At 41.5% G+C, this 115,343-nt stretch carries 112 protein-coding genes, 3 tRNA genes, 1 other RNA gene, 4 pseudogenes and 1 other annotated feature (1 of these 121 running past the window's edge); of the genes and pseudogenes, 13 read left to right on the top strand and 107 right to left on the bottom strand.

Annotation, left to right across the window (positions count from 1 at the left end):
* The 25 genes from G575_RS0103660 to G575_RS0103530 all read right to left on the bottom strand — a co-directional run.
* On the bottom strand, positions 1-440 hold the 5' end (the start) of the coding sequence (locus G575_RS0103660; RefSeq protein ID WP_027971508.1) for a LacI family DNA-binding transcriptional regulator. Its footprint begins 562 nt before the window's first position; 440 of the gene's 1,002 nt are visible here — the first part of the coding sequence; the start codon lies at positions 438-440; the stop codon falls past the left edge of the window.
* Between the two features lie 89 nt (positions 441-529).
* A complete protein-coding gene (locus G575_RS0103655) occupies positions 530-2,503 on the bottom strand; it encodes an alginate lyase family protein (RefSeq protein WP_051176898.1) in 1,974 nt (657 codons plus the stop codon).
* A 241-nt stretch (positions 2,504-2,744) separates the two neighbouring features.
* The gene (locus G575_RS0103645) at positions 2,745-3,053 is read right to left on the bottom strand and encodes a preprotein translocase subunit YajC (protein WP_027971506.1); all 309 of its coding nucleotides are present in this window, start codon (positions 3,051-3,053) and stop codon (positions 2,745-2,747) included.
* A 6-nt stretch (positions 3,054-3,059) separates the two neighbouring features.
* Positions 3,060-3,875, bottom strand: a complete 816-nt coding sequence (locus tag G575_RS0103640) for a PTS system mannose/fructose/sorbose family transporter subunit IID (protein WP_027971505.1) — start codon at positions 3,873-3,875, stop codon at positions 3,060-3,062.
* Positions 3,862-4,638 carry a PTS mannose/fructose/sorbose/N-acetylgalactosamine transporter subunit IIC gene (locus G575_RS0103635; RefSeq protein ID WP_027971504.1) on the bottom strand — a complete coding sequence of 259 codons (777 nt, stop codon included), beginning with the start codon at positions 4,636-4,638 and terminating at the stop codon, positions 3,862-3,864. Before G575_RS0103635 ends, G575_RS0103640 begins: the two co-directional genes overlap by 14 nt.
* 19 nt (positions 4,639-4,657) lie before the next feature.
* Positions 4,658-5,149, bottom strand: coding sequence for a PTS sugar transporter subunit IIB (locus G575_RS0103630; RefSeq protein ID WP_027971503.1), 492 nt, complete (start codon positions 5,147-5,149; stop codon positions 4,658-4,660).
* A gap of 9 nt (positions 5,150-5,158) precedes the next feature.
* Entirely contained in the window at positions 5,159-6,349 is a 1,191-nt protein-coding gene (locus G575_RS0103625) for a glycoside hydrolase family 88 protein (protein WP_027971502.1), read from the bottom strand.
* A 373-nt stretch (positions 6,350-6,722) separates the two neighbouring features.
* Complete coding sequence (locus tag G575_RS0103620) at positions 6,723-7,364, bottom strand: RpiB/LacA/LacB family sugar-phosphate isomerase (RefSeq protein WP_027971501.1); 642 nt, start codon at positions 7,362-7,364, stop codon at positions 6,723-6,725.
* Positions 7,365-7,403: 39 nt separating this feature from the next.
* Positions 7,404-8,219, bottom strand: coding sequence for a gluconate 5-dehydrogenase (locus G575_RS0103615; protein ID WP_037622597.1), 816 nt, complete (start codon positions 8,217-8,219; stop codon positions 7,404-7,406).
* Between the two features lie 487 nt (positions 8,220-8,706).
* Positions 8,707-9,747 (bottom strand): SepM family pheromone-processing serine protease, encoded by a 1,041-nt coding sequence (locus tag G575_RS0103610; protein ID WP_027971499.1) that lies wholly within the window; start codon positions 9,745-9,747, stop codon positions 8,707-8,709.
* A complete protein-coding gene (coaD, locus tag G575_RS0103605) occupies positions 9,744-10,229 on the bottom strand; it encodes a pantetheine-phosphate adenylyltransferase (protein ID WP_027971498.1) in 486 nt (161 codons plus the stop codon). Before coaD ends, G575_RS0103610 begins: the two co-directional genes overlap by 4 nt.
* Positions 10,230-10,237: 8 nt before the next feature.
* A complete protein-coding gene (gene rsmD, locus G575_RS0103600) occupies positions 10,238-10,795 on the bottom strand; it encodes a 16S rRNA (guanine(966)-N(2))-methyltransferase RsmD (protein WP_281168247.1) in 558 nt (185 codons plus the stop codon).
* A 36-nt stretch (positions 10,796-10,831) separates the two neighbouring features.
* A complete protein-coding gene (locus G575_RS0103595) occupies positions 10,832-11,599 on the bottom strand; it encodes a DUF3169 family protein (RefSeq protein WP_027971496.1) in 768 nt (255 codons plus the stop codon).
* Complete coding sequence (locus G575_RS0103590; protein ID WP_027971495.1) at positions 11,583-11,921, bottom strand: hypothetical protein; 339 nt, start codon at positions 11,919-11,921, stop codon at positions 11,583-11,585. Before G575_RS0103590 ends, G575_RS0103595 begins: the two co-directional genes overlap by 17 nt.
* A gap of 9 nt (positions 11,922-11,930) precedes the next feature.
* Positions 11,931-12,140, bottom strand: a complete 210-nt coding sequence (locus G575_RS0103585) for a helix-turn-helix transcriptional regulator (RefSeq protein ID WP_027971494.1) — start codon at positions 12,138-12,140, stop codon at positions 11,931-11,933.
* 7 nt (positions 12,141-12,147) lie between these two features.
* Positions 12,148-12,399, bottom strand: coding sequence for a hypothetical protein (locus G575_RS0103580; RefSeq protein WP_027971493.1), 252 nt, complete (start codon positions 12,397-12,399; stop codon positions 12,148-12,150).
* 13 nt (positions 12,400-12,412) lie between these two features.
* Entirely contained in the window at positions 12,413-12,586 is a 174-nt protein-coding gene (locus G575_RS12135; protein WP_156874714.1) for a hypothetical protein, read from the bottom strand.
* A 254-nt stretch (positions 12,587-12,840) separates the two neighbouring features.
* Complete coding sequence (locus tag G575_RS12130) at positions 12,841-13,005, bottom strand: hypothetical protein (protein ID WP_156874713.1); 165 nt, start codon at positions 13,003-13,005, stop codon at positions 12,841-12,843.
* Positions 13,006-13,079: 74 nt separating this feature from the next.
* On the bottom strand, positions 13,080-13,586 hold the full coding sequence (locus tag G575_RS0103560; protein WP_027971491.1) for a hypothetical protein: 507 nt from the start codon (positions 13,584-13,586) through the stop codon (positions 13,080-13,082).
* A 142-nt stretch (positions 13,587-13,728) separates the two neighbouring features.
* The gene (locus G575_RS0103555) at positions 13,729-14,379 is read right to left on the bottom strand and encodes a DUF1803 domain-containing protein (RefSeq protein ID WP_027971490.1); all 651 of its coding nucleotides are present in this window, start codon (positions 14,377-14,379) and stop codon (positions 13,729-13,731) included.
* 99 nt (positions 14,380-14,478) lie between these two features.
* Positions 14,479-15,051: a TlpA family protein disulfide reductase gene (locus tag G575_RS0103550; protein WP_027971489.1), complete on the bottom strand. Its 573-nt coding sequence runs from the start codon at positions 15,049-15,051 to the stop codon at positions 14,479-14,481.
* Between the two features lie 10 nt (positions 15,052-15,061).
* On the bottom strand, positions 15,062-15,730 hold the full coding sequence (locus tag G575_RS0103545; RefSeq protein ID WP_027971488.1) for a cytochrome c biogenesis CcdA family protein: 669 nt from the start codon (positions 15,728-15,730) through the stop codon (positions 15,062-15,064).
* Positions 15,731-15,886: 156 nt separating this feature from the next.
* A complete protein-coding gene (asnS, locus tag G575_RS0103540) occupies positions 15,887-17,233 on the bottom strand; it encodes an asparagine--tRNA ligase (protein WP_027971487.1) in 1,347 nt (448 codons plus the stop codon).
* A gap of 17 nt (positions 17,234-17,250) precedes the next feature.
* On the bottom strand, positions 17,251-18,432 hold the full coding sequence (locus tag G575_RS0103535; RefSeq protein WP_027971486.1) for a pyridoxal phosphate-dependent aminotransferase: 1,182 nt from the start codon (positions 18,430-18,432) through the stop codon (positions 17,251-17,253).
* A gap of 93 nt (positions 18,433-18,525) precedes the next feature.
* Positions 18,526-20,997: a bifunctional DnaQ family exonuclease/ATP-dependent helicase gene (locus G575_RS0103530; protein ID WP_027971485.1), complete on the bottom strand. Its 2,472-nt coding sequence runs from the start codon at positions 20,995-20,997 to the stop codon at positions 18,526-18,528.
* 106 nt (positions 20,998-21,103) lie between these two features.
* Here G575_RS0103530 and G575_RS0103525 point away from each other — a divergent pair, with 106 nt between their 5' ends.
* Positions 21,104-21,733, top strand: a complete 630-nt coding sequence (locus G575_RS0103525) for an MBL fold metallo-hydrolase (protein WP_027971484.1) — start codon at positions 21,104-21,106, stop codon at positions 21,731-21,733.
* A gap of 373 nt (positions 21,734-22,106) precedes the next feature.
* Here G575_RS0103525 and ftsX read toward each other — a convergent pair whose 3' ends face one another.
* The 4 genes from ftsX to queG form a co-directional block, all read right to left on the bottom strand.
* Positions 22,107-23,036 (bottom strand): permease-like cell division protein FtsX, encoded by a 930-nt coding sequence (gene ftsX / locus G575_RS0103520; RefSeq protein WP_027971483.1) that lies wholly within the window; start codon positions 23,034-23,036, stop codon positions 22,107-22,109.
* A complete protein-coding gene (ftsE, locus tag G575_RS0103515) occupies positions 23,029-23,721 on the bottom strand; it encodes a cell division ATP-binding protein FtsE (RefSeq protein ID WP_027971482.1) in 693 nt (230 codons plus the stop codon). Before ftsE ends, ftsX begins: the two co-directional genes overlap by 8 nt.
* Positions 23,722-23,850: 129 nt before the next feature.
* A protein-coding gene (gene prfB, locus G575_RS0103510) for a peptide chain release factor 2 (RefSeq protein WP_156874712.1) occupies positions 23,851-24,946 on the bottom strand; the annotation gives its coding sequence in 2 pieces (ribosomal slippage) (positions 23,851-24,873 and positions 24,875-24,946; 1,095 coding nt in all).
* A gap of 45 nt (positions 24,947-24,991) precedes the next feature.
* Positions 24,992-26,113, bottom strand: a complete 1,122-nt coding sequence (queG, locus tag G575_RS0103505; protein WP_027971480.1) for a tRNA epoxyqueuosine(34) reductase QueG — start codon at positions 26,111-26,113, stop codon at positions 24,992-24,994.
* A 113-nt stretch (positions 26,114-26,226) separates the two neighbouring features.
* Between queG and G575_RS11080 the strand changes: the two are divergent.
* Positions 26,227-26,907: pseudogene (locus G575_RS11080) on the top strand (NAD(P)H-dependent oxidoreductase).
* A gap of 33 nt (positions 26,908-26,940) precedes the next feature.
* Here the strand turns inward: G575_RS11080 and G575_RS0103495 are convergent.
* The 8 genes from G575_RS0103495 to G575_RS0103460 all read right to left on the bottom strand — a co-directional run bounded on the left by G575_RS0103495 (position 26,941) and on the right by G575_RS0103460 (position 33,109).
* Positions 26,941-28,002, bottom strand: coding sequence for a PhoH family protein (locus tag G575_RS0103495; RefSeq protein ID WP_027971479.1), 1,062 nt, complete (start codon positions 28,000-28,002; stop codon positions 26,941-26,943).
* A 67-nt stretch (positions 28,003-28,069) separates the two neighbouring features.
* Entirely contained in the window at positions 28,070-28,534 is a 465-nt protein-coding gene (locus tag G575_RS0103490; protein ID WP_027971478.1) for a hypothetical protein, read from the bottom strand.
* Positions 28,535-28,576: 42 nt separating this feature from the next.
* Positions 28,577-29,512, bottom strand: coding sequence for a manganese-dependent inorganic pyrophosphatase (locus tag G575_RS0103485; protein WP_027971477.1), 936 nt, complete (start codon positions 29,510-29,512; stop codon positions 28,577-28,579).
* Positions 29,513-29,797: 285 nt separating this feature from the next.
* Positions 29,798-30,586, bottom strand: a complete 789-nt coding sequence (pflA, locus tag G575_RS0103480; RefSeq protein ID WP_027971476.1) for a pyruvate formate-lyase-activating protein — start codon at positions 30,584-30,586, stop codon at positions 29,798-29,800.
* A 155-nt stretch (positions 30,587-30,741) separates the two neighbouring features.
* Positions 30,742-31,125: a rhodanese-like domain-containing protein gene (locus G575_RS0103475; RefSeq protein WP_027971475.1), complete on the bottom strand. Its 384-nt coding sequence runs from the start codon at positions 31,123-31,125 to the stop codon at positions 30,742-30,744.
* A 9-nt stretch (positions 31,126-31,134) separates the two neighbouring features.
* The gene (locus tag G575_RS0103470) at positions 31,135-32,106 is read right to left on the bottom strand and encodes an ROK family glucokinase (RefSeq protein ID WP_027971474.1); all 972 of its coding nucleotides are present in this window, start codon (positions 32,104-32,106) and stop codon (positions 31,135-31,137) included.
* A complete protein-coding gene (locus tag G575_RS0103465) occupies positions 32,081-32,308 on the bottom strand; it encodes a YqgQ family protein (protein WP_027971473.1) in 228 nt (75 codons plus the stop codon). The genes G575_RS0103470 and G575_RS0103465 overlap by 26 nt, the downstream gene beginning before the upstream one ends.
* Before the next feature lie 72 nt (positions 32,309-32,380).
* Positions 32,381-33,109, bottom strand: coding sequence for a metallophosphoesterase (locus tag G575_RS0103460; protein WP_027971472.1), 729 nt, complete (start codon positions 33,107-33,109; stop codon positions 32,381-32,383).
* A 67-nt stretch (positions 33,110-33,176) separates the two neighbouring features.
* Here G575_RS0103460 and G575_RS0103455 point away from each other — a divergent pair, with 67 nt between their 5' ends.
* Complete coding sequence (locus G575_RS0103455) at positions 33,177-33,575, top strand: A24 family peptidase (RefSeq protein ID WP_027971471.1); 399 nt, start codon at positions 33,177-33,179, stop codon at positions 33,573-33,575.
* A 53-nt stretch (positions 33,576-33,628) separates the two neighbouring features.
* On the opposite strand, the gene G575_RS0103450 is transcribed toward G575_RS0103455, so the two are convergent.
* Genes G575_RS0103450 through G575_RS0103425 form a run of 6 tightly spaced genes read right to left on the bottom strand, consistent with a single transcriptional unit; the run spans position 33,629 to position 39,850 of the window.
* Entirely contained in the window at positions 33,629-35,377 is a 1,749-nt protein-coding gene (locus tag G575_RS0103450) for an ABC transporter ATP-binding protein (RefSeq protein ID WP_027971470.1), read from the bottom strand.
* The gene (locus G575_RS0103445) at positions 35,377-37,110 is read right to left on the bottom strand and encodes an ABC transporter ATP-binding protein (protein WP_037622594.1); all 1,734 of its coding nucleotides are present in this window, start codon (positions 37,108-37,110) and stop codon (positions 35,377-35,379) included. The genes G575_RS0103450 and G575_RS0103445 overlap by 1 nt, the downstream gene beginning before the upstream one ends.
* The gene (locus G575_RS0103440) at positions 37,097-37,615 is read right to left on the bottom strand and encodes an AAA family ATPase (RefSeq protein WP_027971468.1); all 519 of its coding nucleotides are present in this window, start codon (positions 37,613-37,615) and stop codon (positions 37,097-37,099) included. The genes G575_RS0103445 and G575_RS0103440 overlap by 14 nt, the downstream gene beginning before the upstream one ends.
* A gap of 29 nt (positions 37,616-37,644) precedes the next feature.
* On the bottom strand, positions 37,645-38,154 hold the full coding sequence (locus G575_RS0103435; protein WP_027971467.1) for a VanZ family protein: 510 nt from the start codon (positions 38,152-38,154) through the stop codon (positions 37,645-37,647).
* A 4-nt stretch (positions 38,155-38,158) separates the two neighbouring features.
* The gene (gene rlmN / locus G575_RS0103430; RefSeq protein ID WP_037622591.1) at positions 38,159-39,307 is read right to left on the bottom strand and encodes a dual-specificity RNA methyltransferase RlmN; all 1,149 of its coding nucleotides are present in this window, start codon (positions 39,305-39,307) and stop codon (positions 38,159-38,161) included.
* A gap of 3 nt (positions 39,308-39,310) precedes the next feature.
* A complete protein-coding gene (locus G575_RS0103425) occupies positions 39,311-39,850 on the bottom strand; it encodes a YutD family protein (RefSeq protein ID WP_027971465.1) in 540 nt (179 codons plus the stop codon).
* Between the two features lie 169 nt (positions 39,851-40,019).
* Between G575_RS0103425 and ssrA the strand changes: the two genes are divergently transcribed.
* Together ssrA and G575_RS0103420 are read left to right on the top strand one after the other, a co-directional pair.
* Positions 40,020-40,366, top strand: a transfer-messenger RNA (tmRNA) gene (gene ssrA, locus G575_RS11860).
* A 516-nt stretch (positions 40,367-40,882) separates the two neighbouring features.
* Positions 40,883-41,515: a DUF3862 domain-containing protein gene (locus tag G575_RS0103420; RefSeq protein WP_027971464.1), complete on the top strand. Its 633-nt coding sequence runs from the start codon at positions 40,883-40,885 to the stop codon at positions 41,513-41,515.
* A gap of 400 nt (positions 41,516-41,915) precedes the next feature.
* Here G575_RS0103420 and G575_RS0103415 read toward each other — a convergent pair.
* The 13 genes from G575_RS0103415 to parE all read right to left on the bottom strand — a co-directional run bounded on the left by G575_RS0103415 (position 41,916) and on the right by parE (position 53,707).
* A tRNA-Arg gene (locus G575_RS0103415) sits at positions 41,916-41,987 on the bottom strand.
* A gap of 80 nt (positions 41,988-42,067) precedes the next feature.
* Positions 42,068-43,413, bottom strand: a protein-coding gene (locus G575_RS0103410; protein WP_169365890.1) for an IS3 family transposase whose coding sequence is annotated in 2 segments (ribosomal slippage) — positions 42,068-42,957 and positions 42,957-43,413 — 1,347 coding nt in all. Because the reading frame shifts where the segments join, the coding sequence is not laid out codon by codon here.
* A 74-nt stretch (positions 43,414-43,487) separates the two neighbouring features.
* Positions 43,488-44,693: a 30S ribosomal protein S1 gene (rpsA, locus tag G575_RS0103400; RefSeq protein WP_027971461.1), complete on the bottom strand. Its 1,206-nt coding sequence runs from the start codon at positions 44,691-44,693 to the stop codon at positions 43,488-43,490.
* A gap of 88 nt (positions 44,694-44,781) precedes the next feature.
* Positions 44,782-44,853: transfer RNA gene (locus G575_RS0103395), tRNA-Gln, on the bottom strand.
* Positions 44,854-44,992: 139 nt separating this feature from the next.
* A tRNA-Tyr gene (locus tag G575_RS0103390) sits at positions 44,993-45,073 on the bottom strand.
* Positions 45,074-45,132: 59 nt separating this feature from the next.
* Complete coding sequence (locus tag G575_RS0103385; RefSeq protein WP_027971460.1) at positions 45,133-45,363, bottom strand: DUF2969 domain-containing protein; 231 nt, start codon at positions 45,361-45,363, stop codon at positions 45,133-45,135.
* A gap of 75 nt (positions 45,364-45,438) precedes the next feature.
* Positions 45,439-46,494, bottom strand: coding sequence for a branched-chain amino acid aminotransferase (locus G575_RS0103380; protein WP_083958836.1), 1,056 nt, complete (start codon positions 46,492-46,494; stop codon positions 45,439-45,441).
* Between the two features lie 42 nt (positions 46,495-46,536).
* Entirely contained in the window at positions 46,537-46,959 is a 423-nt protein-coding gene (locus G575_RS0103375) for a YkvA family protein (protein WP_027971458.1), read from the bottom strand.
* Positions 46,960-47,072: 113 nt separating this feature from the next.
* Positions 47,073-49,526 carry a DNA topoisomerase IV subunit A gene (gene parC, locus G575_RS0103370; protein WP_027971457.1) on the bottom strand — a complete coding sequence of 818 codons (2,454 nt, stop codon included), beginning with the start codon at positions 49,524-49,526 and terminating at the stop codon, positions 47,073-47,075.
* Between the two features lie 76 nt (positions 49,527-49,602).
* Positions 49,603-50,565, bottom strand: a complete 963-nt coding sequence (locus tag G575_RS0103365; protein WP_027971456.1) for a hypothetical protein — start codon at positions 50,563-50,565, stop codon at positions 49,603-49,605.
* A gap of 27 nt (positions 50,566-50,592) precedes the next feature.
* Positions 50,593-51,099, bottom strand: coding sequence for a YkvA family protein (locus tag G575_RS11075; protein WP_027971455.1), 507 nt, complete (start codon positions 51,097-51,099; stop codon positions 50,593-50,595).
* A 32-nt stretch (positions 51,100-51,131) separates the two neighbouring features.
* The gene (gene fic / locus G575_RS0103355; protein WP_027971454.1) at positions 51,132-51,734 is read right to left on the bottom strand and encodes a protein adenylyltransferase Fic; all 603 of its coding nucleotides are present in this window, start codon (positions 51,732-51,734) and stop codon (positions 51,132-51,134) included.
* Between the two features lie 23 nt (positions 51,735-51,757).
* A complete protein-coding gene (gene parE / locus G575_RS0103350) occupies positions 51,758-53,707 on the bottom strand; it encodes a DNA topoisomerase IV subunit B (RefSeq protein ID WP_027971453.1) in 1,950 nt (649 codons plus the stop codon).
* Positions 53,708-53,865: 158 nt separating this feature from the next.
* On the opposite strand from parE, the gene G575_RS0103345 reads away from it, so the two are divergent.
* Positions 53,866-54,558: an XRE family transcriptional regulator gene (locus G575_RS0103345; RefSeq protein ID WP_156874718.1), complete on the top strand. Its 693-nt coding sequence runs from the start codon at positions 53,866-53,868 to the stop codon at positions 54,556-54,558.
* Positions 54,559-54,634: 76 nt separating this feature from the next.
* Here G575_RS0103345 and yihA read toward each other — a convergent pair whose 3' ends face one another.
* From yihA to G575_RS0103320, 4 genes are all read right to left on the bottom strand, one after another.
* Positions 54,635-55,231, bottom strand: coding sequence for a ribosome biogenesis GTP-binding protein YihA/YsxC (gene yihA, locus G575_RS0103340; RefSeq protein WP_027971451.1), 597 nt, complete (start codon positions 55,229-55,231; stop codon positions 54,635-54,637).
* 8 nt (positions 55,232-55,239) lie between these two features.
* The gene (clpX, locus tag G575_RS0103335) at positions 55,240-56,469 is read right to left on the bottom strand and encodes an ATP-dependent Clp protease ATP-binding subunit ClpX (protein ID WP_027971450.1); all 1,230 of its coding nucleotides are present in this window, start codon (positions 56,467-56,469) and stop codon (positions 55,240-55,242) included.
* A 188-nt stretch (positions 56,470-56,657) separates the two neighbouring features.
* Complete coding sequence (locus tag G575_RS0103325; RefSeq protein ID WP_027971448.1) at positions 56,658-57,170, bottom strand: dihydrofolate reductase; 513 nt, start codon at positions 57,168-57,170, stop codon at positions 56,658-56,660.
* 77 nt (positions 57,171-57,247) lie between these two features.
* Positions 57,248-58,108 (bottom strand): thymidylate synthase, encoded by an 861-nt coding sequence (locus G575_RS0103320; RefSeq protein WP_027971447.1) that lies wholly within the window; start codon positions 58,106-58,108, stop codon positions 57,248-57,250.
* 208 nt (positions 58,109-58,316) lie between these two features.
* Here G575_RS0103320 and G575_RS0103315 point away from each other — a divergent pair, with 208 nt between their 5' ends.
* Together G575_RS0103315 and G575_RS0103310 are read left to right on the top strand one after the other, a co-directional pair.
* The gene (locus G575_RS0103315; RefSeq protein ID WP_027971446.1) at positions 58,317-59,489 is read left to right on the top strand and encodes a hydroxymethylglutaryl-CoA synthase; all 1,173 of its coding nucleotides are present in this window, start codon (positions 58,317-58,319) and stop codon (positions 59,487-59,489) included.
* A complete protein-coding gene (locus G575_RS0103310; RefSeq protein ID WP_027971445.1) occupies positions 59,479-60,756 on the top strand; it encodes a hydroxymethylglutaryl-CoA reductase, degradative in 1,278 nt (425 codons plus the stop codon). Before G575_RS0103315 ends, G575_RS0103310 begins: the two co-directional genes overlap by 11 nt.
* 292 nt (positions 60,757-61,048) lie before the next feature.
* Here G575_RS0103310 and G575_RS11070 read toward each other — a convergent pair whose 3' ends face one another.
* On the bottom strand, positions 61,049-62,194 hold the full coding sequence (locus G575_RS11070; RefSeq protein ID WP_051176896.1) for an Mbeg1-like protein: 1,146 nt from the start codon (positions 62,192-62,194) through the stop codon (positions 61,049-61,051).
* A gap of 107 nt (positions 62,195-62,301) precedes the next feature.
* On the opposite strand from G575_RS11070, the gene G575_RS0103300 reads away from it, so the two are divergent.
* A complete protein-coding gene (locus G575_RS0103300; RefSeq protein WP_027971444.1) occupies positions 62,302-62,940 on the top strand; it encodes a Pr6Pr family membrane protein in 639 nt (212 codons plus the stop codon).
* A gap of 141 nt (positions 62,941-63,081) precedes the next feature.
* Here G575_RS0103300 and G575_RS0103295 read toward each other — a convergent pair whose 3' ends face one another.
* The 6 genes from G575_RS0103295 to G575_RS0103270 all read right to left on the bottom strand — a co-directional run bounded on the left by G575_RS0103295 (position 63,082) and on the right by G575_RS0103270 (position 66,372).
* The gene (locus G575_RS0103295) at positions 63,082-63,759 is read right to left on the bottom strand and encodes an alpha/beta hydrolase family protein (RefSeq protein WP_156874711.1); all 678 of its coding nucleotides are present in this window, start codon (positions 63,757-63,759) and stop codon (positions 63,082-63,084) included.
* A gap of 102 nt (positions 63,760-63,861) precedes the next feature.
* Entirely contained in the window at positions 63,862-64,221 is a 360-nt protein-coding gene (gene rplT / locus G575_RS0103290; RefSeq protein WP_027971442.1) for a 50S ribosomal protein L20, read from the bottom strand.
* Between the two features lie 52 nt (positions 64,222-64,273).
* Positions 64,274-64,474, bottom strand: a complete 201-nt coding sequence (gene rpmI / locus G575_RS0103285; protein ID WP_027971441.1) for a 50S ribosomal protein L35 — start codon at positions 64,472-64,474, stop codon at positions 64,274-64,276.
* Positions 64,475-64,510: 36 nt separating this feature from the next.
* Positions 64,511-65,041 (bottom strand): translation initiation factor IF-3, encoded by a 531-nt coding sequence (gene infC, locus G575_RS0103280; protein ID WP_027971440.1) that lies wholly within the window; start codon positions 65,039-65,041, stop codon positions 64,511-64,513.
* Positions 65,042-65,054: 13 nt separating this feature from the next.
* Positions 65,055-65,180, bottom strand: a sequence feature (ribosomal protein L20 leader region).
* A 24-nt stretch (positions 65,181-65,204) separates the two neighbouring features.
* On the bottom strand, positions 65,205-65,885 hold the full coding sequence (gene cmk / locus G575_RS0103275) for a (d)CMP kinase (RefSeq protein ID WP_027971439.1): 681 nt from the start codon (positions 65,883-65,885) through the stop codon (positions 65,205-65,207).
* A gap of 10 nt (positions 65,886-65,895) precedes the next feature.
* A complete protein-coding gene (locus G575_RS0103270) occupies positions 65,896-66,372 on the bottom strand; it encodes an SAG1386/EF1546 family surface-associated protein (RefSeq protein WP_027971438.1) in 477 nt (158 codons plus the stop codon).
* A gap of 45 nt (positions 66,373-66,417) precedes the next feature.
* Between G575_RS0103270 and G575_RS0103265 the strand changes: the two genes are divergently transcribed.
* Entirely contained in the window at positions 66,418-66,615 is a 198-nt protein-coding gene (locus tag G575_RS0103265; RefSeq protein WP_027971437.1) for a ferredoxin, read from the top strand.
* Here G575_RS0103265 and G575_RS0103260 read toward each other — a convergent pair.
* The 13 genes from G575_RS0103260 to G575_RS0103200 form a co-directional block, all read right to left on the bottom strand.
* The gene (locus G575_RS0103260; protein WP_027971436.1) at positions 66,612-67,094 is read right to left on the bottom strand and encodes an EbsA family protein; all 483 of its coding nucleotides are present in this window, start codon (positions 67,092-67,094) and stop codon (positions 66,612-66,614) included. The genes G575_RS0103265 and G575_RS0103260 overlap by 4 nt on opposite strands.
* 50 nt (positions 67,095-67,144) lie before the next feature.
* A complete protein-coding gene (gene pepT, locus G575_RS0103255) occupies positions 67,145-68,374 on the bottom strand; it encodes a peptidase T (protein WP_027971435.1) in 1,230 nt (409 codons plus the stop codon).
* 10 nt (positions 68,375-68,384) lie between these two features.
* Positions 68,385-69,251 carry a 16S rRNA (cytidine(1402)-2'-O)-methyltransferase gene (gene rsmI / locus G575_RS0103250; RefSeq protein ID WP_027971434.1) on the bottom strand — a complete coding sequence of 289 codons (867 nt, stop codon included), beginning with the start codon at positions 69,249-69,251 and terminating at the stop codon, positions 68,385-68,387.
* A complete protein-coding gene (locus G575_RS0103245; protein ID WP_027971433.1) occupies positions 69,229-69,576 on the bottom strand; it encodes an initiation control protein YabA in 348 nt (115 codons plus the stop codon). The genes rsmI and G575_RS0103245 overlap by 23 nt, the downstream gene beginning before the upstream one ends.
* 19 nt (positions 69,577-69,595) lie before the next feature.
* A complete protein-coding gene (locus G575_RS0103240; RefSeq protein WP_027971432.1) occupies positions 69,596-70,459 on the bottom strand; it encodes a DNA polymerase III subunit delta' in 864 nt (287 codons plus the stop codon).
* The gene (gene tmk, locus G575_RS0103235; RefSeq protein WP_027971431.1) at positions 70,446-71,099 is read right to left on the bottom strand and encodes a dTMP kinase; all 654 of its coding nucleotides are present in this window, start codon (positions 71,097-71,099) and stop codon (positions 70,446-70,448) included. The genes G575_RS0103240 and tmk overlap by 14 nt, the downstream gene beginning before the upstream one ends.
* A gap of 126 nt (positions 71,100-71,225) precedes the next feature.
* Complete coding sequence (locus tag G575_RS0103230) at positions 71,226-71,885, bottom strand: CBS domain-containing protein (protein WP_027971430.1); 660 nt, start codon at positions 71,883-71,885, stop codon at positions 71,226-71,228.
* Between the two features lie 112 nt (positions 71,886-71,997).
* Complete coding sequence (locus tag G575_RS0103225) at positions 71,998-72,921, bottom strand: YihY/virulence factor BrkB family protein (RefSeq protein ID WP_027971429.1); 924 nt, start codon at positions 72,919-72,921, stop codon at positions 71,998-72,000.
* A 2-nt stretch (positions 72,922-72,923) separates the two neighbouring features.
* Complete coding sequence (locus G575_RS0103220; RefSeq protein ID WP_027971428.1) at positions 72,924-73,784, bottom strand: methionyl aminopeptidase; 861 nt, start codon at positions 73,782-73,784, stop codon at positions 72,924-72,926.
* Between the two features lie 50 nt (positions 73,785-73,834).
* Positions 73,835-75,118: a CBS-HotDog domain-containing transcription factor SpxR gene (spxR, locus tag G575_RS0103215; RefSeq protein ID WP_027971427.1), complete on the bottom strand. Its 1,284-nt coding sequence runs from the start codon at positions 75,116-75,118 to the stop codon at positions 73,835-73,837.
* Positions 75,111-75,662: a GNAT family N-acetyltransferase gene (locus G575_RS0103210; protein WP_027971426.1), complete on the bottom strand. Its 552-nt coding sequence runs from the start codon at positions 75,660-75,662 to the stop codon at positions 75,111-75,113. The genes spxR and G575_RS0103210 overlap by 8 nt, the downstream gene beginning before the upstream one ends.
* 173 nt (positions 75,663-75,835) lie before the next feature.
* A complete protein-coding gene (locus G575_RS0103205; protein WP_027971425.1) occupies positions 75,836-78,004 on the bottom strand; it encodes a PTS transporter subunit IIBC in 2,169 nt (722 codons plus the stop codon).
* An 8-nt stretch (positions 78,005-78,012) separates the two neighbouring features.
* Complete coding sequence (locus tag G575_RS0103200) at positions 78,013-78,804, bottom strand: endonuclease/exonuclease/phosphatase family protein (RefSeq protein WP_027971424.1); 792 nt, start codon at positions 78,802-78,804, stop codon at positions 78,013-78,015.
* A gap of 487 nt (positions 78,805-79,291) precedes the next feature.
* Between G575_RS0103200 and G575_RS0103195 the strand changes: the two genes are divergently transcribed.
* A complete protein-coding gene (locus G575_RS0103195) occupies positions 79,292-79,999 on the top strand; it encodes a UTRA domain-containing protein (RefSeq protein WP_027971423.1) in 708 nt (235 codons plus the stop codon).
* Positions 80,000-80,047: 48 nt separating this feature from the next.
* On the opposite strand, the gene glgP is transcribed toward G575_RS0103195, so the two are convergent.
* From glgP to G575_RS0103145, 10 genes are all read right to left on the bottom strand, one after another.
* Positions 80,048-82,312 (bottom strand): glycogen/starch/alpha-glucan family phosphorylase, encoded by a 2,265-nt coding sequence (gene glgP, locus G575_RS0103190; protein WP_027971422.1) that lies wholly within the window; start codon positions 82,310-82,312, stop codon positions 80,048-80,050.
* Positions 82,305-83,813 carry a 4-alpha-glucanotransferase gene (malQ, locus tag G575_RS0103185; protein ID WP_027971421.1) on the bottom strand — a complete coding sequence of 503 codons (1,509 nt, stop codon included), beginning with the start codon at positions 83,811-83,813 and terminating at the stop codon, positions 82,305-82,307. The genes glgP and malQ overlap by 8 nt, the downstream gene beginning before the upstream one ends.
* 89 nt (positions 83,814-83,902) lie before the next feature.
* Complete coding sequence (locus G575_RS0103180) at positions 83,903-84,931, bottom strand: LacI family DNA-binding transcriptional regulator (protein WP_027971420.1); 1,029 nt, start codon at positions 84,929-84,931, stop codon at positions 83,903-83,905.
* 15 nt (positions 84,932-84,946) lie between these two features.
* The gene (locus tag G575_RS0103175; RefSeq protein WP_027971419.1) at positions 84,947-85,765 is read right to left on the bottom strand and encodes a DUF1189 family protein; all 819 of its coding nucleotides are present in this window, start codon (positions 85,763-85,765) and stop codon (positions 84,947-84,949) included.
* A gap of 88 nt (positions 85,766-85,853) precedes the next feature.
* A complete protein-coding gene (locus G575_RS0103170) occupies positions 85,854-86,711 on the bottom strand; it encodes a sugar ABC transporter permease (protein ID WP_027971418.1) in 858 nt (285 codons plus the stop codon).
* A complete protein-coding gene (locus G575_RS0103165; RefSeq protein WP_027971417.1) occupies positions 86,712-88,016 on the bottom strand; it encodes a carbohydrate ABC transporter permease in 1,305 nt (434 codons plus the stop codon). It abuts the gene before it with no gap.
* Between the two features lie 19 nt (positions 88,017-88,035).
* The gene (locus G575_RS11065; RefSeq protein WP_051176895.1) at positions 88,036-89,787 is read right to left on the bottom strand and encodes a glycoside hydrolase family 13 protein; all 1,752 of its coding nucleotides are present in this window, start codon (positions 89,785-89,787) and stop codon (positions 88,036-88,038) included.
* Positions 89,788-89,888: 101 nt separating this feature from the next.
* Positions 89,889-91,148: an extracellular solute-binding protein gene (locus G575_RS0103155; protein WP_027971416.1), complete on the bottom strand. Its 1,260-nt coding sequence runs from the start codon at positions 91,146-91,148 to the stop codon at positions 89,889-89,891.
* A gap of 123 nt (positions 91,149-91,271) precedes the next feature.
* Positions 91,272-92,561, bottom strand: coding sequence for an alpha-amylase family glycosyl hydrolase (locus G575_RS0103150; RefSeq protein WP_027971415.1), 1,290 nt, complete (start codon positions 92,559-92,561; stop codon positions 91,272-91,274).
* 103 nt (positions 92,562-92,664) lie between these two features.
* Entirely contained in the window at positions 92,665-93,927 is a 1,263-nt protein-coding gene (locus G575_RS0103145; RefSeq protein WP_027971414.1) for a UDP-N-acetylglucosamine 1-carboxyvinyltransferase, read from the bottom strand.
* A 391-nt stretch (positions 93,928-94,318) separates the two neighbouring features.
* Between G575_RS0103145 and G575_RS0103140 the strand changes: the two genes are divergently transcribed.
* Positions 94,319-95,830: an ATP-binding cassette domain-containing protein gene (locus G575_RS0103140; protein ID WP_027971413.1), complete on the top strand. Its 1,512-nt coding sequence runs from the start codon at positions 94,319-94,321 to the stop codon at positions 95,828-95,830.
* Between the two features lie 11 nt (positions 95,831-95,841).
* Here the strand turns inward: G575_RS0103140 and G575_RS12110 are convergent, their stop codons facing one another.
* The 3 genes from G575_RS12110 to G575_RS11855 all read right to left on the bottom strand — a co-directional run bounded on the left by G575_RS12110 (position 95,842) and on the right by G575_RS11855 (position 97,689).
* Entirely contained in the window at positions 95,842-96,012 is a 171-nt protein-coding gene (locus tag G575_RS12110) for a hypothetical protein (RefSeq protein WP_027971412.1), read from the bottom strand.
* 71 nt (positions 96,013-96,083) lie between these two features.
* Positions 96,084-97,397: a GTPase ObgE gene (gene obgE / locus G575_RS0103130; protein ID WP_027971411.1), complete on the bottom strand. Its 1,314-nt coding sequence runs from the start codon at positions 97,395-97,397 to the stop codon at positions 96,084-96,086.
* Between the two features lie 160 nt (positions 97,398-97,557).
* On the bottom strand, positions 97,558-97,689 hold the full coding sequence (locus G575_RS11855) for a DUF4044 domain-containing protein (RefSeq protein ID WP_083958826.1): 132 nt from the start codon (positions 97,687-97,689) through the stop codon (positions 97,558-97,560).
* A gap of 147 nt (positions 97,690-97,836) precedes the next feature.
* On the opposite strand from G575_RS11855, the gene G575_RS0103115 reads away from it, so the two are divergent.
* Positions 97,837-99,087 carry an aminopeptidase gene (locus G575_RS0103115; RefSeq protein ID WP_027971410.1) on the top strand — a complete coding sequence of 417 codons (1,251 nt, stop codon included), beginning with the start codon at positions 97,837-97,839 and terminating at the stop codon, positions 99,085-99,087.
* Positions 99,088-99,292: 205 nt separating this feature from the next.
* Here the strand turns inward: G575_RS0103115 and asnA are convergent, their stop codons facing one another.
* From asnA to cadX, 14 genes and pseudogenes are all read right to left on the bottom strand, one after another.
* Positions 99,293-100,285, bottom strand: a complete 993-nt coding sequence (gene asnA, locus G575_RS0103110) for an aspartate--ammonia ligase (RefSeq protein ID WP_027971409.1) — start codon at positions 100,283-100,285, stop codon at positions 99,293-99,295.
* A 221-nt stretch (positions 100,286-100,506) separates the two neighbouring features.
* Complete coding sequence (gene aguB / locus G575_RS0103105; RefSeq protein ID WP_027971408.1) at positions 100,507-101,382, bottom strand: N-carbamoylputrescine amidase; 876 nt, start codon at positions 101,380-101,382, stop codon at positions 100,507-100,509.
* A complete protein-coding gene (gene aguA, locus G575_RS0103100) occupies positions 101,379-102,482 on the bottom strand; it encodes an agmatine deiminase (protein WP_027971407.1) in 1,104 nt (367 codons plus the stop codon). Before aguA ends, aguB begins: the two co-directional genes overlap by 4 nt.
* Complete coding sequence (gene nspC, locus G575_RS0103095) at positions 102,479-103,606, bottom strand: carboxynorspermidine decarboxylase (protein WP_027971406.1); 1,128 nt, start codon at positions 103,604-103,606, stop codon at positions 102,479-102,481. The genes aguA and nspC overlap by 4 nt, the downstream gene beginning before the upstream one ends.
* Positions 103,607-104,866, bottom strand: coding sequence for a saccharopine dehydrogenase family protein (locus tag G575_RS0103090; protein WP_027971405.1), 1,260 nt, complete (start codon positions 104,864-104,866; stop codon positions 103,607-103,609).
* Complete coding sequence (speE, locus tag G575_RS0103085; RefSeq protein WP_027971404.1) at positions 104,866-105,723, bottom strand: polyamine aminopropyltransferase; 858 nt, start codon at positions 105,721-105,723, stop codon at positions 104,866-104,868. The genes G575_RS0103090 and speE overlap by 1 nt, the downstream gene beginning before the upstream one ends.
* Positions 105,723-107,174 (bottom strand): annotated as a pseudogene (locus G575_RS11060) (aminotransferase class I/II-fold pyridoxal phosphate-dependent enzyme). Before G575_RS11060 ends, speE begins: the two are co-directional and overlap by 1 nt.
* A gap of 527 nt (positions 107,175-107,701) precedes the next feature.
* Positions 107,702-109,375 carry a recombinase family protein gene (locus G575_RS0103075; protein ID WP_027971403.1) on the bottom strand — a complete coding sequence of 558 codons (1,674 nt, stop codon included), beginning with the start codon at positions 109,373-109,375 and terminating at the stop codon, positions 107,702-107,704.
* Between the two features lie 503 nt (positions 109,376-109,878).
* Complete coding sequence (locus G575_RS0103060) at positions 109,879-110,313, bottom strand: hypothetical protein (protein WP_024378133.1); 435 nt, start codon at positions 110,311-110,313, stop codon at positions 109,879-109,881.
* 222 nt (positions 110,314-110,535) lie between these two features.
* Entirely contained in the window at positions 110,536-112,662 is a 2,127-nt protein-coding gene (locus G575_RS0103055; protein WP_027971402.1) for a heavy metal translocating P-type ATPase, read from the bottom strand.
* 19 nt (positions 112,663-112,681) lie between these two features.
* Positions 112,682-112,819, bottom strand: a pseudogene (locus tag G575_RS12575) (CopY/TcrY family copper transport repressor); the annotation flags it as partial.
* Positions 112,820-112,827: 8 nt separating this feature from the next.
* A complete protein-coding gene (locus G575_RS12570) occupies positions 112,828-114,270 on the bottom strand; it encodes a multicopper oxidase family protein (RefSeq protein ID WP_027971401.1) in 1,443 nt (480 codons plus the stop codon).
* 17 nt (positions 114,271-114,287) lie between these two features.
* The gene (locus G575_RS0103045) at positions 114,288-114,737 is read right to left on the bottom strand and encodes a CopY/TcrY family copper transport repressor (RefSeq protein WP_027971400.1); all 450 of its coding nucleotides are present in this window, start codon (positions 114,735-114,737) and stop codon (positions 114,288-114,290) included.
* Between the two features lie 463 nt (positions 114,738-115,200).
* Positions 115,201-115,343 (bottom strand): annotated as a pseudogene (cadX, locus tag G575_RS11055) (Cd(II)/Zn(II)-sensing metalloregulatory transcriptional regulator CadX); the annotation flags it as partial.

Below are 115,343 nucleotides of genomic sequence, written 5' to 3'. Positions count from 1 at the left end.
AAAACCATGTGTTTTTTCTTTTCTTCAATGATACGTGAGTATTTTCGAAAATGTGAGGTCGGTTGAATGATAAAGCCATCGACACCTAACATCAACATGCTTTCGATATACCTGTCTTCACTTTCCTGATCGTAGTTACTATTTCCAATGATAACTTGATAGCCGTTCTTATGCGCTTCTTCTTCTATGCCTTTAACAATTTGATTGGAAAAAGTATTCGTAATGTCACCGATCAAGACTCCTATTAACTTCGTATGTTTTGAATTTAGGCTGCGCGCAACGACACTGGGTCTATAATCAGTCTCGTGAATCACTCTCTCAATTCTTTCACGTGTCTCTTTAGACATCTTTTCATATTTGCCATTTAGGTAAAAAGAAACGGTTGTTTTTGAAGTCTGAGCCAGTTCTGCAATATCTTTAATTGTATACTTCCCTGACATCTTATCGATACCTCCTTTAGCTATCCTTATTCTACCATACTATTGCCTCTTTAGCAGGTCTTGTGTACCATATGCCTAGATTAGTAGCCTTAATGTCTGAGTCTGATAATATGCTGTGTCTGCTTATCCACAACAAGGCACTTACCTCTTAGTCTAACATCTTCTACTTGGAGTAATTTTTCGCCTGTATAAATGTCACTATCTGAAAGCAGTAAAAGACAGTCTCGATTGTTCCCCTGACAGCTAAAAGCCAGCGCCTCTTTTACCAAACGGTGATCTGTCTGATAAACTGGCAATTGCTTAATATGAATAGTGTGATCTGCCAATAAGGTGTAGGTGACTAGACGATCTTGGAAAATCTCTTTTCTCACCATTTTGTTAGTTTCTATGAGCTGATTATAACTTCGTGAGCGTATCGTTTTTTGCACCTCAAAATCTCTCGGGCTATACAACCTCAAATCATTTAATTGATTGTGACTTATTTTGACCCCCTCATCTAGAATCAACTGGCTCTCCAGCTCATGCTGACCCGAGCAATCAATACTGTCTACGATTAACAAAATATCACTTCCGACCATAAGGACTTGTCTCTTATGCCAGTAAGGGAGACCTTCTATCGTTTGAGCTCGATAGACTCCTTGCATCCAATAACAATGGTCACAAAACTTGTAGTCATGGCTAACAAACTGAGGATAGGCTTTATAATCCCAAGAACCTGACACCTTCTCTGGGGGACATCCATCAAGGATGCAACTACTGTGTGCTGAAGCGCTTTTTAGAAAATAACGTTCCTCACACTCCCGATAGCTAAAACGACCACTATCAATCACTATGGGTTGGCCTTTATGATAAAAGCAAAAACTATTTTGGTCTGAATGGCTATGAGCACTTCCCATAGGACCTGATTTGAAAAATAAATAGCTATTACTTGCTTTGACAATACTATGCCCTGATTCAGAAAAATACTTCCCTATGGACGGATGGTTTTGACTGACCAGACTACTATACACACGCAAACCTTCTTCTCCTACCAAGAAAAGTACACTGATATCTAGCTCGGAATCATCTATTAGGTAAATCCCATCTTCAAAAAAAATGGCAGTCATCTGTAAAATATCAGACATACAATGAACATCACTATCTCCAAAAGCTATTGACCTGCCATCTGGACCTGTCATTTGTAAGATATAATCTGCCATTTTTTTCAAAAGAAGAGTCCATTTTTTTCGATAGGTCGGCAAGAGAAATGCTAGTTCTAGCAACAGTTTATAAACCTCAACATGGTAGAGAAAAGACTGTTCAAACTGGGTACCATCTTCTAGTATCTGAGTTTGCATTTGTGCTTCAATTTCCTGACAGGCAAAATAGTGAAGCTCTTCTAAATTAACCTTGTTCCCAATATAATCATAAGCCAAAAGCATGGCTCCTGTCTGAAAAATTCCCCAGTTACTCAGCCTATCTTTGGCGCGATAATGGCTGTGGAGATAAGATAGTTGTCTCTGAATAGAGGTTAACAGTCTCCACTGTTCTTCCTCGCTCAGCTCACCCCAATCAATTAAGACTGGAAAAAGCTTGAGCCAGCTCAAGCATCTGATAGCTGTGTCCAAGGTACGACTACTCGTCTTTTTTGGGTGCCAATCTGTTACCTGATCTATCCAACTAAAGATAAACCGTTTAACCTGCTCCATGTAGCGCGAATCTTTTTCAACCAGATAGGCCAATACCAATTTCCACAGGTATTCCTGCCGATTGAGCATAAAAGTCCATTCCTCATCCCCATGACAATCAGCTGTCCAATCAAGAGGGGTCAGCTGATACTCGACCGAACAAGGCTCCATATCCCAGTTATCCTCAAAGATAAAAATGTCATCCAATAACTTTTGGCAAGAACGAAGCAGGCGATGATAGGCCGTGTTTTGTTGAGTGAAAATATAAGCTTTGACCGACTCCGATGATTGATTAGCCACTATTTCTCCGAATTTTTCTTGCATCACAAATCCTTTCTCTGCCTCTTTCCCTAAAAAGGAGGAGTTACATAGCTCCCCTTCACTAACAAATGTCATTTTGGAGTTCCTTTTGCCGCGTTTGAAAGCCTCTACTGCCCTCCAAGAATCAATCAGCCTAAAGGGCTTAGATTAAAACTTGATTTTTCTCCTTTAGGAGGTAAACTATTCTTAGCTGGCTTTTGTTTAGTGGCAAGATGACTAACCACTTGTTGCTCGTCTGGACATGATTGAGTTTTCTTCAGTTGTTTTTCTTCTTTGCTGACATTTTTCATGTCAGAATCAAAGCAAGAAAGAAGAACTACTTCGCAAAAAGTAGTTCTTTTGCTTTCCCCATAATCGACTCTTTTTCAACATAAACAGTAACGCCTTCTGCTATTTGCAATTCGACCAAACTATCTTTAATTCGAATAATCCTACCATACAGCCCAGAGAAGAGGATAACCTCATCTCCAGTCTGTAAAGTTGCTAAATAACGTTGACGCTTTTCCAATTGCTCCTGAAATACTCGTTGCTGTCGCTTACGATTAACATAAGGAGTGATTAGGGGAAGTAGTGTTGATAGAGCTACTAGAATAAGTATGACATAGTAGAGAGTTTTTTGTTCCATAATCGTCTAAACAAGAATACCCAACCAGCTACCCAAAATACCGATAATAACCGTTAAGATAACCAACTTATAGGTTGTCCATTTTTTGCTCTTAATGAGGTAATACACCAAAAGGGTGAATAGAGCTGGAAGTAGGGCAGGTGCAATTTTATCTAACATCCCTTGGATGGTAACAATTTTTTGATTCGCACCTTCTGTGACTTCGCCAGGGGCAAAAGTAATCGGCACAGAAATCTTAACAAATGTAACAGCTAAGCCTGAAATCACTGTTACGCCGATGATATTAGCCACTTTAGAAATGGTTGCCATTTGATCGCTCAATTTATCAATAATAGCTGTCCCAAATTTGTAACCATACAAACCTGTCAAGAGTTTGATAGCTGTTAAAATGGTATTCATCCCAAGGAAGAAAATAATCGGTCCAATAACCAAACCTTGTCCGGCCAAAGAGGCTGCAATGGTGGATAACAGCGGAGCTAACACAAATTGAGATAGAGAGTCACCTATACCTGCCAAAGGACCCATGAGAGCCATTTTGAGGCCTCGCGTTTCTTCTTCTGGACGGTCATTTTCCAACATGACTAAATGAAGGCTAGTGATAAACGGAAGGAAATGAGGGTTAGTGTTATAGAACTCACAGTTTTCTTCCAAAGCCTTGGTCAGGCCCTCTTTGTCATCACCAAAGTGCTTCTTAAAGGCTGGATACATCACATTGGCATAGCCGATTCCTTGGTAGTTACTGTAATTAAAACCATTCTGTAAGAAGAATGCTCGTAGCGAAGTGTTAATATAATCTTTCTTAGTTAATTTAGATCCAGTCATCGTGCATTTCCTCCTGTTTCACTGCTGCTTGTGCTGGCTTATTAAAGTATTCCTTAAGGGCAAAGATGCTACCGACAATAGCAATACCAATAACCGGAAGTTGTAAATAAGCTGCACAAACATAGCCTAGAAGTACAAATGGAATGAGCTCTTTTTTAGCCATCACAGATAAAATCATCGCAAAACCAATGGCAGGAAGCATCTTACCTGCAACGCTCAATCCAGTCAATAACACTGGCGGAATTAACTCAACCAATTTCAAAAGGGTATCCATAGAATAAGCACCTAAGAAACCTAGAGTAAAGCCTAATAGAGCAAAAGTAACAATAGTTCCATTTGTTGCGCGTTTAAATTTAGCTATGTTTCCTGCGCGAAGGTGTTTAATAGCAGATTCGGGAGCACCTGCATGTAAGGTATAAGCTGATGTTTGTAAGAATTGAATACCTACTGCAATTGGTGTTGACAATGCAAGAGCTGCCTCTGGGGTCACTTTACCAGCACTGGTGATTGCCATTAAGGTACCGAAAATACCTGGTCCTATTGGATTAGGAGGAACTGTTCCACCAGCTCCAACACCAAAGCCCATATAGGCGAGTTCGCTAATGGCACCCATTGCTAAAGCAGTTGGAAGATCTCCTAAAATAATACCTACACCAAACGAGAGGACGATACATCGGTTTGTATAAATACCCAACAATAGGCCGCTAAAACAGAATGCTGTCCACAGACCAATAAGCACTGCTTGAATTAGACTAATTGTCATAATAATTCTCCTTATTTTTTTAAATATAATCCAATACATTAACTTCGACTGCACCATCGTTTCCTGAAGGTGTCGTCTTGGTATTAAAGCGAATCTTATAGACCTCGCTCAATTCTCTTACGATGGCCTTGTCTTCTGGGCCAAAAAAGATTGACCTTGTCACCTGCGTTTTTCCAGGTGCATTATGAATATTTCCTATATTTAATTCCGTGATTGGCACTCCTCCCTTAACCAATGTCAATGCATCTTGTAGATCTTTAATAACTAAGAAAATCGTTTGTGCTGGATTAGCTTTGTGAATCACATCAATGACTTTTTGTAAGGTGAAAAAACGCATAACTACCGATTCTGGAATGACTGTTTTCATCAATGTCTGCTGAATCTTGTCTTCGCTGACCGTGTCATTAGCTACAATGACCGTATTACATCCTAAAGACTTCACCCACAACTGTCCTTGTCCATGAATCAAGCGTTCATCAATACGAACCATTACAATATTTGGTCTTGTCATCTTATCCTCCTACCAATATAATTCCCAATCTTTATAGAAACGAAGCAATGCTTCCAAGTAATAATAGTCTCCCCAAAGATTCCCCTCATCTACGCCTTTTCCTGAATGCCAAGAATAAACCCCATGAAGAAGTAATGGACGACCTGGAGCTAAGTCACGATTAGCATAATGGCCAATCAATGACCGCAACATGGTGTGCATCGCATACTTATAGGTCTCCTTATCCTCATCAGTTTCTGGCAAAGATTTGAGCATTTCATGGATACCACAAACTGCTACTGCTGTCGCAGAAGAATCGCGAGCCTGGCCACTACCATCAGTGAAAATCAAATCCCAATAAGAAACATTATCCTCTGGAAGTCGGTTTAGAAAATAATTTGTAACCCCTTTAAAAAGCTCTAAACAAGCCGGGTCTTTGATCATGCGATATGTCAAAGGAATACCATAGATTCCCCAAGCTTGCCCACGTGCCCAAGATGAGTCATCGCTAAATCCTTGGCGCGTAACCCCCTTGATAGCCTGTCCTGTTTCTGGATCAAAATAGTAAGTATGAAAGGTCGAAGCATCATCTCGAATAACCGTGTTAACAGAGGTATAGAAATGATTAACAGCTGCTTCATAGTATTTCGCAGCGCCTGTCTGTTCATAGGCAAAGAAAAGCAATTGCAAATTCAGTAAACAATCTATTATCAATCGATAATCCGAGGCTTTACCAAGCTGCCCCCAAGCCTGAATAAAGCCACCTTTTTCTTGATACCTTTCCATCAATTTATCTGCCGCTAAAAGTGAGGCCTCCAGGGCTTCACGACTTCCTGATAATTTATAATCAGCTACTGTCGATGGAGAATAAAGAAAACCCAAATCATGATGATCTAATTCAATCCTTTGGTTAACACGCTCTAGAAAAGATTTTGTATGCCGTTTTGACAGCGCTTTCATTTTGTCGTTCACGGAATATTCCTGACCTAACCAAAGCGCTCCTGTCCAAAAACCATTAGTCCACTCTGTATTGTCCATCTTTAAATAACGATTAGAAAAAGTCGCCGGTGTTGGAAACGATTCACCAAAATAATCACAATTGATGACAAGTTGTTGAACTGCCAACTTTATGGCGTCTTCGACTTCTTTCTTGCTCAGAAGTGACGAACTGTTAAACTGCTCTGCTTTAGCAATGGGCTCAACCAAGACTTTTTTTATCATGCATTCCTCCTTTACATATTATTCTTACATCACTCACTATCATTAAAGACTAATTCGGTCAACAGTCTGTTGTTACTTAGTAATCAATTTACTAAATTGTTCACCACACAGCTTATCAAAATGCCCTTAATGCCTTGTTAAAATTTGATTCCTCTGATCGCTCTTGCAAAAATATCCTACTGTTTCCCTAAGTTAAGGCTGTCTTCCAAACACTAGCCACTACTAACTTTGTGACTTCTAAAGTCAATCGTTAGCTTTTTATTTTACCGGTTTACTTAATTTATATTTTAATCTATCAATGCTAACTTGTCAATACGATTAGCATGAGATGAGTTTTTCCAATCAATTTCTGGTGACACGCCCACTTCTAATTTTATCCTTCCAAAACTGACATTAGGTAGTCAGCGATGGATTCATTCTGGCAATTCGCCAAAAAATACGCTTTAAAATTCTCCCCTGAAATTGTCTCCTTCAAAAAGTCCTGGTCAATTTCTTTAAGAATCGTTAGCAAATCTTTATAAGTCATTCCCTTTATTTCATTCAAAATTCGGGCATTTCGTTGCTCTGGAATAGCACGTTCGCGAGGATAACCTCCTCCCATTTCCTCTGCAAAAAGCCGTTCAAAAAGAAGTTTAAGATTTAATTCAGCTCCCCAACCAAATCCTTTTGCAAAAGGCAGAGATATAGCATTTCCTCCGTTAATTTGTGAAAATAGATAGGCATCCGTAGGATCTGCCGCAAAACCACAAACAACACCTGGAAAACTGTTTGCTGCTAACATAGCCCCTACCCCTGTACCACAACCTGTAATGACAAAATCTGCCGCCTGACTAACTAAAAGAATGGACGCTAATAAGCCATTTTGAACATAAGTGAGCTGACTTTCTCCCTCTTGACCGTACATACCATAATTAAAAACTTGATAGCCTTTAGCATCCGTCACCTCTTTTAGGGTTTCAAAAATAAGGCTATTTTTTCCTGCCTGGCTATTCTCATTGATAAGTGCAATTTTCATTGTTTTTCCCTTCTTACATTAAAATGATTCATTTGTATTTCATACTTCTGGTTGTTTCCCAATATAAGCTAAAATCCCTCCATCCACATATAGAATATGCCCGTTGACAAAGTTACTAGCATCACTGGCCAAAAAGACTGCCGGTCCCATCAAGTCTGCAACTTCTCCCCAACGTGCAGCAGGTGTTTTAGCAATAATAAATTGATCAAAAGGATGACGAGTTCCGTCTTCTTTCACTTCACGCAAAGGAGCGGTTTGTGGGGTTGCAATATAACCAGGTCCAATACCATTGCACTGAATATTAGCACCTCCATACTCTGAGGCAATGTTTTTTGTCAGCATTTTCAATCCACCTTTTGCCGCAGCATAAGCTGAAACCGTTTCACGCCCTAACTCACTCATCATAGAACAAATATTGATAATCTTCCCATGTCCTTTCCTAATCATGGATGGGATAACAGCCTTAGAAACAATAAATGGTGCATTTAGGTCAATATCAATAACTTGGCGGAATTGATCCGCTGTCATTTCAACCATAGGAATCCTTCGGATAATCCCTGCATTATTAACTAAGATGTCAATAATCCCGACCTCTGCCTCAATTTGAGCTACCATAGCTTGTATGCCAGCTTCGTCTGTTACATCACAAACATAGCCGTGCGCATCAACCCCTTCGCTTTCATAGGCCTCCATCCCAAGATCAACCAATTCTTGACTAATATCATTAAAAACGATTGTCGCACCTGCTTTAGCATAAGCTAATGCAATAGCAAAACCGATGCCATATGAGGCTCCTGTCACCAAGGCAACCTTTCCTTGCAAAGAAAAGTGATCTAAAGAAAATGATTGAGACATCAGCAAGTCCCTCCTAACCTCTATCTTGTTCATCTGTTATTATATTATGGTAAACCGGTTTTGTCAACTCCTTATATCATTTTTTAATATTTTTCTCAACCCTTCTCATATCTTGTATAATATTAAATAAACAAAGGCCTGGCACCACTCTTTTAGCATTAACTAATATCCCCATTATTAGCTATTGGAGCAAAACAAAAAGCAGACTTCGATCCGCTGAGAGTTAGAGTATAGAGAAACTTTATTTTCTCCTTAAACAAGCTGAAAAGATCTGCTAGCTTAAGAGCTCGTTCAGGATTTGGCGAGACTTCCCTTCCCTGAACAAAGCGGCATCAACACTGATAGTTAGGCAGCTAGAAATTGTTAAAACCCTCAGCGCAAAAATAGGTAGGGTATTTCAAAGCCAGTCGCTACCATCTGTTCACTTAAAAAGTAGCTAACTGGACTTTCCCTTAAAAACAAAAAGCAGACCAAGGTCTACTTTTTCCTAATCGTTTTCCCTCAAATATGCAATAGCATCTTGAACATTCTTTACAGGAACAATTTTCATATTTGTCCCAATCTCCTTAGCCGTAGCTAAAGCTTCCTCATAGTTATTGCCTTTAGGATAGGCAGCTTCCCTCCCTTTTTCGATAGGGTTATTGGGAACAAAAAAGATTTCCGCACCTGCTTTGGCTGCTGCGACAACTTTAAGCCCTGCACCGCCAATATCTCCCACAGAACCATCGCTTTCAATCGTACCTGTACCAGCAATCACACGCCCTTTTCGTAAATCCTCATTAATTAGCTGATCGTAAATACTGAGGGTAAACATAAGCCCTGCTGACGGTCCCCCAACACCTTCTGTCGAAAAGGTAATCTTGTGATTACTCGCAATTTCTGTGTGGTCAACTAAACCAATACCAATACCATTCTTACCATTTTCCAATTTGATAATCTTGCCATCAGCGGATTTTTTTTCATTATTAGAGATATATTGTACCGAAACCTTATCACCGACATTAAGATTTGCCACATAGTTGATCAATTCCTGTGAGCTCGTAAAGGTCTCCCCATTAACCCCAGTCACTGTATCTGCTAGATGAAGAATACCCTTGAAGCTTGAATGTTCAGCAAGACTAAGGACATAAACCCCTAGATAATCTAGTTTTACCTCCTCACCGGCCAAGGTAAGGGCTTGGCTAATCGCTGCATTCTGTGACGTTTCCATATAAAACTGACTGATGCGCCAGAAATCCTCATCAGATACGCCACCTGTAGTATCTTCTGCAGATGAGACTTCCGTATGAGGGGTTAACCAGGCCGCCAATACTTGAATGGGCGTTGCCGGGGCAACTGTCACAGCAACAAAATGATAAGAACCATCAGCCTCATCAAAATGATCATCAACAGTCAAAACAGTTCGAATATCATAGGAACCACCTGGACTCTCAATATAATAGGGAATCGGCAGGAAAAACCCTAACAACATTAAAACCATGCCCGTAAAACCCACTAACCACCATTTGTACTTTTTTAAAAATCTCACGCTTCTCTCGCTTTCTCCACTTCTTTGATGACACTTTGGGGCACAAAGCCATTTATATCAGCCCCAAAATAAATAAGCTCACGCACTCGACTCGATGAAATCGGTTGATAGGCATGTGTCGCTAGCAAATAAACAGTCTCTAACTCTGACGCTAATTGCTTATTAAAATATTCCAAATTCGCTTCATACTCCAAATCAACAGCACTGCGAAGCCCACGCACCAGATGTGTCGCCCCCTCTCGCCTTGCCACATCCACGGCTAATTCACCTGTTGAGCTAATCACTTTGATCCCTGGAAAATCCTCAAGAGCTTCCCTAATCATCTGCTCCCGCTGCTCGATGGTAAAAAAACCTGCTTTTTGCTGATTGTAAAAAATCCCCACAATAAGCTGATCAAAAAGTCTGCTGGCCCGTCTAATAAGATCTAAATGACCTATTGTAATAGGATCAAAAGATCCTGTAAAAAGTCCAATTGTTGCCATAATTTTCCTCAATGAATATAAACTGTAACCTTGCTGATTCCGTAAACTTTTTCTTTCCAGATGCCAACAGATGCAATTTCCTCAGGCAACTGCACTGCTTTATCCGTCTCACAGACAATCATCACATCCTCTGCCAACAGATTCAATGCATCTAGCTTTTCAATATCAGCTACAATCTGCTCTTTGGCATAAGGGGGATCCAAAAAAATCAGATGAAACTGACCATTTAATTGACTTAGCGCTCGCTCTGCATCCATTTTCAAAAGAGTAAACTGGTTTGAACTTTGGGTCATCTTGATATTTTCCTCAATAACAGCCTGAGCACCACTATGTTTTTCCACCAAAACAGCAGAAGCCATTCCTCTCGACACAGCTTCAATAGCAAGCCCACCTGAACCCGCATAAAGATCAAGGACACGACCACCCTCAAAATAAGGACCAATCATATTAAAAATCGCTCCACGAACTTTATCTGAAGTTGGGCGTGTATTTTTACCATCCAAAGTCTTCAAAGGACGGCCACCAAAATTTCCTGATACAATTCTCATGTTCCCATTATAGCACAAAACCACTCTTCCTCTTAGGAAAAAGTGGTTCCTATTTTACTTGTAAAAGTCCCTAGCCATCTTAAAATTAGCAAAGATGATATAACCATGGATGACTGCTGCTACCAAAATTCCTGAAATCTCAACCCGTTGGAAAAAGATAGAGATAAACAGTAGCACCATATAGATACTTGGCAAGATAACGCCAGATAAATTAAGTACTACATCATAAGCCATCTTATAATTGGCTTGAATTTCCGCCTCATCCATGCGCATAACATTATTTTTCAGCTCCTTCAAAGTCGGGACTGTCGTCATCTCAATGCCACGAATGCGATTATAAAGCTTAAGTAGGCGCATCTGGATCAACAAGCTCAAGATTAAGCTGGCAAAATCCGTTACAGGAAGCATCATGATAGCACCATTTGCATCAATCTTAAACTTATAAGCTAAGACGATTGTAATCATGGCAAATAGCACTGCAAAACCATTATAGATGGTCGCATAGTTGTGCTTTAGGTTTAGATTACGATAAAGGTCTTCTGACGCATCATCGTCCTCTGTGTTCTCATAAATGTCAACCAGCTTCTTTGTTTGGAATCCCATCTCAATAGAAATAACCGTGGCTAAAACGCCAAGAATACGCAGCCCCCAAATGATGACCTCAAAGAACAAGTCTTCATTAACAAAAGATAACTTGCCTTCTGTCATCACTAAACATACCGCTAGTACCAGACCTATGATAGCACCAATGATAGCTCCTTGCCCTAATTGTTTTAAGATGCGTACAGTAGCCGAGTCTTTTTCCTTAATTTTTAAGCTCATTTTTCTCTCCCTTCTTGATGTCGTCCAAGTCCCAATTCAAAAGAAATGCCGAAAGCAATAACATGCCTAACTCTAAATCAGTCTCTATAAAAAGAGCCGAAACTATCCCTAACATCAGTAACATCATAAAAAGATAAGCAAGCTTTGGCTGATCGATGATGCGCTTACGCAAGATTAGATAAAGTCCAACTCCCAGATAGATTGTCCATAAGAGCGGAACATCTCCGCCACGTTTAATGAAAAGATAGAGCGACAAAGCTAAATAAAGTGTCCCTATTACGATAAAAACAATTCCTATCTTTTTGATGAAGCCTTTTGACATCCCATTCTCCTATTCTTCTACCAAGCTAAAAACATTTTCTAAAGGTTCTTTGAAAACCTGTGCAATCCTAAGAGCAATAACAACAGATGGTGTGTATTCCTCACGTTCAATCAAGCTGATGGTCTGACGGGAAACGTCAGCAAGTTTTGCCATTTCTGTTTGGTTAATACCGTCACGAGCTCGTAGTTCTTTGAGCCGATTTTTCAATACCAATGCCATAAGATCCTTACTTTCTAGCTGTGTTGCACAGCCATTTAACACCATTTACTATGCCACCTATTAGCGAAGCAATCGGTCCTAGTAAGAGAACCCCATCTAATAAAAGTTGTCCTCTTTGCCACCAAACAAAGCCGATATAAAGGAGCATGATTAGAGACAGGACAGATACGGCATTATAGACATGCTTACCAGTAATAACGACTTCTCTGCCTTTTTTAGTGGTGTAAGTAGCTTTGACCAATTCCGTTTGTGTTGTCATTGTTATCCCTCGCTTAAAAAAGTTGTGCCAAAAACTTGCCTAGCTCGTAGCCGCCCTTATAGAGCATTTCAAAGATAAAACCGATTGTCGGTTGAGTCAGATACAGCGCTCCTACAACTAAGACTAGCCATACCACTAATCTAAGAGCTATTGGTAGTCTGGTCAATAAGCTTTCAACAGTCTTCATTTAACAATTCTCACTTTCTTTTTTCGTCAATTCTTTCTCGTCTGATAAGATGAGAAATACGGGGAATATCACGCTAGAATAATAGCTCCATTCAAAAAATGCTAACATCCGCATCCAGTGCCAATCTCCTAAAATAAGGTATCGGAGCAACACACTCAAAAAAGCACAAGCTAATTGAATGATTATTAAAGCAATTCCTAGATGACGGTTAGAAATCATAAAGGTCGATCTTATATTTTCCTGTGTCATGAGTCTTATCCTTTCCCCTCTTCTAAATTCTGCCTCTGTGTTGCAACCAAATCTTTTAGGCAATTGTTCATCACGATATTAGCCATCCAGATAGGGAGTATAGTCGCTTCTGTAATGGTCTTAAAGTGTAGCAGTTGGTAACCGATATAAAAACCACTATCAATAACCACAAGCTATCTCATCGTATTGAGTATCGGCTGTTTCATGACAACTCTCCATTTCCTCCATTTTTCGCTGACTAACCCTATATCAGGATAATCTTGCGACGATTGCCAAAATAAGCTGTCACAAAACCAAGACTTGTGTTCATCACTACCATTATCGGTACAGCCAATTGCCAATAAGTACGGTAATGATCTCCGTGTTCTTGAGGAATATTAGCCTCCCAAAGTAGCCAACCTATTCCCAGAGAAACAAGTAAATAGACCAGCGTGTCCCAGAAAGTCTTCTGTAACATGTTTTTCTTTGCTGAGGCTAGCTGTTCTTTACGGACAAAAATCTTGTCTAGCTGTAGAGACTTAACTAATCGACCGTTTTCTAGGAAAAAAATCACCAGTGCTACCAAAACGGATAAGGCAAAAATCCCATCAATCAAAAGCAGCTCTAAGCATATGCTTATCAGTAAAGATAGGAAAAAGAGCCGCAACTGCTTAGCATGTAGCTGATTTAGGCTAAGCATCTCCCTCTGACTAATGTCACGCCTAATCCCATATAGCATTTTAAACAATCTGATAAAGGTTCTATCTAGCATGGCATTTCCTCCCTCAGTGATTTTCTTTGACAAGATTATTGTAACACATCTTTTTATTTTTGACAACAATCGTTGTCAAAAATAAAACAATTATAGTCAAAATGATTGTGATAATAGTCAAAAAAAGAGCAGTTACCTGCTCTCATGCGCTAAAAATCATTTTTTCTGCATCAAAGGCCATTCTGAGCTCATAAGTCTGCTCTGCTATTTTCTCGATGTAACCTAAAAGCTCTAAAGCCTCCACAAAAACATCTGGACGTCTATGGACAACCTGATTTTTATCTACCAATTTCAAGAGAAATGTTGTCATATACTTAAGAGCATAATCAGGATTAACATCTCCTAAAAGATCATAAAGTGGTTTTTGCTCGGCAGACAAAGGCTGCGCCGTTCGAAGGTTAGCAAAATAATTGGACAAGGTCAGCTCACGGCGAGCAATCGTTGTCGACTCAGCAATCAAGACCGTGTTGGCTTGGTTACTGAGTTGTGTCTCAAAGCGAAGGGACATCAAGGATTTGTAGATAGGGGATTCAACATCCACCATGATATGGCTATCTAAAGTAACAAGCTCTAAACGATTGATTAGAGGGAGGGTTAGGTGGTAACGTTTATTGTCACGACAGACGTAACCTTCTTGAATATAAATCTCCAATAAGCGGTCTAAATTGGCAATATCAGGAAAATCACGTTTGATTTGTCGCAAAATCACATCATCACGAATCGCTAAATAGTTAATTAAATCTTTGAAAAAAGGATGCCCAGTAATTTTAGTGGGATTAAAAATCGTAATCATGCCTTTATTATAGCAAAAAGGCGACGGAGACAACAAGTCTCCACAAAATCAAGACTTAACCTAAAATTCAAAGAGTGGACCTGTTCTTCCGACTCCTTTTTAACTTACTTTTTCAAAAACAGCTTGCAAGGCTTCTTTTGTCAGACTCCCCATACTATAGCTAGCAATGGTTCCATCCGAGTTGATCAGAATGTGAGAGGGAAATGCTCTAACGGCAAAAGCTGTCATAAACAGATCTTTCTGATCGAAATAGACTGGGTAGCTAATGCCTTTGTCATTAGCAACTGCCATGATATCTTCTTTACTACCATCTCGAGTCATTTTATTGCCTAGTTCTTTATCACTTGGCGTAACGAGTGATAAAAATACCCAATCTTCTTTGTCCTTGTATTCTTGATAGAGCTTTTCTAATTCTGGCATCTCCATCAGACATGGACCACACCAACTTCCCCAAACATTGATATACACTTTTTTACCTTTTAAATCTGCTAAGCTTAACTTACTGCCATCAAAAGCTACCATCTCTACATCTGGTGCCTGTTCGCCAACCCCTAAGCTAGGAACCATAGCAGAGCTTGATTCAGATTGCTCCTTTTTCAAGCTGTCACAACCTGCTAAACATAAGCCTAGACAAGCTAAGCAGAGTAATATGAATGCATCCAACCGTTTCATCAGAAACCTCCTAAAATATATTCCACAGTAATGATACAGCTATGCCAATCAGTAAAAGACCTGATAGCCATTTTGTATAATAAAGCCACCTTTGACTCGCCTTAAAAAGCGCAAGCATTCTTTCGGAGAAAAAAGCAATCAGGACAAAAGGTAAGATAAATCCTAAACAGTAAATCCCTATCAGTAGTGTGCTAACCCAGCCTCCCTGACTTGAGGCATACAGAAAGACGCTAGCTAAAATCGGTCCGATACAAGGTGTCCAAGAAAAACTAAAGGTAAATCCCATGAGTAAGGCTAATAGTGGGGTCACCTTCATACCCGTGCGATAAACCTTGTGCTTGGCTGATAATTCCTTTAAAAAAGCAGGAATTTTTACAAGACCTATCTGGAAGAGGCCAAACATTAAAATCATCACAGCACTTATCCCTTGTAAGACCATACGGTGCTTCATCAGATAAATACTCAAGTAATTAGACGCAAAGGCTAATAAAAAGAAGGTCAGAGAAATACCAGCGACAAACCATAGAGTGTTCGACACCGCTGTCCCTTTTTTATAGGTTTTCGAGTCACTATTACCTGCTAAAATGCCCACATAAATCGGAAGAATAGGTAACACACAAGGCGATAAAAAGGATAAAAGACCTTCCATAAACAAGGTTAGCAACTGAATAAGTGTCATCGCGCCTCCATTTACTCAATTATATTTTGTATGATTTAATTATAACAAGTATTTTATCCTTGTCAATAGCAAATTAAAAAAGAATCTCTGGGAGAGATTCCTTTTAATCTGAACAAATAAGCTATTTGCTAAAACAATCTGCTATAATTTCTTAACTTACGGATGCAAGCGGTGCAACATACGTGGGAACGGAATGGCTTCACGGATGTGTTTTGTACCAGCGACGAATGTCACCATACGCTCAATACCGATACCGAAACCACCGTGTGGCACTGAACCGTATTTGCGAAGGTCAAGGTAAAATTCATATTCTGACTTGTCCATACCGAGTTCGTCCATTTTCGCCACCAAGGCATCGTAGTTGTCCTCACGCATAGAGCCACCGATGATTTCACCATATCCTTCTGGTGCCAAGAGGTCTGCACAAAGCACGCGCTCTGGATTGCCTGGAACTGGTTTCATATAGAAAGCCTTGAAGCTTGCTGGATAGTTGACCACAAAAGTTGGGACACCAAAGTAGTTTGAAATCCAAGTTTCATGAGGTGATCCGAAGTCATCACCATGCTCGATGTGATCGTAGTCTGTATCTTCATCAGCCTCATGCTCTTGCAGAAGGGTAATGGCATCGTCGTAAGCCACACGTTTGAAGGGTTCTGCAATGTAGCGTTTAAGAGCATCTACATCACGCTCCAGCGTTTCCAAGGCTTGAGGAGCACGGTCAATAACGCCTTGAATCAAAGCTTTGACATAGGCTTCTTGTAAGTCAAGTGACTCGTCATGGCTCAAGAATGAATACTCCGCATCCATCATCCAGAACTCCGTCAAGTGACGGCGAGTTTTTGATTTTTCTGCACGGAAAACAGGTCCGAAGTCGAAAACACGACCAAGTGCCATAGCACCGGCTTCAAGATATAGCTGACCAGATTGACTGAGGTAGGCAGGTTGACCAAAGTAGTCCGTTTCAAACAATTCTGTCGAATCTTCTGCCGCATTTCCAGACAAGATTGGGCTATCAAACTTGATAAAGCCATTTTTCTCAAAGAATTCATAGGTCGCATAGATGATAGCGTTACGGATTTGTTGGATAGCAACCTGTTTACGAGAACGCAACCAGAGGTGACGGTTGTCCATGAGGAAGTCTGTCCCGTGTTCTTTCGGTGTGATTGGGTAGTCTTGTGACTCACCGATGACTTCAAGGTCTGTCACATCCAACTCGTAACCAAACTTAGAACGCTCGTCTTCCTTGACGATCCCTGTCACATAAACAGAGGTTTCTTGGCTGAGGCGTTTTGCCACATCAAACTTTTCTGTACCTGCTTCCTCACCGAATTTTTCAATAAAGTTTGGCTTAAAAGCAACTGCTTGGAAGAAGGCTGTTCCGTCACGCAACTGCAAGAAAGCCAACTTGCCCTTGCCTGACTTGTTGGCAACCCAGGCACCGATGGTAACTTCTTGACCGACATAATCTTTTACTTGGTTAATGGTAATCAATTTTCTAGACATAATGTTTCCTACTCTTTTTATGCTTCCATATATGCTTTAATGCGAGCCACAGCTTCTTTTAAGGTTTCTAAATCAGCTGCATAACTGATACGAATATTTTCTGGCGCTCCAAATCCTTCTCCTGTCACCACTGCCACTCCTGCCTCTTCCAAAAGAGCATTTGTAAAGTCAGTAACATGAACAAACCCTTTTAAGGCCATAGCTTTCTTGACATTAGGGAAGAAATAGAAAGCTCCTTCTGGCTTTCTGACATCAAAACCTGGCACTTGTGCTAACAAAGGATAAATGACATTGAGCCGTTCTTCAAAAGCCAAACGCATGTCCTCCACAGGGTCCTGACTACCAGTTAAGGCCGCAATAGCAGCATATTGGGCAGCAGTTGTCAGGTTTGAGGTGGTCTGACTAATGATTTTTGCCATAGCAGAAATAATCTCTGGATGACCTATTGCAAAACCGACACGCCAACCTGTCATAGAGTAAGCTTTTGCAACACCGTTAGAAATAACAGTTTGCTGACGAATGGCCTCTGAAATACTCGAAATCGGAGTGAACTGGGTGCCATTGTAAACCAATCGACCGTAAATATCATCTGATAGAATCAAAATATTATGTTCAACAGCCCAATTACCAATAGCTTCTAATTCTTCTCGATGATAGACAGAGCCAGTTGGATTTGAAGGAGAATTAAGGATAATCACCTTAGTTTTGTCAGTGCGAGCCTGCTCCAATTGTGAGACACTTACTTTGAAATCACTTGTTTCATCTGTTTGAACAAAGACAGGCTTTCCTTCTGCTAACTGAATCTGCTCAGCATAAGAAACCCAGTAAGGAGTTGGAATGAGCACTTCATCGCCCTTATTAAGCACTGACATAAAGAAAGCATAAAGGATAAACTTCCCGCCTGTTCCAGCTAGTACCTGATTGGTATCAACACTATACCCGTAATGATTTTTCATATAAGTGACGATAGCTTCTTTTAAAGCAGGTAGGCCAGATGCCGCCGTATAAAAACTAGCGCTACCATTCTCAATAGAAGTAATGGCCGCTTGACAGATATGATTTGGGGTGACAAAGTCAGGTTCCCCAACCGTTAAACTAATAATATCTCGTCCTGCTTCTTGTAAAGCTTTTGCCTTAGCAGCTGATGCTAAAGTGACACTCTCTTCCATCGCTAGAACACGTTTTGATAATAGCACCATAAAACCTCCTTGTCTCTTACGAGAACTTGGAAAAATCGTCGTAAGTATGTGTTTTCCGACTTCTCCAAAATAAGATTGATACCACCTATTATATCAAACTTTTCTAAAAAAATAACCTATTTCAATCAGAATTTCTGGAAAATCTATGTCGTCAATAGGGGCTACCTGTCGTAAGCTATCCTGTATCTCTTTCCCATAAGGACGTTCTCCCAATCGCTTATCCAAGATAACAAGACAGGATTCTTGATTTTGCCTACGGCTAGCTCTCCCAAGGGCCTGCTCCAAACGGATTCTTGCCATGGGAAGGCTATAGGATTTGAAAGGATCTTTTCCTTGTTTTCGGAGATAGCGTTCCATCTTGTGACTAAAGACTGTTTGTGGGTTGTCAAAAGGCAGGCGGACGACCACGGTAATCAGTTGCTCTTGCTGGATAAAATCAATCCCCTCCCAAAATGCACCCGAACCTAATAAGATCTGACTATCGCCACGCTCAAAGCGACGTTTTAAATTGACTGCCAAACCATTTTTATGCTGACACAAATGAGGACAAGACCAGTCATCCAGAATCTGAGACAGGCCAAGCATACTTTTATTTGAGGTGAAAAGTACTAAAATAGGACGTCCTAAAAGCGCTAATTCCCGTATCCGTTCTGCAATTTCAAAAAGGTACCGTCGCTCAGAAACTTGCGAAAGGTCTGGCATACTACTATCGATAAAAATTCTCTGATTAGCCTCCGTCAAATGCTCAATCCTATCCATACTGTAATCTTCTAAGCCTAATAAATCAGCAAGGGTCACCTCTGAACTGAGCTGTAATGTTGCTGAAATCAGATAGGTTTTCTTTGTTTCAGGTAAAAACTTAGACAATGACCAGAAATCCAAACTCGCACTTTTCAGCATTAAACGCCTATAATCTGATAGCATCTCTTCTTCTAGCCAAATCAAAGCCGCTTCGTCTTGCATCAGCATTCTAAGATCATGAAAATCAAGGCTATCGAGTTCTTTGAGATAGAGCCTTATCTGTGAGATATTCTCCTCAGAGGGTTGGAGAGCATAAGCAGAGAAAGACTGTGCCAAGTGATTGATTTCAAATTGGAGTCCTTCTAGTAATCGTCTCTTTAATGTCTTATCTGCTTGAGAAAGGCAGTCGTCGATTTCTTTTAGGAGGTCTTTAAGAACCAATGATTTTCTAGAAAAAGCCTCTAGGGCTAAGAAAAACTTTTGAGCCTCATCAATAATCAGGGTCTTGTTTAAGACAAAAGACTTGTCATCCTTTACTCTAGTTAGGAAATAAGCATGATTGGTTAGCAAAACCTTAACTTTTTTTGCCCTTTCATAATGCCTCTCCCAAAAGTCCACATCTTTAAATAAGCTCTTTTCGTCAATGTCACCATCATGTCGTAAGCTATCAAAATAGGCTTCATAGCGTTGTTTTTGACCGATTTCATCCAAATCACCAGTTTCTGTTTCACAAAGCCAAACAAGTAATTGCATTTTGCAACGATTGATGAGACGATTATCATCCTCCACTTGCAAACTATGCCAAAATTTATCTAAACTAATATAGGATTGATGCCCCTTCAGACTCTGACTCGAAACATGAAAAACTTCTTCCAATCGTCTTAATTCCTTAGCCATCATCTGATTCTGCAAAACCTTAGTTGGGGTGGTCACCACAATCTGTTCAACCTCTGGATTAGCCAAAAGAGGTAAAAGGTAACCATAGGTTTTTCCAATCCCTGCTCCTGCTTGGATAAAAGCAGGCTTGCCCTTATCGCTAAAACGCTCTGCGATTTTTTGTGAAAACAATTGCTGCTGCGGCCGATTGTCTAAGTCTAGAAGCGCTAGATTGGTCTCAAAATCCTGCGATAACTGACGCGGAGGTAATATGACTTTTGCCTTTTTCAAGACAAGCCCCGAAACCTCTTGCAAATCATTTGCTAAAGGAAGACTCTTTTGACGCTCAAGCGCTTTTTGAATCACAAGACCAGTCTCAAAAATCAAATAATGACTGAAACTAAAAACCTTTTCCAAGGTCAATAAAGGAAGGCTGGAAATCCTATCCTGCAGATGCAAGAAAATAGCCGCTGTTACACGTGCATCAGCAATAGCTGTGTGAGCATCACGATATGGAATCGCCAGTTCAGCTGCTAAACTCGTCAAATTATAGCGTTCTAGAGTTGGAAAGAAAATTTGAGCAAGCTCTACCGTATCAACCAAAGGGACGCGTAACTCAAACCCTTCCATAAAAAGCTCTTCTGCTAAAAGATTTGCATCAAACTTAACGTTATGGGCCACAAAGACACACCCATCAAGAATCTGATAAATGTCTCGTGCCACCTGTGAAAAGTCTGGTGCTTTTGCCAAACGCTCGTCTGTTAAACCCGTCAATTGGATAATATGTTCTGACAAGGGTTCATGAGGATTGATGTCAGTTTCATAAGTTTCTACGACTTCTCCACCTTGGAGGATAACAATACCAACCTGAATAATTTTCCCAAGAACAGAGGCACTGGTAGCTTCCAAATCCACGACAGCATAACGTGTCAAATCTGTCTTTTTCATACTTTCTATTATAACCTTTTAGATAGAAAATGCCAAAAGAGAAAAAGAAATGGTCCTGGCGTTAATCATACTTGCCAAAGTTCTTATTTTCTACTAAACTAAAAGCATGAATATCTTAAAACAACTCAACACCGTTGCTGGTGAGAATACTTACATCCTATCCAACGACCAAGCTCTAATCGTCATTGACCCAGGAAGTGATAGCATAACTCTCGTGCAAAAACTAAGAGAGCTAGATAAACCTGTCGCTGCTATTCTCTTGACCCATACTCACTACGATCATATTATGGGAGTGGAGTTAGTCCGTCAATCATTTGACCGTCCACCAGTCTATGTGTCTCCGCTTGAAGCAAACTGGCTTGGCTCACCAATAGACAACGGCTCTGCCCGTCACCCTGAACTTGGTGATGTCATTGTCACTCCGGCTGAGGTGCTTTTTGAAACGGACAGAATCTATGACATTTCTGGCTTTTCATTTCGTGTGTTGCCTACTCCCGGACATTCTCTAGGTAGCGTCTCCATCGTGTTTGATGAAGATAAACTAGTCTTCTCAGGAGATGCTTTATTCAAAGAAACGATCGGTCGAACTGATTTACCGACTGGCGACTTTGACACCTTAATTGAGAGTATCCGAACCCAGCTATTGACACTTCCCAGTCGATACGATGTTTATCCAGGGCACGGTTATAACACTACTATCGGACATGAAAAAACCTTTAATCCCTTTTTGAGATAAGAAAAAATCCTTGTGATACTTTTCTTTAGTAGCGTAGACGGTAGCGACTTTATTGGGAATGCTGTACCTCATTTTTGAACTGAGAGTCTCAACATTTCCGAATGGCGAAAATACTAGTGTTGACACCACTTACCAGAGCAAAAGGCTGCTATTGTGGCTCACTTGACTCGCAAAGTCGGAAAGCACAGGTATCGCTAGGTTACGTTTTAAGAGTCGTGTCGGATTTTAAATACCTCTAGCGATAAATGTCATCTTTAGACTCCTAGAAAACTGTCTCCCAAAGCTGTCACTAGGAGTTTTTTGACAAATAAAAAGACTGAAGAAAATTATCCAAAATGGACTTTCTTCAATCTCTCAGCCCTATGGGCTTTTTTTATGCTTTCAAATAACGACGAATAGACATCACAGAGCCCATTGATCCTACAATAATACCGATGACAAAGAGAATAATAATCCCGTAATAAATGTAAGGATTTGGGTTATACATCGATAAACTCTCAATGGATAGTCTTCTTTGGAAGGTTTCGTAGGTGTAACGATAACCAATGTAGAGAATTACTGATGGCAATATAGCACCTAAAAAACCAACCCATGCACCTTCCATAAAGAAAGGGCCTCGAATATAAGAATTTTTCGCCCCTACGAGACGCATAATTTGAATTTCGTTGCGGCGTGAGATAATCGTGATACGAATCGTATTAGAAATCAAAAATACAGCAACAAAAATTAGCAGTGCAATACCAATAAAGCCCCAGGTCCGAATCAGTGCTGCTATTTTGAAAATCTTATCTGTATCGGCCTTACCATAATCCGCACGATCAACACCTTTAATTTTAGCAATTTGCTCTGTTAATTCAGGCACAGCAGCAGGTGATGTTGCCTTGACATCGTAAACATCTGAAAGCGGATTGGCATCGCCCTCAAACATTTTCCAAGCACTTCCCATGCGCTCTTGAAGTTTTTGCAACTCCTCATCCTTACTAGAAAACGTCAAACTTTCAACATTATCAAGGGCCTCAATGGCCTTTTGCACGGCTTGATAATTCTCGTTAGTGACAATTTCACCAACATCATTTTTGATTTCTGTTGACTGGTCGTAAGTATCAACTGTAAGGAAAACTTTAATTTGAATATTTTCTTCGATACCACGCGCCAGCTTTTCAGTATTGAGTAAGACGGCTGCAAAAATACCGACCAAGGTCAAGGTAATGGTTACCGAAGAAATCGCGGCCAAAGTCATCCAACCATTACGTTTAAGGTTTTTGATGGCCTCCCACATATGGTGGAAAAATCGTCTAATCATCGTATCCGTAATCTCCTTTCTCTTGGTCACGCACCACACGACCACCCTCAATGGCAATAACGCGGTGACGAAGCGTATTTACGATTTGGCTATTGTGAGTTGCCATTAGAACTGTTGTTCCCTGCAAATTGATACGCTCCAAAAGATTCATAATTTCCCATGAGTTTTCAGGGTCAAGGTTTCCTGTTGGTTCGTCAGCAATCAATAGCTTAGGGTTATTGACCAGAGCCCTAGCGATAGCCACACGCTGTTGCTCACCACCAGAAAGCTGATTGGGGAAAGAACGCATTTTATGCTTAAGTCCCACCAGATCTAATACCTCAGGCACACGTTTTTTGATATTTCGTGGCTTTTCCCCAATAACCTCCATAGCGTAAGCAACATTCTCAAAAACCGTCTTACGTGGCAAGAGCCGATAATCTTGGAACACCACACCGATCGAACGGCGTAAAAACGGAACATCTTTTTGACGTAAGTTTGTCAAATTAAACTCACCAACTTTGAGACTTCCTTTGGTTACTTTTTCCTCACGATAAAGCAACTTGATAAATGAAGATTTTCCGGCACCAGATGGTCCGACAATATAAACAAACTCTCCTTGGTCAACGTTTAAAGTAACGTCTCGAAGAGCTGTCGTTGAACGATGATATTTTTTCGTAACATCACGTATTTCAATTAAAGCCATAATATGATTTTTTAGGGGAATTACCCTCTTCCTTTCGACATGTTTTCTTTTGCGGGGCTTTAGCAAATGATGCCTATCCTATAGACAACTCTTTTGCCTACAGAGATGATATTGCCCAGATGGTTCCTTCTAATCAAGCAACCACTTGAGGTAGGCATCCATAAAGCCTTCAATATCACCATCCATAACCTTGTCAACCTGTGCCACTTCATAACCAGTGCGATGGTCTTTTACCATGGTATATGGGGTAAAGACGTAGGATCTAATCTGGCTTCCCCAGGTAATCTCACGTTTATCCCCTTTAAGAGCATTGACTTCTTCTGCTTTTTTGTCTTGCTCCATCTGATATAGCTTAGCTTGAAGCATCTTCATGGCACGGTCACGGTTGCCATACTGAGTGCGGTCAACGGTAGAGGCAACAACGATTCCTGTTGGAATGTGAGTCAAACGAACACCTGTTGACACCTTATTGACGTTTTGTCCCCCAGCACCTCCTGAACGGAAGGTATCCATTTTGATGTCATCATCACGGATTTCCACCTCTATGGTATCATCCAACTCTGGCATTACCTCTACCGAAGTAAATGATGTGTGACGACGCTTAGCTGAATCAAAGGGAGAGATACGCACCAGACGGTGAACCCCCATTTCTGACTTGAGAAGTCCGTAAGCGTTTGGCCCTTCAAATGATAGGGTAACGGATTTAACACCCGCTTCATCTCCTGCTTGGTAATCAAGGGTTTCCACCTTAAAGCCTTTGGCATTGCCATAACGGGTGTACATACGAAGCAGCATATCTGCCCAGTCCTGAGCTTCTGTACCACCAGATCCTGGATGAATCTCTAAGATAGCATTGTTATGATCATAAGGTCCAGAAAGGAGCAAGGTCATCTCATAGCTCGTCATGAGCCCTGCTAATTTCTCCAGGGTTTCTTCCAAATCAGCTTGAACCGAAGCATCTTCCTCAAGCATCTCTAGATACAACTCTGTCTCATTAGACAGCTCTTCCATACTGTGAAAGGTTTCGTAGGTATTTTTGAGTTCGTTAAGTTCCTGCGAGGTCTTTTGTGCCGCTATATTATCGTTCCAAAAATCAGGCTCTGTCATGCGGTTTTCAAGCAGGGCAATCTCCTCTTCTAACCTATCCAGGTCAAAGAGACCTCCTGAAGCTAGTCAACTTCTCTTTGTTTTCTACTATTTTTTGGCGAATTTCAGCCACTTCCATGTGGGGTTCCTCTTTCATTCAAAGTCTATTTATTTTACCATAAATTTACATGCTCTGCCATTTTTCCAAGACTAAAGTGAGCTCTTTTTGGCATTCTTCCTCTTTTAAAGAAAGGCTTCGCATAAAATCAAGCATAACCTGATCTGGCTTTTTGATCAGCTCACCCAGCGCCCAGATAGCTGTCGCGGTATGAATGGGATTATTATGCTTATCAATAATTTCTAACAGCTTTGGAATGGCACTTCTGTCATGCGCATTGGCCAGCGCGATAATAGCGTTACGTTGGAGAATGTTTTTTCCCCTCCAAGACCCTGCAATCATGCCGAATTTTTCTTTAAAATTGCTATTAGACAAGTCTAAAAAGGGAATCAGCTCTGGCATAGCCAGCTCCGGATCAATATCAGAAGCTAGCGGATTATCTATGCCTTTATTGTATGGACAGCAAATCTGACAAATGTCACAGCCATAGATGACCGTCTTGATTTTCTTGCGAAATTCCATGGCCATCATGCCTTTGTCCTGGGTTTGAAAGGATAAGCAACGCCTAGCATTCATGGTTCCATCACCGATTAAACAAGAGGTTGGACAGGCATCAAGACATCTCCTACAATCCCCGCAGTCATAAGCGACTTCCTGATCTGGCTCAATTTCCAAATTGGTGATTAACTCTCCCAAGTACATGTAGGAGCCAAATTCTTTCGAAATCACTAGACCGTTTTTACCGATAAATCCAATCCCAGCTCGTTTTGCCACTGCCGTATCAACCAAAGCGCCTGTATCCACCATGCCCTTATATTCAAAGTTTTCAGTCAAGGCTTCGATTCCACGCGCCAAACGTTCCAGCTTATCTTGTAGAACATAGTGGTAATCAAGTCCCCAAGAATTGGGCGTGATTTTCCCTCGTTTATAGGAGGTCTTTTGTGGCTGAATCGGTAGTTTGTGCGGATAGGCAACCGCAATGGAAATGATCGTCTTTGCGGAGTCTAGAGATAATTTTGGAGAAATACGCTCCTCAATCACCTTGTGCTCAAACCCTGTCGTCCGCCCTTCTTCCACTCCCAAGCGCAGCGATTTTTCCAAATAAGAAAAATCATCAGCTGTGGTAAAACCGATTTTTGAAATGCCAATTTCTTGAGCGAGTCGCTGAATTTCTTTCTTAAGATCCATACTCCTATTGTAATGTAACTTTGTGTGGAACACAAGACAGTCTTGTTGCTTTCTTATGACAAATCCATTTGAAAGCGGTATAATATGGGCAAATTCAAAAAAAGGAGCTCGCAATGAAACTCTTACCTCAAGATATTCGTGCCATTTTTGACCGCCGTGTGGCTGTTCGTGTCTATAATAACCAAAAAATCTCCCGCACCGACATGGAGACCATTCTAGACTCTGCCTGGCTAAGCCCTTCCTCTATTGGACTTGAATGTTGGCGTTTTCTGGTCTTTGAGAATGGCTGAGCAGGCAGTCCGTTTGAAGCGATTAAAGCTGACTTGAAAGCAGTTGCTTGGGGGGCCTTGCCACAACTGGATACGGCAAGTCACTTTGTGTTCTTACTTGCAGATAAGGATGCCAGATACGATAGCCCTGCTGTCTACCAGAGCTTAATCCGGCGAGGCTTAGACAAGGCGGGAGTTGACAGTCGCCTTCCTCTGTACAAGTCTTTTCAAGAAAACGACATGAAGATTGCAGATGATTCACGTGCTCTGTGGGACTGGACTGCTAAGCAAACTTACATTGCTCTAGGCAATATGATGACAACTGCTACTTTGTTGGGAATTGATAGCTGCCCTATCGAAGGCTTTAACTATGACAAGGTCAATAAGCTTTTAGCTAATGCTGGTCTTATAGACCTGGACAAGGAAGGAATTGCTAGTATGGTTTCCTTCGGCTTCCGCCTCAAAGATCCTAAACACCCACGCTCACGAAAACCGCGTCAAGACGTCGTGGTTTGGGTAGATTAACTGAAAGACAAAAAAACTGAGTCAGCGAAGAACTCAGTTTTCTTTACCATCATTTTTAGGTAAATCCCCAATAATTTCGTAACTGGTTAAGCCCGATTTGGATTGTCCAGTAACGGTTGCTTGTTGAGCAACTTCCCTAGATGGTTTTGTTTCATAAGCATTGATAATTTCAGCAACTACAGGGTGTCTTACCACATCTTTGGCTGAAAAATAGACAAAGTCAATCTGCTTGATAGCTGTTAATTTTTCTGTAGCATCAATCAAACCAGATTTGACATTTCTTGGTAAATCAATCTGACTAATGTCTCCATTGACTATCATTTTGGCATTAAAACCAAGCCTAGTCAAGAACATTTTCATTTGCATAATGGTAGTATTTTGCGCCTCATCAAGAATGACAAAGGCATCATCTAACGTCCGTCCACGCATATAAGCCAAGGGAGCAATTTCAATAATCTCACGCTCCATAAGGCGCGTCGTCTGTTCCTTACCTAAAATCTGATAAAGAGCATCGTAAACAGGGCGCAAATAAGGATCAACCTTCTCTTTAAGGTCTCCTGGTAAAAACCCTAAACTCTCACCTGCCTCTACCGCAGGACGCGTTAAAACAATACGCTTGACTTCTCCTCTTTTAAGCGCTGTCACAGCTAAAGTCACCGCCAAGAAGGTTTTTCCTGTCCCAGCAGGTCCAATCCCAAAAACAATATCATGTTTTTTAACACTATCAACGTAAACCTTTTGCCCCAAAGTCTTAACACGGATAGGTTTACCATAACTGTCCTTGATAATTTCCTCTTCATAAAGTGCCACAAATTTATCAATGCTACCTGACTGAGCCATTGAAAGAGCTGTAACAACGTCTGAAGTATTGATGATCATCCCACGACCGACTAAAACAAGTAGGGCTGAAATTGTTAGGCGAGCCTGGTTGACAGCTTCCTCATCGTCGCCTAAAATCTGTACCCACTCTGTTCTGGCATGAATAATAACCCCTAGATTATCCTCAATCAATTTGAGGTGACGTTCATTCGTTCCAAAAAGCGCTAGCAAATCGTCTGGATGATTAAGGGTAAGTTCCACCGAAAATTCTTGCAAATGACGTCTCACTTTCTCATCTTTTTTTCCATTATACCAAAAAATCTGGGAAAACCCAGATTATTTCTTACAAATACTCTCCCTTGACCACAAAGAAGGTACCACGGATTTCGCCTGCTAGTTTGGAGCGTTGGCGGGCAAACTTGAATTTGCCTTCAAATTCTTTGGGAATCTCAATGCCGTCTGACAATTTGAATCCGACTGCTCGTTTGCCTCCTTCTTCTAGCGTATAGAGGACATTGACAGCCAGGCCATTGTCATAAAAGACAAATGACCAGAGAATGCCATCTACTTCAAGCTGGGCTACGTTAAGTGGGGTATATGGAAAGTTCATGTCCCGCTCTGTCAAGACCTTCTCGATGAAGGGCAGGATTTCAGGCTTCTCCTCTGGGCTATAGACCACGAACTCCTGCTTATACTTGTTCCAGAAATAGCGGGCTTCGTTGGCACGCAGACCTGCCAAAACAGCTGCGACAGGGCTGGTTTCCAAGCCCGTCGTTTCGACTTCTTTGAAATTAACTGTATAGGACATTGTTTCTCCTTTAGTAAAAAAGCACCCGAAGGTGCTAGGTATTTATGCGTTAAACGCTTCTGTTAATTGTGGTACCACTTGTTTCTTACGGGAAACGGCACCCGCAAGGAAGGCATGGTTGTTTTCCAACTTGAAGTTGAAGGCTGCTTCCACCTTGTCCATGTTGCTTCCAAGGGCAAGGATTTCAGAGTTTGAGTTAACGATGTCCGTAATCATGAGGACAAAGTCAGAGTAGCCATTTGCTGCAGAAGCGGCTGTCATCGCTGCTTCAATCTCTGCTTGGCGTTCCAAGACTTCCGCAATATCAACGGTGTTGACTTGGGCTACACGGACGTCATTGCCATTCAAGCCAAAGGTTTTTGCATCAATGTCAATCAATTCTTCTGCTGACTTGCTGGCAAGGTTAGTACCAGCTTTCAAAAGTGCCAAACCGTATTCTTCTAAGTTAACCCCAGCCAATTCTGCCAACTCTGCGGCTACCTGTGGGTCAGAAGCATGAGTGGTTGGTGATTTGAGCAAGAGGGTATCTGAAATCAAGCCAGACAAGAGTAAACCTGCCACTTCTTTTGGAAGGGTGACACCATTTTCCTTAGCAGCACGGTAAACGATCGAAGAAGCTGAACCAACTGGCTCCAAACGCATATAAAGTGGGTTTGCAGTTTCAAAGTTAGCAACACGGTGGTGGTCGATAACCGCCGCCACTTCCACTTCCTTGATGTCTGCGATCGACTGTTGGAATTCATTGTGGTCAGTCAAGATAACTTGGCTAACACCTTCTGCCTTAGCTGATTCAACCACACGCGGTGCTGTTACACCGAAGTAGTCCAGTGCAAAGGCTGTTTCTTCATTAGGAGTTCCGAGGGCAACTGCTTCCGCATCGCGACCGAAAGCCTCACGCTCCAAGTAGGCCCAACCGTATGAAGATGCGATAGCATCTGTGTCAGGATTTTGGTGACCAAAAACAAAAAATTTAGACATGTCATTTACCTCTTAAAAGATTTTCTTCTATATTCTAGCAAAATTTAAGAAATTAAGCAAAAAAGTGAAAAAGGTCGACCTCTGGTCAACCTTAGACAGTCCACTCATAACACAACTGAGTGTTTAAAAATGAAAAGTAAAAAGCGTACTAAAAAGCCGATACTAAGTGGCAACATAATGGAAAAAGCATAGCCTAAAATCAAGCAGAAGTCGGCCTACCATACTATAAATCTCTTTTTGGAGACCAAGCTCATCAGAAATTTCCTCTTTAAATAGATTTTCTGACTAGTGTTGGACACGTTTCAAATAGTCTGTGTAAGATTCTGTCTCCATCAACTCTTTAGCATTCTGGACACGTTCTCGGGTAGGGGGCTTAACTCCTTCTAGCGGGTAAGGAATCCCTAGCTCACGCCATTTGAATTCTCCCATAGTGTGATAAGGAAGAATTTCAAACTTATCGACATTTTTAAGGGTTTTAACAAACTTTCCAAGTTCTATCAAATCTTCATCGATATCCGTTAGACCAGGCACCAAGACATGTCTAATCCAGACAGGGATATTCTTATCTGACAGGTAATGGGCAAACTTAAGAATATTTGTGTTGGGTTGTCTTGTAACCACTTTGTGCTGTTCAGGATTAATTTCTTTTAAATCTAACAAGACCAAATCTGTCACGGCCAATAGCTTATCTACAATTTCATGATACTCTGGAGTGGGACGATAAGCAAATCCACAGGTATCTAAGGTCGTATGAATGCCTAATTTTTTAGCTTCTGTGAACAAGGCAATCAAAAAGTCAATCTGAAGCATTGCCTCACCACCAGAAACTGTAATGCCTCCATTTTTCCCCCAGAAATTACGGAATTTCAAGGCCTCTTCTAAGACATCTTCTACCGTACGCTCTTTAGCTTTATTGGACTCCATTTCCCAAGTATCGGGATTATGGCAGTATTGGCACCGTAACTTACAACCTTGTAAAAAGATAATGAAACGAATCCCTGGTCCATCAACCGATCCAAAACTCTCTGTTGAATGGACGAGTCCTGTTACCTTTTTGTAATCAATCTCCGTCATGTGATCTCCTTGTAACCGTTTTTCTACTTCCATTATACACCAATCCATCACTAATAACCACAGTAAGAACTTCCAGGTCTGAAAGTCTGTGCTATAATAATGGCAATTTGTGTACTATAAAAATAATCAACAAAAGGCTGGGCAGACCCAGCTTTTTAACGAATAATTTTTCCAGTCCAATGACTAAATCCATTTTTTAGAACATAGACATCTCGGTAACCTGATTTTTTCAGCAAAAGGATGACTCGCGCCAAATCAGAACCTCTAGTCTCATCATAGAGCAAAATCGGTTTATCCTTTCGAAGCGCACCAATAGACTGGCTAAAGGTGGCAGCAGGTAAATTCCTAGCTCTTAGGATATGCCCTTTTTGAAAAGATTCTGGTTTTCGAATATCAACCAGTTGTGCCCCATTTAATTTCGCTTCAAACTCCTCAGCCTTAAGAAAAGTAGCCGCCCTACGGACACGAATATAATTCCAAACTAATAGGAGTGTCCAGACACAAATAATCAACCAAAGAATCATTGAAAATGGTGACATGGCTACTCCTTACTCTCCTGACAAAAGTCGTGCGAGACTAGCAGCACCAATGATACCTGCATCATTACCTAACTCAGCCAGTTTAATCTTGGTGGTTTGACGAACTTGTGGGAAAGTGTATTTTTTGAAATGTTCTTCCACACGGCTACGTAGAAATTCTCCCGCAGCAGAGACCCCTCCTCCGATAACCACAGAATCAGGATTGAGAATGTTCGAAATATTGGCTGTTGCAAGCCCCAAATAAAAGGTAAATCGATCAACAATACGGTTAGCAAAAGCATCACCTGCTTGCGCAGCATCAAAAATAGCTTTAGAACTCACATCGCCGTTATCAACTGCAGCTTTGATTGGAGAGTCGCCTTCGTACTGCTCTGCCATTTGACGCGCCAAACGAACCACTCCTGTAGCCGAAGCAACTGTTTCAAGACAGCCTAGACTACCACAAGTACAATCAAAAGCATCTGAGCCTGTTTCAACAACGATATGACCAATTTCTCCACCAGCTCCAGCTACGCCATGAATGAGATTGCCATCAGCAATAACTCCTCCGCCGACTCCCGTTCCTAGGGTAACAAAAACGACATCTGGATTGTTAGCTCCAGCACCGACCCAGCGCTCACCAAGTGCCGCCACATTGGCATCATTGTCGATAGCAAAAGGAATACCCAGCTCCGCTTCGATAATCGATCCGACTTCCTGTGTCTCTACCCAACCAAGATTGAAAGCACCAGTCACCGTTTTTTTCTCACGGTCCACCGCTCCTGGAGAGCCCATACCGATACCTGCAAAATCCTCCTTGGTCAAACCATACAATGCCAAATGGTGCTTAATGGAAGCGACAATATCAGGCACAATTTTTTGCCCATTGCCAAGGATATTGGTTTCAATAGCCCATTTCTCTTGCACTTGACCATCAAAGGTTAAAATGCCAAATTTTACAGTGGTTCCACCAAGGTCAATCCCTAAAAGTTTTTTTGTCATTTATTTCTTTCTCCATTTCTAAGCGATGTTCACGTCGTAATATCAATTCAGCAACCAGATAGTCTTCTTGGTTAATCAGGCCATTATCATAGAGGCTACGAAGCTCAATTTTCATCAGTTCAATATCATAAAGTCGCTTGCCGAGATAGACAATGATGCCGAAATGCTTTAACAATTGTTGTACATCATAAAGGGTTTTCATATAAAAATAGTAACAAAAAAACCACTTCTTTTCAAGTGATTTTCGCAAACGGTTGCATTATTTTTACGACCTTTAGTTATCAATAAGATAATGGGGATGAAAAATCTGATAATCTGCTTCCAGCCCTTCTTCGCCAATAATAACCCCATGAAGGCTACCGCCATAGACAGCTCCACCGTCGATATTCAGTTTATTCTTCTGATAGAGGACTTGGGTTTGACGTTTATCTTGACGAATATCAATAACTGGCGTATGCCCATGAACAATTAACTTATCAGGCACTACAGAACTCCGATAAAAAGCTTCTCGAATCCACATCGCATCATACCGAGAAGTCTCTCGGTAATTATCTAAGGTCAAATCAAAACCTGCATGGACACAGATAGCATATTGATGTTCAAAATAAGTCGGGAGTTCGGTAATGAAATCCAAAACGTCCGCATACTCTGTCTTAAGAAGCTCTGCAATTTCCAATGGTGTCTTTTCCGCTGTAATACCAGGGTAAAATAAACTATCGAAGGTTTCTTTAGCGCCGTTTCTCAGATACCAGTCCATTTTGTCCTCTGGATTTTTTAGCCAGCGCAACATCATGTCCTCATGATTGCCAACCACGCAGACTGCTTGTTCTCTAGCCACTAAATCCATCACCAGCTCAAAAACCTCTTTGGACTTTGGACCACGATCTGCTAAATCTCCCAAGAAAACCAAATCCTGACTTTCTCTGTCCCAATGCTTGAGCAATTCTTGCAAAAGATCAAACTGACCATGAATATCTCCCACGACAAATAATTTCTTTGCCATCGCATCTCCTCCTCGCCTCTGATGAGTGTATTTTACCATTTTGACTCAGATTATCGAATAACTAAGTATGGAAATCATTTTTTATCTTATAACAGTAACTTTGGGAATCATTCTCTCCTGCTATGATATCAAATCTCAAGAATATCCGCTCATTATCTGGCTAGGCCTAACCTTGTTACTTCTGCTCTTTTATCCTGCCAATCTGACGTTTCTAATCTTTTGCCTCTTAGGATTTGTAACCCTAATTAACAATATTGGTATCGGTGCTGGCGACTTTTTTTACCTTGCCAGTTTGGGGTTAGGCCTAACAGTGGTTCAAATTCTTTGGATTATTCAGATAGCAAGTCTGCTTGGGATTGTCTTCTATATGCTAAAACTCAATAACAGTAAAACCATTGCCTTTTTACCATTTTTACTATTGGGTTACGGGACTGTTCTAGTGGCTTCTTGGATTGGAGTTCTCTAATCTTTGCTAAGAAGCTCTCACAGATAGGCAACACCACTATATTTAGCTACTTTCTAGTTTTTTAAAGAACCCGATTGCAGCTCATACATCTTGTAGTAGGTTCCGCCAAGTGCCAATAGCTCTTCGTGCGTCCCAGATTCAATGATGCGCCCCTTGTCAAGCACGTAGATACAGTTCGCATCTTGAATGGTAGATAAACGGTGAGCAATAGCAATCGTCGTACGCCCTTGTCTCATCTTGGCCAGGGAAGCTTGCACGATACTTTCTGTCTCAGAATCAATATTTGCCGTCGCTTCATCTAAAATGAGAATTTTAGGCTGACTGGCTACTGTTCTTGCAAAGGCCAATAGCTGACGCTGACCTGTCGAGAATGATGCCCCACGCTCTGAAACAGGAGTATCATATGCTTCAGGTAATTTCTGGATAAACTGATCAGCATCAACAAAGGCAGCTGCTGCCTGGATTTCTTCGTCCGTCACCTCTTGATACATGGCGATATTTGACTTAATGGTGCCATGATAGAGAAAAGGGTCTTGCAAGACCAAGCCGATGGACTTACGGAGTTCTGACTGGGGATACTGCCTGATATCAAGACCATCAATCAGGACTTGACCTTGTGAAAATTCATAAAAACGCATAAAGACGTTGATAATAGAGGATTTTCCAGAGCCAGTGTGTCCAACAAAAGCGATTGTTTCCCCTTTTTTCACTTCAAAGGAAATATTGTCTAGAATTTGGCGCTTGCCATCATAAGAAAAGCAAACATTTTTAAAGGCGATGTTTCCTTCCGTCACTTGAGCATTGCTGTGTTCTTCTTGAACAGGTTCATGATTGCTTTCATCAATCAGTTTAAAAACGCGACCAGCAGATACCATCGATGTCTGCAGGGTTGAAAAATTTTGACTGACCTCAATTAGCGGGTCAAAGAGTCGGTTAGCATACTGGATAAAAGCGTAAATTGTCCCTGCTGTCACAGCAAGTTTCATACCAGACAGGCCAAAATAAGCCATGATAGCAGCGTAAACTAATAGCTTTAAAAGGGACATAGCAGGGCGAAGCATCAGGCTATCTAACGCCATAAAACGATTGGAATAAAGGACATGCTCTTCGTTGATGGCATCAAATTCAGCTTTGAGGCGTTCCTCCTGATTAAAGGCCTGAATGATGCGAATCCCCTCAATACTTTCAGCTAGCTTAGCGTTAATATCCGATAAGAGGGAGCGAGTCTTCTCAATCACACTCGTGGATTTTTTACGGTAGAGATTGACCAAGATAAAGATAAAAGGTAGAAAAATCACTACTAGACCCGTTAACTTGATATCTAAGACAAGCATAGTGTAAAGGGTTACCGTAAAGACGAAAATGGCTGAGATAAAACTAGCCAACAGTCCAGAAAACATCTCACTGATAGATTCGGTATCATTTGTCAGACGAGATACGATGGAACCAGCCGGTGTTTTGTCAAAATAAGACATGCCTAAACGCTCCATATTAGCAAAAGCATCTCTACGGATATCCCGGACAATACTGTAAGACACACGAGCAAATAGCAGATTGCCAAGATAAGAAAAGGCAGCACGCAACAGGTAAAGCAGGTAATATCCCACTAAAATCAGCCCCGCTCTCTGGGTGACATTACCCAGATAATCATCGATAAAACGGCTAGCAACAAGCGGAATCACTGTCTGCAAAACCGTCGTTGCCAAAAGAAAGGCAAGAGCCAAAACCGTTAATCCCTTGTAATGGCTCAGATAGGACAGGAGCCGTTTAAAGACTGCCCATTGGTTTGATTTCGTTGACATTAGAGCTCCTCCATTTCTAACTGCTGGGCAGCATAAGTCTCGGCGTACCAGCCATTTTGAGCTAAAAGCTCTTCATGACTTCCTCGCTCAAGGATTTTTCCATCCTGCATGACCAAAATCAAATCGGCATGAACCACCGCAGATAGCCTGTGGGCGGTGATGATGGTTGTCTTGTTCTCACGCGTGTCTTTCAGATTTTCGATAATAGCGTGCTCAGTCTTGGCATCAACAGCCGACAAACTATCGTCCAAAATCAAAATATCGGGATTTAAAATCATGGCACGGCTCATGGCCAAGCGTTGTTTTTGTCCGCCAGACAAAGAGACTCCCTTTTCTCCGATTAGCGTATCAAACCCTTCAGGCATGGCCTTGATGTCTTCATAAACCTGAGCTAACTTGGTCGCTGCTTTAACGTCGTCCAATGGCAGAGCAGGATTTCCAAACCGGACATTCTCTAAGATAGTCGTGGCAAATAAAAACTGATCCTGCGGAACATAGCCCATCAGGCTACGCAAATCAGACAAACGATAATCACGCAAATCATGCCCATTTAATCGGATAGCCCCTTGGGTGACATCATATTCTCGCAGTAACAATTTGATCAAAGTCGTCTTACCCGAACCTGTCTGACCAACAAGCCCCAAGGTTTGTCCTTTTTCTAAGCTAAAGTGAACGCCTTCAAGTGTCGGCTCTCCCTCATAAGCAAAATGCTCAATCGCATAGTCCAAGCGACCATTGCTAATACTAGCAAGAGGCGTCGAGCTGTCTAAAACATCCGATTCTTGGTCCAGTAATTCTGAAATGCGGTCATAAGAAACATTACCACGCTGAGTGATATTAAAGAGAAAACCAACTGCCATCAAAGGCCACACCAGCATGTCTAAGTAGGACACAAAGGTCACCAAATTGCCTACGGTCACCTGACCTGCCTCGACCATGTAAGAACCAACCCAGAGTGTCAGCACATAACTTGCCCCCACAAACAACATCACAAGCGGATCAAACATAGCGTTGTATTTCATAGAGACCATGTTTTTTTCAAAAGCCGCTTGGTTGACCACTTGAAACCCTGCTGCTTCTTGCTTTTGATAGCCAAAAGACTTGGTAACTTTTATGCCTGAAACGGATTCCTGAACCTTATTATTGAGCTCAGAAAAAGCGGCCTGCGACTGATGGAAGCTCTCATGATTTTTACGACCCAGACGGCTAGTAGCCACAGCCATAAATGGCAAAGGCAATACAGCAATGACAGTCATCTGCCAAGAAATGCTAAAAAACATAGTTGCCAAGGTGACCAGAGCTGTGACTGAGGCATCAACCGCAGACATCACTCCTCCTCCAGCTAATCTAGTTAAGGCATTGATATCGTTAGTCGCATGAGCCATCAAATCTCCCGTACGATACTTTTGATAAAAGGCCGGTGACATCTTGGTAAACTGTTCAAAAAGCCTAAAACGCATCAACTGCCCTAAACGATAAGACGTGCCTAAAATATACATGCGCCAAACATAGCGCAACCCATACATACCAAGCGCTGATAATATCAGATAAATGATATGGATTGCCAAGTCATTTGCGGTCAAGTTTTGACTGGCAATTTTATCAACGATAGCGCCCATGACCATCGGTGGCACAAGATTGAGCACTGCCACCAAACTTAAGGCCACAATCCCAATCAGGTAACGGCGCTTTTCCAAGAGAAAAAACCACCAAAGTTTTTTAATAATTTTCATAACATTCCTTTTCAATAGCCTTGAGAAGCTGATCCAGATCAAACCTCCTAGAAAGAATTACTAGCCTAAGACTTGGAAAATCAGCTAGCAGGGCTTCCGTTTGTGACTGGCTTTCTGGAAAATGCCAGACAAATCGGATAAAGTCCCAATCTAAGCGCTTAGGGTTTCCTGCCCCATTTTTGACAAAAAGGCTCTTCACATAACGTTTGACAATACGGTAAAGACAAATGACTCGCGGTACCTGAAGCCAGATAACCATGTCAGCACGCGCCAAGCGTTTTGCCATGGAAGTGCCATAATTGCCATCTATAATCCACGATCGTTTGGCGATTTCAGCTGTTAAATGCTCCAAAAAGACATCCTCTGTCACGGTCTCCTTGTCATTCAGCCAGTTTAATCGGTCTAGATGTACCAAAGGCAAGCCTGTTTTGTCAGCCAAGCGTTTTGCCAGACTTGATTTGCCAGAACCTGGAGACCCTATAATCATGATACGCTCGATAGGCATGCTAAACTCCTTCCACAAATAAAAATCTCTCAATCGAGAGATTTGATACGCTTTGTCAGCAAAATATAAGTCACATAAGCCAAATAACCGCCTAGGGTATTGGTCCATAAATCGTCAATTTCAAAGACGCGGTTGGCATCAATGAGCAAGTCTAACGCTAGCTGTCCAGACTCTATGGTCAAAGAAATCGCAAAGCTGATGAGTAAGACAGTACTGATGTTTCTGATTTTTGGAAAAGAGGACAACAAGCCTAAGACTAAGGGATAAATCAGGAAGATATTAGTCAGATTTTGCCCGACTACCCAAATGATTTCCTTAAAGCTCCCCAATTCCCCAAAAGCTACAAAGGAGTTAAAGGGAACTAAGAGAAAGACCATTTGCCCTACCCGAAAAACATTTGGCGTTTTGACACCATCAATTTGAAAAGGCTGAGGCGTCCAGCAAAGCAGAACCAAAATCAACACATATAGCCCCAGAAAAGCCATACACCATCGTCGCCCTCTGGACGTTAACTCCCCTTGTCTATCAAAAATAGCCATCTGACTAACCCGCTGACTCCACAACTGCTTTACGACGATCTGCTTTCATGGTATTTGAACGTAATTGCCCACAAGCTGCATCAATGTCCGTTCCATGTTCTTGACGAACGACACAGTTAACGCCATTTTTCTTCAGCACATCGTAAAAAGCAGCGGTACGTTCTTTGGTGGAGCGACTGTACTGATCGTGCTCAGACACTGGGTTATAGGGAATCAAATTGATATAGGAGAGTTTGCGAATTTTTTTAGTCAAATCAGCCAACTCTTGCGCATTTTCCACATGATCATTGACTTCATTAAGCATGATGTACTCAAAAGTCACCCGACGACTGGTCGTTTGGATGTAATACTCAATCGCCTCAAAAAGCTTCTCAAGCGGGAAAGAGCGATTGATCCTCATAATACTAGAACGTAAGTCATTGTTTGGCGCATGAAGAGAAACCGCAAGATTAACTTGAACCCCTTCATTAGCAAAGTCTTTAATCTTGTGAGCCAAACCAGAAGTTGATACAGTGATGTGACGAGCTCCAATAGCTAGACCATGATCGTTATTGACGATACGCAAGAAGGTCATGACATTTTTATAGTTATCAAGTGGCTCACCAATTCCCATTACCACGATATGGCTAACGCGGTCTCCCTCACCGCGATCATCAAAGTACTTTTGAACCAGCATAATCTGCGCCACAATCTCACCCGCAGTCAAATCCCGCTGCTTTGGAATCAAGCCAGAAGCGCAGAAGGTACAGCCGATATTACACCCGACCTGAGTAGTCACACAGACTGACATACCGTAGTGCTGACGCATGAGTACCGTTTCAATCAACATCTTATCTGGCAATTCAAAAAGGTACTTAACGGTCCCATCTTTTGATTCCTGAACAATCCGTTGCTTCAGCGGATTAATACAGAAATGCTCATTGAGCTTAGCGATAAACTCTTTTGAGATATTTGTCATTTCTTCAAAAGTTTGGACCCGCTTACGATACAACCAATCCCAAATCTGTGTCGCACGGAACTTCTTCTCGCCCCGCTCCATAGCCCAGTCAATCAACTCATCACGAGTCAAACCATAGATGGATGGCTTATAGCCTGGCATATCCTCTAACTTCGGACGACGCTTCGGTCGATCTACTTTTACATTTTCTGTCATTGATTAATTCTCTTTCTTTCGGATGGTAAAGTGTTGCTTGTTCTCACGATTTCTTGGAACACTGTCATCTGAGTGCCTATTTTCTCGTTTTCCTCGCTCAATTTTGGTCATTTCAAACGCTTGCTTCACTCCACTAGATGATCTACGACGTTTTCTACGACGGCGTTTGGTCGCCTCGTCGTCGGAAACAAGCTCTTTTGGTTCCACATTTTCAAGGACAAAATAGGCGCACCCGTAGGCACAATACTCTTTCAAATAATCTTCCAGGCGAGCAATTTTCAAATGTCCCGCAACAGACCGATCATTCTTATAAAAACCTTTCAAGCGCAGCTGTTCATTGCCCCAATCACCAACAATATAGTCATATTTTAACAACCACTCAACAAACCTTTGACCAAAAATATCCGCATCAAAGGCATCTTTATGATTTGCTAAAACCTTAAACTGAATATCATCCGATTTTACAATATCATCAAAATGAATAAAAACAGGTCCTGGAAATTTATTGTAGTTGAACATATCTGGGGAAATTTCTTTTTTCATGATTACCCTTTCCCAATTTATAACTATCGTAACCTTATCATTATACCGTATTTTTCTAAAAAATGTTACTAAAAAGGCAACTATCTCCTGATAACCCCTGATTTTATAAGGCTGATATTTGCCAGCTTACTTAATTTTTGATATACTTACTAAGAATTATTACTCATAAGGGGTCGTTACGGATTCGACAGGCATTATGAGGCACATTTTGCGACTCGCGTGACGGCGTAAACGTTCAGTTAAATATAACTGCAAAAAATACAAACACTTACGCTCTAGCTGCCTAAACACCAGCAGACGTGACTTTACCAAGGTTGCTTGTGCTTTGCGTAAGGTCTTAAAACAGCAAGCTACGTTTAACTATTGTCTAGCTAGTTAAAAAGAGAACGATAGGCTCGCTAGTCTGAGGTTTGAGTTATGTACCGCAGATTAGTTAAATCAAGACATAACCTATGGTTGTAGACGAATGTGTTAGCAGATGTTTGGACGTGGGTTCGACTCCCACCGGCTCCATAAAACAGGATTCAACTTTTACAACTGTTGCCAAAAATTGCCAACAAACCGCATAAAAACGCCATTTTTAAGGTGTTTTTATTTTTGGCGTTTCAGCTGTTGTAGTTAACGTTACACATCATTAATAACCAAAGAAATATTTTTAAACAAAAATCTCTCAACACATCGTCTGTCCTTACAATGGTAAAACTACAGCCTACACACCTCTCTTGCAAGCGGGTGTACAACATAAATCTCTTATCAGGGGGAAGCTTGTTTGAGAGGTAAAAAAATGGTATAATGTCTCCGAGTATCACAGATTATCACACGATCAACGACAACAGGCTAAACCCTATTAGAACACCTGTCTTTAGTACTCATTTTGTTCCTGATACCCCTACACCAGAGCAAATCTACTGGAAGCTCTTGAGTTAAAATCTGTTTTCGCTTATTTATATCAAAAGCGACAGATATCTTCCATGTTTTCTATCAAACCATGAAGAATTCCCCCAAACTATTTATCACAAAACGAGGTTAATGATGAAAAAACTATTACAATCACTGGCTCTTTTGACAGCCTTAGCCGGTCTGACAGCATGTAAACCGACAGAGAAAAAAGAAGCTACTAAGACACAATTAGACACTAGCATCATTAAGCAAGATACTACTCCTGCCCATCAAGATATCCGTTTAAAGTTTAATGATATCAAAGTCGCTAATGCTGCTGAAAACTTTGTAGGGGGGACCAATTTAGCAACTTTAAAAGAAATGTTTGGCGAACCTGCTGAACACCAATCTGTCCCCGCTGGTGAGGTCACTCTTGAACAATACATTTGGAAGTTTGATCAAGTCTCTGTTAGCATCCACCTTTTCCAAGATAGCACCATCGTCCGTAGCATTTCCAATTTCCGTTTTAATCGTGAAGAAATCGTGAGCAAATCTGATGTTGATGCACTGAAAATTACCAATGGTGAGCAAACCGGTGATACTTTCAAAGCCATTTCTGATAAATTTGGACAACCAGATGTCATGTCCCAAGCAAATTCTTCTGACATTGAAGAGATTAGAGCTATTTGGTCTAGTGGCCTAAAAACGGAAAAAGGAGCGACTCTGATTCTTACTTTTAAAAACAATCACCTGACAAACGTTGAGCAAACAGGAATCAGTGACTAAAAATAACATCTCAAAGAAGACGACTTTGAAAAAATCAGACATCTATTCTAAAACTTTTTGGACAAGATACAAAAAAGCCTGTTAAATCAGGCTTTTTCAGATTGAAGACAAAGTTCTTTTGATACTTTTCTTAAGTGGTGCGGACGGTAGCGACTTCCTTCGGAATTCCATACCTAATTTTTGAGCCTAAGGTCTCAAAAATTCCTGGTGGCGTATGATACTAATGTTTTCGCCACTTTTACCACGGCGAAAAGTATCTGATGAGGCTCGCTTTCGCTCGCAAAATCGGTAACCCTATCTCAAACTAGCAGAGCTTTTCAGTTTGTTTAAACAGAAAATAAAGTTGGCCTACGTTCTAAAAAAGCCTGATTTAACAGGCTTTTTTTTTACATGGTGTTCATCCACCCTGAGGGAATCGAACCCCCATCTCAAGAACCGGAATCTTACGTGATATCCATTACACTAAGGGTGGCGACTCTAATAGTATACCACGAAAAGAAGAAAAATAAAAGACCTGCATTGTGTACTGACCCCAAAAAGTTGGACAAATAATTATTGAAAGGATTTAGTTCTGTACTGTACAGGGCTAAGTCCTTTTAGTTTTATCTTAATGCGTTTGTTGTTGTAGTAATAAATATAATCTGTAATAGCTTGTTCTAGCTCATCAAGAGACTGATAAGATGTCTCAAGACCGTAAAACATCTCAGATTTGAGAATGCCAAAGAAGGACTCCATCATCCCATTATCAGGACTGTTCCCCTTGCGTGACATGGAGGGACGAATGCCCTTGGTCTTCAAAAAGTGATGATAAGATTGGTGCTGATATTGCCAACCTTGGTCACTATGGAGAATGGTATCTTTGTAGGATTCAGCTGGAAAGGCCTTATCAAGCATGGTCTGAACCTGTTTCAAATCTGGTGACCGTGACAAGGTGAAATCAATAATCTCACTGTTGTAACCATCCAACACAGGGGACAAGTACAGTCTCCCCTCTGGTAAAGCAAACTCGGTCACATCAGTATAACACTTCTCATAAGGTTTGGAAGCCTGAAACTGGCGGTTGATAAGGTTATCAGCTTTCTTCCCAATTTCTCCTTTGTATGATGAATACTTGCGATTCCGTCGGATACGAGCTTTTAAGCCCATCGCTGTCATTAAACGTTGAATCTTCTTGTGGTTGACCAGGTAGCAACGATTGCGTAATTCTAGATAGATCCTGCGATATCCATAATTGCCCTTGTGTTCATCATAAATGGCTTGGATTTCAGCCTTCAGAGCCTTATCCCTGTCCTCTTTGGCCAGTTGTTTGAGCTGATAATAATAGGTCGAGCGAGCCATCTTAGCAGTCTCCAAAAGAAGGTCTAATCGGAATCCTCCTGCGACCATTTCGCTAACTGTCTTTGCCTTTCTTGCGCTAGGGCTTCGTCCCTTTCCTCTAGCTCCTTTAACTTTTTTAGAAAGGCGACCTCCGTTCTAAGGCGTTCATTTTCCTCCTGAAGTCGCTCCAACTCTGTCATTTCTTCCCAGGTTTTCTTGCGCTTACGTCCCATCTTTGGCGGTCTCCCTCTTGGTTTTTCAAGAATAGTATACCCGTTTTTCTTGTATTGTGCTATCCAATTGGGAAGTGTGCCTCTATTTGGCAGCACATACTCCAGTGAAACTTCTAGTTGAGAACGGCCTCTTAGGAGGACTTCATTTATGATTTCCTCTTTCAATTCTAATGAATAGTCGTTGTTTTTCCCTTTTTGAGCACAGTCTAATCCATGTTTGTCAATCAGTCGAACCAAGTATTTTAGATGAGCCTTATTCACATCAAATCGTTGGCTGAGTTGTGACCAAGTCCAACCGAATTGTCTTAACTGATAGATTTCGATTTTATCGTTAGTGTTTAATTTCATAAGAAAAGCACCCCAATCGTTAGATTTTCTGTCTAACTTTTGGGGTGCAGTTCATTGCAAGTCTTTTATCTTAATTACAATTCGATATCTCCGAAAAGATCCGCCATTGAGAATCCAGTTTGTGTTTCTGGTAATTCATAGTCACGTTTTACTTCGCGTTTTGGTGAACGACGACGTGTTTGACGTTTCTCTTCATTGTTTTCACCTTCAGCTTGTGCTGGACGCTCTTCAAGCGCTTTGATTGAAAGTGATACACGCTCAGCATCAGCGTTAACTTCAAGAACCTTAACAGTTACATCTTGACCAACTGACAAGGCATCTTTTGGATTTTCAACACGTTTGTGTGAAATTTGTGAGATGTGAACAAGTCCATCGATACCTGGCAATACTTCAACAAAAGCACCGAAATCTGTCAAGCGTTTCACTTTACCTTCGATAACATCGCCAGCTGCCAATTTTTGCTCAACGCCATCCCATGGTCCAGGTGTTGTCGCTTTAAGAGAAAGTGACACACGACCTTCTTCTTCGTCAATCGCAAGAACTTTAACTTCTACTTCATCACCTACAGATACCACTGATTTTGGTGAAGCGTTACGCTCATGTGACAACTCAGTCACGTGAACAAGCCCATCAACACCACCAAGATCAATGAAGGCACCAAAGCTTGTCAAACGAGCTACTTTACCAGTAACCACTGAACCTACAGCAATTGTTGAGAATACTGCTTCACGTGCTTCTTTAGCTGTTGCTTCAACAACATCACGACGTGACAAGATAAAACGGTTTTCTGCTGCGTTAACTTCTTTGATTTTAGCTTCGAATTCTTGACCAACGAACTGCTCTGTGTTACGTACAAAACGCGTGTCAATCATTGAAGCAGGAATGAAACCACGAAGTCCTTCAAACTCAACTGAAAGACCACCTTTAACCGCACGTGTTCCTTTTACAGTAACAACTTCGTCTTCACGGCCAATCAATTTATCCCAAGCTTTGCGAGCTTCCAAACGTTTTTTAGAGACGAGGTAAGTTACTGTATCTGTATCTTTACCTACAACTTGACGAAGAACAAGCACTTCAAGTGTTTCGCCAGCTTTTACAAGGTCGTTGATGTCTGCATCACGGTCGTTTGTCAATTCACGAAGAGTCAATACACCCTCAACACCAGTACCACTGATGATAAGGTTAGCTTGACCTGCGTCTACTGTCAAAACTTCAGCAGTGACAACATCACCTGGGTTCACTTCGCTAACACTGTTTAGCAAATCTTCAAATTCATTCATTCTAAAAAATCCTCCAACAAAACCCAGCCAATTCTGGGTTTTGGTATATATTTAATGTTTCAAGGTTACTCGCAAGAGCCTACCAAGACTGGGGTAGCTGGATTCGAACCAACGCATGAGGGAGTCAAAGTCCCTTGCCTTACCGCTTGGCTATACCCCAAAATATTTTTCTAAGATAGTATTCTGAAATGAACTCGGGCTAAACGCTGTGTAAATAAAGATAAGTCGCCTAGCAAATCAGGATTTGCTGTCAACTTCCTATTTTTACTGTGCGTTTGACGCCCTTAGTATCTTAGATATGGAAAGAGAGGGATTCGAACCCCCGAACCCGAAGGAGCGGATTTACAGTCCGCCGCGTTTAGCCTCTTCGCTATCTTTCCGCAAGACAAGGAATAGTGTAACACAATTCCTTTACAAAATCAAGCCTTTTATTGTATTTTTAGTGGTTTAGGTTATAATTTTCAATAATTTTTTCAATTGCCTGTTCCAAAGTCTTATAGAAACTATCGACTTTCCCATCCTTGAGAAGTCCAAAACGATCATCAAGCTCTGCGATCTGACCAATTACTTTTTTGGCTACAAGAAGTTCATAACCATCAACTTTTGTGTGATTAAGCTCCACCTTAGCATCTACAATCTGAATTTCTATTCTTTTGTCTTTTTTACTCATCTTATTATCCTTTTTATATCGCTTTTCTTATTTTATCGAAAAGCTAAAAAGCTTGCAAGTGCAAGCTTTATTTTTTTACAATTCTACGGGAATTATCCAGCCTTCTGGTGCTTCGATGTCACCGAACTGGATACCTGTTAATTCTTCGTAGAGTCTGCGGGTCACTGGTCCTACCTCTGTTTCACTGTGGAAAACGTGGAGTTTGTCTGCGATTTGAACGCCTCCGATTGGTGAAATTACAGCTGCTGTTCCGCAGGCTCCTGCTTCGACAAACTGGTCTAATTCTTCGACAAGGACTTCACGCTCCACTGCCTTCATCCCTAGACGATGCTCTGCTAGATACAAGAGAGAATACTTGGTAATAGAGGGCAAGATTGACGGTGAAATTGGTGTAACAAACTCATTATCGGCTGTAATCCCAAAGAAGTTAGCAGACCCGACTTCTTCAATCTTGGTGTGGGTAGCTGGGTCCAGGTAAATCACATCTGAGAAGCCCTGCTTTTTGGCATACTGGCCCGGTAAGAGCGATGCCGCGTAGTTACCACCAACCTTGGCTGCCCCTGTTCCATTTGGTGCCGCACGGTCGTACTTGTCTTGGATGAGGAAGTTGGTCGGAGCCAGGCCGCCCTTGAAATAGTTGCCAACTGGCATGGCAAAAACGGTGAAAATATATTCCTCAGCAGGTTTTACGCCGATGATGTCGCCGACACCGATGAGGAGCGGGCGGAGATAGAGGGTGCCACCGGTTCCATAGGGAGGAACATAGTCTGCGTTGGCTTTGACCACTTCTTTGCAGGCCTTGATGAAGAGCTCCGTCGGAACAGGCTCCATGAGTAAGCGGTCAGCTGTTCGCTGCAGACGCTCAGCGTTCTGGTCAGGACGAAAGAGCTGGAGTTTTCCCTCCTTGGTGCGATAGGCCTTGAGGCCTTCAAAAGCCTGCTGGCCGTAGTGGAGGGCTGGTGAGCTTTCTGAAATGTGAAGTTCCGCATCTTCAGTCAGCTGCCCCTCAGACCACTGGCCGTTTTTGAAATGAGCGATGAAGCGGTAAGGTAGTTTCATGTAGGAAAAACCAAGGTTTTCCCAGTCGATTGTTACTGTCATAGTGTCATCCTTCTTTACTTTTTCAAACATTGTACTGTTTTTTATGTAAAAGTTCAAGGAATATTCTGACAATTACTTGCTTTTCTCCTCTAGCAACCCATTTCTTATCCGCCACTCATCATAGGTTTCCAAGTCAGATTTAACCATTTCTAGACAGACCTTAATAACTAAAGCATCATCAACAAGTCCCACCACAGGAAGCAGATCTGGAATAACATCTACTGGTGAGACAAAGTAGATAAGGCTACTTATAATTGCCAAAATCGTTCCAAACGGCACATGGCGATACCGTCCCTCTGCAAAATGTCGAACCAAGGAAATCATAGCTGGTACAACTGCCAGGTCACTACCAACAACAGGCACATGGTGTAATTTTTTCTCGACACTTTGTAAGAAACGCTCGAAATCATCCTTATTTTGTAGAATTTTCTCAGCTTTCCTATAATTCTTTTTTATCGCCTCGTTGGCTTCTGCTTTTGAAAACTGCTGTGTCATCTTGAACCCCTTTTACTAATGGATTAAAGTATTGACTGGTAAGTCAATACTTGGTATACGTAGTATATCAAGACTTTTTGCCACGAAAAAGCCCCTTGTAGGGGGCTTGCTTGCTATAAAATGAATGCCGCCAACACTTCCTCATCAGAAATGGTTTCTGAGATAAAGCTGCCGTTGCTGGTACGTTCAGACAGGCTGAGCTGGGTCACATCGACCTCATAGAGTTTGCCTGTTTTTGACTGCACATGAAGAACTTGACTAGTCGTTTCATCTTCAGTTGCCGTGCTAAAGAGGTCAAAATCACCCTGATCCGTCAAGACTGGACCTGCCGCAAAGACACGGTGAGGCTTAGACTTGAGTTCACGAAGCACCTGCAAGCCACGCTTGGCACGGCTGGTCACAGGGATTTCCTCCGCCGCCATCCGCTTCAAACTACCTCGCTGGGTCAGGAGATAGACAGAGCTGGTATTGCTGATAAAGGCCGCAGCCACCACATCCTCATCCTTGAGGTTAACCGCCTTGACACCGGCCGCCTTGGCACCGATGATTGGCACTTCTTCGATGTTAAATCGCAGAGCGTAGCCCTTTTCTGTCATGAGCATGATGTCATCCAAGACCACAGGCGATACGGTGATGACCACATCATCCGCATCTTTGAGTTTGGCATACTTGGTTGACTTAGACTTGTAAGTCCGCCAAGGAGCAAATTCCTTCCGCTCCACACGCTTGATTTGTCCAAACTTGGTCACCGCGAAATAAGTCCCCTCGTCAAAATTCTCTACCAATTCAGCAAAGATAATCTCTTCATTGGTATCAAAATTCATCAGGGTCTGGCTCAGGTGTTCACCAATATCCTTCCAACGAATATCTGTCAGTTCATGGACAGGTCGGTAGATGACATTTCCAAGATTGGTAAAGAGCAAGAGGTGCTGGGTTGTCTTGGCATTCTGCAAGAAAATCAGCTGGTCATCGTCCCGCTTGCCGACTTCTTCCACCGTTGAAGCACCGAAGGAACGCGGACTAGTCCGTTTGATATAGCCTGCCTTGGTCACGCTGACAAAGGTTTCTTCCTCGACAATCAAGCTGGCAGTGTCAATTTCAATCGCTTCTGCCTGATCTTGTAACTCACTCAAACGAGGATTGCCGAACTGCTTTTTGACCTCACGCAGTTCTTTCTTCATAAGATTGAACATGGTCCGCTCATCGCCGATAATAGCTGCCAAGGTCTGAATCTGCTCGCGTAGGGCTGCTTCTTCATTTTCCAAGGTCACAATGTCGGTATTGGTCAAGCGGTAGAGTTGCAAGGTCACGATAGCTTCTGCCTGCTCCTCGCTGAAACCGTAGCTAACTTTCAAGTTTTCCTTGGCGTCAGCCTTGTTTTCAGAGGCACGAATCAGGGCAATAACCTCGTCCAAAATGGAAATAACACGGATCAAGCCTTCTACGATATGGAGGCGTTTCTCTGCTTTTTCCTTGTCAAACTTAGACCGGGCAATGATAATCTCACGGCGGTGGGCGATATAGCTGGACAGAATCTTCTGCAAGCCGACCTGACGCGGTGTGAAGTTATCAATGGCCACCATGTTGAAGTTGTAATTGATTTGTAAGTCAGTGTATTTGTAGAGGTAGTTGAGAATGGTTTGCTCATCGCTGTCTTTTTTCAACTCAATAGCAATCCGCAGACCTGTACGGTCTGACTCATCACGCACCTCAGCAATGCCAGGCACCTTGTTGTTGACACGGACATCATCAATCTTCTTAACCAGAACAGCCTTGTTGACTTCATAGGGAATTTCAGTAATGACAATCTGTTTCTTCCCAGCCTTGAGTTGCTCGATTTCACAACGGCTACGGACAACAACACGGCCCTTACCAGTTTCATAGGCTTTCTTGATTTCGTCAGCCCCTTGGATAATGGCACCTGTTGGGAAGTCTGGTCCAGGCAAGAACTCCATCAACTTTTCTAACTTAGCAGTCGGGTGATCAATCATGTAAACAACGGCATCGATGATCTCCGCCAGATTATGTGGCGGGATGTCAGTCGCGTACCCAGCTGAAATTCCTGTCGCTCCATTGACCAAGAGATTAGGGAAAGCAGCTGGTAGCACAGTGGGTTCTTTTTCCGTATCGTCAAAGTTCCAGGCAAACGGCACTGTCTTTTTCTCGATGTCAGCCAAAAGATAGCCAGCCATTTCCGACAGACGAGCCTCGGTGTAACGCATCGCCGCTGGCGGATCGCCGTCCATGGAACCGTTGTTTCCGTGCATCTCCACCAAAATCTCGCGGTTTTTCCAGTCCTGACTCATGCGGACCATGGCATCATAAATAGAGGAATCACCGTGCGGGTGGAAATTCCCCATGATATTCCCGACTGACTTGGCGGACTTACGGTAGCCCTTGTCAAAGGTGTTGCCGTCCTTATTCATGGAATAAAGAATCCGACGTTGCACGGGCTTTAGACCGTCACGAATGTCCGGCAGAGCCCGCTCCTGAATAATATATTTGGAGTAGCGACCAAAACGCTCTCCCATGATGTCCTCAAGGGACATGTTTTGAATTTGAGACATTTGTTCAATATCTTTCTATAATTATTTTAAAAATTATTCCCATTCTTTTTTGGTATAGTTTTTAACATTGATGATTTTATAGCGAGTCGTTATATTTAGAAGTATTTCCTATTTTTTCTTCCAAATAAATCTGTAGGTTTTGAATTTTTTGTAAATTATTGGTCATTATGACAAATCTTTCTCTATCTTCTTGTATTGCCTTTGCTTCAACAATTGATGATAAAATTTGTTCAAAATTATCAATTTCATCATCAGAAAAATAGTCATCATCCATAGGCCATTCATTAAATAATAAATAGCTAGTGCCATTATCCAATACATTAATAATGGGTGTATTATCTTCAGGAGAATTTTTTATTACAATTTCTTTTATACAGTCCATATTATTTACAATTTGCTCCCAATTACCTGTCACGATATCATCTAATTCCTTATAGTATTTTTGTTTGATATGTACATCTACGTTAGCTAATTTGGCTTTAAAATCTGCTAATTTAGTTTGAATTTCTTCCATAGGATAATTTAAAAGTTTCATTAAAATTAAAGCTCTGGCAAAATTATCCTGACGAATAGCATATCGTTTCCCTGTTTCAATTTCTGCTAATAAGAAATTGAGCATATTTTTTGGTTGTGTGATGAAAGGTATAAAATCTTTCACATATTTTGTATAGTTATCCATCAGTGCTTGTGAAAACGGAGCAATATCTTCTTGATGTTTTATAGTCCATTCGGGATTATTGTTATTAATATAGTTATTTTTATCTAAAAAGTAAGATAATTTGAAAACATAGGTTGGTCCTAAAATATTACTACCGTCTATTTTATTATATATTTTTTCTACATCTGTAAGTTGTATAAAAAGAGTAATAGCATAGCTATATTCAGGATGGTATTCGTAATATACAAATCCGTATTCTGCTCTGTATTTATCAGTTTTTTGGACATATCCCATATCTTTTTTGACATATTTCAAGCCTTCTTGTTTAAAAAAATCTTCCGTTTGTGCTTGAATGATAGCGTTAATTTCTTTTGGTCTCATTATCTGCTCCTTTTGAAAATAGCAGAGCTACTCCTCTAGCTTAGTCTGGCTTGCTTGCCAGTCACGGAAGTCGCTTAAGTCTGACTTGATGAGTTTTAAGCAGGCACCAAGCACAAAAGCATCGTCCAGCAAACCAGGTCCCAGAAGGAAGTCAGGCAAGGCATCAACAGGGCTAAAGAAATAAATCAATGCACCAACTGTTGCCAAGAGGACACCCTTGGGAACTTCCTGATAATCACGTTTGATATAGCTACGGATAAGGGAAATCATCCCTGGCACCACAGCCAAATTCTCACCAGCAAAAGGCACCTTTTTCAGTTTAAGTTCAACCCCTTGGAGAAATTCCTCCATTTTATCCGAATCAGCTAGAAGCTGAGCCGCCTCTGCTTCTGTCTTTTTAGACTTCCAAGACTGGAGCGCCAGGTCAAATTTCTCTTTCAAGTCCACCTGAGCCAGCTCCTCCTTCTGCTTATCTGCCCAGTTCTTCGCAGTCTGGGTCAAACGATTAGGAAGTTTAGGAATAGGTATTGGCATAAAACACCTCACATAGTCTGTCTGTGCTAGAGTTACAAATCCTCTGTCCGATAGAGGTTGTATCCTTCGTAATAATAGGAATGGTCGATGCCTTTGAAATAAGTAGCCTGACCAAGATCATCAGTCAAAGAATGTAGCAATAAGTACTTGAGTTCACCTGTTGATACATGGCTTCTAACCATGGCATTGAAATACTCATCTTTATCAATGCTATTCCAATCAAGGACCTTGCCCAAACTAGCTCGCAGCATACAATCCAACCAGATACGCATACTACGACCATTTCCCTCACGGAAAGGGTGAGCAATGTTCATATCCGCATATTTTTCAACGATTTCATCAAAAGTTTCGTGAGGTAGCTTGTCGATATAGGCTAAAGACTGCTCCAGAAAGATTCGAGGAGCAAATTGAAAATTCCCCTTGGCAATGTTGACGTCACGAATTTTGCCTGCAAGGTCGTAAATATCCTCAAATAGAGCCTGATGAATGTGTGCCAAACCTGTAAAAGTCCCAACTTCTATCTGGAACAGTTGACCAGTTTCAAACAGTTGAGCTGCTTTTCTCTTGCTGATTTGTTCCTCAAGTCGAGCTAATTCAGCCGAATTTTCAATCCCCAATTTATTTTCTAAAACCATACTGCACCTCAATTTCCCTGAGATTATTTAGTAAAAGCTGTCGCTTCCTCCAATGTAAACTTGACATTGTCCTCAATCCACTTGCGGCGTGGCTCGACCTTATCCCCCATGAGGACGGATACACGGCGTTCAGCACGGGCTAGGTCTTCAATGGTGACACGGATAAGGGTACGGGTTTCAGGGTTCATGGTTGTTTCCCAGAGCTGATCGGCATTCATCTCACCAAGTCCCTTGTAGCGTTGGAGGATAAAGCCCTTGCCAAAATCCTTGCGGAGATCTTCTAATTCCCCGTCAGACCAAGCGTAAGCAATCTTTTCTGTCTTGCCCTTGCCTTTTGACATCTTATAAAGTGGCGGCAGGGCAATGTAAACCCGACCAGCTTCTACCAAAGGTCGCATATAGCGATAGAAGAAAGTCAGCAAGAGAGTCTGAATGTGGGCACCGTCCGTATCCGCATCGGTCATGATAATAATCTTGTCATAGTTGACATCTTCGATAGTGAAATCCGACCCAACACCTGCACCAATGGTGTAAATCATGGTGTTGATTTCTTCATTTTTAAGAATGTCCGCCATTTTTGCCTTGGCGGTGTTGATAACCTTACCACGCAAGGGTAGAATAGCTTGGAATTTGCGGTCACGGCCCTGTTTGGCAGAGCCTCCGGCTGAATCCCCCTCGACCAGATAGAGTTCGTTTTTGGCTGGATTTTTGGACTGGGCTGGAGTTAATTTTCCTGATAGGAGGCCCTTGTCCTTCTTGTTTTTCTTACCATTTCGGGATTCGTCACGGGCCTTACGAGCGGCCTCGCGGGCGTCACGGGCCTTAATGGCCTTGCGGACTAGATTAGATGCTAGCTCGCCATTTTCCAAAAGGAAGAAGGTCAGCTTGTCCGATACAATGCCGTCCACCACAGGTCGTGCCAAGGGGCTTCCTAGCTTGTCCTTGGTCTGCCCTTCAAACTGCAAATGCTCTTCTGGGACAAGGATAGAAAGGACCGCAGACAGACCTTCACGGTAGTCAGAGCCTTCCAAATTCTTGTCCTTTTCCTTGAGCAAGTTGGTCTTGCGGGCGTAGTCGTTCATAGCCTTGGTAATGGCTAGCTTGAGCCCTGTTTCATGGGTACCGCCGTCCTTGGTCCGAACGTTGTTGACGAAGGACAGGATGTTGTCTGAATAACCGTCGTTGTACTGCATGGCCACTTGGACCTGGAAACCTGCATCTTCTCCTTCAAAATAGAGGACAGGTGTCAAAGTTTCCTTATCTTCGTTGAGGTAGGACACAAAGTCCTGCACGCCATTTTCATAGTGGTACTCCTCCTGCTCACCTGTCCGCTCGTCTGTCAAGGTCATGGTGACCTGTTTGAGCAAGAAGGCTGATTCTTTCAGGCGTTCGGCAATGGTGTTGAACTTGAAATCAGTCGTTGAGAAAATGGTGTCGTCAGGCATAAAGGTTACTTTTGTGCCTGTTTTTGATTTTGGTGCGGTACCAATCTTCTCCAAGGTCGTGACTGGTTTTCCGCCCTGCTCAAACCGTTGCTTGTAAACCGCTCCGTCACGGGTAATCTCCACTTCCAACCAGCTGGACAGGGCATTGACCACCGAAGAACCAACCCCGTGCAGACCACCTGATGTCTTGTAGCCACCTTGACCGAACTTCCCACCTGCGTGGAGAACGGTGAAGATGACTTCTACGGTTGGCTTGCCGGTAGCGTGCATACCAACGGGCATACCACGTCCACGGTCGGAAACGGACAGACTGCCGTCCTTGTTAATGGTCACATCAATTCGGTCACCGAAACCGGAGAGGGCCTCATCAACAGCGTTATCGACAATCTCCCAGACCATGTGGTGAAGCCCATTCCCGTCTGTTGAGCCGATGTACATTCCGGGGCGTTTGCGGACGGCGTCCAACCCTTCCAGTACCTGAATGGCATCGTCATTATAGTTATTTATGTTAATCTCTTTCTTAGCCAAAACTGACCTCCATACTTATCATCCTTTCTATATTACAGGTTTTTAGCCATTTTTGCAAAACAAAATCGCTCTGAATGAATTTTTTTCAGGTATGTTGATTTTTTTTCAAGTATATGATATTATTTTCTTATCATTTTGTAAAGGAGTTTTTTATGTCTTTGGAAATAGCAGAGCGACTACGTCAATTGAGACTAGCTTCTGGGTTAGAACAAGCCGAACTCGCTAAGCGATTAGGCTACAAATCTGATAGCACCATCTCAAAGTGGGAATCTGGAAAATCACTCCCTACTGGACAACGCCTGAGTAAAATCGCAGCACTTCTGGATACAAGCACCGACTACATTCTCTACGGCCAAAGTGCGCAAGTCCCTAAACTGACGCAGATTTTTAACCAATTAGATCCTGATAGAAAAGAAAAAGTCATTAATTTTGCTAAAGATGAACTCGATCAGCAAAGACGCCTAGCCAAACCACGTTTTGAATATAAAGTCTACGAAAAATTATCAGCTGGTGGGGGCTTTTCATACTACAACGATGGCAATTATGACACGGTTTTTTACGAGGAAGAATTAGACCATGACTTTGCCTCTTGGATTTTTGGCGATAGCATGAATCCAGTCTATTTAAACGGCGAAGTTGCCCTCATCAAACAGACTGGTTTTGATTATGACGGTGCTGTTTATGCTGTAGATTGGGATGGACAGACCTACATCAAGAAGGTTTATCGTGAAGAGGAGGGACTACGTCTGGTTTCCCTTAACCCTAAATATAAGGATAAGTTTGCTCCTTACGATGAAGGACCGCGTATTATCGGTAAAATTGTTGGCCATTTTATGCCCTTAGAAGCCTAGATTCCCAGCTATTCACCCTTTACGACAACATTAAAAGCGAAGCCTTTTCAGATAACTGATTAAGCTTCGCTTTTTGTCATAGATGTCCTAAAATCGTCTCCCAAGCTTCATCATAACCCTGACGTGTTTCAGATGAAAAAATAATAAAAGAATCCGATTTATCAAAATTGAGTTTTTTCTTAACAACTGACTCATGCTTGTTCCATTTACCACGCGGAATTTTATCCGCCTTAGTGGCTACGATAATAACGGGGATGTCATAATACTTGAGAAATTCATACATCTGAACATCGTCCGCCGAGGGCTCATGACGCAGGTCAACCAAGCTGACTACAGCTCTAAGATTTTCCCGGCTAGTTAAATACTCTTCAATCATTTTCCCCCACTTGAGGCGCTCTGATTTTGAAACCTTAGCATAGCCATAGCCTGGTACATCGACAAAACGGATTTTGTCATCAATATTGAAAAAATTCAGTAATTGCGTTTTACCTGGCTTACTCGACGTCCTCGCCAGATTTTTCCTCCCTAAAAGACAGTTGATGAAACTTGATTTTCCAACATTTGAACGCCCAGCTAAGGCAATCTCTGGCAGGTCATCTTGAGGATAGTGTGATTTATTAGCAGCGCTAAGGAGAAGTGAGGCATTATGTGTGTTTAAAAATGTATCTGACATAAAACCTCCTAAGCTGTTTCAAGGATAGGTGCTTCCTTACCTTCCACAGCTTCCTTAGTGATACGAACCCCTACAACATCTTCCTGGCTAGGAATATCAAACATCACATCCAACATGGTTTCTTCAATGATGGAACGAAGACCACGAGCTCCTGTCTTGCGTTCGATGGCTTTAGCAGCAATGGTTTCCAATGCTTCTTGGTCAAAGTCTAATTCAACACCGTCATAGGATAGGAGGGTCTTGTACTGTTTGACTAAAGCGTTTCGAGGCTCTGTCAAAATCAGCACCAAATCTTCAACAGTTAATTGCTCAAGCGCTGCAACAACTGGCAAACGACCGATAAATTCTGGAATCAGACCAAATTTTTGAATGTCTTCTGAAATGATTTCTTGCATATAAGAAGCATCATCATCGATTTTTCTGTTATTTTGTCCAAATCCAATGATTTTTTCTCCCATGCGCTGTTTGACAATTTCCTCAATACCGTCAAATGCACCACCAACGATAAATAGGATATTTTTAGTGTCAATCTGAATCATTTCTTGATTAGGGTGTTTACGTCCACCTTGTGGCGGAACACTAGCCACGGTCCCTTCAATGATTTTAAGCAGGGCTTGCTGGACACCTTCACCAGAGACATCTCGTGTGATAGAGACATTCTCGCTTTTTTTAGCGATTTTATCAATCTCATCAACGTAAACAATACCACGCTCAGCACGTTCGATATTGTAGTCTGCTGCTTGAATCAGTTTCAGCAGGATATTTTCAACATCCTCGCCCACATAACCCGCTTCTGTTAAAGAGGTCGCATCTGCAATGGCAAATGGTACATTTAAACTTTTAGCCAAAGTCTGTGCTAAAAAGGTCTTACCTGAACCTGTTGGGCCAATCATGAGGATATTTGATTTTTGTAAATCCACATCATCCTCATTACGGCTTTCCGTGAAGCTGATACGCTTATAGTGATTATAAACCGCCACAGCTAAAGCTCGTTTAGCTCGGTCTTGACCCACCACGTATTGGTTTAAAATGTCCAGCAACTCTTTTGGTTTTGGCACTTCTGTCAAGTCAGCAAGAACTTCTTCTGCTAATTCCTCACGAATAATTTCTTGTGATAGTTCCACACACTCATTACAGATAAAAACACCGTTCCCTGCAACGATTTTACGTACTTCTTCCTGATTTTTACCACAGAATGAGCAGTAAACATGGTGGTCATTTTTTCGATTTGTCGCCATTGTATTTTTTCCTAATTTCTAAAATAGTGTCCCTGAGAAGGCGTGGATGGTATTGACAAGATTGGTAACAGCATTAAGTAAACAGAATAAAGCTAAACCATAGCGTTTTTTACGCAGAGCTGGGCCTATTGCCAAAATACAAATCACCCCTAAAAAAGCTGTGAAAACTCCGAAAATACTGCGTTGCATTAAGCTTTACCTTTCCTATCCAGTATCGCAATCGTAAAATCATATGCATTTTGATCGTCTTTAGCAATCACTTGTTCAGAAACGAGCACAAAATTCTCTTTTGAAATATCTGGAAAATAAGTATCTCCCTCAAGAGTTGCATGTATGGTGGTTTGAATCAATTGTTGATAGTAAGGTTCAAAAGCCTTATAAATAGCAGAACCTCCAGCAATATAGAGATTTTTATCTTGACTATTGAACCAAGACATCGCTTCATCAACAGAATGAACAACTTTTACCCCATCTGCCTTAAAGTCTAAATCGTGTGTTAAAATCAAAATTTCACGACCAGGCAAGACACGACGATTCATGCCATCAAAAGTAACCCGCCCCATCAAAATAGCCTGACCCATCGTGGTTTCTTTGAAATGCTTGAATTCAGCAGGTAGATGCCAGGGCATGGTCTGTTTTTTTCCAATTACACCATTTTCAGCCTGAGCCCAAATGGCAATGATTTTTTTATTAGTTGTCATAAGTCTAGTTTACCAAAAAGCTCCAAAAATTGCTGATTTAAACACTGTTTGATGTGCTAAGCTACTCAATAATGGCCTTAGATAGCTAAATCAAACTTGAGTTGGGGGTAAACAGGATCATAATCTATCAGCTCGAAATCTTCTGGTTTGATCTCAAAAAAATTAGTCCCGTCTGGTACGTTTAAAAGCAGTCTCGGTTGACAAGTACTTGGCTGACGGCGAAGGAGTTCCTCTGCTTGTTCAAATTGATTGTCATAGATGTGGAGGTTGTTGATAAAGTAGAAAAACTTTCCAACTTTCCAGCCAAAATGCTTAGCAATCATCATCTGTAAAGCCACATATTGCATGGCATTGATATGGTGTGCTACCAACATGTCATTGGAACGTTGCGTCAAGGTTGCATCCAGATAAATCTCCCCATTCACACGGCGCACATCAAACATGGTTTGAAAGGCACAAGGTAGTAGCCCTGAAGTTTCCTCAAAGGCCTCATAATCCCAAAGTGAAATCACATTACGGCGATTCCACGGATTCTCCTCCAACTGCTTAAGCATTTTTGTGATGATATCATGCTTTTTGACGATAGCTCCGTAGCGCTGACCAATAGAGCGCTTATCACCATTATTGGCAGACAGCCCTGCTACTTCCCAATCATTCCAATAGTGTACCTTATATTTTTCTTCAAGCATATCTAAACTATTGGACTGATCTTGGTAAATCCAAAGAATTTCTTTAATAGCTGATTTGATGGCAATGGGACGAAGGGTAGTGATGGGAAATTCACCTTTTGACAAGTCATATTCAGCAAAACTCCCAGTGATGTACTTAGAATTTGCCGTCTGACCATTTTTGTATTTAGGCCGAGCTTGCTCACTCATAACACCTTCCTCTAGGATTTTTTTGATGTTGTTTTTAAAAATATGATCTGCTTTTGTCATCATTAGTCACTTTCTTATCCTTTTCGCTCTGCTATTTTACCGAAAATCCTTTCAAAAATCCAACGAAAAAATTAGGTCTCAGGTCTTATGGCTTTTTTTCAAAATATGGTAGAATGGATGATGGAAAATTCTGTCAGATACCTACTTGTTCTGACAGATAAGATGGGAAAATAAAAATACATAATAAGTCTATATGAGTGGAGAAAAAATGACTATCGGAATTGATAAAATTGGATTTGCAACCTCACAATATGTTCTAGATATGGCTGATTTGGCTCAGGCTAGAGGGGTTGATCCTGAAAAATTTTCAGTGGGTCTAATGCTAGACGCTCTCAGTATTACCCCAATTTCAGAAGATATCGTCACTTTAGCAGCTTCTGCTAGCCAAACTATCCTAGATCAAGCAGATAAAGCAGCTATTGATATGGTGATTTTAGCAACAGAATCCGGTATTGACCAATCAAAAGCAGCTAGCATCTATGTTCATAGCTTACTTGACATTCAACCATTTGCACGGTCCATTGAAATTAAAGAAGCCTGTTACGCTGCTACTGCTGCACTCAATTACGCCAAACTCCACGTTGCAGCCAACCCTGATAGCAAAGTTCTAGTTATCGCTTCTGATATTGCTAAATATGGTATCCATGCGTCCGGCGAGCCGACCCAAGGTGCTGGGGCTGTTGCAATGTTAGTGACTAAGAACCCACGGATTCTCTCTTTCAACGATGACAATGTCGCTCAAACTCGAGATGTCATGGATTTTTGGCGTCCAAACTACTCGGACACTCCTTTTGTCAATGGCATGTACTCAACCAAACAATATCTAGACAGTTTAAAGACTACCTGGGAAGAATACCAACAGCGTAACCAATCGGGCTTAGAAGACTTCACAGCCTTCTGCTTGCACCTCCCTTTTCCAAAATTAGCACTCAAAGGTCTCCAAAAGCTGATGACAAGAGAGTTACCCAAAGAAAAGCAAGCAGAGCTAGTGGCTAACTTTGAATCGTCTATCACCTATAGTCGCCAAGTCGGGAACATCTATACAGGCTCTCTCTACCTGGGACTCTTGTCTTTGCTGGAAACGAGTCGGACACTAAAAGCTGGAGATCGCATTGCCCTTTTCTCTTATGGGTCAGGTGCCGTATCAGAAATTTTTTCTGTTACTCTTGTCTCAGGTTATGAAAAGATGCTAGAGACTAACCGTCTTGATAGCTTAACTCAACGTATCCCTTTGTCTGTTACTGACTATGAAAAACTCTTTTATCAAGAACTAGTCCTTGACCAAGAAGGATCAACTTCTTTTGAGACTTACAAGACTGGTGCTTTTCGACTCAGTCATATTGACCAACACCAACGGATTTACAAAGCAAATGACAATTAACTGGACTGGATTTTCTAAACGAACACCTAAAGAGAGACAGGAACATATCGCCCCCCTCCTCTCCCAAGAAACACTGGAGTGGCTCCAAAACAATCAGCAACTTTCTCTTGATACTGCCAATCAAATGGTTGAGCATACTCTAGGAACTTTTTCGCTTCCCTTTGCTATCGCTCCAAATTTCTTGGTGGATGGCGAAACTTTTCATTTACCCATGGTCACTGAAGAACCTTCTGTTGTTGCCGCTGCCAGTTTTGCTGCCAAGATTATCGGACGATCTGGGGGATTTAAAACAATCATTCACAATCGCCTGATGATTGGACAAGTTGCCCTCTATGATGTCTCTAACAGGAAAAGTGCCGAGCAGAAGATTCTTAACCACAAAGCGCAGCTATTAGCTTTAGCAAATCAAGCACATCCTTCTATCCTCAAACGAGGAGGCGGTGCGCGTGACCTTTGGTTGCAAGAAAAAGGAAACTTTCTCATCGTTTACCTCAGCGTAGACACTCAGGAAGCCATGGGGGCAAATATGCTTAACACCATGTTAGAAGCTATAACACCAAGACTTGAAGAGCTCTCCCTAGGTAAAAGTCTCATGGCTATTCTATCCAATTATGCTACTGATAGTCTCGTAACCGCTCAATGTCATGTGGATTTACGCTTCTTGAGTCGCGATAAAACTGAGGCCGAAGAATTTGCGCGAAAATTTGAGTTAGCCAGTCAATTGGCACAAGTGGATCCTTATCGTGCTGCCACTCATAACAAAGGCATTTTCAACGGAATTGACGCCCTTGTTTTAGCGACTGGAAATGACTGGCGAGCCATCGAAGCTGCCGGCCACTCCTATGCTAGCAGGCACGGTGCTTATCAAGGGTTATCGACGTGGAGCTATGACAAGGACAATCAGCAGATTTTAGGAGAACTGACACTGCCCATGCCGATTGCTACTAAAGGAGGGTCCATTGGGCTTAATCCCACTGTTGCAATTGCCCATCAAATCCTTGGTCAGCCTAAAGCCAAAACATTAGCAAGCCTTATTCTTTCGCTGGGGTTAGCACAAAATTTTGCAGCGCTCAAAGCCTTGACTTCTACAGGCATTCAAGCTGGGCACATGAAATTACAAGCTAAATCTCTGCTACTACTGGCTGGAGCAAGTGAAAAAGAGGTCAAACACTTGCTACCAAACTTTTTAAAAGCAACATTACGAAATCAAGAAACCGCACAAAAGCTACTGACTGAATATCGCAAGACAGCACATCTAGAGCAATGATAATCAATTGACATGAACATTATTTTTGTACATTTTTCATGTCAATAGCAGTTGACTAATCATCCATTGATACTGCCACAAAATGTGACACCTATCGTTTCATCTGACTCTTCAATAACAAATAAGGTTTTCTTCACCAAGTAGCTATACCAGTTAGAAGCATTCCCCCGAAAAACAAAAAGTAATATCAAAAAACGACTAAAGGAAGCTGATTTATCATCGCTATCTCTTTGGTCGTTTTCTAATCTTTTAAGAAGATGATCACATGTTATGATTTAATCTTTTCCTAGAGTCATTGGTTTCTTTGAACTTTTGATTTTAAAAATGCTTGGGGTTGCCTTAATGATATGGGGTTTCCATGACCATTCTGGGCAAAGGCTGTTAGAAATTGCCATAAGGATTTTTGGATAAGTTGCCGTTTGTTACGATGAATCTGATTCAGTTTGCCAAAAGCAACTAGCAATGATCCTAAGCCTTCTCTTTGATTCAAGTGGTTCAAGTTATCAATGCCACTATCTATCAAAGTATCAAACAATAAATCAACTAGCATTTTCAATTCTGACTTACTCAAATTTGCCATCCATTGATCAAAGGTACCACTCAACTGATTGCTTAAAGCTGTAGGCTCAGCCCCCATAAAATACCCTTGTTCTGAAACCTTCCAAGTCATCACCGAATGTTGCGATACGCCAAAAGAGTGAGCATCGACAACTAAGGCTGGTACATCCAGCTGGAGCATTACCCCAACGATTGAATCTTTCGGTCGAATCACTATCAACTTATCTCGAATCATTTGATAACCTTGCTTTTGAAAGAAAGCTGTGCTAAATCCAGGAGCATCCAACATCATAACGAGCTTAATCTGAGCTTGTCTACTAGCTTCTTGATGACTGGCGGCATAAACCGCTAAATTTCCACCTTTTGAATGTCCCGTCACACAAACAGATTGCTCCGTGCTTTCCAAAACGTCCCGTAGATAGGTGACTGCTGAACGCTGAGCAGGAATTTCACTCATATAAGTTAGCTTAAAGTCCTCTTTCCAACCAATCAAGCTGTCATCCGTACCACGAAAGACCACTTGACAATGCTGGATGTCAGGCAGGTAAAAAACCATCGCAGCAAACTGCTTTTCAAACTCTGAATTGACATCATTGACATAGTCAGCTATTTCCAAGTCAGCAAAACGCAAACTGTCTAATACAGCTTCAAACAGCTGAATACGCTCTCTCGTCACCATAAAATCATAGGCAATATTAGCTTTTTGCTCTTGATAGATTGTTTTTATCTCAGAAAAACGCATTCTCTGATGACCTTCCAAATGCTCACCAAAAGGAAGGTAGCCTAATTCGTTTAGGCAAACAAGATCCAGTTCATTGAATGGTAATTGTGAAAATGGCGTCTGCCCATTTTCTTTCAGATAATCAATAAGTGTCCCCATACGCTCCCCTAATCTCTTTTTTTCTATTCTAAGGCTATTCAACTGTCAGGTCAAGTAAAAATATGGTATAATGTAAAATAGTTTGATTATCAAAGAAAGGAAGTCACATGTCAAACCTTCAACGTTATCGCCTTCTTATTGCCCTCTGTGGATTGGCTGGTGTCACCATGCAAATCTATCAAGATGGTTGGGGCATGCTCTTATATTATACCGTCCTCTCCAACACACTTGTTTTCTCCTTCCTCTTTTTCCTCATCTTTTTGGAAAGTAAGGGAGGAACTCGTCACACTTCTCCACGTTTGCTTCGCATCAAAGGTGGAGTGACTATGGCTATTATGATCACTTGTATCATCTATCATTTCATGTTAGCTCCAATTGCCAAACCAGAAGACTACTGGAATATTCGAAATTTCCTTGTACACTATATCGCTCCTATTGGCATGATTTTAGACACCCTTTTCTTGGATAACAAGAAGGTTTATCGTTGGTTTGATCCTTTTAGTTGGACAATAGTTCCACTAGCTTACTTTGCTTTTGCGATTTTCAATGGCATGGTCATGAAATTGCCTATTCCAGGAGCTGTAGATAGTCCTTATGCGTACTTCTTTATCAATGTGAACAAGTATGGGTTAGAGCGCGTGCTGATTAATTCAGCCATTATTGCTGCTGCCTATGTCGTAGTCGGTTACATCTTACTAATCAGTAAGGGCTTTATCGGTACAAAAAAAGACGCTTCGTCACTATAAAACATCCATTTCAAACTATAACAAATGGCTAAGGTAGGATTCTGATGCTCTGAACCCTGCCCTAGCCACTTTTTTATCTTGGTCTTCCAAAATCTGGAGGAGACTCCGTTTCTAAGACAAGAAACATGTTTCCAGACACTTTTATATGGTAATCATCTTATCCAATAAGGAGGCAAGCTCTTCATCCTTTTCGAGATAGAGCTGATGACCCGATTCGCTCAATTCATAAATCGCTAGATTTGAAAAATGCAATAACCGTTTCCGCTTCTCTTCTGCATAATGCTTAGGCTGACCTGCTAAAATGACCACAGTTGGAACTGATAGGGGAGTGTCATTTCCTTGCCAAGACTCTCGTCTTGTGATGATGAGATGCTCTACAGCTTGAGCTGATAATTTTAGGACGTATTGATTTTCCCTTGAATCAAACACATAAGCGTCACGAATAGCCTCTTCGAGAAACTGCGGAAAATCTTCCTTACCTTCTTTTTCCTTAGCGATAAGGTTAGCCAAATCTCTAGTCTTTGACCTTTCAAGATAGCTAAAAGCTTCCTCTAATTCGTCATCTAAGGACATGGTTGATAAATCATGAACCCTTAGACCCCCATCTAATAAAATTAATTGCCGCACTTTCTCAGATAGACGAGTCAGGCTATTTGCTAGATCAGCTCCTAAAGAAAACCCCATCAGCCTAATCTTATCTTCATCAACTTGCTCATTAAACCACTCTAAAAGGTCCGCTTGGCTAGTAAAGCCATTCTCTGGATAGGGCAAATAAACCAGATCAATCTTTTTCTTCGCAAGCAGTTCTCTAAATCTCACTGTGTATCCTTCATGAGATCCTAAACCATCTAAAAAATAAAGTCTTTTCACAACATCTCCATATTACAAAAAGAAGCCTAAATCAATAGACTTCTTTGTATCTTATTTACCAAGTTTTGCTTTAGCAGCATCTGCAAGCGCTGTGAAAGCTGCTGCGTCGTTAACTGCCAAGTCAGCAAGCATTTTACGGTTTACTTCGATTTCAGCAAGTTTCAAACCATGCATCAATTGTGAGTATGACAAACCATTCATACGAGCCGCTGCATTGATACGAGAAATCCAAAGTTTACGGAAATCACGTTTTTTCTGACGACGGTCACGGTATGCATAGTAGTAAGAGTTCATTACTTGCTCTTTTGCAGTACGGAACAAGATGTGTTTTGCTCCATAGTAACCTTTAGCCAATTTAAGAATACGTTTACGACGTTTGCGTGAAACAACGCCACCTTTAACACGTGCCATTTATATTTTCCTCCAAATAATCAGTTAGTTAACATCAGTGTGCAAATGCTGATTAACGCATTTGTGAAAGCATTGATTTGATACGTTTAAAGTCACCAGCATGTACCATGCCTGCTTTACGCAAGTGACGACGTTGTTTTTTAGTTTTACCGTGGAAACGGTGTGATGTGAAGGCGCGGAAGCGTTTCAATCCACCAGAACCTGTACGTTTGAAACGTTTAGCTGATGCACGGTGTGTTTTTTGTTTTGGCATTTTAAAATTCTCCTTAAAATAATTTACAGTGACAAGTTATTTCTTGTCAGGGATTGGTGCAAGTTGCATGAACATTTGGCGACCATCCATTTTAGCGCGTTGCTCAATAATAGCAATATCCTGCGTCGCCTCAGCAAAATCAGCTAAGACTTTTGCCCCAATTTCCTTATGGGTAATCATACGTCCTTTGAATCGGATAGAAACTTTAACCTTATTTCCTTTTTCAAGGAATTTACGGCCATTACGAAGCTTTGTCTCAAAGTCCCCTTTATCAATAACTGGGCTAAGACGAACCTCTTTTACGGTCACAACACTTTGTTTTTTGCGTTGTTCCTTCTGTTTCTTTTGAAACTCAAACTTGAATTTCCCATAGTCCATAATTTTGGCAACAGGTGGTGTCGCTTGTGGCTGGATAAGAACCAGGTCAACATTTGCCTGATCGGCAAGCGCTTGAGCTTCTGACAATGGTTTAATACCTAATTGTTCACCTTCAAGACCAACCAAACGAACTTCGCGAACACGAATTTCGTCGTTGATGAATAGATCCTTTTTAGCTATGATCTTCACCTCTTCATTTTTTTAGAGAAAAACAAAGCGGACTTGATAAATCAAGCCCGCACACATTTTATTTCACTGCTGAAATTTGACATGTTGGGCCAGACAACTTAAGTCGCAAGGCGAGAAGTTCTCACTTCTGCTTTTCTCATTGTTACTATTATAGCAGAAATAACTAACCCTTGTCAATGATTTTTTTCGCTTTTTCTTGAATAAAATTCACAACACCTTCTATCGTAATACCTGTTGTGTCAAAAGTGATAGCATCATCAGCTGCTTTGAGAGGGGAAACCTTACGATGACTATCCTTGTAGTCACGCGCTGCAATTTCCTCTTTTAAGGTTTCAAAATCAGTTGGTATGCCTTTTTCTTGATTCTCCTTAAAGCGCCGCTCCGCTCGCTCCTCTACCGAAGCAACTAAGAAAATCTTGAGTTCTGCATCAGGCAAGACCACTGTACCGATATCACGACCATCCATGATAATCGCTCCGCCACTAGCGATACGACGTTGTTGGGCCACCAATTCCTCACGAATTTCTGGAATAGCAGACACCCAAGACACATTGTTGGTCACATCATTTTGACGGATAGCAAGTGTCACATCATTATCTCCTAGTAAGACTTTTTGATTACCAGAAGCATCTTTTTCAAAAGAAATGGGATGTTGAGCCAAATGCGTCAGAAGCTCTGAAACTTGCTCTTGAGTCAACTGGTATTTAAGCGCTAGATATGTGGCACACCGATACATAGCCCCTGTGTCAAGATAAGTATATCCTAGATTTTTGGCAATAATTTTGGCTACAGTTGATTTCCCGCTTGAGGCAGGACCATCAATAGCAATTTTGATTTTTGACATCATTTACTTTCTAATTAATATAAACCACATCGCCTGGGTTGGCATACCAAGTTCCTCCAGGACCAGTCATTTTCTCTGGATTAAGCGCATAGAGAGTCTCCATGGAGATCCCTGCTCGTGCTGCAATAGAACTAGCACCTTCGCCTGCTTCTACCACGATGGTGCCACCATTACGGACAAGGGCTGTTGTTGAACGAGTCGTTTCTACTTCAGTCTCTGATTCTGATGCTGTTGTAGTGGTGGTAGAGTTTGCTTGGTCATTGTTGGCAACGGTGGAGGCGCCGTAAAATCCTGTCGTTGCTTCCTCGCGACTCGTATTACCATTTGAAGTGTAGAAAATAAATAATAGAATCCCAACAAATATGACAAAGAAAATACTCAACAAAATTGTCAAAACAGGCGTTCTAACAACCTCCTGTCGACGCTGACGGTTTCCTTCATGTTCGGGTTCTGGAAAAACTTGTTCTTCCCACGGATCTCTACTCATCTCTTCTCCCTTGTTAATTTAAAAAATTCATATTACAATAATACTATGAAAGTATCTCTTATTCCAGAAAAATGTATCGCCTGCGGGCTTTGTCAAACTTATTCAACTCTTTTTGACTACCATGATGATGGTATTGTCAAATTTTCGGACAGTGATCAACTCAGTCTGACCTTGTCTGAACCTGACTCAAATGCGGTATTAGCAGTCAAATCATGTCCAACAAAAGCCCTTATCCTTGATTAAGGGGCTTTTTTATCATTTTGATAATGCTCAAAATAATCCAACTTGATGAAATTGTCCAGAAGCTCCACTTCCCCCTCAAAATCGGGATGAATAGCTAAAGCATCCAGGAAATACTTCTTAGGCCATTTTCGCATGGCATATATCTTATGTTGACCATCTGCCAAAATTAAGCATAAGGTCGTTTTGGTCACTTCTATCTTTTTGATGTCTGATATCACGACAATTGTCTTCTTCCAAAATTGGATATCAACAATTTCCAAATAGTTAGCATCTCCAATGATAAAATAACGATGCAACCCTAAGCTGAATAAGGTCCCAAATATGGCAACTAAGACAAAGAAGACCATTGGAACTTCTATTTTTTCATAAAGCAATGACATCCCAATAAAAAGTGGCATAAAGGTCAGGGACCAATAGATGATGGACCATGACAGTTCTGGCTGCCAGTGATATCTGATTTTCCCAAACAGTTTAATCATCCCTTAGCCTCCTCCTTCATTTTATCATAAATTAAGAATTGTTTCTAGATTTAATCTTTGTAACTACTGATACCAATAATAACATCGACGGCTTTTTCCATGGTCTGCAAGCTGACGTATTCAAATCGTCCATGCATGTTTTCTCCACCTGCAAAAATATTAGGTGTTGGAATTCCCATAAAGGAAATTTTTGAACCATCTGTCCCGCCACGGATTGGCTCAATAATGGGTGTGATGTCAAGTTGTTCCATGACATTCTTAGCTAATTGAACTGGTGTCATATCTTTTTCAATGACTTTTTTCATATTGTAATACTGGTCATGAAGTTTAAGTATGATACGCTCTTCTCCTAGCTCAGCATTCATCTTAGCAGCGATACGCTCCATCTCAGCTTTGCGATTTTCAAAGGCCTCATCTTCAAAATCACGGATGATATAAGAACTCACAGCTTCATCAACCGTCCCACCTAGTCCATGCAGATGGTAGAAACCTTGATAACCTTCTGTCAATTCTGGACGATCTGTTGCAGGTAATTGTTGGTGGAAGTCCATGGCTAATTGTAGAGCGTTAATCATGCTACCTTTCGCAGTACCTGGATGAACGTTACGACCAATAAAACGCAGTTCGGCACCCGCAGCGCTAAAGGTCTCATACTGAAGCTCTCCCAATGGTCCACCGTCAATGGTATAGGCGAAGTCTACATTAAAATCAGCGACATCAAACTTATCCGCTCCGACACCAATTTCTTCATCTGGTCCAAAACCAACACGGATTTCCCCATGTTCAATTTCTGGGTGATTCGCCAAATACTCAACCGCCGTCATGATTTCAGCAATACCAGACTTGTCATCTGCCCCTAACAATGTTGTCCCATCCGTGGTAATGAGCGTCTGACCGACGTACTTGTCCAGACTTGGAAAATCTTTTGGGGTCAACCTATATCCTGATGTCCCAAGAGCAATGGCACCACCATCATAGTTTTCAATAATCTGCGGACAGATATTATCAGCATTAAAATCAGCGGTATCGATATGAGAAATGTAGCCAATTTTATAGTTAAAACCTTGTCCATTGGCAGGAAGCGTTCCCACAATATAACCATTGTGCTCTAAGTAATGCACATCTACTAGGCCAATGCGCTCCATTTCAGGTTTCAAAACCTTAAGAGCAAAGTCTACCTGGCTTGGCGTTGATGGGGTTGTCTGGCTTGTAGCGTCTGAACGCGTATTGATTTTGACATAGGTTAAAAAACGTTCTAAGAGATTAGGGTATTTTGTCATGACTTTCTTTCTAAATGTTGTGATAAGCATTGTAAACCTCTTGTCGATTGAGGTTGTAAGTTTTAGCAACTTCTTTAATGGCTTGGTTTGGCTTTTTTCCTTGGGCAATAAGCTCCGCTACTAAGGCAGCAGGAGATAGAGTTGTTAGGTTTTCTACCCCTTCTACGGACTCTGTATGACCTTCTACTAACATCAAACATTCTCCTTTGAGCGGATGGTCTTCCAAGTAAGCAAGAATCTCTGAGATAGAACCTCTTTGATATTCTTCATAGAGTTTGGTCAATTCTCTAACAACGGTGATTTTTCTATCGCCATAAACCGCTAGCATATTTGTCAATGTACCTGACACACGATGGGGGCTCTCATAGAAAATTTGAGTCTCTGGATAGGTTTTTTTTCTTTCAAAAAAAGCCTTTTGCTGCCCAGATTTTCTAGGCAAAAAGCCATAAAAAGCATGGGGTTGCGGAGCAAGCCCAGAGGCTATTAAGGCTGTTAAACCAGCAGATGGACCCGGTAGCGCCACCACTGGTATCTGAGCCTCGATGGCTGCTGTCACTAAATCATGACCTGGATCAGAAATGGAGGGCATTCCTGCGTCAGATACCTGTGCAAGTGATTTTCCTGATGATAGCAAATCCAATAGGTCTGGAATCTTGTTGAAGGCATTATGCTCATGAAAGGAAATCTGCTTCGTTTCAATAGCAAAATGTTTCAAAAGAAGTCCAGTGTTTCTGGTGTCTTCTGCGCAGATAAAATCGACTGTTTTCAAAACTTCAACTGCCCTGAAGGTCATGTCTGCTAGATTGCCAATAGGCGTTGGCACCAAATAAAGGGTACCACAGTCTGTCTGATTTTTAAATGATTTTTGTACTTGCATCTCTCTCCCCGTAAAGAAACTCTACACAACTCATACAGCTTGGGTATTTGTCATCTAATCTCTGACCATAGCTATCGTTACAGACATGAAAGCCTTCTTCATAAATCGACTCCAAATATTGCTGACCTCTGTAGGGATTGTGGACTGGTTCTTCATTGCTGGCTTGTTTGAGATGCTCTATGAGGCTATTATTTTCCATACGTAGACGGGCATTTTCCTCAAAGACTCCTTGAACTTGCTTCTTGATTGCCTCAAACTCTGCCAGAGTTTCCATAAACTGCTGGGAGAAAGTTTCCATTTTTGATAGAAGTTCTTTTTTGTCCATTCCTTCTCCTTACTATCTTTTAGCCGAGAACAAAATATTCTAAGGCATTTTGAAAAGTGACATTAGCTTGCCACATCTGTCTGGCTTGATAGATGCGACTTAATAAGTGGGGTTGATGTTGTTGGGCTAATATAACGATTAAGCATCTAAAAGCCGAGTCTTGGTTATCTTTATCATTTGCGATGACTGATAGCCTTGCCACCTCAAGATAAGCACCATCTTTATCTCTATCTAACTGTTTGGCAAAGCGCTCCAAGGCATGTGCCAACTCCAAAAACTTGCTATTTTCAGATAAGTTTCGCGCTTCTTCTAGGCTTGTTGCCACTTGAGCGATGAGACTGGCTTGACGCTTTAAAAGCCCTTGTTGCATCACGAGATGTTCTAAGTAGGAGGTCTGTTTTGGGAAAGTAAACAGCTGACAACGACTTTTAATCGTAGGAAGCACCTTATTGTCATCAGAAGTTAACAGTATCAGATAAGATTGACTTTGAGGCTCTTCAATAAATTTCAAAAGCGAATTCGCTGCATTGCTGTGCATTTTATCCGCATCCTTAATGATAAAAAACTGATTCTCTCCTTCAAGTCCCGACCTTGAAAAGTCTCGTGTTAACTCTCTAATGGTATCTGTTTTGATGATTTGTCCCTGTGGCTCCACGATGACTAAATCCGCAAACTCTTGATTGGCAATTAAACGACAGGATCGGCAATCATCACACGGGATACCTTCGCTTAAATTCTGACAAAAACGGCTTTTGGCCAAAAATAGCGCCATATCAAACGATCCAAAATCTCCTGAAAACAGATAGGCATGACTCAGATGCTCTTTCTTTAAAATATGGCAAAAATGATTATAGAGTCTGGGTTGTAACTCAGCTATTTGCATTATTTTTTCTCTCTAAAGCCTCTAGAATGACCTGATAAGAATCTTCTATCACTTTCTCTAAAGATTGGCTAGCATCAATAGTCACTATCCGCTGACGCTCCTGCTCTGCTATGTTCAAATACCCCATACGAACTTTTTGGTGCATTTCTAGAGCTTCCAAGTCTAGACGATTGACCTCACGATCTGCATTTTGTGCAATACGCTCAAGGCCAATTTCTGAGCTGACATCAAAATAGAGGGTCAAATCTGGTTTGTAATAGTCCGTTGCATAAGCATTTAACCAGTCAATCTCATCAAGTCCCAAACCACGCCCATAGCCCTGATAAGCTAGAGAACTGTCGATAAATCGATCCACTAAAACGATCTTCCCTGATGCTAAGGCCGGCTTAATCTTTTCAACCAAGTGTTGACGACGAGCTGCAATATAAAGTAACAGCTCAGTTTTATCGTCCATATTAGTATGATTAACATCCAAGATAATATCGCGAATTTTTTCAGAAATGGCAATGCCCCCAGGCTCGCGAGTGGCTAGGATATCATTACTTATTTTAGATTGCAAGAGAGGAATGAGGGCCTCTAGAACACTTGTTTTCCCAGCGCCATCTGGCCCCTCAAAAGATATTAAAAAACCTGTTTTCATCATGTTACTTTCTCGGAAATAATCACCCCTTGTATCAGACCACAAGAGACGTTCTGCCTTATATTTTATCAAAAAGTCATTCAAAAAGCACTAGCCAAGTTGCTAATGCTTTTAAAGTTCTTCTTTTTAAATACCTGCTTTTGCCTGTGTTTTTTCAAGACTGTCAATGACAATACGGTGAGCTTCCAACTTTTCTCTCAAAACACCAAGATCAAAATCCCCATCAATTTGCACTTCAACAACCACTTTGCCGTGACTCTCATCAGCAATAACTGTACGACGGATATTGAGGTTTTCGTCCGAAATGGTCTTGACAATCGTTTCGAGAACACCAACACTGTCTTCGGTCAACACGCGCAAGCGAATCCCTGCTTCACCATAACCTGAAACCTTAAGGAAGGTACGAAAAATATCTTTATCTGTAATAATGCCTGACAGATAGCCTTTTTCAGACACCGGCAAAACACCAACATTGTGAGTCATCATAAGGTAAATGGCATCTTCAAGACTAGCATATGGCGAAATGGTCACCACATCTTTAATCATGACATCTCGAATCTTTGTCTTATTGAGCAGATAGTTCATCTCATATATTGAAAGACTAGTTGCTTTAGAAGGCTGAGCTTCTGCCATGGTTCCTTCAGTAACTAAACCAACCAAGCGATCATTTTCAATAACCGGAAGTCTACGCAATTTTTGCTCTCTCATCATGTCCGCTGCATGAGCAACTGTAGTATCCGGTGAGATGTAGACCACCTTTTTGGTCATAAAATCTTTTACTGCCATAATGACACCTCCAAAATATTTCCTACTTTGTATTATACCACTTTTTTGGAAAGGGTTACATGAATTTCATCTTTTTTTCTGTAAAATACATGTGCCTCTCTACTTTATTGTGCTACTCCCTATTTTCACGCCGTTCTTGAATAATCTGTATGACATCTCCTCTTCTACTCTCCAAGCTACCGCTACTTAATTCCTGATAAGTCGCATTGAGAATACCCCCAAAAATTAGGATAGAAGCCACAAAAATAAACCACAGCATAATAATGAAAATCACTACTGAACCAAAGGTTTTTATATCAATCATCCTTGTAAAAGTGTCCAAGACATAAGCTCCAAAAACATTACTAAACAAAGTCAGTGTTAAAGTCGTTAAAATACTTCCAGGGAGGATAAAACGCAATTTTTTAATTTTCACATTCGGCAATGTGAAGTAGAGAATCGCGACACCTGTAAAGATAATTAGCGTTGTCAAAGGGTGCGCCAAATCCAAGACAAGCTGTGCTTGATGGGGACTAAGCCCATAAAATTGACCAATGACTTGCAGACCTGTCTTTAAAAAAGTCGTCAACAACAAAACAAAGGTCAACAAGAAAAGGATCAAAAAACTCAGCATAACTCCGATGAAATGGCTAATCAAAAAATCACGATGATCTGCTTCACCATAAGCTTTGTTGACTGCTTTTTGAAGCGATGTTAGAGACTTTGTCATTGTCCAAAAAGCAGTCAAGGTAGCAATACTAAGCATACTGCTTGATGGTTTTGAAAAAATATTAGTAATGACACTGTCAACCATAAGATAAAGTGATTTTGGAAGATGATGCTCTGCAAAAGATAGCATATCTGACAAATCTAAATTCAAATAAGGAAAAACATTAGCCGCAATGATAATAAGGGGAAATGCTGTCAGCATTAGGTAATAGGCCACCGCAATCGACGAAATATCCATTTCAGCACTACGATAATGTCTCAAAAATACCTGTAAGGGGCGCCACTGTAACTTGTCTAGTAACCGACCAAGTAAACTAGGCTTTTTCATGATTAATAGGTTCTTTCTTCTCCCTGACTTGTTAAAATAACTGGGCCATCTTTGGTAATGACAAATTGATGTTCGTACTGACAAGAAAGGCCACCGTCAAGCGTTTTATGAGCCCAGCCCGTCTTCATATCAGTGTCAATTTCCCATGTACCAGTATTGATCATCGGCTCAACAGTTAAAACCATACCTTCTTTAAGGCGAAGCCCTCGACCAGCAACACCATAATTTGGAACCATAGGTTCTTCATGCATGGTTGGCCCAACACCATGACCGACAAGATCACGGACCACACCATAACCGTGACGCTCAGCATATTCTTGAATGGCTGCGCCAATGTCTCCGATACGATTGCCGACAACTGCTTGTTCAATGCCAAGATACATGGCTTCTTTGGTTACATCCATGAGTTGTTTAACCTCATCAGAGACATTTCCAATAGCATAAGCCCAACAAGAATCTGCCAAGCCACCTTTATAATTTTCGGTGTATTTTTTCATCTCAGAGACATTATCAAAGTCTAAGGTTGAGACATCAATCATTGATTTATCTAGAGGCTCAGACAAGACCATATCGACCTTGAGAAGATCGCCCTCTTTTAAGATGTAGTGGCGTGGAAATGCATGAGCAACCTCATCATTTAGACCACAGCAGGTGGCATAAGGGTAATCCATCACATGCCCATCTACCCCTATTTGAAGTGGCAAGACATTTTCTTCCTTACAACGACGTCGAACATATTCTTCCACTTCCCACATATCTGCGCCAGGCTTTAGAATATCTCGCAATCCGATATGAATAGAGGCTAAAAAATCACCCGCCTTATCCATGGCTTCAATTTCACGTTGAGATTTTAATGTTATCATAGTTCATTAACGACGCTTGTGCGTCTTTTTATCCTTTCTCATGTCATTAATCAGGTCATTTTGGTTGTCACCATAGCTTTAGCTACCAGTTGCGACTCTAGGTAAATATCAATGTCCAGAATCCCACTGCGGCGACTTTCATTGACAACTTTTGGTGCAATAGTCAGCTGATCATCGATTTGAACAGCCTCTAAGAAGTATATCATCATTTGGTCAATAATAATATTTTTTTTATTCTTTTTATTTAAAAGCCGATAAGCCACTTCCTTGAAATACTCAGCCAGTACCCCTTGAGCTAGGTGTCCCGTGTGATCCAACATTAAAGGCTCTACCACAAATGAAAAATCACTGCTTTCCTGATGAAGGTGTGCCAACATCTGTTCACTATAAGTATGGAGGTTGGGATGTTTGAGATTTTGCATGCCTTCCAAAATCTGTCTCCGTGTGATAACACCCAAGAGCTCTTGATCATCTGAAACAACTGGAACCATATTATAGTCTTCAAAAATCATTTTTTGGCTGATATTAGCAAGACTAACACTTGGTCTAGTGGTAAAAGGAACAGTCGTCATCACCTTATCCAGAGTCAAATCTCCATCTTTCTCAGCAATATCCCTCATGCTGACAACACCGACGACCTTTTCTGTGTCATCCACAATCGGGAACCTCACATGGTTAACCTTTTTGACCAACTGATGAAAATCTCTGACTTTATCCGTATGTAGCAAGTAACCATAATCGCTCTTAAATTGATAGATTTGATCAACGGTTTTGACATCAGTTTTGATTCTAGCATTTGAAAGGGCATGATTGATCATCGTCGCTACGCTAAAGGTATCATAGCTCGTTACCATAACAGGTATACCCGTTTGCTCTGCCATAGCTTTAACACGTTCTGAAACTGGAAATCCTCCTGTCACAAGAACCGCATTATGATGCTCTAAGGCTAGCAATTGGATATCCTCTCGATCTCCGACAATCAAAAGGCCTGAATTAACCAAATAACGCAAAATATTTTCACGTGTCATGGCACCTATCGAAAATTTGCTAAACTCATGGCCGATACCACTGCTACCAGCAACTACTTCCGAATCACTAATACGAGCAATTTCCGCATAAGTCAACTTATCCAAGCGGACCCGCATTTTCTTTTCTACACGAACGGTCCCTGAGCGAGGTCTTGTTTCTACAATGCCTCGATTTTCGGCTTCCTTTATGGCTCTATAAGCTGTCCCATCACTCACCTTTAGATGGTTTGAAATGGAACGGACACTAACACGTTTACCAACAGCTAAATTCTCAAGGTAATCTAAAATATCTTGGTGCTTACTCATGGTCATCTCCCCTAGTCATTTCAAATGCTAAATATTGACGTACTTTGTGAGTGTAGCGGTCACTTCCCTTATAGCGACGAACACACCGAAATCCGGTTTTTTCTGCAACTCGCTGACTGGCTATATTGTCTAAATGGGTAATCAAATGGAGTTTTTTAAACCGACACGCTTTAAGACAGATTCGTGCTACTTTACTTAGAGCTTCAGTAGCCAAGCCTCTGCCTTGAAATTCTTTCTTTACAAAATAGCCTATCTCTGTTTCTTGTTTTAATAGGTCGGTTTTTTCACATTTAATGGCACCTATTAAAGACTGTGAAACCTTGTCCTCTATCGCCCAAACACCCAGCGGGGACTTTAAAAAGCCATGAACCAACAGATAGTCGCTCGCTGCTTTTGTCTCTTGTTGAGGAAAAATAAAGTCCAAATTATCAGCATTTTGACTGATTGTAAAAAAAGCTTCAGCATCTGCAAAAGAAAAGGGACGGAGGTACAGATGTTCTGTTTCAATCATCGAAAAAGTTGCTAATGCCGTTAAGATGTCCATTTTATAACCTTTCCCAAAAATCCTTGTCCTCATTATAACACAAAATACAATATTTTATATAACAGTTTAGTAAACAGAACACAAAAAGAATGCCCCTTTAGGACATTCTTTAATGGATTATCTTGATGCTATCTCTCCTAGTGTACTGCTATCAGAAAGAGAGATAGATCATTTTATAATTCCACCTTGGCAACCTGGCTAGCTTTGCTAACTTGACCGAGGTTTTCAAGTGTGACGGATTTGATTTCTGCTGTGTTAGTAAAGGCAACGACGATAGTGGTTTCCCGATCTGCTGAACGGATTGCTTCCAAATCAGCTACTAGGAGCAAGTCGCCTGCTTCCACACGTTGACCGTCTGTGACTTTAGTTGAGAATGGTGCCCCATTAAGAGCTACAGTGTCCAAGCCAACATGGACAAGCACTTCCAAGCCATTGTCAGAAAGGAGACCGACTGCGTGCTTGGTTGGGAAGACGCTGGTCACTACTCCCGATACTGGAGTGTAGACATTGCCAGAGCTAGGCTCAACCGCATAGCCGTCACCCATCATTTTTTGCGAGAAGACAGGGTCTTTGACTTCTGTGATAGGGAGAGCCTGACCATCCGCAACGGAGAAGACAGCTTCTGTCACACCCTTGAACTGCGTTTCTGGAGCGACTTCTTCTGTCGCAAGGATTTCTGTACGTGGAATAGCCACGCCTGATTCCAGAAGATCTTGGATGTCAGACTTGAGAACATCTGCTTTTGGTCCGTAAACAGCCTGAACACCAGAGTCCTTGATAATCAAGCCCATCGCACCTGCTTGTTTCCAGGCATTTTCATCACCAACCTGTGCCACATCTTTGACGCTGACACGGAGACGGGTCATGCAGGCATCAACATCTGCGATGTTGTCGCGACCACCAAGTAGGTTGATGATTTGAACGACTTGTGAGTTGGCATCTGCTGTGTCTACATTAGAGTTTGAAACGATATCATTTGTCTCTGTATCGTAGTTTCCATTGCGACCTGCTGTTGCTAGGTTGAATTTCTTAATCATAAAGTCAGCGATGAAGTACATACCAACCGCAAAAAGAGCCGTCACCCAGATGAAGTTGACCACATCCATACCGATACCAGCCTTGATCGCCATTGGCGTACGGGTCAAGAATTCAATATTACCAAATGAGTGCATACGGAGGTCAACAAGATCCGCCATAGCAAAGGCTGCACCCTGAACCACCGCATAGACAACATAGAGCGGAAGAGCCGCAAACATGAACATAAACTCGATTGGCTCAGTGACACCGGTCAAGAAGACTGCCAAGGCAGATGACAGGAACATTCCCTTGTATTTTTTCTTCTTATCTGGGTCAACGTTGCGGTACATAGCTACTGTCAAGCCCATGAGAATACCAGAGGAACCAATCATTTGTCCGACTTTGAAACGAGCTGGCGTAATCGTTGCAAGAAGATCGTTGTACTGGGTCATATCCCCAGAATCCTTGAGGTTGATCAAGTCTGTAATCCAAGCCAACCAGAGCGGATCCTGTCCAAATACCTGGGTGCCTGCTTGGGCACCTGTCAGAATCTCATAGGTGCCACCCAGTGAGGTATAGTTCATCGGAATGGTCAACATATGGTGAAGCCCAAATGGCAAGAGCAAGCGTTCCAAAGTACCATAGATAAATGGTGCCAAGACTGGCGCTGTGTCCTGAGAACTAGCAATCCATTTACCAAAGCCGTTGATTCCTGTCTGAACAAGCGGCCAAAAGACAGCTAGGACAAGAGCCACTAGAATAGAACGGTAGATGACCACAAAAGGAACAAAGCGTTTGCCGTTAAAGAAGGTCAACACATCTGGCAACTTGCGGTAGTTGTAGTATTTGTTGAAGGTCGTCGCTCCTACAAAACCAGCAATAATCCCGATGAAGACACCCATGTTCAAGGCTGGCTGGCCAAGGATATTGACAAAGTAGCCTGAAACTGGAATCTGTGTGCCAAATACGGTGCTAACTGTCGCTTCTGCATCCGACAGCATAGCTGTGCTGACACCGAAGAAGTGACCTGTAATCAGGTTGATCAGGATGAAGGCAAGGCCTGCTGAGAAGGCACCTCCAGCACGCTCCTTAGCCCAGCTTCCACCGATTGCTAAGGCAAAGAGCAGGTGAAGGTTACCGATAATCCCCCAACCAATTTGGGCAATGATATTCCCGATACGAGCCAAGAGTTCAGAGTCCTGACTGATCAGCGGGATGGAGTTCCCGATGCTGACCATGAGACCCGCCGCAGGCATAACGGCGATAACCACCATCAAACATTTTCCGAATTTTTGCCAAAATTCAAAACTGAGTAATTTTTTCATATATCCTCCTAAATTGTTACTTCTACTTCCACACCAAAGTGGTCGGAAATGATATCCTTATGTTTCCCATTAAAGATAACGCGGCTGGATTGGACAGGTCTTTCCTGGTCTAAGAAAATGTAGTCCAGTCGTTTTTCTTCCGCATGGCCTGACCAGCCGTCAATAGCCTTTTCAACGGTGATTCCCGAATCTTTTTCTAGTGCCAACTCATAGCTGTCATAGAGTCCTAGATTCTTGATGGCTTCATAGGCTGGCTTGTTGGACAGAGCATCGGTGTTGAAATCGCCCATGAGGATTTTCAAATTCCCCGACTGACTGCGTTGGACGATCTGGCGAACATTGTCTAGCTGGTCCTCCCCGACACAATCTGGTAGGTTGATGTGACAGGAATAGACATCCACCAACTGCCCTTGATAAGCAACTGTGAGGCCCAGAATCTTGCGAGATAGGATAGAGTCAGCCGTCTGGTGCTGGCTGCAATAAAAGCTATCCACTTCATAGACAGGAAGCTTGGTCAGGATAGCAATGCCTTCGTCATAGATGTCGTAGCCGATGTGGGAATTGCTCCAAAAATAAGAATAGTCCCTTCGACCCAAACGCCGCAATCTGTCCAGAAGGGCTAGGCCGTAATTGTCTTCACGCAAGTCTCTGGTGACCGCTTTTGCGGACATGAGCTGGTTGACTTCCTGTAGGGCAATCAGGTCATAGTCCTTCTCTGCAATGGTCTGAGCAAGAATGTCGAGTTTGGCTTCTTGATCCTCTTCCAGCCAGGCATGAACGTTAATGGTCAGTAAGTGCATTTCCCCTCCTTCTGTAAAGCGTTTTCTTTTGATAGTCTTATTGTAACGGAAACGTTTGAATTTGTCAAATGTTTTCCGTAACAATTTTATATGTTTTACGGAAAAGTCGAGTCGGTTATCAAAATACTGACCTTTAGTACACTTTGTGCTATACTATAGTCGAATGAAGAGCTTTCAGACAAGGAACTGAGGGCAGGCCTAGAGGGTGTTCTAGGTTGGAAATAAAAGGCTGGGCTCAAGTCCAGCACCACCTTTCAATATTAGTGTCAACAGCTCAACGCAGTGGTTGATTGGCAGATTTGTTCGTGTTTAACACTTCAAATCTGGCCTAATCAACTGTTCGGGGGCGGGAAGACGAACACTTTTTTGAATGGTTGAGTTCTTTCTCGCTCCCACTTTCGTAGAGTACGGCAAGCCCAAAGTAACGAAATATCAAAGCTAATTCAAATGACTATATCAGTAAATAGGAAGACCAGGAAGCGATACGATGAGTAAGTATAAAAAAGTCTACACTGACATCAAGGAAAAAATTGAACAGGATATCTGGAAGGCCAACCAGGAACTACCGACCGAAAATGAGCTGATGGACATCTACTCCTATTCCAAGGACACCATTCGCAAGGCCCTATCTCTCTTGGAAATGGACGGCTATATCCAAAAACGCCAGGGGCGAAACTCCATCATTTTGGATCATCACTTGGTCCGCAAGCCCTATCTGTCTGAACTAAAGACGGTGAGTGAGCTCAACCGTTCCTCCCACCATGACATTTCCACCCAGCTAACTGCTCTTTATATTGTACAGGGAGTGGAGCCTGCTATGAAGGAGCTGGAGGTGGATGAAAAAAACGACCTCTATCGGGTCGGTCGGGTCCGCACTATTGACGGCGAACGCTTGGAATATGAAATCTCCTACTTCGACCGTAGGATTGTCCCCTATCTCAACAAGGAAGTCGCTGAAAGCTCTATCTATCGCTATTTAGAAGAAGACCTGGGCTTGCAAATCTCCCATTCTCGTCGGGAAATCTCCTTCCGCTTTGCGACAGAGGAAGAAAAATCCTTGCTAGACCTGGCAGGCTACGACATGGTGGTCTCCGTCACCAGTACCACCTACCTGGCAGACGGTCGCCCCTTCCAGTACGGCACCATTACCTACCGACCAGACAAGGTCACCTTTGTCTCTATGGCTAAACGGTAAAAACTACAAAAAGAATGTTCCCGCTCAGGAACATTCTTTTGTTTTAGATTACTTACTGTGCCAGATGTCTTGATTGTACTGTTCAATGGTACGGTCTGATGAGAAGAATCCAGCTTTGGCGATGTTGTGAACAACTTTCTTGTTCCAAGATTCTTGATCTTCGTAGTCTGCAAAGACTTGCTCTTTGACTTCAATGTACTCTGCCAAGTCAATCAAGGTCATGAACCAGTCTTTCGAAATCAATTCATGGTGCAAGCGACCAAGACGTTCTTCATTTCCAAGAGCAAGAACTTCATCGCTGACGATAAAGTCAACCGCACGTTTGATGTTGGCATCGCCGTTGTAGTAATCCGCAGATACGTAACCAGCCTTGTCGTACAAGTCGATAATGGTATCTGAATCCTTACCAAATGTATAGATATTGTCCATGCCAGCCAACTCTGCAATCTCAACGTTGGCACCGTCCATAGTACCAAGTGTCAAAGCACCGTTGAGCATGAATTTCATGTTACCAGTACCTGATGCTTCTTTAGAAGCCAATGAGATTTGCTCAGAAATATCTGTCGCAGGAATGAGTTTTTCAGCAACAGTAACGTTGTAGTTTTCTACCAAGTGAACGTTGAGGTACTTGCTGACTTCTGGGTCATTGTTGATCAACTCAGACAAGCAGAGGATCAAGTGAATGATGTCTTGGGCAATCACGTAAGCAGGGGCTGCCTTACCACCGAAGATAACAGTGATTTTACGTTTTGGCAGGTTGCCGTTTTTGATTTCAAGATACTTGTGAATCACATACAAGGCATTCATTTGCTGGCGTTTGTACTCGTGGAAACGCTTGATTTGTGTATCGATGATCGAGTTTTCGTCCAATTCGATACCCTTGTTATCTTTGAGGTAGCGTTTAAGAGCCAACTTGTTGTTGTGTTTGATTTCCGCCAACTTAGCATGAACTTCCTTGTCATCTGCAAAGGCAAGCAATTTCTCAAGTTTCGTCGCATCTGTCAAATACTCATCGCCAATTAATTCCTTGATGTAGTCAGCAAGGTCTTGGTTGGCAAATTCCAACCAACGGCGGAAGGTGATACCGTTTGTCTTGTTGTTGAATTTTTCTGGGTAAAGCTCGTAGAAAGCTTTCAATTCAGAGTTTTTGAGGATTTCTGTGTGAAGCGCAGCTACACCGTTCACTGAGTTAGAGAAGTGGATATCCATGTGAGCCATGTGTACACGACCTGATTCATCAATGATTTGGACTGCTGGGTCTTTAATTTCTGCACGAATAAGAGCATCCAATTCTTTGATAATATCAACCAAGTGCGGCACCACTTCTTCAAGGAACTCAAGTGGCCATTTTTCAAGGGCTTCCGCCAAGATAGTGTGGTTGGTGTAACCAGTCATATTCTTAACGATGGCAACTGCTTCCGCAAATTCAATACCATGTTTTTCAGTCAAAAGACGGATCAACTCAGGAATCACCATTGATGGGTGAGTATCGTTGATTTGCACATAAGCGTAGTCAGCCAAGTCATGCAAGTTTGAACCGCGCTCAATTGCTTCATCAATCAAAAGTTGAGCAGCATTTGATACCATGAAGTATTGTTGGTAAATGCGGAGCAATTCACCATTTTTATCTGAATCATCTGGGTACAAGAAGAGGGTCAAGTTTTCTTGAATAGCCGTCTTGTCAAAGCTGATGCCATTTTCAATCAAGCCATAGTTGACAGACTGGATATCGAATAAGTTGAGGTAGTTTTTAGTGTCTTTCTTGTAACCAAGGATGTCCAAACGGTCCAATTTAGATGTTAATGTAAAGTTTTTGAAAGGTACATCATAGCTGATTGTCGTTGGAATCAACCAAGAATCGTTTTCAATCCAGAAGTTTGGCTCTGCATCTTGTTGGTTGTCCTTAAAGACTTGTTTGAAGAGACCACAGTGGTAGTTAAGACCAACACCCTCACCGTTGATAGCAAGTGTTGACATAGAATCCACGAAGCAAGATGCCAAACGGCCAAGTCCACCGTTACCAAGTGACGGTTCAGGTTCCACGTCTTCAACTTGTGCCAAAGACTTGCCAGCCGCTGCCAATTCTGCCTGAATGTCCTTGTAAACACCCAAGTTGATCAAGTTGTTTGACAAGAGTTTACCGATAAGGAACTCTGCTGAGATGTAGTAAACCTTGCGTTTACCAGTGTTTTTTGGCATATCTGCCGCTGACAATTTGACATAGTTGAGCAACTGAAGATAGATTTCTTCATTGGTCATATCTGCTAATTTCTTGTTGGCCTTGCTTTCTGCAAATGTTGTAAAGTTAATCATGGTTTTCATTTCCTCGTTGATATAGTAATGTCATTTTGGTTAAGAAGTCTTTGCGTTCTTGGGTTAAATCGTCAGGATTCATGCGCCACTGCCAGTTACCACCTATGGTCGAAGGTGTATTCATACGGCTATCCTCACCTAAATCCAGAATATCTTGCATGGTAGCGATTGCTGTATCACTAACTGTCGCAAAAAGAACACGAAGCATAGCCTGGCTAACCTTTTCAATTGGCTTGCGGTGAGTATAAGCATCGACATATTCTTGTTGTTCTGGCTCAAGATTATGATACCATCCATTGACCACCTCATTATCGTGGGTACCTGTATAGGCAACCGAATTTGGAATACAACGATGCGGGGCATCAATGCTCTTTCCAGTCACGTCGAAAAAGCCAAATTCTAGAATTTTCATGCCCGGATATCCGCAGTCTGCTAGAAGCTTACGAGCCTTAGCATCAATATTTCCAAGGTCTTCTGCAATAATCGGCAAATCACCTAGAGTTTCCTTAACAGCTTTGAAAAGAGCATAGCCTGGACCTGGTTCCCAAGTACCGACTTTAGCTACTTCTGCATCTCCTGCTACCTGCCAGTAGTCTGAGAAGCCTTTGAAGTGGTCAATCCGCAGTACATCATAAAGTTTAAAACTTTCGTGAATGCGATAAATCCACCAATTGTAGCCTGTTTTTTCATGTTCTTCCCAATTGTAAATAGGATTACCCCAAAGCTGACCATCTTCAGAGAAGTTATCTGCTGGAACACCTGCAACATAAAGCGGCTTACGCTCACTATCTAGTTTGAAGAGCTGTGGTTTGGTCCAAACTTCTACACTATCAGCCGAAACGTAAATGGGCATATCTCCGATAATCTTGATGTGGTTTTTATTAGCATAGTCTTTCAACTGCTTCCACTGACTAAAGAAGAAATATTGGGTCACTTTAAAGTAGTCAATTTGCTCTGCTAAGTCCAAGCGGTATTTTTCGAGTACTTCTTCATTGCGAGCAACAACTTTTTTATCTTCCCACTCCTGAAGAGCCTTGTTTCCAAAATGTTCTTTGATAGCCATAAATTCAGCATAATCAGTCAACCAAGAAGAGTTAGCTTTTTCAAACTCTTGGAAGGCCAATTTGCCTTTGTCATCGCTCAAGAAATTTTTGACTGCTCTTTCCAAGATAGGACGACGTGCTTCATAGATTAAAGCATAATCCACTTGCTCTGGATTATCTCCGAAATTAACATCCTGGTAATCAAAATTTGCTAGAAGATTTTCCTCTGCTAAAAGGTCAAAGTCAATCAGATGGGTATTTCCTGCAATGGCAGAAAAAGATTGGTAAGGAGAATCCCCGTAACTTGTCGTTGTAAGAGGGAGAATCTGCCAATAGGTCTGCTTGGTTTCTACCAAGAAATCAACAAAGTCATAGGCAGACTGTCCAAAAGTTCCAATACCAAACTTCCCTGGGAGTGAGGTGATATGCATTAAGACGCCACTAGTACGATTGGTCATAAAATAAGTCCTTTCTGTCAGTTACAGTTATAGTTTAACGCAAGCGGTTGCATAAGTCAAGCCTAAACACAAAAAAATCCGAGATTTTCTCAGATTTTTTCTTCACGGCTCAAGTCACACACCGATTCTCTCTCTTTGAGAAGAAAAGGAATAACCACTCGTTCCGTATGTGTCAGCTTATTCTCAACCATATCTAAAAGGTGTGATAAACTAGAACGCCCAAGACTCTTAACGTTGATATCAAAAGTCGTCAAGTAAGGATGCATGATTTTAGCATAAACCGAATTATTAAAAGAAATGAGCGACATGTGTTCAGGCACATTAATTCCTCGAAATGATAAAAATTGCATAATTCTAAGCGCCAGCATATCATCAATAATAATCATGGCAGTCACCTTTGTATCTTTAATAATCTGATAAAAGCGTTCCACAGACTCCTCATCTTTACGATCAAAGAGGACAGCTTCATGAACTTCAAGTCTAGACTTGATGATCCCCTTTGTATAACCAAGATAGCGTTCTGAGAAAATCTCACTAGTCAAATCGTCCGTTACAAATAAAATCCTATCATGACCCTTTTCGTGGAGATAATTAACCGCCGTTTTTGACATCAGTTGGTTATCGTTGTCAATATAAGTCACTTCATTTTCAAACTCTTCTGGCTGCCCAACAATGACAAATGGAATATTATTATTCATTAAATAATGACGTACAGGGTCATTTGTGGACGAATAAAGCACAATAAAACCATCTACCAATCGTTGCCGATACATGAGTTCTACTTGTTTTTGAAGTTCAATAACACTGGTGCCTGTCGCAATCGATACTGTGAAATCACGTTTTTTCGCTTCGTCATTGATAACCGTTAAAATTTCCATGAAGAAGGGATGACTGACACGTTCCTCATTTGACAAGGGGGGAAAAATGACGCCCACAGCATGTGTGAGGCCGCTCGCTAACATCTTGGCAGCTACGTTTGGAACATAGCCCAGATCTTGCATAGCTTTTTTGACACGATCTTTTGTTTTTTGAGAGATGGTCGAACTATCTTTCAGAGCGCGGCTAACTGTAGAGGGATTGACCCCTGCTCTCTCGGCAACATCCTTAATTGTAACCATAGCAGCTCCTTTCGTCTACTTTTTATCCCTAAATCCTGTACGATAAAGGACTAACATCAATACCAATAAAGTACCAAAAACTTGAATATTCATCAATAAAATAGGATTATCAACAAGCCCCATCCCAGCAGCCACAAGGGCCAACAAACTCGGTAATCCCATACAATTGACCAAAAGGCCTAGGCATTCTCCAAAAGTTCTCAAATCAAAAATCTTAGCTTTTCTAGTCACATATAAGGTAAGGCTTCCTGCCCCCAAAAGAAGAAGAGTTCCAACATAGAGAAGCGCTGTATAAACCATCATCAAAAAGAGAAAAACAAGAGGTTTGTGACTTGAAAACCACTGATTATTAACAAAGGCTCGAACATCTTTAGCCGTTTTCAAGGTCGACAAAGCCTTATTTCCAGATAAGGGGGCTTCTAGCACTTGGCCGTCTGGATAGGAAAACAGCCACCTATCTTCTTTGAGTAATAAGACATATTTGCCATTCTTAAGTGCAACCTCTTCTAGCTCTTTGCTCGGTAAGACAGCTATCAGAGATTCTTCTGTCTCAGAAAACTGGCTAGTTCCTGTAAAACGCCCGTCTTCAATACTACCTTCTTGTAAGGTATGGTAGGTTTCGTTCGTAACAGAAGCAAGACCTCGCGTCACAATCCTTTCCATATCATAAGTTTCAAGCTTAGCGTAATGAAGACTGACAGGAAATAAAATCAAACTATTGAGAAAGATGACCAGCACTAATACCTGCCACCACTTATAAGAATTGCGACCATCAAAAATCTTTCTGGGCTTTATCATATGCCCAAAATAAGAAAAGGGAAATGGCACTTTCATCGTCTGGCTCCTTTCAAGTTCTAATCATAATAGTAAGCACCTATGTGTTTACCCAACAGCATAAGTGCTTTCTAAGTCATAAAAGTTCCTAACCTTTAGTTCCCCCATTGGTCAAACCAGAAACGAAGTTCTTTTGTAGGAAGAAGAACAAGACAGAGATTGGAACAGCAATCAGAATAGCTCCCGCCGCAAACAGCGTCACTCTTTGGTTTTTAGCATCTGAGATGAAGGTTTGTAGACCTACTGCTACCGTGTAATTTTCTGGTGAGCGCAACAAGAATTTTGATAGCATGTAGTCCCCAAATGGTCCCATAAATGCCCAGAGTGCTTGTACAGCAATCATAGGACGTACCAATGGAAGTACAATCTGATAAAAGATTCGGAAATGCCCTGCACCATCTAGCTTAGCTGATTCATCGAGGTCGTAAGGCACCGTATCAAAGTAACCTTTCATCAACCAAGCATTCATCGGAATCCCTCCACCCACATAGATAAGGATAAGGAACCAATATTGGTTGAGAGCATTAAATAGCCAAGCCATTACAAAATAAGCTGTCAAGGCTGCCATTGTTGGCACCATCTGAATAATCAAGAAAAACATCAGACTCTTCTTGCGACCGATAAAGTTATAGCGACTGTAAGCATATCCAGTCAAGGTAATGACAGTCACTTGAATCGCCATCGTCAAAACAGCTACAATCAAGGTATTAAGATACCATTTTCCATATAAGGTGTCACTGAACAAACGCTCAAAATTTGCAAAGGTCCATTCAGTAGCAAAATCTAAGGTAAAGGCTGTTACATTTCCTGGACGAAAAGCTGAGCTAATGGTCACCGCCAACGGAAATAGAATAATGACTGATAAGACTGCTAAATAAAAGTAAGTCCAGAATTGTGTCCAGAAACGTTTCATTTTTAGTGAATTTGTCACACGAGGTTTCGTCATTTATTTATCCCCCATATCAAAAGCATTGAATTTCTTAAAGCTAATCAAAGACACCGAAATAACAATCAATGAAATGACCAAGGTCACCGCTGAAGCCATTGAAAATTGTGGCGATGTTTGAGTTGTCAATTTATAAATCCATGAAATCAAAATATCCGTCGCACCTGCACCTCCACCAACAGAACCTGGTCCACCGTTGTTAAAGAGGTAAATGATGGAGAAGTTGTTAAAGTTGAAGGTGTATTGTGAAATAAAGGTTGGTGCTGCAACAGCTAGAACCATCGGGAGGGTAATCTTACGGAATTTTTGCCATGCGGTTGCCCCATCTACTGTCGCCGCTTCGTAAAGGTCTGCTGGAATAGATTGTAAAATACCAGAAACCAAGACATAAATATATGGGAATCCTAACCAACCTTGAATCATGATCAAGGCTATTTTGGTAAAGGTTGCATCCGTTTTCCAAGGAATAATACCAAAATCAAGGAATGGGAGAAGTTTTTCAATAAATGGAAGAACTTGAACGTTCATCGCTCCGATAGAGTCATTAAAGAAGTTACCAAAACTCATGATAGAGATAAAAGCTGGAACCGCCCAAGGCAAAAGGAAGATAACCCCAAAAATACGTTTCCCTTTGATAAAGGATTGGTTAGCAATAATAGCTGTCGCAACTCCGATGACAATTTGAAGTGTCGATGCAGCAAACGTCCAAATAAACGTCCAAGACAAAACGGATCCAAAAGCCTTGCGGAAAGTGCTCAAGGATACCATATTAACAAAGTTTTTACCGCCAACCCAATCCAATAGTTTTTGTGGTGGAATGTGACGGAAATCATAGTTTGTAAAGGCAATAAAGAGCGTTACAACAACCGGGAAAACAATCGCAAATGCCATTGCTAGATAGGCTGGAATAATCAGCAAATAAGGAAAACCATTTTCATAAATACTGTTCAAGGTTTCCTTAAAGGTCATCGGAACTTTTTCGCCTCGATTCAAACGTTCCGCAGTTTGCTTGGCATCTCTCATACTTGCCGCATGAATGATAACAGTGACCAAGGCAACAATCAATTGCATTGAACCTTTAATCAAAAGAAATAGCGAGTGGTCGACCATAGGCTTATCACCTAATGTTACCAAACCTACCAATGATGGGATCCCAAAAGTTACCCATTCAACAATTTCCAACAGGAAAAATAATCCTAGCAAAAGCGCTTTGGCTTTTTGCCCATTATACCATTGTCCCAATCCAGGGATAATTCCCAAAAGCATTGCTATTGTGGGATTTTTTGTTGTGGTTGACTTTGTCATAAGTCTAATCCTTTCTTAACTAATCAGCATGAGTTGCACTTTTTAATGACAGCAACTCTTGTGAGAGTGGAGACGCGCTATGTTTGATAATCACAACTCCATATGTTCCTAGTTTACCATCTTTTAAACCGTGTGAAAAGAGGACATGGCCTTCTGGGAGGTCTTTTAAAACGTTTTCATCATTTAGATACAACATAATGTTATCTCCTAAATAGGCTCGTTCTAATTGAAGGAAGTCTCCCGAGGTAATCAGACGTGTCTCACCTTTTTGTAAGGCTAATTCATTTTGCCGCAATTGTAGCAAACAACGTACTTGTTGCCACAAGGGATTATTTGCATCTGCTTTTTCCCAAGGCATACCTCTACGACAATCAGGATCATAGTCGCCTTCTAAAGCAACTTCTGTCCCATAGTAGATACAAGGACTTCCCTCAAAAACCATGAGGAGTGCTAGAGCTGCCAAGAACTTGTCGTGGTCTCCCTTGAGTTGAGTGATCAAGCGATGGGTATCGTGAGAATCTAGCAAATTCAAATTCATACGATTCACTTGTCTAGTATATTGCATCAAAATCCCCGTCAAATCTGATGCAAAATCTTCTTTTGTGAAGGCTTCATCCATCAAAAATGAGATGACTGAGCGACTGAATGCGTAATTCATTACACTATCAAACTGGTCGCCTTGTAAGTAGGACGACGCTTGGTGCCAATTTTCCCCTATGATAATGGCATCTGATTTTATCCTTTTTACCTCAGCTCTGAAGCGTCTCCAAAAGTCATGAGAGACTTCGTCAGAGACATCTAGTCGCCAACCGTCAATGTCGACTTCTGTCATCCAAAAGCGTGTAATATCAAGGAGATAGTGCTGTACTTCGGGGTTTGACGTGTTCCATTTAGGCATACTTGATACACTAGCAAAAGTCTGATAATTCAGTGGTTTTGCTTGCGGAAAATCACCGTCAATCATAAACCAGTCGTAATACCTTGAAGCTCTGCCATGCGCCACGACGTCTTGAAACTCTGGAAGCAAGTCACTTGAGTGATTAAAGACAGCATCTAAAACAATGCGAATCCCTCGCTTATGTGCCTCTGTCACTAGCTCCTTCAAATCTGCCTTATCTCCAAAATGAGGGTCAACCAAGTAATAGTCACTAATATCATATTTATGGTTTGAGAGGGATTTGAAAATTGGCGTGAGATAGATAGCACCAATACCTAAATCTTCTAAATAATCCAGTTTTCTTGTAATACCTCTCAGGTCGCCTCCTGCAAAGCTACGTGGCTTAGGCTTTTCCGACCAAGCCATCGTCACATGTGGTTTAGTCCGGTCATCTCCTATCGCAAAGCGATCAACAAAAATTTGATAGAAACTTCCTTGGCTGGACCAAGTCACTTCTTTGTGAACATCAATAGCATTGATGTAGGGCATTTGAAAATAGCTTTGGTAGGCACCGTCAAAATCATAACCTGAGGTTAAGCCAGTCTCACTATAGTAGAGCGACTCCCCTTCATGATGAATATGAAAAACATATGCTAACCGAGTATCTGATAAGGTCAGTGTCACTTGAAAATAAGCATAACGCCGATCAGAGCCAAGATAAGTCAGCGGTGCTTCTTTGTGTTTTTTAGCAAATTGGTATTTATTGCCATAGACCAATGTTACTTGGGATTTTTTATCTGCTTTTGCCATTCGCAAACGAATCACCAAGGAATGCTCGTCAAGTGCAAAACAATAGTGAGAGTCTGACTGGTGAAAAATGGCTTCTCTATTCATTAAATCTCCTTTATTTCTAGCTTCTTATCTCCTTACTTCAGCCTTGAAATAAAGAGATAAAAAGCTGAACAGATCGTTCTGAACAGCTTTTCATGTTAGGATTATTCAGCGTATTTCTGTTCGATAGCTTCTTTAATAGTCGTTACTGCTTCTTTAGCAGCTTCTTCTGCTTTTTTGTTTCCTGATGCTACATCAAAGAATAGTGTTGCTGCTGGCTCCCAAACTTCAGCCATTTGTGGAATATTTGGCATTGGTTGAGCGTCAGCAAATTGTGCGATAACAGCACTTGTCAATTCATTACCTTGTTTTGTAGCGTATTCACGCGCTTTAACGTTTGCAGGAATTTCTTGAGTTGCATCGTAGAAGCTTGATTGGTTTGCTTCATTTGTCACGTAGTCAAGGAATTTTTGTGCCACTTCTGCATTTTTGCTGTAGCTAGAAATAACCCATGCTTTACCGCCACCGAAGGCTTCATATTTTCCACCATTTGGTAGTGTTGGGATAACTGCTGCTCCCCAGTTCACTTTAGCTTCAGTCAATGATGCTGCTACCCAAGGACCATCAATAATAGCCGCTGTTTTACCTGATTTGAATTGCTCACCGATAAAATCACCAGCTTTGGTAGTATCTTGCATACCTTGTGGCCATGTGTCATACCAAGATTTAGCATAAGTCAACCCTTCAACAGCTCCGCTATTGTCAAGACCGATATCTGATGCGTCTGTACCATCTTTACCAAATACGTAGCCACCATAACCAGCTGTCAAGCCATAAGCATAGTAGAAGTTTGTCCAGTTAGCAAGGAAACCAACTGCTTTTCCGCTTTCGCCTTCAAAAGCGTACTTGCTATCTGCTTGAAGTGCCATCAACTCATCAAAGGTTTTTGGCGCTTCTGTAAGAAGGTCTTTATTGTAGTAAAGGATAAGGCTTTCAATAACCGCTGGCGCACCATATACAGTGCCTTCCATTGTTACCAAGCTCTTAACAGTATCATCGTACTCAGCTTCATTGCCAAGTTTAACTTCAGCGATTTGTCCTTCTGAACCAAGTCCACCAACGCGGTCATATGGTGCCATCATCACATCAGGAGCTGCTCCTGTAGGACCATCTGTAGAAAGCTTGTCAAGCGTCTCAGTCATGCTTTCTTCTTTGACTTCAATCTTAACGCCATTTTCTTTTTCAAATTTTTCTTTGATTGAATCAATATATTTTGTATAACCTGTATCTACTGATACAACCAATGTCTGCTCATCTGATGACGAATCCGTTGATTTTTCTGATGAGCTACCACAAGCAGCAAGTGTCATTGCTGATGTCAATGTCACTGCACCAAAGGCAAACTTTTTCCAATTCCATTTCATAAATGGGTTCCTCCATAAGAGTTTTTATTTTTTACAAGACCAAGTATAGCAGATTCGAACGTTCAATGCAAGCGTTTTCTGCTCTATTTTTAAAAAATTTTTTAAAAGGCTTTCAAAAAACCTTTAAGCACTAACGGTTTTAAGGATAATTGCTTTTTTACCAATCCTTACTTTACCGTCAAAAACCTCTATATTATCACTATTTAAAAGATTTTCATATCGACCATCCGATAGCGGAACCTTGACATCTGCTTCCTGACATTTAAAGGAAAAGACACCGACAAGCGTTTGCTCTTTGGTCTGATAAGTTAAAACAAGCGTATCGTTTTCATCGTCCACTTGAAGGTCATACTCTGCTTGACTTGGAATGGTCTTTTTAAGCCTTGCAAGCTTGGAGAGTATCGGTGAAATATCCTGTCCAGACCAGTCAATAGGATCTTTTTCAAAAAGACTAGGAATCGTCACTGCTTTGTGTTCCTGACCATTATAAATAAGCACCGCTCCTTTTTGCAGGTAATTAAAGACTGTCCACTGCAACAATCGGTCATGGTTTGGCACTAAGTCCGCAACCCTACGGTTATCATGATTTTCTAAATTTCGGAGTTTGATATAGTTTGCTGGGAAAATGACCTCTTGTAAATTTAGCCGATTAATATAAGCTGACAAGGGTAAGCGTCCCTCCAAATACGCTACCCAAAGGTGACGAACATCATAATCATAGGCCATATCAAAAGCTTGGAAAATCTCCCCATCACTAAGAGCCGTCAAGCCCTGAGCACGCATGTGCTTGATAAAGTCTAGTTCTATGCTTTCTGAAAGCCAAATCACATCACCCTTGATTTTAGAGACTTCTTGACGTGCCTCTTGCCAAAATTCAAGAGGTAGTAAGGGCGCCACATCACAACGAAAACCGTCGACACCACGATTGATCCAAAGCTTCAACGTCTCTATCTGATAATCCCAAAGACCACGATTATTATAATCTAAGTCAATAATATCCGACCAGTCCCCGACGCGATTGCCAAAAGAACCGTCTGCTTTGTGATAAAACCACTCTGGATGCTCAGCAGCCAAAAAAGAGTCTGGCGAAGTATGATTGTAGACGATATCAATCATAACTTTCATATCACGCGCATGGATTTCTGCAACCAGCTCTTGAAAGTCTTCCAAGGTCCCCATCTCAGGAGAAACATCTCGATAATCTTTAATGGCATAAGGCGAGCCTACACTGCCCTTTCTTGCTACTTCACCATTCGGATAGAAAGGAAGAAACCAGATAATATCCGCTCCTAATTCCTTGATGCGATCCAATTCCTTAATGACCGCTTTAAAGGTCCCTTCTTCCGAAAAATTGCGGACATATAGGGAATAGATAATGGCCTGTCTCAAGTTAATATCTGTTTGTTTTGCCATAATAAGCCTCCTCTTCTAATCGTCATTAGTGTAGCAGACTTTCAATCGCTATGCAAGCGTTTTCTGTATTTTGACATAAAAAGCCGAGCGTTGCTCGACTATATTAATCTTCAATAAGCTGGATGTCTGCTCCTAAGGCAACTAGCTTTTCTATAATATTGGAATACCCACGAAGAATAAACTCGACATTTGCGATTTCCGTTTTCCCTTGAGCCATAAGACCAGCCACCACAAGAGCTGCTCCCGCGCGTAAATCCGTCGCCTTAACAGATGCTCCCTGTAGGCGATTCGGCCCCGAATAAACAATTCGACTGCCGACAACTTTAATATCCGCACCCATACGAGCCATTTCTGGTACATGGTTGACACGCTTTTCATAAATGGTATCAATGATTGTCCCGTGCCCTTTTGCCTTAAGTAATAATGGCGTTAGCGGTTGCTGTAAATCTGTCGCTAACCCTGGGTAGGGTGCTGTTTTTATCGTTACCGCCCTAAGATCCTTTTGCTCTTCCACAAAGATGCTGTCTTCTTCAACAGTCATCCGAACACCCATTTCATCTAATTTTGCGATGAAAGATTCTAGGTGTTCATAAAGCACATTAGTAATCCGAACGCCTTTACCGATTGCAGCAGCCATTGCAATGTAGGTCCCTGCCTCGATACGATCCGGGATAACTTGGTGACGTGTTCCGTGTAAGGTTTGAACACCTTCAATCGTAATCACATCCGTACCCGCTCCCCGAATACGAGCCCCCATGTTATTCAGTAAGGTAGCCACATCAATGATTTCAGGTTCACGCGCAGCATTTTCAATAACTGTACGACCTTCTGCTTTTGCAGCTGCAATCATCGTATTAATCGTAGCACCCACGCTAACCGTATCCATATAAATATGGGCACCGTGAATATGATGTCCTTCTGGAGCAGCAATTCTCATAGCATCTTCTTCATAGCTGATTGTAGCCCCCATAGCTTCAAAGGCTTTGAGATGCAAATCAATTGGACGCGGGCCTAAGTCACAACCACCGGGTAAGCCGACTGTCGCTTGACCGTAACGACCTAAAAGGCTTCCATAAAAATAATAGGAGGCACGTAAGCTGTTGATTTTACCAAAGGGCATGGGCATGTCCTTGACACCTCTTGGGTCAATCGTGAGCGTCTCACCCTCATGCTCGACACTGCCCCCCATTATTTCAATAATCTCAATGAGAGCATCGACATCACTAATAGCAGGGACGCCATCTAAGGTAACGACTCCGTCCGCTAATATAATCGCAGGAATCAGGGCAACAACAGAGTTTTTTGCTCCTGAAACAGCCACCTCTCCCGACAGTGGCTTACCACCGTTAATAACAATTTTACGCATAATAACTTTCACATTCTAGAATTCAACCTTATCATCTTACCATATTATATGCTATTTGACAAATTTACAGGTTGGCGATTGACACCGTTTTCATTTTTTGGTAAGCTATCTATGACCAATATGAGGAGGAATGGAGCCGTGGACAACTAAGAAACAAGATTGATTCTGTCACATAAAATAGCTCATCGACTAAAACCTTAAATCAAAAGGTTGAAAAAGGTCTTCCGTCTTAGCGGAGCTATTTAAAAAGATACTACCTGATCAAGTTTGTTTTTTAGTGCGCTCTTATCTCTTTACTTCGAGGCTTTTTTGCTGTGCTAAAAACTCTTTACTTGATACAGGTAAAGAGTTTTTGTCTGCTACTGAACAGGGACACAAAAGGAGCACAGCTATGTTACAACTTCAAGACCTCACCATCAAACACCAAAAGGACTTAAGAACCTTGATCCAGAATCTGAATATCGTCGTCAATACTGGCGACAAGTTAGCGATTATCGGTGAAGAAGGGACCGGAAAATCCACTCTGCTACAGTTTCTCCATCAGCCAGATGCTACAAGCACTTATTTTAGTTGCAAAGGAAACATGACCAATCACTTTAAGCATGTGGCCTATCTTCCTCAGCACCTCCCCAAAGCCATAAAGGGCATGACTGTCAACGATTTTCTCTATCAAGAAGCAGATGATCACCTCATGGATCTGAATTTGCTGTATCGTTTGGCAACTGATCTCGAGCTTGATTTGGCGACTTTTGAAGCCAAGCATCAACTCTTAGCCAGCCTATCAGGCGGTGAAAAGTTAAAACTTCAGCTAATCAAACTGCTCAGCTATGAGCCTGATCTCATTCTTCTCGATGAACCGTCTAACGACTTGGATCTGGATACCTTACGTTGGCTGGAGCGCTTTATTAGCCAAAGCCAACAAACCATCATTTTTATTTCTCACGACGAACAATTTTTAGAAGCTACAGCAACAGCCATTCTGCATCTCGAATTAGTCAAAAAACGTAGGGAGGCCAAGGCAACTTATCAAAAGATGGATTATGCTAGCTATAAGATTTGGCGGAAGAATACTTTTGAAAAGCAACTCCAGATTGCCCATAAAGAACGTGATGAATACGCTAAGAAAAGTGCTAAGAATAAACGCATCCAGCAGCGTGCCCAACACCAATTACGAACCACTAAAAATAGTGCTATTGGCCGCATCCTTGCGAAAAAGATGCATGCCCTTAAAGGACAGGAGCGCCGATTTGACCGAGAAAGGGAGAACTTTACAGACATTCCTGATAGCGATGATTTTATCAATCTCTTTTTCTCTCACATCACTCCCCTGCCTCATCGTAAACTTATCCTCAATTGGGAAGGTCGGCATTTATCGACAGGGCAAACAGTCAATTTACAGGTATTTGGACAAGATAAACTGGTCATCACTGGGAAAAACGGCATTGGTAAAACCTTACTGCTAAAGGCTATCCTTGCCGATTTGACAGCGCGAGCTGATGTCCGTCTAGGCTATATGCCTCAGGACTACGAAGATAGCCTAGATGGTCAATTATCTGCGCTAGCCTTTCTCAGTCAAAAGACCTCTGAAGAAAAAGCGCGAACCTTACTAGCCAGTCTCAAGTTTACCCGTGAAGAAGTCACTCATCCTCTGCTAGATTTATCAGGTGGGCAAAAGGCAAAACTCTTCTTTGCCAAGATGGTTTTAGAACGGGCAAACGTCCTCATTTTGGACGAGCCCACCAGGAATTTCTCACCCACCTCACAACCGGAAATCAGGAAATTATTAATCAATTTCCCAGGAGCAATTATTTCCGTCTCTCACGACCGAAACTTTATTGATGATGTTGTCAATAGGAAGCTCCAGCTAACTGAGGATTCATTGAATGAACTGAGTAATATATAAAAGGAGCGGCACTAGGCCTGCTCCTTTTCTTGTTCTTTGGCTAATTTTTCACGCTCTAGGCGAAATTTACGATTAGGATTGAGAAGGGTAAATAGCTCTTCTAACTTTTCTGCATTCCAAACATCAGCTGCTGAAATAAAATTCCCATCCTTATCCTTAAAAGATATTGGTTTATCTCCCATCATCAACTCCTCTAGTCAATCAGATTTTTCCCTGTTATCAAAGGCAAACAACGGCTGCTTTACAGGTGCCGTTAATCGACAAATTCAAATTCAAAGTTACCGATACGAACAATATCTCCATCTTTGGCACCACGCTCGCGAAGGGCTTCATCAACACCCATCCCACGCAATTGGCGCGCAAATTTCATGATGGACTCATCGCGTTCCATATTCGTCATGACAAAGAGACGCTCCAACTTCTCACCGTAAAGCACCCAAGCAGCGTCGTCATCTCGAGTAATCTCAAAAGGACGCTCATCTGCACTAAAGCCATAGTAAGCCTCATCATCTTGCATGTCTTCTTCGCTGTAAAGTAGGAATTCCTCTGTCCGATCAAGTAGCTCTGCTGTTGCTTCCAAAAGATTATCTAAGCCTTGATGGGCTAAAGATGAGATAGGGAAAATCATAGGTTGCTCGTCAAATTCATCGTAATTAGCAGCCAATTTTTCCTTGAAAATCTTAAGGTTTTCTTCTGCTTCTGGCATATCCATTTTGTTAGCCACAATAATCTGAGGACGTTCCATCAGTCGAAGATTGTAAGTCTCAAGTTCAGTATTAATCTGCACGTAGTCCTCATAAGGGTCGCGACCTTCTGAAGCCGACATATCAATAACATGCAAAATCACTCGCGTCCGCTCAATGTGACGGAGAAACTGTGTTCCCAAGCCTATACCCTGCGATGCCCCTTCAATCAAACCAGGAAGGTCTGCCATGGCAAAACTTTCTCCCGACTTAGTACGCACCATGCCAAGGTTAGGCACAATTGTGGTAAAGTGATAGGCTCCAATTTTAGGCTTAGCAGCTGATACCACGCTTAGGATCGTAGATTTTCCAACAGATGGGAAGCCAACCAACCCTACATCAGCAAGAATTTTCAATTCCAATTCAAGCTGACGCTCTTCCCCAGGTTCACCATTTTCAGCAATTTCTGGGGCAGGGTTTCGCGGAGTTGCAAAACGGATATTACCACGACCACCACGACCACCACGTGCGATGACAAATTCCTGACCATGCTCAACAAGATCCGTCAAAACCTTACCTGTCTCCGCGTCACGAACAGTTGTCCCTTGTGGCACAAGGACAATCAAATCCTTTGCGCCTTTACCGTGCATCCCTTTTGTCATGCCTTTTTCGCCATCTTGCGCCTTAAACTTGCGATTATAGCGGAAGTCCATCAGCGTACGTAAACCTTCGTCTACTTTAAAGATGACTGAGCCACCTTTACCACCATCACCGCCCCAAGGACCACCATCAGGCACATACTTTTCACGACGAAAAGCCACCATTCCATCTCCACCACGACCAGCTTTAACACTGATTTTGGCAGTATCTAAAAACATTGACATAATTTACAATTTTAAAGGACTTCAATCCCATCATTAACGGCTAACTTTCCCGCTATGAACCAAAAAATTAATCCGTGTCAGAGCACGCATCTCGTCCTTCTTTCCTTTCTCTTTTCTTGATAAAAAGCAGAGCTTCTGCCCTGCTATTATCATCATTCAACTACCTTGAAAGAATATTGATGGCACTAAAAATCACTCCTCCAAGAGTGATAAAAATCATCAAAAGCACAACAAATTGTACTAAAATTTCGAATGCCGTTTTTTTACGCTTACCATTGTCCCCAAAGGCCATGTTCGTTCCTCTTCCTTGCTTAATACTTATCTATCTTACCATGAAAAGAGGCTTTAGGCAAACAATTGACCAGATTTTCCGTTGAGAATTTTCTTATATTATGCTAAAGTAAAAGGGTATCTATAAACACACAAAAAGGAGTTTTTCATGGTTTTACCTCATTTTGAAGAAAATTTAAAGAAATATGCAGACCTGCTTATTGTTAAGGGACTTGGTGTCAAAAAAGGCCATACCATTATCATGAATGTCGATGTGGAACAGGCTCAGTTTGCCCGTCTTTTGGTTCAATCTGCTTACGCCCATGGTGCGGCTGAAGTGGTGGTTGACTACCTAGATGACAACATCACTCGGGAAAAATTACTCCATGCCGATGAAGACCGCGTGGTTAATGTGGCTGATTATGTTGTGGCTAAGTCTGATTACTTCTTGGATAAAAAAGCTAGCCGTCTCTTTATCCGTTCTTCTGACCCAAATGCTTTTGCTGGTGTTGATCAAGACCGTTTGTCAAAAGCGCAACAAGCGACTTCTATGGCACTATCTAGACAACGTGAAGCCACTCAAGCAAACAAGGTCAGCTGGAATCTCGCAGCCGCTGCTGGCAAAGAATGGGCAGCTCTTGTCTTTCCAGATCTTGCGACTGAGGAAGAACAAGTCGATGCGCTTTGGGATGCTATCTTCAAGCTAAATCGTGTCTACGAAGCAGATCCAATCAAAGCTTGGGATGACCATCAAGCAAATTTAGTGGCAAAAGCAGAGCTCCTCAATAAATACCAATTTGATGCCTTGCATTACACCGCACCAGGTACTGACTTGACCCTGGGTATGCCTAAAAACCATCTTTGGGAAGCAGCTGGCTCAGTCAATGCTCAAGGAGAAGAGTTCATCGCTAACATGCCAACAGAAGAAGTCTTTACAGCGCCAGATTTCCGACGTGCGGAGGGCTATGTGTCATCCACAAAACCACTCAGCTACGCTGGAACAGTTATCGAAGGCATGAAGTTTACCTTTAAAGACGGTCAAATCACAGAAGTGACTGCTGAAAAAGGGGAAGAAACTATCAAAAAATTGGTGGAAGAAAGTAAAGGAGCACGCGCTCTTGGTGAGGTTGCCCTTGTACCACATAAAACACCAATTTCACTATCAGGTCTAACCTTCTTTAACACCTTATTTGATGAAAATGCTTCAAACCACTTGGCTATCGGTCAAGCCTATGCCTTTTCAATCGTCGGTGGTACTGAAATGACTCAAGAAGAACTAGAAGCTGCTGGACTTAACCGTTCGACAGCACACGTTGACTTCATGATTGGTTCAGAACACATGGATGTCGATGGTATCACTGCTGATGGGCAGGTTGTTCCTATCTTCCGTGGCGGTGAGTGGGCTGATTCTTTTAAATAAACCTATCACACTAAACTCCAGACCTCTACAGGACTGGGGTTTTCTATTGTCATCGAGAATCTGAGTTTCATCGCATCCATTATCTTTATTGACGATCGATAAATCTCTAACTAATCTTCGTGGGTTACTGGCACAAGAAAAGCACCCCAACCGTTAGATGTTATGCCTAACCTTTGGGGTGCCCTTTTAAATAAATAGCCTTTTATTATAAAATGTTATCAAAAGTATCTCTGACCTCTTTAGGCCAAACACTGGACTGAACCTCTCCGATGTGTTTTTTACGAAGCAAGAACATGGCTAGACGTGATTGACCAATGCCCCCACCAATAGACAACGGGAATTGACCATTTAAGAGTGATTTGTGCCACTCCAATTCAAGACGATCCTCATCCCCTGTAATCTTCACTTGACGTCTCAAGGCATCTTCATCCACTCGAATTCCCATTGAAGAAAGCTCAAAAGCAGTGCCTAACTGGTCATTCCAAACAAGAATATCACCATTTAGACCTTTATAGCCTCTCTCTGAATGACTTGTCCAGTCATCATAGTCAGGAGCACGGCCATCGTGTGGTTGCCCATCAGCCAATACACCTCCGATACCAATTAAAAAGACCGAGCCATATTCTTTACAAACTGCATTTTCACGTTCCTTTGGTGTCAAATCAGGATAACGCTCGACTAATTCTTCCGTATGGATAAAGGTAATTTGCTTTGGCAAAATGGATTCAATATCGTAGCGCGCTTCCACAGCTAGCTCCGTCAGACGAATCGCTTTATAAATTGATTCTACCGTTCTTTTCAGATAGGAGATATTGCGTTGCCCTTCTGGAATAACCTTTTCCCAGTCCCATTGATCCACATACACCGAATGAGTTGGGTCTAGTGAGTCTTCATCTGGACGCAGTGCCTTCATGTGTACAAAAAGCCCTTCTCCCTCATTGAAACCAAAACGAGCTAATGTATGACGTTTCCATTTGGCCAAGGAATGCACAACTTCAAAGGTATGATTTGGAATCAACTTAACCTTAACTGAAACAGGATTCTCAATACCAGAAAGATTATCTTGCATACCATCACCTACACGACTCAAAATAGGCCCTTGGACTTCAACTATTTCTAGCTTGTCCTTGAGGTATTGCGTGAACGTATTTTTGACAAAAGAAATCTCCTCTTGTTGGTGGATAAAGCTTTTTTCCATAAGTACCTCCTACTTGATTATAATACTCCAATTATACTCTCTTTGGTCTGAAAATAAAAGCCATTTTATCAGATTTTTGCAAAAAAGCATACGTTAATAAAGCATAACCCTACAATCAGACTCTTTTATCTTTCCAAATAACACTTAAAAGCGATGAATACTTCAAACGAAGAAGCCCCTCCTTATCGACTCAAAAATGAGCTAGTTAACCTAGCTCATTGTCATTCTATTATTTTCTTGTACAGGTTTGGCCGTCTATCTCGGAACAAGCCCCAAGCCAGTCGCTCACGTGCCCCTTTATCCAAATCGTAGGTTGCCAAAAGAATGTTTTCTTCTTCCCTGCCCGCTTCAGATAAAACGGCTCCTGTTTCATCTGTCACAAAGGAGGAACCGTAAAACTGCAAGCTTGATGATTGACCACCATTTTCCGTAGAGGGCTCTACTTCTTCCAAACCGATACGATTGGCTGCGATGACAGGCATAATATTGGCCGCTGCGTGTCCCTGCATGGTTCGTTGCCAGTGACCCTTGCTATCTGTATCCAGGATAGGCTCAGAGCCAATAGCTGTCGGATAAAAGAGGAGTTCCGCTCCATTTAATGCTAGGCAACGAGCGGTTTCTGGAAACCATTGGTCCCAACAGATACCGATTCCAATCCTAGCATAGCGGGTATTCCAGACCTTGAATCCAGTATTGCCCGGCGTAAAGTAAAACTTCTCCTGATAGTAATGGTCATCAGGGATGTGGGTCTTGCGGTAAACACCAAGCACAGTCCCATCTGCATCGATTACAGCGATTGAATTGTAAAGACTATTTCCATCCTTTTCATAGAAGGAAATGGGCAAAACCACCTGCAACTCTTTGGCTATAGGAATAAAGTGCTGAACTGCATCATTTTCCTCTACAGGTTTAGCATAGTCATAATAGTCATACTGGCGTTCCTGACAGAAATAGGGCCGCTCGAAGAGTTCGGGCAAAAGGATAATCTGTGCTCCTTGACCTGCTGCCTGCCTCACCAGACGCTCTGCAGTTGCCAGATTATCCGCTACCTCTTGACTGCACTGCATCTGCACAGCCGCCACAGTAACATTTCTCATTCTGTCTCCTTTCTAAAAGCAGGGATTTGCTGGGTAATACAATGAACATTTCCACCCCCCAGTAAGATGGATCGTGCAGGTATGCCGACGACTTTTCTGGTTGGAAATAGCGGAGCTAGTATCTCAAGTGCCACCGCATCATGCTTATCATCAAATTGCGGTACCAGGACCGCTCCGTTACTGATATAAAAATTGACATAGGAGGCCGCCAAGCGTTCGCCTGCCGTTCGTTCTTCTTCCCCCGCTTCATAGACATAGCCTGGCAAATCTTCTTCTGTTACCAAAATCGGCTGGCTAGGAATGGGCAATTTGTGAATGGTAAACCGACGTCCCTTAGCATCTGTGGCGTTTTCTAGGACTTCCAAGTCAGCCTTGGACATAGCATACTGTGGATCTGTCTCCTCATCTGTCCAAGCCAAGACTAGCTCAGCTGGGCCAACGAAGGCGGCTACATTATCAATGTGTTCATTGGTCTCATCCTGGTAAATCCCATAGGGGAGCCAGATGACTTTTTCTGCTCCAAGGCTATCTAACAAGACTTGCTCAATCTGGTCTTTGGTCAGGTGGGGATTTCGGCCTTGACTGAGTAGGCAGGACTCGGTGACAAGAATAGTACCTTCTCCGTCACTGTGAATAGCTCCGCCCTCAAGAACAAAGGGATGGGCATCATAGATAGGTAGACCAAGTGCTTGACTGAAACAATTAGCCACCTGATCATCGGCTGCATAGTCCTGATAGAGACCGTCATAGCTTCCGCCCCAGGCATTGAAAGACCAATCGACAGACAGAGCTCTGCCATTGCCATCCACTAAAATCGTCGGCCCTGTATCCCGAGCCCATGCGTCGTTTGTGGGAATGTCCAGATAGGTTACGTCATCACCCAGCATGGATTGGGCTTCCTCACGGTGAGCCTCATCTACCAAAAGATAGACCTGCTCGCTTTCAGCAATGGTTTTGATAACCTGGCTGAAGGCTTTTTTTGCCCCCTGACCATCGAAGGGCCATGAGCCAGGACGGGTCGGCCAAATCATGAGGGTCCCATGATGAGCCTCATATTCAGCTGGCATGCGGAATCCTGCTGCTTTGGGTGTTCCTATCATGATAACCTCCTCTTGAAATCATCATAGCCAAATTCCTTGATAATACGACAGTCACCTGTTTTATCCATGAGGGCTAGGCTAGGTAGTCCAATACCATTGAAGGTATTGTTTTTAACAAATGAATAGATGGCCATATCTTCAAAGTAGAGCCTCTCTCCAATCTCCACAGGCTTCTCAAAGGAATAGTCGCCGATGATGTCCCCCGTCAGACAGGTATTGGAAGACAGTCTGTAAGTATGGGACTTTTCACCAGCCTCAAAGCCATGGCGAAGCGGTGGGCGATAGGGCATCTCTAGGACATCTGGCATATGGCAGGTAGCCGATGCATCTAACACAAGCGTTTCAATGCCGTTTTCAACAATGTCCAATACTTCCGTCACCAAATAACCTGCATTGAGAGCAATGGCTTCTCCTGGCTCGATATAGACTTCTAGCTCATAGGTGGTTTGCATTCGTCGGATACAATCTGTCAAGACATCCAGTTTGTAGCCCTCACGGGTCACATGGTGGCCACCGCCCATGTTGAGCCATTTGAGATTATGAAGATAAGAACCGAATTTGGTCTCGACAGCATCCAAGGTGGTCTTGAGATCATCCGCATCTTGCTCACAGAGGGTGTGAAAATGCAGACCATCCACCAAGTCAAGCAAGTCTTCTGAAAACTGACTGATCCGAACACCAAAACGAGAGCCTGTTGCACAGGGATCGTAAAGAGCATGCTCGTCTTGAGTGGAGCATTCTGGATTGATCCGCAGACCAATACTCACTCCTGCTGCTCGGCATTTGTCCACGTGCTTACGGAGCTGACGCTCTGAATTAAAGACAATGTGGTCAGAAATCTCCAGAAGCTCATCCATGTCGCTATCCTTAAAGGCAGGAGCAAAGACATGGACTTCGCCGCCAAATTCCTCACGACCCAGCTTGGCTTCATAGAGACCTGAAGCAGTTGTTCCAGCCAAATATTGGCTAATCAAGGGGTAGGTGGCATACATGGAGAAGGCCTTTTGAGCCAAGAGGACCTTGCAACCTGTTTGGTCCTGAACGGACTTGAGAATTTCTAAATTTTTTACCAGCTTAGCCTCGTCAATGACATAGGCTGGTGTTGGGACTTGTTCTATTCTCATCTAGTCCACCAAAACAGGATTTTCTACTACCTGCCAAGGCAGACCATATTGATTGAGCAAGTCCATGAATGGATCTGGATCCAATTCTTCCAAGTTATAGACACCTGGTTTCTTCCAAGTCCCGTCCATAACCAGCTTGGTTCCAATCATAGCTGGCACACCAGTTGTGTAAGAAATAGCCTGTGAGCCAACTTCCCTGTAGCACTCTTGGTGGTCACAAACGTTGTAGATGTAAATGGTTTTCTCAACGCCGTCTTTAACACCAGTGAAAATACAGCCGATGTTAGTCTTGCCAACGGTACGTGGACCAAGGCTGGCTGGGTCTGGCAATAATGCCTTGAGGAATTGGATTGGCACCACTTCTTGACCATTGAAGTTGATTGGATCAGTTCGCAGGAGGCCAACATTTTCCAAACACTTCATGTGGGTCAAGTAAGATTGACCGAAGGTCATAAAGAAGCGAATGCGTTTGACACCTGGAATATTCTTAGCCAGGGATTCGATTTCTTCGTGGTGGAGGAGATACATATCTTTCTGACCCACTTCTGGGAAGTCATATTCTCGTTTGATCGACATAGCTTCGACTTCCACCCATTTGCCATTTTCCCAGTAGGAGCCTGGTGCTGAAACTTCACGCAAGTTGATTTCTGGGTTGAAGTTGGTCGCAAATGGATAACCATGGTCTCCACCGTTACAATCTAAGATGTCGATGTAATGAATTTCATCGAAATAATGCTTCAATGCGTAGGCTGAAAATACGCTGGTCACCCCTGGATCAAATCCGGATCCCAAAAGAGCGGTCAGCCCTGCTTTTTCAAAACGCTCCTTGTAAGCCCACTGCCAAGAGTAGTCAAAGTAGGCTGTAAAACCTTCTTCTGCACAGCGTTTTTCGTAAATAGCCCGCCACTCAGGGTCCTCGGTGTCCTCGCACTCATAGTTGGCCGTGTCGATGTAGTCCACGCCCGTCGCCAGACAAGCATCCATGATGGTCAGGTCTTGGTAGGGAAGGGCCACATTCAATACAGCTTTGGGCTGGTAGTTTTCGATCAAAGCGATTACTTCTTCTACCTTGTCCGCATCTACTTGGGCAGTTTCGATGTTGACGGAAGTTTTTCCTTCCAAGCTTGCTTTCAAGTCATCACACTTGGACTTGGTACGGCTGGCAATCATGACTTCCTTGAAGGTGTCTTCTGCCTGACAGACCTTGCTGATAGCTACTTGGGCAACTCCCCCACATCCAATCACTAATAAACGACTCATTATTTTTTCTCCTCTTCTTCTAAAATATCTTCAACATAACGGGGCAAGAGAAATGCTCCGATATGTAGGTTTGCTGTGTAGTATTCTGTGAACAACTGGCGTGCCTTCCATTTTTCCCGATTAAAATCATCGATAGGATGGTATTTTTTAGAGGCAAAGCCAAACAACCAATAACCTGCCGCACAGGTTGGAATATGGGCCTGATAAACCCGACTGATTGGAAAGGACTGACTGGCCTTTCGATGCATAGAGCGAAAGGCTGACTCATCCTCATCATAGAAAGGTGATCCATGCTGGTAAACCATGATACCGTCTTCTTTCAAAGCTCGGTAGGCATTGCCGTAAAATTCCTTGGTAAACAATCCTTCTGTGTGTCCAAATGGATCCGTCGCATCGTTGATGATGATGTCGTATTCATTTTCACAGTTGCGTAAGAAACGCAGACCGTCCTGCAAATAGACTTCCACCCGCTCATCTTCTAAGCCACTGGCAAAATCTGGGAAATACTGGCGACATACTTCTACTAGGAGCTCATCTGGCTCAACCACATCAATTCGCTCAATTTCAGGATACATACTGAAAACTTGGGCAACTCCGCCATCTCCCCCTCCCAAAATCAAGATTTTCTTAGGATTGGGATGGACTGCCATAGGAACGTGAGCAGCCATTTCATTATAGACAAAGTCATCGGCATCTGAAAAGAGGACACGGCCGTTGAGCGTTAGAATCTTCCCAAATGCTGGCGATTCCAAGACGGCAATATCTTGGTACTCACTTCTGCCTGCATAGAGCTGTCGGTTGGTACGAATAGATAATTTCACATCAGGTGTCTGTACTTCTGAAAACCACATTTCCATTAGCCCACCTCCTTGATAATATTGATATGATTGACATCTGGGTCTTCCGTTCCCTGAACAGAACAGCCTCTCTCCTTAGCAAAAATGATGTAATCAACAATTTCCTGGGTCACCCGTTCTCCTGGTGATAGGAGAGGAATACCTGGAGGGTAACACATGACAAATTCCCCGCAGACCTGACCAACTGCCTCCTGTAACGAGCGACTCTCCCGCTCAGCATAGAAGGCCTCTTGTGGTGATAAGACCAACTGTGGTTGGATATATTCGCCTGAAATCAAGTCTGAGCCATCTCGCGAATACAAACGCTTGATGTCAGCCAAAGCTCCCACTAGTCGCTCAATATCTTGCAGACGATCGCCGATTGAAATATAGGCCAGAATATTGCCAATATCACCAAATTCAATCTGAATATCGTATTCATCACGAAGGAGATCATACACTTCAATCCCCGTCAGACCGATACCTTGTGTATAGATGGATAGCTTGGTCACATCAAAATCATGAACAGTCTTTCCATCAATCAATTCCTTGGAATAGGCATAATAGCCACCGATTGCATTGATTTCACGGCGAGCGTATTCAGCCATTTCGATGACTTTTTCAAAGGATTCCTTGCCACGAAGGGCAAGATTTCTTCGAGAAATGTCCAAACTAGCCAGCAAAAGATAGGAAGCTGAGGTGGATTGGGTCAGGTTGATAATCTGGCGAACATATTCGACATTGACATCTGGCCCCACTAACAGTAAGGAGCTCTGCGTCAGACTCCCACCTGACTTGTGCATGGAAACAGCTGCCATATCTGCCTCCACATCCATAGCCGCCTCTGGCAATTGATCCGAAAAATGCAAATGAGCTCCATGAGCCTCATCTACTAGCACCTTCATACCCGCCTGATGGGCCATCTCTGTCAAACTTCTCAGGTCCTAGCAGATACCGTAATAGGTGGGATTATTGATGAGAACAGCCACGGCATCTGGATGTTCTTCAATCGCTTTTTGAAAATAATCCACTTCCAAGCCCAGAGCAATGCCGATTTGCTCCTGCACACTCATCTCCACATAGATGGGAATCGCACCGCACAAGACCAGGGCATTGAGAGCAGACTTGTGGACATTGCGAGGTAAAATGATTTTATCGCCCGCCTTACAAGTGGCCAAAATCATAGTCTGTACCGACGAAGTGGTTCCCCCAACCATAAGGAAGGCATGACTGGCTCCAAAAGCTTCTGCCGCTAGCTCCTCTGCTTCACGGATAATGGAAACAGGGTGTCCTAGATTGTCTAGGGGTTTCATTGAGTTGACATCGATTCCGACACACTTCTCACCCAGTAGTTCTACTAACTCTGGATTTCCCCGCCCCCGTTTGTGCCCAGGAACATCGAAAGGAACAATCCGTTTCTTCCTCAAGGTGACCAAACCCTCGTAAATCGGGGCTTGAGTTTGATTTTTCATGGAAAATCACTCCTTTGCTTGATTTGACTCCTCCTCTTTTTAACAAGTAAAAAGAGCAGGGAAAAATCCTGCTCTACAATCGCTATTGACGTTTTTTATTCTTCTCTTGAGTTTGTGTGCCTTCGTTTCCTACTCTCCAGTGCAAATATATACGTACTTTATTGACCGTTTCACAAGATGACGTGTGCTTTCACCACACTAAATTTGATACGAATTAGGAGCTAACTCCTAACATCAACTTATAAAATTCGAGCTTTTAACTCGATCAATAATGTGGCCTTTCAACCACGCTTCGGCATTCGACCCGCCTGTCCGTAGGCTTTGGTTATGATCAATAGCAGAGCTACTCATCCCATATAGGTCTGATATTTGCTAGAATAGGTTTAATAACTTTTCCTAGGCTCATTCATTCTATCACGAATGTTATGCTGACGCAAGTCAAAAATGTTCACTTTTTAAAAAAGTCCTTAACAATGATCCCCTTGATTTTCTAACTGGATATGTTTTCTGAATAAGGGAAAGAGAAGTTACTTGCGAATAAGCTTCACCACCGCCTCAACCGGTGTACTATTGTCCAAACTAATTTCTAAGTCTTCCTCAATGATTGGAAGCTTGAAATGAATGGCTTTTACCCAACGTCCTGCTTTATTTTTGTCATCATAAATTTCGACTTTTTCAATCAACATCTGACACAATCGCTTCTTGTCGATATCTTCCATGACGTCCATAAATGATGCAAAGTTAACTAATATTTTATAAATATTATCAGCGGTCATTTTATCTTTTAGGATTACCTCTCGTTTAGATTCACTTGTCTCAATTAGCATTTCTACATCTGATAATTTATCATAAATAGTATTTAATCTCATATCTAAATCAATTGACTTTTGCTGAAAATGAGGATCTTCAAAATTTAAGGAGTCAATCTGTTGGATTAAATTCATTTTAGTTGCACTTAATTGGCGAAAGAGACTTTTATATTGTTCAATTTCACTGTCTATCCTACTTGTATCAACCTGAATATTTATTTTCTCTTGCAGTTTTCGTGCAAAATCAGGTCTTGAAACTAACTTACTAATGATTGATAATACTTCATGGTCTAAATTTCCTGTTTTAAGCTGTTTATTAAATGTGCACTTATGACCATCTACATGTTTTCTATGTTTACAAGCATAGTAGTAATAGTTTTTATAGTATTCATCTTTCTTATTTTTATTTCGCTTGATACTTTTATTTCCATAAAGCCCAGCATTGCATAATGGACATTTTATCAACCCTGAAAGTATATAGATAGAATCGCCCTTGTTTGGATTCTCACGTTTATACTTATGGGCATTAGCTTCTCGTTTTTTCCTCACTTTTTTCCAAGTCTCATCGTCAATAATTGCTTCATGGATTCCGTCTGTTAGAATATAATTTTCAGACTGCGTGACTTTCGTTTCACCAGAAATTTTATCTCGAGTGCTTTCACGCCGTCCAAAAGCAATTTTTCCATTGTAAACTGGATTGTCTAAGATTCTTGCAATGCCACTTGATGAAAAATATGGAAGCGTACTATTGTGTCGAATTGGTTTCTTTATATCTAGGTTGGCTAAATGCTTGGCAATAGCTATAGTGCCCATATCACTGTTGGCAAATAAATCAAAAATCATCTTTACGGATTCAGCTTCTTCATGATTTACTTGTAATTGACCATTAACAAGGGAATATCCTACAGGCGCAAATCCACCATTCCATTGACCAGCTCTCGCTTTTTGTCTACGACCTTCCATAGCTTGAGAAATAATATTCTCTCTTTCCATTTCAGCAACTGCCGACAAGATCGTAATAACTAACTTTCCTGAATCCTTTGAACTATCCAGTCCATCATCAACGCAAATCAGATTTACACCATGAGATTCCATAATAGCTAGAGATTTTAAAGTATCCGCAGCATTCCGACCAAAACGTGATAATTTGAATACAAGTACATAGTCCACCTTATCTTTCTCTGCTTCGATGTCTGATATCATGTTCATAAATTCCGTTCGTCCTAGCATGGTTTTACCAGATTTCCCAGCGTCTTGATAGGTTTTCACAATCTCAATATCAAAAGCATTGGCATATTGCTGAATTTTTGCTTCTTGAGCATCTAATGAAAATCCTTCAACCTGCATAGTCGTAGATACCCTTGTATAGATATAGGCTTTCTTTCGCTTCATTTAATTTCTCCTTGAAAAGTTTGACCAAAAAATACCCTTATAATCTTAAGGGTATTTTAACTCTTTTTAGAAAAGAATACAAGCAACTACTCATCAGTATACAGGTTTTCTTCCTTGATTGGTAAATTTGAGCAATCAATGTTGTCTCCATATTTCAGAAGCATTTCTTCCAAAAATCTCACTAGTTCATCCATAGATGACCTCCAAGTGAAATTATTTGACTCTGATTCCTCATTACAAAAGGCAGAAGTAGTTGCTTGTAGAAATGTAAATCATGTAAGTTCATGATAAACTCCTTCTATAACTCAACTATATTCTGCCATTTTTTGGAAATTATAAAAAAACCGTTAATGAATTTGATATTAGTTTTAATTCCATGCAAAAATCTTCTTACAGAAGGTAAGAAGATTTTAGTTTTAAAACATTGTTAGATGTGTACTAGAAGTATATATACAGTACGATTAAACACAACTCTTGTCAACATTTTAAAAATTATTATCCACTTAAAAAATTGCCTCATTCATCAACTTCATTTCATAAGGAATTAGCTTTGAACTTATTTGCGAAATATTATCCTTTAGATATTGGATAATATTAGGATAACCAGTTAACTCCTCTGGTAATTTTACTTTCTTGACTGCTGAACAAGGTACCCCATAATCAATTAAGAATTGTAATCTTTCATCAACTTGTTCATTTTCTAATAAAGAAGCAAACACGCTATAGTCCCCGCACTTCATTTTTGATTGGCTAAAAACATATTTTTGAATAGAATCAACAACAGCAAGAAGCTTGGGAATCTCAAAATTTGCATCAGTTCTCTGAAATTTCAGCATATAATCGATAGCCCGATCCAAAGGATCTTTCTTATTTTTTTTAACATAGTAATCGTATTGTTCATAAATCAATTCTTTGAATGATAGATTTATATATTTCAAGGCTGTTACTGCTTTATTTTGACTATAGCCATACTCATCTCTATGCTTCAGGTACTTATATCCTAAAAATAATCAGTTCTATAATAAATTAAAAATCGTGTTGGTAGAAAAATCGTCTACTTCTACCAACACGATTTTACAAAGAGCCAGTACTTACATCTCTTTTTCTCCTGTAAAACTATTGTATCTTGATACTTTAATGAGTTTCAATCATTCGATCTGTTAACCGTTATTTTTGGGATCTAAATTTAATAAAATAGCATTAATGGCGACGATGACTGTTGACACAGACATTAGAATTGCTCCTAATGCAGGGCTAAATGTGATGCCAATAGGAGCCAAAATTCCTGCAGCTAGAGGGATAGCTATAAAGTTATAACCGGCTCCCCAAAAGAGATTTTGTTTCATTTTACGAGTTGTTTTGTGTGCTAATTCAATAAATGATTCAATATCTCCTGGATCAGATTGAGTCAATATGACATCAGCTGAATCCAACGCCACTTGAGTTCCAGCACCTATAGCTATACCAACATCTGCTAAGGCAAGAGAAGGAGCATCATTTACACCATCACCTACCATGATAACTTTCTTTCCTTCATCTTTAAGTGTTTTAACTAACTCATATTTGTCTTGTGGAGATTGATTTGATCTATATTCAATACCTAAATCTTCTGCCGCACTTTGAGCCGCTTCTTCATTATCACCTGTTGCCATAATTGGTTGAATATTGTTCTTTATAAGAGCTTTAATTAACTCTTTACTCGTTGGTTTTAATTCGTCCCCTAAAGCTACAGCGCCAATGGCGTCATCGTTTTCTACTAAGACACTAAGAGTTGCTCCTTTTGGAATATCCATATCAAGATTACGTCCATAGGCTTTTTGACTGATTAATTGGTAACGGTGCCCACCTGCTTTACCCTCTACTCCAGTACCGGAAATCATATCAATTGAATCAAAAGATGCTGGACGTATATCTTGCTGCTTAGCGAAACTTATAATTGATTGAGCAATCGGGTGGCTAGAGCCTCCTTCAATACCTGCCAGTAAGGCAATGATTTCCTCTTTATTATATTTGTTATTAAAAAGTTTAACGTCTAATACTTTAAACTCACCAGTTGTTAAAGTACCTGTTTTATCTAAAATCATCACATCTGCATCTGGAGCTATTTCTAAGGCTTGGCGGTCTTTCACTAGTAACCCACGACTGGCTCCTAAGCTTGTGCTACGGGCGGTGACCAATGGAATAGCCAGACCTAATGCGTGTGGACAAGCTATAACTAATGTCGTGATAGTAAAGATAACTGCCGTTGGGATATCTCCAATAACCATCCACACTACAAAAGCTATTAGTGCGACAATGACCGCAATATAGAAGAGCCACCCTGCAACCTTTTGAGCAATATTTTCTGCCCTGGAAGGCTGACTTTGAGCTTGGCTGATTAAATTCTGAACTTGAGAGATGAAGGATTGATCACCTGTCTCATTCACTTTAATATAAAGAACCCCTTCTCCATTTGTTGAGCCTCCGATTACTTCATCGCCAGGACCTTTTTTAACTGCTTTTGATTCTCCAGTCAAAAGAGCTTCATTCACACGTGATTCGCCACGCTCGATAGTTCCGTCTGCTGGCACATTTTCTCCGGCTTGAACACGAATTAAATCTCCTACCTGTAAGTCAGCAACTGGACGTATTTCAATTGAATCATCTTCTAACACAACGTGAGCATCTTTTGGTACCAACTTAGCCAATGCTGCTTGTGCGTCTCCTGCTTCTCCAATAGCTTTCATCTCAATCCAGTGACCTAATAACATGATTAATAATAATGAAGCAAATTCAAAGAAAAAGTCCATCACGTGTCCACCCGTTACGTAGGTAATGATAACAGCATAAATACTGTATAAATATGAAACACTTATACCTAAAGAAACTAGAGCCATCATTCCAGGTTCTTTTTGTTTAAATTCATCAACTGCGCCTTGATAGAATGGACGTCCACCATAAATAATTAATATAGTAGATAAAATAGCTACTACAATATCAGAATATGGAAAAGTAAACTGGAATGGTAGTTCAAATCCATACATAGGAGATAAGAGCATAATAATGATTCCTAGTGGCAATGATTTTAAGAAAAGTTCCTTAAAGTTACCGTGATGATGGTGTTCATGCCCTCCGTGCCCACTGTGGTCATGCCCACTGTGCCCGCTGTGATCATGCTCAGCATGATGTTCTTGATGTTGATTCTTATGGTCTCCATGTTCTTCCGTGCTTACGTACTCATGTTTTGAATGATCCATGTCGCCATGATTATGGTGACAGTGGGATAAATGTTTGTTATTATTGTTCATTTTAAATTCCTCCTTATTCTTAATGATGATGTAAATGACACTCGCATTGTCTTTCTGGACAATTGCAATCCACTTCTTCTACTGCGAAAGATTTTTTTATCTCTAATATTTTTTCTAGTCGATCTATATCATCGAAGCTTAAGACATGATCTTCAATATTATTTATTATTCTACTTTAATTTGTCCCATCATACCTGCTTCTTCATGTTCAAGAATGTGACAGTGGTACATATAAGTACCCTTCTTATTAAACTTAACTATAAGTCTTACTTTTTCGTTAGGCTCAATATATACAGTATCTTTCCATCCGCTCTCCTCTGGAGAAGGCGCATTACCGTTTCTTGATAGAATTTGAACCTGTGTGCCATGAATATGGAATGGGTGCCCCATTTCATGCATCATAGATCCTGGGTTTGTAATTTCCCAAATCTCTGTATCTCCAAGCTTCACTGTTTCATCAATTCTATTCATATCAAACTTTATACCGTTTATTGATACCATTTGACCCATACCTTGAAGCTCAAAGCTTCTTATCTTAGTAGCTTGTGCTTCTGACATTCTTTCTATATTCGTTAAAGTGCTAGGTACTTCAGTATCATCTTTCCCATCGCCTTTAACATTAAAGGTCATAATGGCTTCCTTATTACTCATAAGTGATAGCTGCGTTCCCTTTTCATACTTTGAAAAGTCCACTATTATCTCTGCTCTTTCCCCAGGTGATAACATAATATTTCTCTGGCTAACCGGTTTTTCTAAAAATCCACCATCAGATGCTATTTGATAGAATCCATCTCTATTATCTAACTTCAAATTAAAGTTACTTGCATTAGCACCATTAACTATTCTAAATCTCATCTTGACTCTATTAACCTCTAAATTAGGTTTAATAGCTCCGTTAACTATGATAGTATCCCCTGTTGCTCCATCCATCATATTTGTATTATAAATAAAACTGCCGTCCTTGCCAAAGCTTCTATCTTGAATTACTAAAGGTATATCATTTACTCCATATTCCTTAGGAATATTTAAGCTTTTTGATACTTCATCATCCACATAGAATAGTCCTGCTAAACCTTTATAAACTTGGGTAGCAGTATTTCCTCCAAAGTGCGGATGATACCACAATGTTGCATCCTGTTGATTTACTGTAAAACTAGGCTCCCAAGTTGTTCCTGGTTCAATTCCTTGATGAGGGCCCCCATCCTTTTCTCCTTCTACCTCTAGTCCATGCCAGTGAACTGTAGTTGCTTCTTTTAGCTTGTTATTTACGTGCACATTTACTTGCTCACCTTTACTTACTCTGATGACAGGGCCTAAGAAACTTCCGTTGTACCCCATAGTTCGTGTCTTGGTATTTGGTAAAAATGAAGTTTCTCTTTCTTGAGGTTCTAAAGTAAAATCCGCAATATTAGGATCTGGATTTTTATCCTCTAATAGTGGTGGTATAGGAAGTGTACTTTTTGTTTTACTTGTTTGAATATCTATATTAACTGCACTCTGGTTTATTTTAAAATAACTAATCATTGGTTCTAAAAGTGTAATATATCCAACTGCAGTTAATACGACTGTAAGTCCAATACCTAATAACATATGTTTATTCTTACTCATTTTTATTCCTCCTTATGTTAATGATGATGTAAATGACACTCGCATTGTCCTTCTGGACAATTGCAAGCCACTTCTTCTACTGCGAAAGATTTTTTTATCTCTAATATTTTCTCTAGTCGATCTATATCATCGAAGCTTAAGACATGATTTTCAATGATGCTTCCTATTACATTTCCGACTTTCTTATTGCAAATACGGTTAAAAATATCTTCTGCATAATCCCTTACGGCTTCTGTCTCTTCAATATTGGCAGTGTAAATAAACTTTCTACCTTCATGCTCTGTATTTAGTACGCCTTTTCCAACTAATCGACCTAAGATCGTTTTGATAGTGGATTGTGTCCAGTCCATTTTTTCTTGCATTACGGAAATGACTTTTTTACTAGTTACTCGATCATTTGCCCAAACTACACGCATGACTTCCCATTCTGCATCTGTGATGTAAGTATTAAATTCTATTGTGCTCATTCTCCTTCCTCCTGTTCGTCTACAAATGTAAACAAATATGTTTAAAATAAATTTACCATTGTAAACGAAATTTGTCAAGTCTTTTTATTAAATTCTCACTTTTTGGGGTCAGTCCCTTAAAACTGAAAGTTTTAAAATGAAATTAGCCATCTACCTATACTGTGAGATGAAGGCTACGACTCATTCTGATAAGTCATCGATTTCATTTGATGACAGGTTTGGAGCTGTTAGGCAAATTTGCCAAGGCTAATCATAGCCTTGCTTTAGCCCAAAAAAGACATCCAAGAGATTTCTCTTGAATGTCTGTAAACGCTGATATAATCGTAGGTCGCTTTGCTTTAAATTATACTTTTTTCTTAAACATTTGATACGAGTAGGTATTTCTTGTGAGTAATTTTCATCAAAAATTTCATATATAATCTTCCTATAATCATGGAAAAGTAGAAAGTAGTAAAAATAGTTGTTATCCTAGTTGATTAAAAAAATCTCTGATTTCCTCATCTTTTATAAAATAATATATAATTTTCCCCTCTCTTCTAGTGTCCAAGATGTTTTGATTGGCTAGTTTACGAAGATGGTGGGAGGCAGATGCCATACTGAGATTTA

Origin of the sequence: Streptococcus plurextorum DSM 22810 (assembly GCF_000423745.1) — a bacterium.
Lineage (GTDB): Bacteria > Bacillota > Bacilli > Lactobacillales > Streptococcaceae > Streptococcus > Streptococcus plurextorum.
Note: the sequence above shows the minus strand (reverse complement) of the source record. Positions and strands in the feature narration are given on the sequence as shown.

Excerpts from the sequence above, each read along its gene's own strand:
- G575_RS0103655 (WP_051176898.1), bottom strand. The coding sequence starts at position 2,503 with ATGACATTTGTTAGTGAAGGGGAGCTATGTAACTCCTCCTTTTTAGGG.
- G575_RS0103645 (WP_027971506.1), bottom strand. The coding sequence starts at position 3,053 with ATGGAACAAAAAACTCTCTACTATGTCATACTTATTCTAGTAGCTCTA.
- G575_RS0103640 (WP_027971505.1), bottom strand. The coding sequence starts at position 3,875 with ATGACTGGATCTAAATTAACTAAGAAAGATTATATTAACACTTCGCTA.
- G575_RS0103635 (WP_027971504.1), bottom strand. The coding sequence starts at position 4,638 with ATGACAATTAGTCTAATTCAAGCAGTGCTTATTGGTCTGTGGACAGCA.
- G575_RS0103630 (WP_027971503.1), bottom strand. The coding sequence starts at position 5,149 with ATGACAAGACCAAATATTGTAATGGTTCGTATTGATGAACGCTTGATT.
- G575_RS0103625 (WP_027971502.1), bottom strand. The coding sequence starts at position 6,349 with ATGATAAAAAAAGTCTTGGTTGAGCCCATTGCTAAAGCAGAGCAGTTT.
- G575_RS0103620 (WP_027971501.1), bottom strand. The coding sequence starts at position 7,364 with ATGAAAATTGCACTTATCAATGAGAATAGCCAGGCAGGAAAAAATAGC.
- G575_RS0103615 (WP_037622597.1), bottom strand. The coding sequence starts at position 8,219 with ATGTCTCAATCATTTTCTTTAGATCACTTTTCTTTGCAAGGAAAGGTT.
- coaD (WP_027971498.1), bottom strand. The coding sequence starts at position 10,229 with ATGGCAACAATTGGACTTTTTACAGGATCTTTTGATCCTATTACAATA.
- G575_RS0103595 (WP_027971496.1), bottom strand. The coding sequence starts at position 11,599 with ATGAGCTTAAAAATTAAGGAAAAAGACTCGGCTACTGTACGCATCTTA.
- G575_RS0103590 (WP_027971495.1), bottom strand. The coding sequence starts at position 11,921 with ATGTCAAAAGGCTTCATCAAAAAGATAGGAATTGTTTTTATCGTAATA.
- G575_RS0103585 (WP_027971494.1), bottom strand. The coding sequence starts at position 12,140 with ATGGCATTGGTATTGAAAAATCGGCTCAAAGAACTACGAGCTCGTGAC.
- G575_RS0103580 (WP_027971493.1), bottom strand. The coding sequence starts at position 12,399 with ATGACAACACAAACGGAATTGGTCAAAGCTACTTACACCACTAAAAAA.
- G575_RS12135 (WP_156874714.1), bottom strand. The coding sequence starts at position 12,586 with ATGAAGACTGTTGAAAGCTTATTGACCAGACTACCAATAGCTCTTAGA.
- G575_RS0103560 (WP_027971491.1), bottom strand. The coding sequence starts at position 13,586 with ATGCTAGATAGAACCTTTATCAGATTGTTTAAAATGCTATATGGGATT.
- G575_RS0103555 (WP_027971490.1), bottom strand. The coding sequence starts at position 14,379 with ATGATTACGATTTTTAATCCCACTAAAATTACTGGGCATCCTTTTTTC.
- G575_RS0103550 (WP_027971489.1), bottom strand. The coding sequence starts at position 15,051 with ATGAAACGGTTGGATGCATTCATATTACTCTGCTTAGCTTGTCTAGGC.
- G575_RS0103545 (WP_027971488.1), bottom strand. The coding sequence starts at position 15,730 with ATGACACTTATTCAGTTGCTAACCTTGTTTATGGAAGGTCTTTTATCC.
- asnS (WP_027971487.1), bottom strand. The coding sequence starts at position 17,233 with ATGTCTAGAAAATTGATTACCATTAACCAAGTAAAAGATTATGTCGGT.
- G575_RS0103535 (WP_027971486.1), bottom strand. The coding sequence starts at position 18,432 with ATGGTGCTATTATCAAAACGTGTTCTAGCGATGGAAGAGAGTGTCACT.
- G575_RS0103530 (WP_027971485.1), bottom strand. The coding sequence starts at position 20,997 with ATGAAAAAGACAGATTTGACACGTTATGCTGTCGTGGATTTGGAAGCT.
- G575_RS0103525 (WP_027971484.1), top strand. The coding sequence starts at position 21,104 with ATGAATATCTTAAAACAACTCAACACCGTTGCTGGTGAGAATACTTAC.
- ftsX (WP_027971483.1), bottom strand. The coding sequence starts at position 23,036 with ATGATTAGACGATTTTTCCACCATATGTGGGAGGCCATCAAAAACCTT.
- ftsE (WP_027971482.1), bottom strand. The coding sequence starts at position 23,721 with ATGGCTTTAATTGAAATACGTGATGTTACGAAAAAATATCATCGTTCA.
- queG (WP_027971480.1), bottom strand. The coding sequence starts at position 26,113 with ATGGATCTTAAGAAAGAAATTCAGCGACTCGCTCAAGAAATTGGCATT.
- G575_RS0103490 (WP_027971478.1), bottom strand. The coding sequence starts at position 28,534 with ATGTCCTATACAGTTAATTTCAAAGAAGTCGAAACGACGGGCTTGGAA.
- G575_RS0103485 (WP_027971477.1), bottom strand. The coding sequence starts at position 29,512 with ATGTCTAAATTTTTTGTTTTTGGTCACCAAAATCCTGACACAGATGCT.
- pflA (WP_027971476.1), bottom strand. The coding sequence starts at position 30,586 with ATGACGGAGATTGATTACAAAAAGGTAACAGGACTCGTCCATTCAACA.
- G575_RS0103475 (WP_027971475.1), bottom strand. The coding sequence starts at position 31,125 with ATGTCACCATTTTCAATGATTCTTTGGTTGATTATTTGTGTCTGGACA.
- G575_RS0103470 (WP_027971474.1), bottom strand. The coding sequence starts at position 32,106 with ATGACAAAAAAACTTTTAGGGATTGACCTTGGTGGAACCACTGTAAAA.
- G575_RS0103465 (WP_027971473.1), bottom strand. The coding sequence starts at position 32,308 with ATGAAAACCCTTTATGATGTACAACAATTGTTAAAGCATTTCGGCATC.
- G575_RS0103460 (WP_027971472.1), bottom strand. The coding sequence starts at position 33,109 with ATGGCAAAGAAATTATTTGTCGTGGGAGATATTCATGGTCAGTTTGAT.
- G575_RS0103455 (WP_027971471.1), top strand. The coding sequence starts at position 33,177 with ATGGAAATCATTTTTTATCTTATAACAGTAACTTTGGGAATCATTCTC.
- G575_RS0103450 (WP_027971470.1), bottom strand. The coding sequence starts at position 35,377 with ATGTCAACGAAATCAAACCAATGGGCAGTCTTTAAACGGCTCCTGTCC.
- G575_RS0103445 (WP_037622594.1), bottom strand. The coding sequence starts at position 37,110 with ATGAAAATTATTAAAAAACTTTGGTGGTTTTTTCTCTTGGAAAAGCGC.
- G575_RS0103440 (WP_027971468.1), bottom strand. The coding sequence starts at position 37,615 with ATGCCTATCGAGCGTATCATGATTATAGGGTCTCCAGGTTCTGGCAAA.
- G575_RS0103435 (WP_027971467.1), bottom strand. The coding sequence starts at position 38,154 with ATGGCTATTTTTGATAGACAAGGGGAGTTAACGTCCAGAGGGCGACGA.
- rlmN (WP_037622591.1), bottom strand. The coding sequence starts at position 39,307 with ATGACAGAAAATGTAAAAGTAGATCGACCGAAGCGTCGTCCGAAGTTA.
- G575_RS0103425 (WP_027971465.1), bottom strand. The coding sequence starts at position 39,850 with ATGAAAAAAGAAATTTCCCCAGATATGTTCAACTACAATAAATTTCCA.
- G575_RS0103420 (WP_027971464.1), top strand. The coding sequence starts at position 40,883 with ATGAAAAAACTATTACAATCACTGGCTCTTTTGACAGCCTTAGCCGGT.
- rpsA (WP_027971461.1), bottom strand. The coding sequence starts at position 44,693 with ATGAATGAATTTGAAGATTTGCTAAACAGTGTTAGCGAAGTGAACCCA.
- G575_RS0103385 (WP_027971460.1), bottom strand. The coding sequence starts at position 45,363 with ATGAGTAAAAAAGACAAAAGAATAGAAATTCAGATTGTAGATGCTAAG.
- G575_RS0103380 (WP_083958836.1), bottom strand. The coding sequence starts at position 46,494 with ATGTTTGAAAAAGTAAAGAAGGATGACACTATGACAGTAACAATCGAC.
- G575_RS0103375 (WP_027971458.1), bottom strand. The coding sequence starts at position 46,959 with ATGACACAGCAGTTTTCAAAAGCAGAAGCCAACGAGGCGATAAAAAAG.
- parC (WP_027971457.1), bottom strand. The coding sequence starts at position 49,526 with ATGTCTCAAATTCAAAACATGTCCCTTGAGGACATCATGGGAGAGCGT.
- G575_RS0103365 (WP_027971456.1), bottom strand. The coding sequence starts at position 50,565 with ATGAGACCAAAAGAAATTAACGCTATCATTCAAGCACAAACGGAAGAT.
- G575_RS11075 (WP_027971455.1), bottom strand. The coding sequence starts at position 51,099 with ATGCCAATACCTATTCCTAAACTTCCTAATCGTTTGACCCAGACTGCG.
- fic (WP_027971454.1), bottom strand. The coding sequence starts at position 51,734 with ATGGTTTTAGAAAATAAATTGGGGATTGAAAATTCGGCTGAATTAGCT.
- yihA (WP_027971451.1), bottom strand. The coding sequence starts at position 55,231 with ATGTCAGATACATTTTTAAACACACATAATGCCTCACTTCTCCTTAGC.
- clpX (WP_027971450.1), bottom strand. The coding sequence starts at position 56,469 with ATGGCGACAAATCGAAAAAATGACCACCATGTTTACTGCTCATTCTGT.
- G575_RS0103325 (WP_027971448.1), bottom strand. The coding sequence starts at position 57,170 with ATGACAACTAATAAAAAAATCATTGCCATTTGGGCTCAGGCTGAAAAT.
- G575_RS0103320 (WP_027971447.1), bottom strand. The coding sequence starts at position 58,108 with ATGACAAAAGCAGATCATATTTTTAAAAACAACATCAAAAAAATCCTA.
- G575_RS0103315 (WP_027971446.1), top strand. The coding sequence starts at position 58,317 with ATGACTATCGGAATTGATAAAATTGGATTTGCAACCTCACAATATGTT.
- G575_RS0103310 (WP_027971445.1), top strand. The coding sequence starts at position 59,479 with ATGACAATTAACTGGACTGGATTTTCTAAACGAACACCTAAAGAGAGA.
- G575_RS11070 (WP_051176896.1), bottom strand. The coding sequence starts at position 62,194 with ATGGGGACACTTATTGATTATCTGAAAGAAAATGGGCAGACGCCATTT.
- G575_RS0103300 (WP_027971444.1), top strand. The coding sequence starts at position 62,302 with ATGTCAAACCTTCAACGTTATCGCCTTCTTATTGCCCTCTGTGGATTG.
- rplT (WP_027971442.1), bottom strand. The coding sequence starts at position 64,221 with ATGGCACGTGTTAAAGGTGGCGTTGTTTCACGCAAACGTCGTAAACGT.
- rpmI (WP_027971441.1), bottom strand. The coding sequence starts at position 64,474 with ATGCCAAAACAAAAAACACACCGTGCATCAGCTAAACGTTTCAAACGT.
- cmk (WP_027971439.1), bottom strand. The coding sequence starts at position 65,885 with ATGTCAAAAATCAAAATTGCTATTGATGGTCCTGCCTCAAGCGGGAAA.
- G575_RS0103270 (WP_027971438.1), bottom strand. The coding sequence starts at position 66,372 with ATGAGTAGAGATCCGTGGGAAGAACAAGTTTTTCCAGAACCCGAACAT.
- G575_RS0103265 (WP_027971437.1), top strand. The coding sequence starts at position 66,418 with ATGAAAGTATCTCTTATTCCAGAAAAATGTATCGCCTGCGGGCTTTGT.
- G575_RS0103260 (WP_027971436.1), bottom strand. The coding sequence starts at position 67,094 with ATGATTAAACTGTTTGGGAAAATCAGATATCACTGGCAGCCAGAACTG.
- pepT (WP_027971435.1), bottom strand. The coding sequence starts at position 68,374 with ATGACAAAATACCCTAATCTCTTAGAACGTTTTTTAACCTATGTCAAA.
- rsmI (WP_027971434.1), bottom strand. The coding sequence starts at position 69,251 with ATGCAAGTACAAAAATCATTTAAAAATCAGACAGACTGTGGTACCCTT.
- G575_RS0103245 (WP_027971433.1), bottom strand. The coding sequence starts at position 69,576 with ATGGACAAAAAAGAACTTCTATCAAAAATGGAAACTTTCTCCCAGCAG.
- G575_RS0103240 (WP_027971432.1), bottom strand. The coding sequence starts at position 70,459 with ATGCAAATAGCTGAGTTACAACCCAGACTCTATAATCATTTTTGCCAT.
- tmk (WP_027971431.1), bottom strand. The coding sequence starts at position 71,099 with ATGAAAACAGGTTTTTTAATATCTTTTGAGGGGCCAGATGGCGCTGGG.
- G575_RS0103230 (WP_027971430.1), bottom strand. The coding sequence starts at position 71,885 with ATGGCAGTAAAAGATTTTATGACCAAAAAGGTGGTCTACATCTCACCG.
- G575_RS0103225 (WP_027971429.1), bottom strand. The coding sequence starts at position 72,921 with ATGAAAAAGCCTAGTTTACTTGGTCGGTTACTAGACAAGTTACAGTGG.
- G575_RS0103220 (WP_027971428.1), bottom strand. The coding sequence starts at position 73,784 with ATGATAACATTAAAATCTCAACGTGAAATTGAAGCCATGGATAAGGCG.
- spxR (WP_027971427.1), bottom strand. The coding sequence starts at position 75,118 with ATGAGTAAGCACCAAGATATTTTAGATTACCTTGAGAATTTAGCTGTT.
- G575_RS0103210 (WP_027971426.1), bottom strand. The coding sequence starts at position 75,662 with ATGGACATCTTAACGGCATTAGCAACTTTTTCGATGATTGAAACAGAA.
- G575_RS0103205 (WP_027971425.1), bottom strand. The coding sequence starts at position 78,004 with ATGAAAAAATTACTCAGTTTTGAATTTTGGCAAAAATTCGGAAAATGT.
- G575_RS0103200 (WP_027971424.1), bottom strand. The coding sequence starts at position 78,804 with ATGCACTTACTGACCATTAACGTTCATGCCTGGCTGGAAGAGGATCAA.
- G575_RS0103195 (WP_027971423.1), top strand. The coding sequence starts at position 79,292 with ATGAGTAAGTATAAAAAAGTCTACACTGACATCAAGGAAAAAATTGAA.
- glgP (WP_027971422.1), bottom strand. The coding sequence starts at position 82,312 with ATGATTAACTTTACAACATTTGCAGAAAGCAAGGCCAACAAGAAATTA.
- malQ (WP_027971421.1), bottom strand. The coding sequence starts at position 83,813 with ATGACCAATCGTACTAGTGGCGTCTTAATGCATATCACCTCACTCCCA.
- G575_RS0103180 (WP_027971420.1), bottom strand. The coding sequence starts at position 84,931 with ATGGTTACAATTAAGGATGTTGCCGAGAGAGCAGGGGTCAATCCCTCT.
- G575_RS0103175 (WP_027971419.1), bottom strand. The coding sequence starts at position 85,765 with ATGAAAGTGCCATTTCCCTTTTCTTATTTTGGGCATATGATAAAGCCC.
- G575_RS0103170 (WP_027971418.1), bottom strand. The coding sequence starts at position 86,711 with ATGACGAAACCTCGTGTGACAAATTCACTAAAAATGAAACGTTTCTGG.
- G575_RS0103165 (WP_027971417.1), bottom strand. The coding sequence starts at position 88,016 with ATGACAAAGTCAACCACAACAAAAAATCCCACAATAGCAATGCTTTTG.
- G575_RS11065 (WP_051176895.1), bottom strand. The coding sequence starts at position 89,787 with ATGAATAGAGAAGCCATTTTTCACCAGTCAGACTCTCACTATTGTTTT.
- G575_RS0103155 (WP_027971416.1), bottom strand. The coding sequence starts at position 91,148 with ATGAAATGGAATTGGAAAAAGTTTGCCTTTGGTGCAGTGACATTGACA.
- G575_RS0103150 (WP_027971415.1), bottom strand. The coding sequence starts at position 92,561 with ATGGCAAAACAAACAGATATTAACTTGAGACAGGCCATTATCTATTCC.
- G575_RS0103145 (WP_027971414.1), bottom strand. The coding sequence starts at position 93,927 with ATGCGTAAAATTGTTATTAACGGTGGTAAGCCACTGTCGGGAGAGGTG.
- G575_RS0103140 (WP_027971413.1), top strand. The coding sequence starts at position 94,319 with ATGTTACAACTTCAAGACCTCACCATCAAACACCAAAAGGACTTAAGA.
- G575_RS12110 (WP_027971412.1), bottom strand. The coding sequence starts at position 96,012 with ATGGGAGATAAACCAATATCTTTTAAGGATAAGGATGGGAATTTTATT.
- obgE (WP_027971411.1), bottom strand. The coding sequence starts at position 97,397 with ATGTCAATGTTTTTAGATACTGCCAAAATCAGTGTTAAAGCTGGTCGT.
- G575_RS11855 (WP_083958826.1), bottom strand. The coding sequence starts at position 97,689 with ATGGCCTTTGGGGACAATGGTAAGCGTAAAAAAACGGCATTCGAAATT.
- G575_RS0103115 (WP_027971410.1), top strand. The coding sequence starts at position 97,837 with ATGGTTTTACCTCATTTTGAAGAAAATTTAAAGAAATATGCAGACCTG.
- asnA (WP_027971409.1), bottom strand. The coding sequence starts at position 100,285 with ATGGAAAAAAGCTTTATCCACCAACAAGAGGAGATTTCTTTTGTCAAA.
- aguB (WP_027971408.1), bottom strand. The coding sequence starts at position 101,382 with ATGAGAAATGTTACTGTGGCGGCTGTGCAGATGCAGTGCAGTCAAGAG.
- aguA (WP_027971407.1), bottom strand. The coding sequence starts at position 102,482 with ATGATAGGAACACCCAAAGCAGCAGGATTCCGCATGCCAGCTGAATAT.
- nspC (WP_027971406.1), bottom strand. The coding sequence starts at position 103,606 with ATGAGAATAGAACAAGTCCCAACACCAGCCTATGTCATTGACGAGGCT.
- G575_RS0103090 (WP_027971405.1), bottom strand. The coding sequence starts at position 104,866 with ATGAGTCGTTTATTAGTGATTGGATGTGGGGGAGTTGCCCAAGTAGCT.
- speE (WP_027971404.1), bottom strand. The coding sequence starts at position 105,723 with ATGGAAATGTGGTTTTCAGAAGTACAGACACCTGATGTGAAATTATCT.
- G575_RS0103075 (WP_027971403.1), bottom strand. The coding sequence starts at position 109,375 with ATGAAGCGAAAGAAAGCCTATATCTATACAAGGGTATCTACGACTATG.
- G575_RS0103055 (WP_027971402.1), bottom strand. The coding sequence starts at position 112,662 with ATGAACAATAATAACAAACATTTATCCCACTGTCACCATAATCATGGC.
- G575_RS12570 (WP_027971401.1), bottom strand. The coding sequence starts at position 114,270 with ATGAGTAAGAATAAACATATGTTATTAGGTATTGGACTTACAGTCGTA.
- G575_RS0103045 (WP_027971400.1), bottom strand. The coding sequence starts at position 114,737 with ATGAGCACAATAGAATTTAATACTTACATCACAGATGCAGAATGGGAA.